The organism is Streptomyces sp. NPDC020884, from assembly GCF_044333935.1.
In the GTDB taxonomy this organism is placed as follows: domain Bacteria; phylum Actinomycetota; class Actinomycetes; order Streptomycetales; family Streptomycetaceae; genus Streptomyces.
In genome coordinates, this window is record NZ_JBIRRY010000012.1 from 109,418 (window position 1) to 223,364 (window position 113,947).

Annotated in this window: 97 protein-coding genes and 1 riboswitch (2 of these 98 cut by a window edge); of the genes, 47 read left to right on the forward strand and 50 right to left on the reverse strand. The window is 73.1% G+C overall.

Annotation, left to right across the window (positions count from 1 at the left end):
- Positions 1–232 carry the beginning of a type III polyketide synthase gene (locus ACH4UK_RS32265; protein ID WP_398362052.1) on the reverse strand. 821 nt of this gene lie to the left of the window's left edge, so the window shows 232 of its 1,053 coding nt (coding positions 1–232); it begins with the start codon at positions 230–232; its stop codon lies off the left edge, out of view.
- 118 nt (positions 233–350) lie between these two features.
- Between ACH4UK_RS32265 and ACH4UK_RS32270 the strand changes: the two genes are divergently transcribed.
- The 4 genes from ACH4UK_RS32270 (at position 351) to ACH4UK_RS32285 (ending at position 6,052) form a co-directional block, all read left to right on the forward strand.
- Complete coding sequence (locus ACH4UK_RS32270) at positions 351–1,229, forward strand: UbiA family prenyltransferase (protein ID WP_398362054.1); 879 nt, start codon at positions 351–353, stop codon at positions 1,227–1,229.
- Between the two features lie 164 nt (positions 1,230–1,393).
- Positions 1,394–4,345, forward strand: coding sequence for a CARDB domain-containing protein (locus tag ACH4UK_RS32275; protein WP_398362056.1), 2,952 nt, complete (start codon positions 1,394–1,396; stop codon positions 4,343–4,345).
- 130 nt (positions 4,346–4,475) lie between these two features.
- Positions 4,476–5,555, forward strand: a complete 1,080-nt coding sequence (locus tag ACH4UK_RS32280; protein ID WP_398362058.1) for a dihydrodipicolinate reductase — start codon at positions 4,476–4,478, stop codon at positions 5,553–5,555.
- Positions 5,552–6,052, forward strand: coding sequence for a carboxymuconolactone decarboxylase family protein (locus ACH4UK_RS32285; RefSeq protein ID WP_398362060.1), 501 nt, complete (start codon positions 5,552–5,554; stop codon positions 6,050–6,052). The genes ACH4UK_RS32280 and ACH4UK_RS32285 overlap by 4 nt, the downstream gene beginning before the upstream one ends.
- Before the next feature lie 54 nt (positions 6,053–6,106).
- Here the strand turns inward: ACH4UK_RS32285 and ACH4UK_RS32290 are convergent, their stop codons facing one another.
- On the reverse strand, positions 6,107–7,750 hold the full coding sequence (locus tag ACH4UK_RS32290; RefSeq protein ID WP_398362062.1) for a GMC oxidoreductase: 1,644 nt from the start codon (positions 7,748–7,750) through the stop codon (positions 6,107–6,109).
- A 145-nt stretch (positions 7,751–7,895) separates the two neighbouring features.
- Positions 7,896–8,750: a transglycosylase SLT domain-containing protein gene (locus ACH4UK_RS32295; protein ID WP_398362064.1), complete on the reverse strand. Its 855-nt coding sequence runs from the start codon at positions 8,748–8,750 to the stop codon at positions 7,896–7,898.
- 4 nt (positions 8,751–8,754) lie between these two features.
- Positions 8,755–8,942: riboswitch (cyclic di-AMP (ydaO/yuaA leader) on the reverse strand.
- A gap of 451 nt (positions 8,943–9,393) precedes the next feature.
- Here ACH4UK_RS32295 and ACH4UK_RS32300 point away from each other — a divergent pair.
- The gene (locus ACH4UK_RS32300) at positions 9,394–10,785 is read left to right on the forward strand and encodes an FAD-dependent oxidoreductase (RefSeq protein ID WP_398362066.1); all 1,392 of its coding nucleotides are present in this window, start codon (positions 9,394–9,396) and stop codon (positions 10,783–10,785) included.
- A 15-nt stretch (positions 10,786–10,800) separates the two neighbouring features.
- On the opposite strand, the gene ACH4UK_RS32305 is transcribed toward ACH4UK_RS32300, so the two are convergent.
- Together ACH4UK_RS32305 and ACH4UK_RS32310 are read right to left on the reverse strand one after the other, a co-directional pair.
- Entirely contained in the window at positions 10,801–13,413 is a 2,613-nt protein-coding gene (locus ACH4UK_RS32305; protein ID WP_398362068.1) for a SpoIIE family protein phosphatase, read from the reverse strand.
- An 83-nt stretch (positions 13,414–13,496) separates the two neighbouring features.
- Positions 13,497–14,114, reverse strand: a complete 618-nt coding sequence (locus ACH4UK_RS32310) for a hypothetical protein (RefSeq protein WP_398362070.1) — start codon at positions 14,112–14,114, stop codon at positions 13,497–13,499.
- Between the two features lie 245 nt (positions 14,115–14,359).
- On the opposite strand from ACH4UK_RS32310, the gene ACH4UK_RS32315 reads away from it, so the two are divergent.
- Together ACH4UK_RS32315 and ACH4UK_RS32320 are read left to right on the forward strand one after the other, a co-directional pair.
- Complete coding sequence (locus tag ACH4UK_RS32315; protein ID WP_398362072.1) at positions 14,360–16,081, forward strand: helix-turn-helix domain-containing protein; 1,722 nt, start codon at positions 14,360–14,362, stop codon at positions 16,079–16,081.
- 101 nt (positions 16,082–16,182) lie between these two features.
- Positions 16,183–17,190, forward strand: coding sequence for a PHP domain-containing protein (locus tag ACH4UK_RS32320; RefSeq protein ID WP_398362074.1), 1,008 nt, complete (start codon positions 16,183–16,185; stop codon positions 17,188–17,190).
- A 131-nt stretch (positions 17,191–17,321) separates the two neighbouring features.
- On the opposite strand, the gene ACH4UK_RS32325 is transcribed toward ACH4UK_RS32320, so the two are convergent.
- Positions 17,322–17,513, reverse strand: a complete 192-nt coding sequence (locus ACH4UK_RS32325; RefSeq protein ID WP_069757189.1) for a DUF6381 family protein — start codon at positions 17,511–17,513, stop codon at positions 17,322–17,324.
- 233 nt (positions 17,514–17,746) lie between these two features.
- Here ACH4UK_RS32325 and ACH4UK_RS32330 point away from each other — a divergent pair, with 233 nt between their 5' ends.
- Positions 17,747–17,929: a DUF6480 family protein gene (locus tag ACH4UK_RS32330; protein WP_398362076.1), complete on the forward strand. Its 183-nt coding sequence runs from the start codon at positions 17,747–17,749 to the stop codon at positions 17,927–17,929.
- A 185-nt stretch (positions 17,930–18,114) separates the two neighbouring features.
- On the opposite strand, the gene ACH4UK_RS32335 is transcribed toward ACH4UK_RS32330, so the two are convergent.
- Both ACH4UK_RS32335 and ACH4UK_RS32340 read right to left on the reverse strand, forming a co-directional pair.
- Entirely contained in the window at positions 18,115–18,294 is a 180-nt protein-coding gene (locus ACH4UK_RS32335) for a hypothetical protein (protein WP_398362078.1), read from the reverse strand.
- Positions 18,295–18,369: 75 nt separating this feature from the next.
- Entirely contained in the window at positions 18,370–18,759 is a 390-nt protein-coding gene (locus ACH4UK_RS32340; RefSeq protein WP_030081948.1) for a hypothetical protein, read from the reverse strand.
- An 87-nt stretch (positions 18,760–18,846) separates the two neighbouring features.
- Here ACH4UK_RS32340 and ACH4UK_RS32345 point away from each other — a divergent pair, with 87 nt between their 5' ends.
- On the forward strand, positions 18,847–19,212 hold the full coding sequence (locus ACH4UK_RS32345; protein WP_398362080.1) for a DUF779 domain-containing protein: 366 nt from the start codon (positions 18,847–18,849) through the stop codon (positions 19,210–19,212).
- A 13-nt stretch (positions 19,213–19,225) separates the two neighbouring features.
- Here ACH4UK_RS32345 and ACH4UK_RS32350 read toward each other — a convergent pair whose 3' ends face one another.
- The 6 genes from ACH4UK_RS32350 to ACH4UK_RS32375 form a co-directional block, all read right to left on the reverse strand.
- The gene (locus ACH4UK_RS32350) at positions 19,226–20,815 is read right to left on the reverse strand and encodes a hypothetical protein (protein ID WP_398362082.1); all 1,590 of its coding nucleotides are present in this window, start codon (positions 20,813–20,815) and stop codon (positions 19,226–19,228) included.
- A 117-nt stretch (positions 20,816–20,932) separates the two neighbouring features.
- Entirely contained in the window at positions 20,933–21,673 is a 741-nt protein-coding gene (locus ACH4UK_RS32355; RefSeq protein WP_398362084.1) for a hypothetical protein, read from the reverse strand.
- A gap of 99 nt (positions 21,674–21,772) precedes the next feature.
- Positions 21,773–21,967 (reverse strand): hypothetical protein, encoded by a 195-nt coding sequence (locus ACH4UK_RS32360; RefSeq protein ID WP_398362086.1) that lies wholly within the window; start codon positions 21,965–21,967, stop codon positions 21,773–21,775.
- Between the two features lie 117 nt (positions 21,968–22,084).
- A complete protein-coding gene (locus tag ACH4UK_RS32365) occupies positions 22,085–22,963 on the reverse strand; it encodes a phosphatidylinositol-specific phospholipase C/glycerophosphodiester phosphodiesterase family protein (RefSeq protein WP_398362088.1) in 879 nt (292 codons plus the stop codon).
- Between the two features lie 183 nt (positions 22,964–23,146).
- Positions 23,147–24,049: a serine hydrolase gene (locus ACH4UK_RS32370; protein ID WP_398362090.1), complete on the reverse strand. Its 903-nt coding sequence runs from the start codon at positions 24,047–24,049 to the stop codon at positions 23,147–23,149.
- On the reverse strand, positions 24,046–24,948 hold the full coding sequence (locus tag ACH4UK_RS32375) for a LysR family transcriptional regulator (protein WP_398362092.1): 903 nt from the start codon (positions 24,946–24,948) through the stop codon (positions 24,046–24,048). The genes ACH4UK_RS32370 and ACH4UK_RS32375 overlap by 4 nt, the downstream gene beginning before the upstream one ends.
- A 166-nt stretch (positions 24,949–25,114) precedes the next feature.
- Between ACH4UK_RS32375 and bla the strand changes: the two genes are divergently transcribed.
- From bla to ACH4UK_RS32390, 3 genes are all read left to right on the forward strand, one after another.
- Complete coding sequence (gene bla / locus ACH4UK_RS32380) at positions 25,115–26,053, forward strand: class A beta-lactamase (protein WP_398362094.1); 939 nt, start codon at positions 25,115–25,117, stop codon at positions 26,051–26,053.
- 93 nt (positions 26,054–26,146) lie between these two features.
- The gene (locus tag ACH4UK_RS32385; RefSeq protein ID WP_398362096.1) at positions 26,147–26,851 is read left to right on the forward strand and encodes a GPR1/FUN34/YaaH family transporter; all 705 of its coding nucleotides are present in this window, start codon (positions 26,147–26,149) and stop codon (positions 26,849–26,851) included.
- Positions 26,852–27,140: 289 nt separating this feature from the next.
- Positions 27,141–30,401, forward strand: a complete 3,261-nt coding sequence (locus ACH4UK_RS32390) for a DNRLRE domain-containing protein (RefSeq protein WP_398362098.1) — start codon at positions 27,141–27,143, stop codon at positions 30,399–30,401.
- Between the two features lie 82 nt (positions 30,402–30,483).
- On the opposite strand, the gene ACH4UK_RS32395 is transcribed toward ACH4UK_RS32390, so the two are convergent.
- The 6 genes from ACH4UK_RS32395 to ACH4UK_RS32420 all read right to left on the reverse strand — a co-directional run bounded on the left by ACH4UK_RS32395 (position 30,484) and on the right by ACH4UK_RS32420 (position 36,319).
- Complete coding sequence (locus tag ACH4UK_RS32395; RefSeq protein WP_398362100.1) at positions 30,484–30,990, reverse strand: hypothetical protein; 507 nt, start codon at positions 30,988–30,990, stop codon at positions 30,484–30,486.
- Between the two features lie 184 nt (positions 30,991–31,174).
- Complete coding sequence (locus ACH4UK_RS32400) at positions 31,175–31,849, reverse strand: ABC transporter ATP-binding protein (RefSeq protein WP_398362102.1); 675 nt, start codon at positions 31,847–31,849, stop codon at positions 31,175–31,177.
- Complete coding sequence (locus tag ACH4UK_RS32405; RefSeq protein ID WP_398362309.1) at positions 31,842–32,771, reverse strand: ABC transporter ATP-binding protein; 930 nt, start codon at positions 32,769–32,771, stop codon at positions 31,842–31,844. The genes ACH4UK_RS32400 and ACH4UK_RS32405 overlap by 8 nt, the downstream gene beginning before the upstream one ends.
- 92 nt (positions 32,772–32,863) lie before the next feature.
- Entirely contained in the window at positions 32,864–33,721 is an 858-nt protein-coding gene (locus tag ACH4UK_RS32410) for an ABC transporter permease (RefSeq protein WP_398362104.1), read from the reverse strand.
- Positions 33,714–34,679, reverse strand: a complete 966-nt coding sequence (locus ACH4UK_RS32415) for an ABC transporter permease (protein WP_398362311.1) — start codon at positions 34,677–34,679, stop codon at positions 33,714–33,716. The genes ACH4UK_RS32410 and ACH4UK_RS32415 overlap by 8 nt, the downstream gene beginning before the upstream one ends.
- Positions 34,680–34,702: 23 nt before the next feature.
- On the reverse strand, positions 34,703–36,319 hold the full coding sequence (locus tag ACH4UK_RS32420; RefSeq protein ID WP_398362106.1) for an ABC transporter substrate-binding protein: 1,617 nt from the start codon (positions 36,317–36,319) through the stop codon (positions 34,703–34,705).
- A gap of 362 nt (positions 36,320–36,681) precedes the next feature.
- Here ACH4UK_RS32420 and ACH4UK_RS32425 point away from each other — a divergent pair, with 362 nt between their 5' ends.
- From ACH4UK_RS32425 to ACH4UK_RS32450, 6 genes are all read left to right on the forward strand, one after another.
- Positions 36,682–39,120 (forward strand): nitrate- and nitrite sensing domain-containing protein, encoded by a 2,439-nt coding sequence (locus ACH4UK_RS32425; RefSeq protein ID WP_398362108.1) that lies wholly within the window; start codon positions 36,682–36,684, stop codon positions 39,118–39,120.
- A complete protein-coding gene (locus tag ACH4UK_RS32430) occupies positions 39,117–39,521 on the forward strand; it encodes a roadblock/LC7 domain-containing protein (protein WP_398362110.1) in 405 nt (134 codons plus the stop codon). Before ACH4UK_RS32425 ends, ACH4UK_RS32430 begins: the two co-directional genes overlap by 4 nt.
- Positions 39,522–39,589: 68 nt before the next feature.
- Positions 39,590–40,795: an ABC transporter substrate-binding protein gene (locus ACH4UK_RS32435; protein WP_398362313.1), complete on the forward strand. Its 1,206-nt coding sequence runs from the start codon at positions 39,590–39,592 to the stop codon at positions 40,793–40,795.
- Position 40,796: 1 nt separating this feature from the next.
- Positions 40,797–42,851 (forward strand): branched-chain amino acid ABC transporter permease, encoded by a 2,055-nt coding sequence (locus ACH4UK_RS32440; RefSeq protein ID WP_398362112.1) that lies wholly within the window; start codon positions 40,797–40,799, stop codon positions 42,849–42,851.
- Positions 42,848–43,639 (forward strand): ABC transporter ATP-binding protein, encoded by a 792-nt coding sequence (locus tag ACH4UK_RS32445; RefSeq protein ID WP_398362114.1) that lies wholly within the window; start codon positions 42,848–42,850, stop codon positions 43,637–43,639. Before ACH4UK_RS32440 ends, ACH4UK_RS32445 begins: the two co-directional genes overlap by 4 nt.
- Before the next feature lie 10 nt (positions 43,640–43,649).
- Complete coding sequence (locus ACH4UK_RS32450) at positions 43,650–44,378, forward strand: ABC transporter ATP-binding protein (protein ID WP_398362116.1); 729 nt, start codon at positions 43,650–43,652, stop codon at positions 44,376–44,378.
- 51 nt (positions 44,379–44,429) lie between these two features.
- On the opposite strand, the gene ACH4UK_RS32455 is transcribed toward ACH4UK_RS32450, so the two are convergent.
- From ACH4UK_RS32455 to ACH4UK_RS32480, 6 genes are all read right to left on the reverse strand, one after another.
- Positions 44,430–45,647: an FAD-dependent monooxygenase gene (locus ACH4UK_RS32455; RefSeq protein ID WP_398362118.1), complete on the reverse strand. Its 1,218-nt coding sequence runs from the start codon at positions 45,645–45,647 to the stop codon at positions 44,430–44,432.
- A 249-nt stretch (positions 45,648–45,896) separates the two neighbouring features.
- Complete coding sequence (locus ACH4UK_RS32460) at positions 45,897–47,015, reverse strand: acyl-CoA dehydrogenase family protein (protein WP_398362120.1); 1,119 nt, start codon at positions 47,013–47,015, stop codon at positions 45,897–45,899.
- The gene (locus ACH4UK_RS32465) at positions 47,012–48,205 is read right to left on the reverse strand and encodes an acyl-CoA dehydrogenase family protein (RefSeq protein ID WP_398362122.1); all 1,194 of its coding nucleotides are present in this window, start codon (positions 48,203–48,205) and stop codon (positions 47,012–47,014) included. Before ACH4UK_RS32465 ends, ACH4UK_RS32460 begins: the two co-directional genes overlap by 4 nt.
- Complete coding sequence (locus ACH4UK_RS32470; RefSeq protein WP_398362124.1) at positions 48,202–49,167, reverse strand: NADPH:quinone oxidoreductase family protein; 966 nt, start codon at positions 49,165–49,167, stop codon at positions 48,202–48,204. Before ACH4UK_RS32470 ends, ACH4UK_RS32465 begins: the two co-directional genes overlap by 4 nt.
- 97 nt (positions 49,168–49,264) lie before the next feature.
- On the reverse strand, positions 49,265–49,891 hold the full coding sequence (locus tag ACH4UK_RS32475) for a helix-turn-helix domain-containing protein (protein WP_398362126.1): 627 nt from the start codon (positions 49,889–49,891) through the stop codon (positions 49,265–49,267).
- An 81-nt stretch (positions 49,892–49,972) separates the two neighbouring features.
- Positions 49,973–50,707, reverse strand: a complete 735-nt coding sequence (locus tag ACH4UK_RS32480) for a PIG-L deacetylase family protein (RefSeq protein WP_398362128.1) — start codon at positions 50,705–50,707, stop codon at positions 49,973–49,975.
- 189 nt (positions 50,708–50,896) lie between these two features.
- On the opposite strand from ACH4UK_RS32480, the gene ACH4UK_RS32485 reads away from it, so the two are divergent.
- Entirely contained in the window at positions 50,897–51,469 is a 573-nt protein-coding gene (locus ACH4UK_RS32485) for a rhodanese-like domain-containing protein (protein ID WP_398362130.1), read from the forward strand.
- 55 nt (positions 51,470–51,524) lie between these two features.
- Here ACH4UK_RS32485 and ACH4UK_RS32490 read toward each other — a convergent pair whose 3' ends face one another.
- The gene (locus ACH4UK_RS32490) at positions 51,525–52,820 is read right to left on the reverse strand and encodes an alpha/beta fold hydrolase (RefSeq protein ID WP_398362132.1); all 1,296 of its coding nucleotides are present in this window, start codon (positions 52,818–52,820) and stop codon (positions 51,525–51,527) included.
- Between the two features lie 143 nt (positions 52,821–52,963).
- Here ACH4UK_RS32490 and ACH4UK_RS32495 point away from each other — a divergent pair, with 143 nt between their 5' ends.
- The 3 genes from ACH4UK_RS32495 (at position 52,964) to ACH4UK_RS32505 (ending at position 56,323) form a co-directional block, all read left to right on the forward strand.
- The gene (locus ACH4UK_RS32495) at positions 52,964–54,127 is read left to right on the forward strand and encodes an ABC transporter ATP-binding protein (RefSeq protein ID WP_398362134.1); all 1,164 of its coding nucleotides are present in this window, start codon (positions 52,964–52,966) and stop codon (positions 54,125–54,127) included.
- A 146-nt stretch (positions 54,128–54,273) separates the two neighbouring features.
- On the forward strand, positions 54,274–55,098 hold the full coding sequence (locus tag ACH4UK_RS32500) for an aldo/keto reductase (RefSeq protein WP_398362136.1): 825 nt from the start codon (positions 54,274–54,276) through the stop codon (positions 55,096–55,098).
- Positions 55,099–55,417: 319 nt separating this feature from the next.
- Entirely contained in the window at positions 55,418–56,323 is a 906-nt protein-coding gene (locus ACH4UK_RS32505) for a nitroreductase/quinone reductase family protein (RefSeq protein ID WP_398362138.1), read from the forward strand.
- 13 nt (positions 56,324–56,336) lie between these two features.
- On the opposite strand, the gene ACH4UK_RS32510 is transcribed toward ACH4UK_RS32505, so the two are convergent.
- Genes ACH4UK_RS32510 through ACH4UK_RS32520 form a run of 3 tightly spaced genes read right to left on the reverse strand, consistent with a single transcriptional unit; the run spans position 56,337 to position 58,658 of the window.
- A complete protein-coding gene (locus ACH4UK_RS32510) occupies positions 56,337–57,287 on the reverse strand; it encodes an ABC transporter substrate-binding protein (protein WP_398362140.1) in 951 nt (316 codons plus the stop codon).
- On the reverse strand, positions 57,284–57,955 hold the full coding sequence (locus ACH4UK_RS32515; protein WP_398362142.1) for an ABC transporter permease: 672 nt from the start codon (positions 57,953–57,955) through the stop codon (positions 57,284–57,286). Before ACH4UK_RS32515 ends, ACH4UK_RS32510 begins: the two co-directional genes overlap by 4 nt.
- 25 nt (positions 57,956–57,980) lie before the next feature.
- On the reverse strand, positions 57,981–58,658 hold the full coding sequence (locus ACH4UK_RS32520) for an ABC transporter permease (RefSeq protein ID WP_398362144.1): 678 nt from the start codon (positions 58,656–58,658) through the stop codon (positions 57,981–57,983).
- A 174-nt stretch (positions 58,659–58,832) separates the two neighbouring features.
- Here ACH4UK_RS32520 and ACH4UK_RS32525 point away from each other — a divergent pair, with 174 nt between their 5' ends.
- The 13 genes from ACH4UK_RS32525 to ACH4UK_RS32585 all read left to right on the forward strand — a co-directional run bounded on the left by ACH4UK_RS32525 (position 58,833) and on the right by ACH4UK_RS32585 (position 72,473).
- A complete protein-coding gene (locus ACH4UK_RS32525) occupies positions 58,833–59,201 on the forward strand; it encodes a VOC family protein (protein ID WP_398362315.1) in 369 nt (122 codons plus the stop codon).
- A gap of 270 nt (positions 59,202–59,471) precedes the next feature.
- On the forward strand, positions 59,472–60,530 hold the full coding sequence (locus ACH4UK_RS32530; protein ID WP_398362146.1) for a tetratricopeptide repeat protein: 1,059 nt from the start codon (positions 59,472–59,474) through the stop codon (positions 60,528–60,530).
- The gene (locus tag ACH4UK_RS32535; protein WP_398362148.1) at positions 60,527–61,576 is read left to right on the forward strand and encodes a polyprenyl synthetase family protein; all 1,050 of its coding nucleotides are present in this window, start codon (positions 60,527–60,529) and stop codon (positions 61,574–61,576) included. The genes ACH4UK_RS32530 and ACH4UK_RS32535 overlap by 4 nt, the downstream gene beginning before the upstream one ends.
- A gap of 81 nt (positions 61,577–61,657) precedes the next feature.
- Entirely contained in the window at positions 61,658–62,236 is a 579-nt protein-coding gene (locus ACH4UK_RS32540) for a cysteine hydrolase family protein (RefSeq protein ID WP_398362150.1), read from the forward strand.
- A gap of 328 nt (positions 62,237–62,564) precedes the next feature.
- Positions 62,565–63,731, forward strand: coding sequence for a glycosyltransferase (locus ACH4UK_RS32545; protein WP_398362317.1), 1,167 nt, complete (start codon positions 62,565–62,567; stop codon positions 63,729–63,731).
- A gap of 152 nt (positions 63,732–63,883) precedes the next feature.
- Entirely contained in the window at positions 63,884–65,209 is a 1,326-nt protein-coding gene (locus ACH4UK_RS32550) for an exopolysaccharide biosynthesis polyprenyl glycosylphosphotransferase (RefSeq protein WP_398362152.1), read from the forward strand.
- A 2-nt stretch (positions 65,210–65,211) separates the two neighbouring features.
- Positions 65,212–66,579: an O-antigen ligase family protein gene (locus ACH4UK_RS32555; RefSeq protein ID WP_398362154.1), complete on the forward strand. Its 1,368-nt coding sequence runs from the start codon at positions 65,212–65,214 to the stop codon at positions 66,577–66,579.
- Positions 66,576–68,291, forward strand: a complete 1,716-nt coding sequence (murJ, locus tag ACH4UK_RS32560) for a murein biosynthesis integral membrane protein MurJ (RefSeq protein ID WP_398362156.1) — start codon at positions 66,576–66,578, stop codon at positions 68,289–68,291. Before ACH4UK_RS32555 ends, murJ begins: the two co-directional genes overlap by 4 nt.
- Positions 68,281–69,093: a polysaccharide deacetylase family protein gene (locus ACH4UK_RS32565; RefSeq protein WP_398362158.1), complete on the forward strand. Its 813-nt coding sequence runs from the start codon at positions 68,281–68,283 to the stop codon at positions 69,091–69,093. The genes murJ and ACH4UK_RS32565 overlap by 11 nt, the downstream gene beginning before the upstream one ends.
- Positions 69,090–70,226, forward strand: coding sequence for a glycosyltransferase (locus ACH4UK_RS32570; protein WP_398362160.1), 1,137 nt, complete (start codon positions 69,090–69,092; stop codon positions 70,224–70,226). The genes ACH4UK_RS32565 and ACH4UK_RS32570 overlap by 4 nt, the downstream gene beginning before the upstream one ends.
- A complete protein-coding gene (locus tag ACH4UK_RS32575; protein ID WP_398362162.1) occupies positions 70,223–70,897 on the forward strand; it encodes a lipopolysaccharide biosynthesis protein in 675 nt (224 codons plus the stop codon). Before ACH4UK_RS32570 ends, ACH4UK_RS32575 begins: the two co-directional genes overlap by 4 nt.
- Complete coding sequence (locus ACH4UK_RS32580; RefSeq protein ID WP_398362164.1) at positions 70,894–72,042, forward strand: GNAT family N-acetyltransferase; 1,149 nt, start codon at positions 70,894–70,896, stop codon at positions 72,040–72,042. Before ACH4UK_RS32575 ends, ACH4UK_RS32580 begins: the two co-directional genes overlap by 4 nt.
- Before the next feature lie 149 nt (positions 72,043–72,191).
- Positions 72,192–72,473, forward strand: a complete 282-nt coding sequence (locus ACH4UK_RS32585; protein WP_398362166.1) for a chaplin — start codon at positions 72,192–72,194, stop codon at positions 72,471–72,473.
- Between the two features lie 67 nt (positions 72,474–72,540).
- Here ACH4UK_RS32585 and ACH4UK_RS32590 read toward each other — a convergent pair whose 3' ends face one another.
- Together ACH4UK_RS32590 and ACH4UK_RS32595 are read right to left on the reverse strand one after the other, a co-directional pair.
- A complete protein-coding gene (locus tag ACH4UK_RS32590) occupies positions 72,541–73,404 on the reverse strand; it encodes a tyrosinase family protein (protein ID WP_398362168.1) in 864 nt (287 codons plus the stop codon).
- A 19-nt stretch (positions 73,405–73,423) separates the two neighbouring features.
- The gene (locus tag ACH4UK_RS32595) at positions 73,424–73,897 is read right to left on the reverse strand and encodes a tyrosinase family oxidase copper chaperone (protein ID WP_398362170.1); all 474 of its coding nucleotides are present in this window, start codon (positions 73,895–73,897) and stop codon (positions 73,424–73,426) included.
- A gap of 233 nt (positions 73,898–74,130) precedes the next feature.
- Here ACH4UK_RS32595 and ACH4UK_RS32600 point away from each other — a divergent pair, with 233 nt between their 5' ends.
- The 3 genes from ACH4UK_RS32600 (at position 74,131) to ACH4UK_RS32610 (ending at position 79,490) form a co-directional block, all read left to right on the forward strand.
- Positions 74,131–75,420, forward strand: a complete 1,290-nt coding sequence (locus ACH4UK_RS32600) for a cytochrome P450 (protein WP_398362172.1) — start codon at positions 74,131–74,133, stop codon at positions 75,418–75,420.
- A gap of 123 nt (positions 75,421–75,543) precedes the next feature.
- Positions 75,544–76,779 (forward strand): glycoside hydrolase family 26 protein, encoded by a 1,236-nt coding sequence (locus ACH4UK_RS32605; RefSeq protein WP_398362174.1) that lies wholly within the window; start codon positions 75,544–75,546, stop codon positions 76,777–76,779.
- A gap of 245 nt (positions 76,780–77,024) precedes the next feature.
- On the forward strand, positions 77,025–79,490 hold the full coding sequence (locus ACH4UK_RS32610; RefSeq protein ID WP_398362176.1) for a SpoIIE family protein phosphatase: 2,466 nt from the start codon (positions 77,025–77,027) through the stop codon (positions 79,488–79,490).
- Here the strand turns inward: ACH4UK_RS32610 and ACH4UK_RS32615 are convergent.
- From ACH4UK_RS32615 to ACH4UK_RS32665, 11 genes are all read right to left on the reverse strand, one after another.
- Positions 79,462–81,420, reverse strand: coding sequence for an ABC transporter ATP-binding protein (locus ACH4UK_RS32615; RefSeq protein WP_398362178.1), 1,959 nt, complete (start codon positions 81,418–81,420; stop codon positions 79,462–79,464). The genes ACH4UK_RS32610 and ACH4UK_RS32615 overlap by 29 nt on opposite strands.
- On the reverse strand, positions 81,417–83,156 hold the full coding sequence (locus tag ACH4UK_RS32620; protein ID WP_398362180.1) for an ABC transporter ATP-binding protein/permease: 1,740 nt from the start codon (positions 83,154–83,156) through the stop codon (positions 81,417–81,419). The genes ACH4UK_RS32615 and ACH4UK_RS32620 overlap by 4 nt, the downstream gene beginning before the upstream one ends.
- 209 nt (positions 83,157–83,365) lie before the next feature.
- Positions 83,366–85,726: a hypothetical protein gene (locus ACH4UK_RS32625; RefSeq protein ID WP_398362182.1), complete on the reverse strand. Its 2,361-nt coding sequence runs from the start codon at positions 85,724–85,726 to the stop codon at positions 83,366–83,368.
- Between the two features lie 14 nt (positions 85,727–85,740).
- Entirely contained in the window at positions 85,741–87,108 is a 1,368-nt protein-coding gene (locus ACH4UK_RS32630) for a YcaO-like family protein (RefSeq protein ID WP_398362184.1), read from the reverse strand.
- Complete coding sequence (locus ACH4UK_RS32635) at positions 87,105–88,892, reverse strand: CocE/NonD family hydrolase (RefSeq protein ID WP_398362186.1); 1,788 nt, start codon at positions 88,890–88,892, stop codon at positions 87,105–87,107. Before ACH4UK_RS32635 ends, ACH4UK_RS32630 begins: the two co-directional genes overlap by 4 nt.
- Positions 88,889–89,884, reverse strand: a complete 996-nt coding sequence (locus ACH4UK_RS32640; protein WP_398362188.1) for a hypothetical protein — start codon at positions 89,882–89,884, stop codon at positions 88,889–88,891. Before ACH4UK_RS32640 ends, ACH4UK_RS32635 begins: the two co-directional genes overlap by 4 nt.
- A gap of 191 nt (positions 89,885–90,075) precedes the next feature.
- On the reverse strand, positions 90,076–90,210 hold the full coding sequence (amiA, locus tag ACH4UK_RS32645) for a streptamidine family RiPP (RefSeq protein WP_398362190.1): 135 nt from the start codon (positions 90,208–90,210) through the stop codon (positions 90,076–90,078).
- Positions 90,211–90,279: 69 nt separating this feature from the next.
- Positions 90,280–91,197, reverse strand: coding sequence for an ABC transporter ATP-binding protein (locus tag ACH4UK_RS32650; RefSeq protein WP_398362192.1), 918 nt, complete (start codon positions 91,195–91,197; stop codon positions 90,280–90,282).
- Positions 91,198–91,311: 114 nt separating this feature from the next.
- Entirely contained in the window at positions 91,312–92,370 is a 1,059-nt protein-coding gene (locus ACH4UK_RS32655; protein ID WP_398362194.1) for a FecCD family ABC transporter permease, read from the reverse strand.
- A gap of 141 nt (positions 92,371–92,511) precedes the next feature.
- On the reverse strand, positions 92,512–93,573 hold the full coding sequence (locus tag ACH4UK_RS32660) for a FecCD family ABC transporter permease (protein WP_398362196.1): 1,062 nt from the start codon (positions 93,571–93,573) through the stop codon (positions 92,512–92,514).
- Positions 93,570–94,550: an ABC transporter substrate-binding protein gene (locus tag ACH4UK_RS32665; protein WP_398362198.1), complete on the reverse strand. Its 981-nt coding sequence runs from the start codon at positions 94,548–94,550 to the stop codon at positions 93,570–93,572. The genes ACH4UK_RS32660 and ACH4UK_RS32665 overlap by 4 nt, the downstream gene beginning before the upstream one ends.
- Positions 94,551–94,749: 199 nt before the next feature.
- On the opposite strand from ACH4UK_RS32665, the gene ACH4UK_RS32670 reads away from it, so the two are divergent.
- Positions 94,750–96,027 (forward strand): hypothetical protein, encoded by a 1,278-nt coding sequence (locus ACH4UK_RS32670; protein ID WP_398362200.1) that lies wholly within the window; start codon positions 94,750–94,752, stop codon positions 96,025–96,027.
- A gap of 175 nt (positions 96,028–96,202) precedes the next feature.
- Here ACH4UK_RS32670 and rpsN read toward each other — a convergent pair whose 3' ends face one another.
- Both rpsN and rpmB read right to left on the reverse strand, forming a co-directional pair.
- On the reverse strand, positions 96,203–96,508 hold the full coding sequence (gene rpsN / locus ACH4UK_RS32675) for a 30S ribosomal protein S14 (protein WP_398362202.1): 306 nt from the start codon (positions 96,506–96,508) through the stop codon (positions 96,203–96,205).
- Positions 96,508–96,744: a 50S ribosomal protein L28 gene (rpmB, locus tag ACH4UK_RS32680; protein WP_398362204.1), complete on the reverse strand. Its 237-nt coding sequence runs from the start codon at positions 96,742–96,744 to the stop codon at positions 96,508–96,510. The genes rpsN and rpmB overlap by 1 nt, the downstream gene beginning before the upstream one ends.
- A gap of 70 nt (positions 96,745–96,814) precedes the next feature.
- On the opposite strand from rpmB, the gene rpmG reads away from it, so the two are divergent.
- From rpmG to ACH4UK_RS32705, 5 genes are all read left to right on the forward strand, one after another.
- Positions 96,815–96,979, forward strand: coding sequence for a 50S ribosomal protein L33 (rpmG, locus tag ACH4UK_RS32685; RefSeq protein WP_398362206.1), 165 nt, complete (start codon positions 96,815–96,817; stop codon positions 96,977–96,979).
- 61 nt (positions 96,980–97,040) lie between these two features.
- Positions 97,041–97,295, forward strand: a complete 255-nt coding sequence (locus ACH4UK_RS32690) for a type B 50S ribosomal protein L31 (RefSeq protein WP_398362207.1) — start codon at positions 97,041–97,043, stop codon at positions 97,293–97,295.
- The gene (locus ACH4UK_RS32695; protein ID WP_398362209.1) at positions 97,292–98,446 is read left to right on the forward strand and encodes a CobW family GTP-binding protein; all 1,155 of its coding nucleotides are present in this window, start codon (positions 97,292–97,294) and stop codon (positions 98,444–98,446) included. The genes ACH4UK_RS32690 and ACH4UK_RS32695 overlap by 4 nt, the downstream gene beginning before the upstream one ends.
- Before the next feature lie 136 nt (positions 98,447–98,582).
- Positions 98,583–98,831 carry a 30S ribosomal protein S18 gene (gene rpsR, locus ACH4UK_RS32700; protein ID WP_398362211.1) on the forward strand — a complete coding sequence of 83 codons (249 nt, stop codon included), beginning with the start codon at positions 98,583–98,585 and terminating at the stop codon, positions 98,829–98,831.
- Positions 98,832–98,916: 85 nt separating this feature from the next.
- Positions 98,917–100,566 carry an MFS transporter gene (locus tag ACH4UK_RS32705; protein ID WP_398362213.1) on the forward strand — a complete coding sequence of 550 codons (1,650 nt, stop codon included), beginning with the start codon at positions 98,917–98,919 and terminating at the stop codon, positions 100,564–100,566.
- Positions 100,567–100,795: 229 nt separating this feature from the next.
- On the opposite strand, the gene ACH4UK_RS32710 is transcribed toward ACH4UK_RS32705, so the two are convergent.
- Complete coding sequence (locus tag ACH4UK_RS32710; protein ID WP_398362215.1) at positions 100,796–101,239, reverse strand: subtilase-type protease inhibitor; 444 nt, start codon at positions 101,237–101,239, stop codon at positions 100,796–100,798.
- A 578-nt stretch (positions 101,240–101,817) separates the two neighbouring features.
- Between ACH4UK_RS32710 and ACH4UK_RS32715 the strand changes: the two genes are divergently transcribed.
- The 3 genes from ACH4UK_RS32715 to ACH4UK_RS32725 are packed head-to-tail and all read left to right on the forward strand — an operon-like array spanning position 101,818 to position 105,745.
- Positions 101,818–102,624 (forward strand): ABC transporter ATP-binding protein, encoded by an 807-nt coding sequence (locus tag ACH4UK_RS32715; protein ID WP_398362319.1) that lies wholly within the window; start codon positions 101,818–101,820, stop codon positions 102,622–102,624.
- Positions 102,621–103,595: an ABC transporter substrate-binding protein gene (locus ACH4UK_RS32720; RefSeq protein ID WP_398362217.1), complete on the forward strand. Its 975-nt coding sequence runs from the start codon at positions 102,621–102,623 to the stop codon at positions 103,593–103,595. The genes ACH4UK_RS32715 and ACH4UK_RS32720 overlap by 4 nt, the downstream gene beginning before the upstream one ends.
- A 2-nt stretch (positions 103,596–103,597) precedes the next feature.
- Positions 103,598–105,745, forward strand: coding sequence for an iron ABC transporter permease (locus ACH4UK_RS32725; protein WP_398362219.1), 2,148 nt, complete (start codon positions 103,598–103,600; stop codon positions 105,743–105,745).
- Positions 105,746–105,874: 129 nt separating this feature from the next.
- On the opposite strand, the gene ACH4UK_RS32730 is transcribed toward ACH4UK_RS32725, so the two are convergent.
- From ACH4UK_RS32730 to rhaI, 4 genes are all read right to left on the reverse strand, one after another.
- Complete coding sequence (locus ACH4UK_RS32730) at positions 105,875–109,084, reverse strand: alpha-L-rhamnosidase (RefSeq protein ID WP_398362221.1); 3,210 nt, start codon at positions 109,082–109,084, stop codon at positions 105,875–105,877.
- A gap of 43 nt (positions 109,085–109,127) precedes the next feature.
- Positions 109,128–110,600, reverse strand: coding sequence for a rhamnulokinase family protein (locus ACH4UK_RS32735; protein ID WP_398362223.1), 1,473 nt, complete (start codon positions 110,598–110,600; stop codon positions 109,128–109,130).
- Positions 110,597–112,636, reverse strand: coding sequence for a bifunctional aldolase/short-chain dehydrogenase (locus tag ACH4UK_RS32740; RefSeq protein WP_398362225.1), 2,040 nt, complete (start codon positions 112,634–112,636; stop codon positions 110,597–110,599). The genes ACH4UK_RS32735 and ACH4UK_RS32740 overlap by 4 nt, the downstream gene beginning before the upstream one ends.
- A gap of 219 nt (positions 112,637–112,855) precedes the next feature.
- Positions 112,856–113,947: the 3' portion of an L-rhamnose isomerase gene (gene rhaI, locus ACH4UK_RS32745; protein ID WP_398362227.1), read on the reverse strand. The gene runs 69 nt beyond the window's last position; 1,092 of the gene's 1,161 nt are visible here — the last part of the coding sequence; its start codon lies off the right edge, out of view — the gene reads right to left on this strand; the stop codon is at positions 112,856–112,858.

A 113,947-nucleotide genomic window follows, 5' to 3' on the forward strand; every position in this document is an offset into this window, starting at 1 on the left:
CGGCGGACCGGATGAACACGTCGTTGGAGTCGCCGAAGCCGTCGAGGTCGCGGTAGCCGTCCAGCGGCAGCACGGTGTGCCGGTTGCGGACGCGGGCGTTCTCGTGGAGCCGGTCCAGGACGCGGCGGTCGGCGCCGGGCGGCAGGCAGGTGCGGGCCACCATGTCGGTGACCTCGCGCTGGGTGTGGCGATGGGGCGGCAGGGCCCCGTGCACCGCGGCGATGCGGGTCATCCTGCCTCCTGCTTCGGTGGCGTCATGACACCATCCTGCCCACAACGGGTGGGGAATCGCGGCAAGGGACCCGCCCGGTCGCCGTATTGACGGGGCGACAGCCCCCTACGATCGCCTGATGGACGCCACGGACAGGGTGAGCGCGGCCGGCGCGGAGCCGGCCGGCGCGGGGCGGCGGGGCCGGGCCGCGGGGCTCGCTCTGGCGTGCCACCCGGGTCCGGCGTTCGCGGTCACCGCGCTCGCCTGTGCCCTCGCTCTGGGCTCCGGTCTCGGCGGCCCCCGCTCCGCCCTGGTCACGGCGGCGGTGTTGACCGGTCAGCTGTCGGTGGGCTGGTGCAACGACGCGTACGACGCACGGCGTGACGCCCGCGCCGGCCGGCGGGGGAAGCCCGCGGCCGACGGCACGGTCGAGACCGGCGCGGTGTGGGCGGCGGCGACGATCGCGCTCGCCCTGTGCGTACCGCTCTCGCTGGCCTGCGGCGCCCTGGCGGGCGCGGTGCACCTCGCCGCGGTCGCGGCCGCCTGGCTCTACAACCTGCGGCTGAAGGCGACCGCCCTGTCCTGGCTGCCGTACGTGGTCGGATTCGGCGCCCTGCCCGCCGCCGTCGCCCTCTCCCTGCCCGGCGGACCGGGGCCCCGGTGGTGGACGGTGACGGCCGGGGCCCTCCTCGGGTTCGCGGCGCATCTGGCCGACACGCTCCCGGACATCGCGGCGGACCGGGCGGCGGGGATCCGGGGTCTCCCGCACCGGTTGGGCGACCCGGGGACCCGGCTGCTGCTGCCGCTGCCGCTTCTCGGCGCCACGGCGGTGCTGGCGCTCGGGCCGCCCGGACCGGTGGACGCCGGGGGTGCAGCGGCGCTCGTGCTGGCCGGCGCGGCGGCGCTCGCGGGTCCGGCGCTCGGCCGCCGGTGGCGCAAGGCCGCCCTGGCCGGAGCGGTGGCCGTGGCGGCGGTGGACGTGGTGCTGCTGCTGGCCATCGGTGCGCCCACGCCCTGAACAGAGCGGCCCCTCCGGCTGCCTGACATGACGTCACTTCGCACATCCAGATGACATGGCCATGCGAAGACCGTTGACAAATCCGAAACAGGGCAGAAATCTATGAACCTCTGAGCGCAAAAGATTGACTTGCCGACTCAATTATTGTGGAAGCAGAGGACGTCATGAGATGCAAACGAGCGACCAGGCGGTCGATCAGCGGACTGCTGATAGCCGGACTGGCCTCCGTCGGACTCCTGCCCGTGGCCGCGAGCGCGGCTGAGGCCACCGATCTGGCCCGGGGCAAGACCGTCACCGCCAGCGGATCGCACGGCGGATTCCCGGCCGCCAACGCCAACGACGGCGACGTCGGCAGCTACTGGGAGTCGAACGGCCTCCCGGCCGACCTCACGGTGAAGCTCGGCGCCGACGCGGACCTGGAGTCCGTGGTGGTCAAGCTCGCCCCGGACGCGATCTGGGCGAGCCGGACGCAGGACATCCAGGTGCTCGGCAAAACCCAGGACGGCACCGCCTTCACCTCACTGCGGGCCCGCGCCGGCTATGCGTTCGACCCGGCCGGCAACCAGAACACGGTGACCATCCCGGTGGACGGACGGGTCGCCGACCTCCAGCTGAAGTTCTTCTCCAACACCGGTGCGCCCGGCGCGCAGGTCGCCGAGATCCAGGTGCTGGGGACGGCCGCGCCCAACCCCGACCTCACCGTGAGCGCCCTGTCCTGGAGCCCCTCGTCCCCGTCCGAGACGGACGACATCACGGTCGAGGGGACCGTCCGCAACATCGGTTCGGCCGCCTCCCCCGCGACGACCGTCAATGTGAGCCTGGGCGGGGTGGTCGTGGGCAGCGCCCCGGTCGGCCCGCTCGCCGCCGGCGCCTCCGAGGAGGTCTCGGTCGAGGCGGGCAAGCGGTCGCAGGGCTCCTACGCCGTCTCGGCGCTGGTCGACCCGACCGACACGGTCGTCGAGTCGGACAACGCCAACAACAGCCGCACCACCGCCTCCCCGCTGGTGGTCGGACAGAGCCCCGGCCCGGACCTGGAGGTCCGCTCCATCACCTCCAGCCCGTCCAACCCGGCCGTCGGCGCGGCGGTCTCCTTCACCGTGGGGGTGCACAACCGCGGCACCAGCGCGGTGAGCGCGGGCACCGTCACACGCCTGGCCGTCGGCTCCACCACCCTGAACGGCACCACCCCGGCCATCGCGGCGGGCGCGACCGCGAACGTGACGGTCAGCGGCAGCTGGACGGCGGCGAGCGGCGGCGCCACGCTGACCGCCACCGCGGACGCCACGAACCTGGTCGCGGAGACCAGCGAGAGCAACAACGTGTTCGCCCGCTCCATCGTGGTCGGACGCGGCGCGGCCGTGCCGTACACGGAGCTGGAGGCCGAGGCCGCCGACTACGAGGGCACACTGCTGCAGTCCGACGCCGTGCGCACCTTCGGGCACACCAACTACGCCACCGAGTCCTCCGGCCGCGAGTCGGTGCGGCTCGACTCCACCGGTGAGTTCGTCGAGTTCACCTCGACCGCTCCGTCGAACTCCGTCGTCGTGCGCAACTCCATCCCCGACGCGCCGGGCGGTGGCGGCCGCGAGGCGACCATCAGCCTGTACGCCGACGGAGAGTTCGTCCGCAAGCTCGACCTCTCCTCGAAGCACAGCTGGCTGTACGGGAACACCGACAGCCCCGAAGGGCTCACCAACACCCCCGGCGGCGACGCCCGGCGGCTGTTCGACGAGTCCCACGCGCTGCTCGCGCAGACCTATCCGGCCGGCACGAAGTTCCGCCTCCAGCGGGACGCGAGCGACAACGCCGCCTTCTACGTCATCGACCTGATCGACCTGGAGCAGGTGGCAGCGCCCTCGGCCCAGCCGTCGGGCTGCGTGTCCATCACCACGTACGGCGCGGTGGCGAACGACGGGATCGACGACACGGACGCGATCCAGCGCGCGGTGACGGCGAACCAGGAGGGCGAGATCGACTGCGTGTGGATCCCGGCGGGCCAGTGGCGCCAGGAGCAGAAGATCCTCACCGACGACCCGCTCGACCGGGGCCAGTGGAACCAGGTCGGCATCTCGGACGTGACGATCCGGGGCGCGGGCATGTGGCACTCCCAGCTCTACACCCTGACCCCGCCGCACGAGGCGGGCGGGATCAACCATCCGCACGAGGGCAACTTCGGTTTCGACATCGACGACAACACGCAAATCTCCGACATCGCGATCTTCGGCTCCGGCACCATCCGCGGCGGCGACGGCAACCAGGAGGGCGGCGTCGCGCTGAACGGCCGCTTCGGCAAGGACACCAAGATCAGCAACGTCTGGATCGAGCACGCCAACGTGGGTGTCTGGGCCGGCCGCGACTTCGACAACATCCCCGACCTGTGGAACCCGGGCGACGGCGTCGAGTTCACCGGCGTGCGGATTCGCAACACCTACGCCGACGGCATCAACTTCGCCAACGGCACGCGCAACTCCACGGTCTACAACTCGTCGTTCCGCAACACCGGCGACGACGCGCTCGCCGTCTGGTCCAGCAAGTACGTCAAGGACCAGTCCACCGACATCGCCCACGACAACAGCTTCCGCAACAACACGATCCAGCTGCCCTGGCGCGCCAACGGCATCGCGATCTACGGCGGTTACGACAACAGCATCGAGAACAACATCATCTCCGACACCATGAACTACCCGGCCATCATGCTGGCCACCGACCACGACCCGCTGCCCTTCTCCGGGGAGACGCTGATCGCGGGCAACGCCCTGTACCGCACCGGCGGAGCCTTCTGGAACGAGGACCAGGAGTTCGGCGCGATCACCCTCTTCCCGCAGAACCTGCCGATCCCCGGCGTCACGATCCGCGACACGGACATCATCGACTCCACCTATGACGGGATCCAGTTCAAGACGGGCGGCGGTCTGATGCCGGACGTCACGATCGAGAACGTCCGGATCGACAAGTCCAACAACGGCTCCGGGATTCTCGCGATGGGCGGTGCGCGCGGCAACGCGACCCTGTCCGACGTGACCATCACCGACTCGGCCGACGGCGACGTGCTGATCGAGCCCGGCTCGCAGTTCACGATCTCCGGCACCCCGAACGGCGCACGGGCCAAGCGGTAGGCCCTGGCGACGCCTTGTACGGTTCCCGGGCCGGCGGATCACCGCCGGCCCGGGAACTCCCTTTTGTCCCGTCGGATTTGGTCCTGTCACGGCTCTGGGAAGTGCAAGGCCCGGCCGCTACCCTCCGCGCATGATTCCCACGGTTGTCTGGGGTACCGGCAACGTCGGCCGCGCGGCGATCCGCGCCGTCGAGGCCCATCCGGCACTGACACTCGCCGCCGTCCTCGTGCACGATCCCGCCAAGGTCGGCCGCGACGCCGGCGAGCTCGGCGGGGTCGGGCGCACGCTCGGGGTCGCGGCCACCGACGACATCGCCGCCGTCCTGGCCGCCCGTCCGCGCGCGGTGGTCTACGCGGCGTCCGGCGACATCCGCCCCGACGACGCACTCGCCGACATCGGCCGGGCGATCCGGGCCGGCGCGGTGGTCGTCACGCCCTCCCTCTATCCGCTCTACGACCAGCGCAACGCCCCACCGGAGCTGCGGGACCCGGTGCTGGCCGCCGTCGCCGAGGGCGGCGGCTCGCTCTTCGTCTCCGGCGTCGACCCCGGCTGGGGCAATGACGTGCTGCCCCTGCTGGTCAGCGGTCTCGGCACCGAGGTGGACGTCATCCGCTGCCAGGAGATCTTCGACTACTCCACGTACGAGCAGGAGGAGTCGGTGCGCCATCTGATCGGCATGGGGCACCCGATGGACTACGAGCCGCTGATGCTGGCGGAGAGCGTTCCGACGATGGTGTGGGGCGGTCAGATACGTCTCATGGCGCGGGCGCTGGGCGTCGAGCTCGACGAGATCCGCGAGACCCTGGACCGCCGGGCGCTGGAGAGAGAGGTGCAGACCCGCACGATGGGCGGGTTCGCGGCGGGCACGCAGGGCGCCGTGCGCTTCGAGGTGCAGGGCATCGTGGACGGCGTGCCCCGCATCGTCATCGAGCACATCACCCGTATTCATCCCTCGTGCGCGCCCGACTGGCCCTCCCCGCCCGACGGGGTGGGCGCGCACCGGGTGGTGATCGAGGGCCGTCCCCGTATCGAGGTGACGGTCGAGGCCTCCGACGAGGGCGAGAACCGGTCGGCGGGCGGGAACGCCACCGCGGTCGGACGGCTCGTCTCGGCGATCGACTGGTTGGTGGACGCGAAACCGGGCCTGTACGACGCACTCGACGTTCCGCTGCGGCCTGCGGTCGGCAGGCTGGGAAGGAGACCGGCATGATCATCGATATTCCGGAGGGCCAGGAGCCCATCGGCTACGTATGGGGGGAGATGGTCCCCGGCATCGGCATGGCCGCGGCCACCTTCTCCATGTCCGTGTACGAGCACACGACGCTGGGGCTGCGGGAGTTCGAGGCGGCGCGGCTGCGGGTCGCGCAGATCAACGGGTGCCTGTTCTGCCTGGACTGGCGGACCGAGCGGGACGGGGCGAAGGTCGAGGAGGCGTTCGCCGCGGCGGTGATCCAGTGGCGTACGACCGATGCCTTCGACGAGCGGACCCGGCTGGCGGCGGAGTACGCCGAGCGGTACACGCTCGACCATCACGGTCTCGACGATGCCTTCTGGAAGCGGATGACCGCGCACTACAGCCAGGCGGAGATCGTGGAGCTGACGATGAGCATCGGCTCGTGGCTGGCGTTCGGGCGGCTCAACCATGTGCTGGGGATCGACGCGGTGTGCGTTCTGCCGGGTCACCGGGAAAGGGTCGAACACCCCTGACGGAGTCCGGGGCCGCCGGGTTGGCACTCCCGGCCCCGGGCTCTCCGTGGTCACCTACAGATCGGTCGCGATGATCCGCTCGATGTTGCGCTCGGCGAGCGCGGTGATGGTGACGAACGGGTTGACGCTGGTGTTGCCGGGGATCAGGGCGCCGTCGATGACGTACAGGCCCGGGTAGCCGTGCAGCCGGCCGTAGTTGTCGGTGGCCTTGTCCAGGACCGCGCCGCCCAGCGGGTGGTAGGTGAGGTGGTCGCCCCAGATCTTGTAGACGCCGAAGAGGTCCGTGCGGTAGATCGTGCCCTCCTTCTGGTTGATCTTGTCGAAGATGGTCTTCGCGGCGTCGATGGACGGCTGCTTCCACGCCGTCTGCCAGTTCAGCTCCGCCTTGCCCGCCGCCGCGTTCCAGGTGAACTGGGCGCGGTTGGGGTTCTTGGTGATCGACAGGTAGAACGAGGCCCAGGTCTCGATCCCGGTGGGCAGCGGAGCGACTTCGGCGAACGCTCCGCCGGCGTCCCAGTTGTCGATGCCGCCGGTGGGGATGGAGGACTGCACCTGCCCCGTCGGGTCCCAGAGGTGGTTGGCGCGGCCGCACATGACGTTGCCGTTGTCGCCCCAGCCCTTGCCGATCTCGTTGTTGAGGAGCGGCAGCGCACCGGTGGCCTTGAGGCCGACGAGCAGCTTGCTGGTGCCCACGCTGCCCGCGGCGAAGAACACCTTGTCCGCGGTGACGGTCTTGGTGACGGTGGTCTGGCCGCTGGTGTCGAGCTGGTCGATGAGCACCGTGTAGCCGCCGCCCGGGGCGGGGGTGACGGTGGTGACCTTGTGGAGCGGGGTGATGGTGACCCGGCCGGTGGCCTTGATCCGGTCGATGTAGGTCTTCTGGAGCGACTTCTTGCCGTAGTTGTTGCCGTAGAGGATCTCGGCGTCCAGGGCTGACTTGGGGACGGTTCCGGCCGCCTCCTGCTTCATGTAGTCCCAGTCGTAGACCGCGGGCACGAAGAGGAACGGGAAGCCGGAGCGCTGGGCGTGTTTTCGGCCGACCCGGGCGTACTGGTAACAGTCGACGGTGTCGAACCACGCGGGATCGATGGTGGTGACGCCCAGCCCGCTGTTGGCGCGCGGGTAGTAGGTGCTGTACATCTCCTCGGCGTTCACCGTCGGGAGGATGGCGCCGAAGTTCTCCCGGCGCGGGGTGACGGCCATGCCGCCGTTGACCAGGGACCCGCCGCCGACGCCGCGGCCCTGGTAGACCGTGATGCCGGAGAACTCCTCCGCGTCCAGGATGCCGGTGTAGCGGTTGACGTTCTTGTCGATGGGGAAGCCGAGGAAGTTGCTCAGCGGCTGCTTGGTGCGGGTCCGCAGCCAGAACGAGCGGTCGTCCGGTCTGGTGGTGTTGGCGAAGATCTTGCCGTCCGCGCCCGGGGTGTCCCAGGCCATGCCCATCTCGATCATGTGGACGTCCGTGCCGGCCTGGGCGAGCCGGAGGGCGGCCACGGAGCCGCCGTATCCGGTGCCGATGACCAGGACCGGCACATGGGCGCCGGAGCCGATCGGCGCCGCTGCCGTGCGGACGCTCGCCCATGACGGCGCGGCGGGTCCGGCAAGCGCCGCGGCCCCCAGAAGAGAACCTGTTCCTGTGATGAACCTTCGACGCGAGACACCCTTGGCCTCGCCATCCTGCGTGGTAGCGTCACTCATGTGACATCCCTCACTCTCGACAGAGTGCAACAGGTTCTACTGTCGATCGCGTGGTAAGTCACTAGAAACTTGGGGGTAACTTCCCGTACAGGCCTGAGGGGCCCCGGACCGTGGTCCGGGGCCCCTCAGGCCTGTACGGGAAGGCTCAGTACGCGCCGAAGACGTTGTCGATCGAGCCGTACCGGTCCGCGGCGTAGTTGCACGCGGCCGTGATGTTGGCGACCGGGTCGTAGCTGTCGGTCGAGGTGCCGGGCACGTGGTAGGCCTGGAAGGTCGGGTCGATGACCTGGAGCAGCCCCTTGGACGGGGTGCCCTTGACCGCGTTGGAGTCCCAGTTGTTGATCGCGGCCGGATTGCCGGAGGACTCGCGGATGATGTTGCGGTGGATGCCCTCGTAGGTGCCGGGGATGCCCTGCTCGGCCATGACGGCGAGCGACTCCTTGATCCAGCCGTCGAGGTCGTTCGTGTAGGTGACGGCGCTCTTCTCGGCGGCCGGAGCGGCCTGTGCCACGGGGGCGGCGTCGACGCGCTCCGAACGGTCGGCGCGGTCCGCCGAGGCGCCGCGTGCGGCGGACGGGGAAGCCTTGCCAGCCTTGCCAGCCTTGCCGGCCTTGGCGTCCGACGGGGCGGCGGCCTTGCTTCCGAGGGTCAGCTTGACACCCGGGTGAATAAGGTCGGGATTCCCTCCGACGATCTTCCGGTTGCCTTCGTACAGCTTCTTCCAGCCGCCGCTGACGGAATGCTCGCGGGCGATCTTGGAAAGCGTTTCGCCGGCCACCACGGAATGCTGGGCGGGTGCGGCGCGCACGGCGGAATCAGCCGATGCGGCCACCGAGGCGGGCACCACGGCCTGCGGCGCGGCGGCGGGCGCAGGGGCCGCGAAGGCGCTGGTGGCGCCGATGACCGGCAGGGCGAGAACGGCTCCGCCGGTGGTCATGGCGGCGAGGCCGCGGCTCAGCGAGGTGGACTTGGGACGGCGGTGCTTACCCTGTGCGGGCATGGGGAATTCCTCTCCGGCGCCTGCGAGGTGAGCTGTCGGGTTCAGACGGGAGATGTCTGGCCGCACGAAGATGCGACTTCACCCCAAGCCGTTCCGGTTACGGATCGGCGACTTACCTGGGTCCCCCGCTCCTGCCGTACGTGAGTGGGTTTCGGATTCCCGGACGGCGGCAGGATTCGGCGTTCCATCCGGATTGACGGTGACCGTAGGCGAGAAACGCGGAACAGAACAACCCCCGCATTCCGCTTTCCCTTTTCCACGCAAGATCGAATGGCGGAATTCCCGGATCGGGCCGTGCCGCCACGGCGTCAACTTTCTTCGCACAGAAGGGAACCGATGGATCCGCTTCTGCGTCCGCACCCTCGGACGTGACGCTCACCACTCCCTCGCGGTGATGGCCAAAACAGGCCTAGGCAAATGCCTCAACAATCCCAATAGACCCTTTATGGATGAGTGAACCAAAAGAGCCAAATCGACCATATCGGCACAAGGAAAGGGATCAATCGGTCACTCGCGACAGGGCCGGTCGACGAGCCCGCGGGACGATCGCTTACGGTGTGGGGTGGAGACTAGTAAGCCAACCCTTACCTCCGACGTACGCTGTACCTGCCCGCGTTCGCCCGCCCCGAAGGAACACCACGCCATGACACGCCCCGTCCGCGTCGCCATTGTCGGAGCCGGCCCCGCCGGTATCTACGCTGCGGACGCGCTGCTCAAATCCGAGGTCTGCCAGGACCCGGGGGTCTCCATCGACCTCTTCGAGCGCATGCCCGCGCCCTTCGGCCTGATCCGTTACGGCGTGGCCCCCGACCACCCGCGCATCAAGGGCATCGTCAAGGCCCTGCACCAGGTGCTGGACAAGCCCCAGATCCGGCTCTTCGGGAACGTCAGCTACCCCGATGACATCGGCCTGGACGACCTGCGGTCGTTCTACGACGCGGTGATCTTCTCCACCGGCGCCGAGGCCGACCGGGCGCTCGACATCCCCGGCATGCAGCTGGACGGTTCCTACGGCGCGGCCGAGTTCGTCTCCTGGTACGACGGGCACCCCGAGGTCCCGCGCACCTGGCCGCTCACCGCGGAGAAGGTCGCCGTGCTCGGCGTGGGGAACGTGGCCCTGGACGTGGCCCGCGTCCTGGCCAAGACGGCGGACGAGCTGCTGCCCACCGAGATCCCGGACAACGTGTACCAGGGCCTCAAGGCGAACAAGGCGCTGGAGGTGCATGTGTTCGGGCGGCGTGGCCCGGCGCAGGCCAAGTTCAGCCCGATGGAGCTGCGGGAGCTGGACCACTCCCCCAACATCGAGGTCATCGTCAACCCCGAGGACATCGACTACGACGAGGGCTCCATCGCCACCCGGCGCGAGAACAAGCAGGCCAACATGGTCGCGCAGACCCTGGAGAACTGGGCGATCCGGGACGTCGGCGACCGCCCGCACAAGCTGTTCCTGCACTTCTTCGAGTCCCCGGTCGAGATCCTCGGCGACGACGGCGAGGTCGTGGCGCTGCGCACCGAGCGCACCGAGCTGGACGGCACCGGCAACGTCCGGGGCACCGGCCGGTTCACCGACTGGGACGTGCAGAGCGTCTACCGGGCCGTCGGCTACTACTCGGAGGAACTGCCCAAGCTCCCCTTCGACGTGGCCTCCGGCACCGTCCCGCACGAGGCGGGCCGCGTCATCTCCGGTGACGAGCACATGGCCTCGGTCTACGTCACGGGCTGGATCAAGCGCGGCCCCATCGGTCTGATCGGGCACACGAAGGGCGACGCCAACGAGACCGTCGCCTGCGTCCTGGAGGACCGCGCCGCCGGCCGGCTGCCCGAGCCCGCCACACCCGCTCCGGAGGCCGTCGAGGCCTTCCTGCAGGACCGGGACGTGCGGTACACCACCTGGGAGGGCTGGCACAAGCTGGACGCCCACGAGCAGGCGCTCGGTGCGGCCCAGGGCCGTGAGCGGATCAAGGTCGTGGAGCGCGAGGGCATGCTGGAGGCCTCCGGCTCCTTCGTGCCGGCCGAGCGCCCCGCCGACGCCTGATCGACGAGAGGCCTTCTAGGGGGCCGGATCCGGGGCTGCCGCCGAGCGCCCCGGGTCCGGCCCCCGGAACGTGCGCCACAGGTCCGGTCCAGGATGCCGGGCCGTCGGGGGCCGCCGGACGGTCGGGGTCTCGCCCCAGCGGGCGGCCAGCAGGATCGCGATGTCGTCCGGGCGGTCGGTGGCCGCTCTGGCCTCTCCGATGACCTGGTCGGCCGTCTCGGCCAGGGGTACCGTGCCGATGCGCTCCACGGTGGCGCGCAGCCGCTCGATCCCCTCGTCGATGTCCGTGCCGGGGCGCTCGATCAGCCCGTCCGTGAACAGGGCGAGCATCGCGCCCGGTTCGAGTCGCATCTGGGTGACGGGGTAGGACGCGCGCCCGTCGATCCCGAGCACGATGCCGCCGGGCAGGTCCAGCACTTCCGTCCGGCCGTCGGGCCGCCGCAGCACGGGCTGCGGATGCCCCGCCCGTACGGCACGGGCCACCCCGGTCTCCGGGTCGAAAGCGATGTAGCAACAGCTCGCGAACTGCCCCGGGTCGAGGTCGATGAGCAGCCGGTTGGTACCGCTGATCACCTCCTGCGGATCATGGTTGCTCAGCGCGAACGCCCGTACCGCACTGCGCAGTTGCCCCATCGTCGCGGCGGCGGCGACGCCGTGGCCCTGTACGTCCCCGATGACCAGGGCGAGTTCATGGCCGGTCTCGATGACGTCATACCAGTCGCCGCCCACGTCCATGCCCTGGGTGCCGGAGAGGTAGCGCCCCAGGGTGTCCACCCCGTCGACCTCCGGCAACCGGTGCGGCAGCAGGGCGTCCTGGAGCCCGCGGGCGAGGGCCACCTCGCTGTCGTAGCGCTGGGCGCGCTGCAGGGCCTGGGCGATGAGCCCGGCCAGGGCCGTCAGGACGGTGCGCTCCTCCGGACTGAAGCCGCGGGGCCGGTCGAAGCCGAGGATGCAGGAGCCGACGGGCCGCCCGGAGGCGATCAGCGGCAGGAACGCCCGCGCCCCGACGTCCGCGTCGATCGGGATGCCCGGATAGGCCTCGGCCAGGCGCTGCATGGACTCGAAGAACAGCGGGCGGCCCGTCGTCAGGGTCTCCACCCCGGGGATGTTCACGTCGAGCCCGACCCCGTCGAAGCGGTCGAGGAAGCCCTTGGGGAATCCCGTCTCCCAGGCCAGATGGAGATGGCGCTCGTTCAGCAGGTAGATGGCGAGCTGACGGCCGCCGAACGCGGGCAGCAGCTCCTCGGTGACCACCGCGGAGACCTGACGCGCCGTGACCGCCTCGGTCAGCGCGATGGCGAGGGCCACCGGCCGGTACAGCGCGGAGGAACGGTCGGCGGTCGAGCCGATGCCCAGGCCGGGTGTCGTCACGGAACCAGGGGCGTAGGCCGGCTGGTCGGTCGCCTGAAGGACCACGCTGATCCCGTCGTGACCCGGATACAGGGACACCGACAGCCAGCGCGAGGGCGGGCGCCGGGCGAGGAAGTGGACGGGCTCGTCGGCGATGAGAGCTGCCCGGTAGTGGTCCGCGTACGCCTCGTGGCCGAACCACGGCAGGGCCTGCCACACCACATGCCCCACGAGCTCCGCACGGGGGTGGCCGAGCAGCTCCTCGGCGAGGCCGTTGGCGTACGTGATCCGCCCGAGCCGGTCCAGGGAGAGGATGCCCCGGGGGAGCCGGTCGGCGGCCTCCGGCACGACCGGTCCCGCACCGAGGTCGACCAGGAAACCGGTCAGGTGGCCGGCGGCGGCATCGCCGTCCGGGTGGGTCCAGCGGCCGGAGAGCTCCAGCAGATGGGACCGGCCGTCGGGGCCTCGCAGCCGCATCCGGCGGACGACCGGCTCGGCCGATTCCACGGTCTGCCTGGCCAGCGCCCACAGCCCGTACACGTCCTCCGGGACCAGCCGTTCGGCGAGTGCGTCGACGGTGCCCGGGAAGGCGTCGGGTGCGAAGCCGAGGATCGCGCAGAGTTCATCGTCGGCGGCGACCTGCCCGGAGTGCAGGTCCCAGTCGAAGCGGCCGACCCGCACCGGGGGCGCGGTGGCGGCGGGCAGCTGCACGGGGACCGGTTCCGTCTCCCATACGCAGGAGACACCCCGCTGTTCCAGATCGGTGAGCGCGTCACCGAGCCGGTGGCCGAGGCGGTGCAGCCGGTCGCCGTCGGCGGGAGCGACGGGCTTGCCGGGTGTGGAGGCCCGCAGGACGGCGAGCACGCCCAGGCTCCCCCGGGGCCCGGCGATCGGCACCCACAGCGAACCGAACGGGAACGGCAGCCCGGCCATCAGCTGGGGAAACCGGCGCATCGCCTCCTCCGCGTCGCCGAGCAGCACGGGCCGCCCCGAGCGGTAGGCCTCGGACACCGGGAACGGGCGGTTCACATACATCCGCCACCAGGGCCGGAACAGCGGGGCCGGCAGTCCGGCGAGCACCGCGAGCCGGAGAAGTCCGGGCGTCCCGCTGGGCAGGTAGACGCCGCCCGCGTAGCCGTCGCTCGACTCGACGGCGCTGACGAGGGCCTGAGCGAGGACGAGCGACAGCTCGTCGGGCGCTCGGCCAGCGTCCTGCTCCCCGGCCGCGGTCCCGTTACCGGCGGGCGGGGGACGCCGGGTCGTATCGTGCCGGGTCACACAGCCAGCATGCTCCCGGTCCGGGGTACCGCGCACCTCCGCGACCGGCCGCTCCCCTGCGGCGGCCGGTCGCGGGGGCGGGATCAGTGCAGCTTGGCGACCGCGGTGCGGGTCGTCTTCCTGAACCCCTCGAGCGGTGCGCCGTCGAGTTCGCCGAGCTGCCCCCACTCGACGACGGTCACCGTCCTGCCGTCGCGGCCCACGGAGTAGAGCCCGATGTCGGTGGAGCCGACCTCCGGGTAGGACGTGTCGATGCTGTAGACGTGCGCGCCCTCCTCCACGTCGACGCGGCCCTGGTAGAACGCCTCCCCCTCCAGGCCGGGGTCCTGCTCCTTCAGCCGGTCGAGGCAGGTCTCCAGCGCGCTCCGCAGCTCGGCGGCGAGCGCCTTGGCCTGCGCGGTGGTGGCGGCGAGGGTGATGGTCTGGCGCGCGCCGGTGTCCAGCTCGGTGCGGAAGTCCCGGTGGCGGGTGCCGGTCGCCGGGGCGATTCCGGCGGTGCACACGGACCCTTCCTCGGGCACGCCCTGGCGTACCGGACCGGCCGTCCAGGGGGTGGTGGAGGCGGGCAGCTGGCCCGCGCTCAGGAACTTCGGAGGCGCGGGGGCCGGCGCCGGGGCCGCGGTGGCGGGGACCTGGCCCAGGGCGGTGACGGCCAGGCCCGTGACCGCGGCGGTCAGGACTGCGGTGCGGAGGGTGCGCATGGTGGGGTTCCCCGTTTCGGATGGTGCGGTCAGGTGGTCGTACGGCGTCGCACCGGGTCGTGCGGGGCCCGGCGAGGAGCCCTGCGTCGGCGGTGCGAGAACGGGCACCAGCCTCGTCCGCCGCCCCGGATCCGGACAAGCACGACACGGCTTCCCGCCGGGCTGGAACCGTCCCACCCCTGGTGACGTGGGTGTTCTCGGAGGGCTGGAACGCCCTGGAACGACGGCAGGGGAGGGCGAGCGGATTGGGTGGCGCCGAAGGGGCCGCACGGGCGGCGTTGGCGGACCGGCTGAACGCGCTGCGGGAGGAGTCGGGCCGGACGTACGCATCGCTGGCCCGCCGCATCGGGGTCAGCGGCTCGACGCTGCACCGGTACTGCACGGGGCGGACGGTGCCCGCGGAGTTCGCGCCCGTGGAGCGGCTGGCCCGGTGGTGCGGCGCACCGCCCGAGGAGCGTGAGGCGCTGCACCGCCTCTGGATCCTGGCGGACGGCGAACGGGTCGAGCGGCAGGGGGCGGCGGAGGCCGAGCAGGCGGGGGGCCTGGCGGTGGACGCCCCGACCGGGGGGACGGGGGTCGTGCCGGTGGACGCCCCCAGCGGGGAGACGGGGGCCTTGCCGGTCAACGCTCCGCACGGGGAGACGGCGTCGCCCGGGGAGCTCGTACGGCCCCGAACCGCCGAGGCCGCCGCCGAGCCGGGGCCGTCCGAGAAGCCGGGGCCGTCAGCGGATCCCGGGCCGCCCGCACATCCGGGGTCGACAACGGAAGCCGGGCCGCCCGCTCGCCCGGGGCCGACAACGGAACCCGGGCAGCCCGCACGTCAGGGGTCGTCAGCGGATCCCGGGCCGTCCGCTCCCCCGGGGCCGTCCGGCGGGGAGACTTCCCGTCCGGTGCCGTCGTACGTCGTCGGGGGCCCTGCCCCGAACGGGAACGGGTCCGTCCGGCGGCCGGTGTTCCGGTCCCGCCGGGCGCGCCGGTACGGGCAGGCGATCGGCGTCCTCGCCGCGGCGGTCCTCGTGCTCGCCCTGGTCGCCGCCTTCGCGGGGACGGGGCTGTCGGGTCCGGACCGGAGCCCGTCGGTGGCCCAACACCCGGGCGCGCCCCCGGCGGACACCCAGGAGCCCTCGCCTTCCGGCTCCCTCGGGTCCGGGAAGCCGCACAGCACGCCGAGCGGCACCCCGCGGGGGACTGCGTCCGGCAGCCCCCGGGCGGCCGGGCCGCCCGGCGTCGGGTCCCGCCAGGAGGTGCTCCCCCGGGCCTCCGGGCCCTCGCCGGGTCCGAAGGCCGGGCGGGTGCCGTTCACCTGGACCGGTGACGATCATGTCTGGAAGAACGGCTGCGACCACTCCTACCTCGTCGACCGGGCGCCCAGCGCCGTCCCGCCGCCCCCGGTGGAGGCCGACGCGGCCTCCTGGGCCGGAGCGCTCGGCGCGGTGCACGCCGGCGAGAGCGGTGTCCGGATCACGCTCCAGGGCCGGGACGAGCGGACCGTGGTGCTGGAAGCCCTGCGGATCCGGGTCGTCGAGCGCCGGGCCCCCGCGAAGGGCCGCGTCTACCGGATGAGCTCCGGCTGCGGCGGGGCGCTCACCCCGAGGATGTTCGACGTCGATCTCGACGTCCCCCGCCCCCTCGCGCGCTCGGTCGCGGGCAACGACTCCGGCGAGCCGATCGAGGCGGTCGCCTTCCCGTACACCGTCTCGGTCTCGGACCCGGAGGTCCTCCTGGTCACCGGCCGCACGGTGGGCTGCGACTGCGACTGGTACGCGGAGCTGGCCTGGAGCAGCGGCGGCCGGTCGGGGACCGTGCGCATCGACGACGGCGGGCGGCCGTTCCGTACAAGCGGGGCACGGGAGGATTCCGTGCTCGACTACGACACGGGCACCGGCCGCTGGGTGTCCGTCCAGGACGCCGCGGACGCCGGGGGCCCCGGCGAGGCCGGGACCGACGGGGAGACCGCCGCGTCCTGAGGCGGCTCCCCACAGCGCGCAGGCGTGCCGGGCCGGATGCCCCCATGCTGGTGGGGCGGGCGAGGGACCCGTGCCGCAGACGCTCCCCGGTGGAGGTGCCGATGGACCCCGTCACCGCCCTGCGCCGGATCGCCTTCCTGCTGGAACGCTCGCAGGCCGCCACCTACCGGGTGAAGGCCTTCCGTACGGCCGCCGGCGCCGTGACCGCGATGGCCGACGGGGAGGCGGCCGATCGGGTGGCCGCGAAGTCCCTGGAGCGGGTCGCCGGGATCGGGCCCCGCACGGCCGAGGTGATCCGTGAGGCGCTGGCCGGAAGGACGCCCGGATATCTGGACCGGCTGGAGCGGGAAGCCGCGGCGGAGCCGCCCGTCGAGGGGGGCCGGGAACTCTTCGAGCGCCTGACGGGCGACTGCCATCTGCACTCGGACTGGTCGGACGGGGGCAGCCCGATCGAGGAGATGGGCCGGACCGCCGCGGAGCTCGGGCACGCCTGGGCCGTCCTCACCGACCATTCGCCCCGGCTGACGGTGGCACGCGGTCTGTCGCCGGACCGGCTGCGGGAGCAGCTCGCAGTGGTGGAGCGGCTGAACGCGCAGTGGGCCCCGTTCCGGCTGCTGACGGGGATCGAGTGCGACATCCTGCCGGACGGTTCGCTCGACCAGGAGCCCGAGCTGCTGGAGCGGCTCGACGTGGTGGTGGTCTCCGTCCACTCCAAGCTGCGGATGGACCCCGCGCCGATGACGCGGCGGCTGGAAGCGGCGGTGCGCCATCCGCAGGCCGATGTGCTCGGCCACTGCACGGGACGTCTGCTGGCCGGTCGCGGCCGACCGGAGTCGCGGTTCGACCCGGAGCGGGTCTTCGCGGCGTGCGCCGAGGCGGGGACGGCGGTGGAGATCAACTGCCGTCCGGAGCGGCGGGATCCGCCCCTGCGGCTGCTGCGCGCCGCCGTCGCGGCGGGGACGCTCTTCGCGATCGACACGGACGCACATGCTCCCGGGCAGCTCGACTGGCAGCGGTCGGGGTGTGCCCGCGCCGAGGAGTGCGGGGTGTCGGCGGACCGGGTGGTGACGACCTGGAGCGCGGATCGGCTCCTGGAGTGGGCCGGCTGATCCGCGCCCGCCCCCTGCACCCGGGCCCCGCACCCGCCCGCACGTCCGCACCCGGGGCCCCGCACCCGCCCGCACACGTCCGCCCCCGGAGGTGCTGGATCTCCGGGGGCGGACGTGCGGGGCGGGAGGGGCTACTTCTCGGGGTAGACGTCCCCGGCCTCCATGGCGCTCTGCTGCTCGCTCCGGTCCCGGATCGTCCGGGACTTCTTCTCCAGCCGCTCGCGCTCGTGCGGGTCGCTCGCGCGCTCCGCGGCCTCGGCGAGCTGCTGGGCCTTCTCACGCATCTGCCGAGCCAGGTCGGCTGGTTCGTCCGAACCGCTCATCACCACTCCTTGGACGCTGGGGACCTCTGCCCCCAGCGAACCAGCGACCGGCCGCCTCCGCATCCCGCGCGGCGGGGGGGGGCGGGAGCGGTCGAGCCAGGTGGGCAGGACGGCCCGGTGGAGCGGCCCCGGTCTCACCCTGGGGTCGAGGGTGAGACTTTCCCTCCGCCTGCGCGGGGAGGCGTCGAGCCGGACGGGGTGCGCGGCGGCGCGGTCGGAGAGACCCTGGAGGCATGGCTGTTCTGCTGAATCCCCCAGGAGAGACACCGCCGGCCGAGGGCTCCATCAGTGAGGCCCACGAGGAACGCGCGGACGGAGGGCTCTGGGAGCACCCCGGCGTCTGGGCCGCCCTGATCGTGCTGGGAGCGCTCGCGGTCGCCGGATTCTTCCTCGCGAGGATCTTCGGTTACGGATGAGATGAGCGGAGAGGAGACCGCGGCCGGCGCACCGCGCTTTCCGCAGCCGTCCGGGGAAGCCGGGCGGCTGCGGACCGCGCCCTGGGGCCCCGGACGGACACGCGTAACGTCCGGGGCCCCGGGCGGACCGGAGGACCACGCGAAACCGCCCGCGCCGTCGCATCCGGCACGGGCGCTTCGATTCCTCAGCGGTCCATGGCCGCCCGCGATGCGCGCGCCAGGGCCTCTTCGCTGCGGGCCTCGGCCTGTTCCTTCCTGCCCTCGGCCTTCAGCCGCTCGTCCTCGAGGGCGATGCCGTCCGATTCCTTGATCATGCCTCTGAGCCTCCGCGCCTTGGCGCGGGCTATGTCGGTGCTCTTTCCCACAGCTGCCTCCATGCCGCGAGGGAGATACGCGCTTCTCCCTCCACTATGCATACCGGCGCGGCAGAACGCAGGGGGCTACAGGAGCGGATCCTCGTCCTCGTCAGGTCCGCCGCCCTCGACCCGGAGCGCGAGGTCCTGGAGGACGTCGGCCGAGGACACGTCGGTCTGCCCGGAGTCGTGGACCTGGGCCAGCATCGTGAACGCGAGGGTGAAGGCGCTCACGAGCTGCTCGACCGCACCGCCGACCTCGCGTCCGACGACGGTGACCACCTCCTCGACGGAGAAGTCGTCGGGGATGGCGATGTGGGGCATCGTCTCGTTCAGCAGGGCGGTGACGGCGCCCGCTCCCGCGTCCAGATCTTCCCGTTCGAGGTCCGCCTCCAGCAGACGCTGCATTTCGCGCGCCTCTGTGAGGATGCCGATCACGCGCTTCACGACTTCCCGTTGCTCCATGGGCGCGAGCATAGGGCGTGCAACCCGGTCGCAACGTCCGGTCGAGTTCACTTGCGTCCGGTTGTCGCAGCGTCGCCGCAGCCGAGAAGGGGCAGGTCCATGGAGTGTGACCCGAAATCGCCCGCCGTCGAGCTGACACCCGCCGCGGCGGGCCTGCTGCGCCGGCTGCGGGCGGACCACGGCCCGTTGATGTTCCATCAGTCGGGCGGCTGCTGCGACGGCAGCGCCCCGATGTGCTATCCGGCCGGTGAGTTCCGCACCGGTGACGCCGATGTGCTGCTCGCGGCCCTCGCGGTCGAGGGGATGCCCGAGGCCGTGCCCTTCTGGATGTCGCGGAGCCAGTACGCGGTGTGGGCCCACACCCGGCTGATCGTGGACGTCGTGGAGGGCCGTGGCAGCGGATTCTCGCTGGAGGCCCCGGAGGGGGTGCGCTTCCTCATCCGTTCCCGGCTGGTGGACGGATGAGGAAGCGCCCGCCTCAGGCGGTGTCGCGGACCGCGACGATGCCGTTGAAGACGCCCACGTACGCCGTGCCGTCGGGTCCGATGGTGATGGGCGCCCAGTTGTTGTCGTAGGCGGGTCCGGTGCCGGTGAGCGTTCGCCAGCGGCGTTCCCCGGTCCGGAAGTCGACGGCGGTCAGATACCAGGCGTCGATGCCAAGGGCGTTGGGCTCCTTCTCGTAGAAGTAGAGGAGCCCGTTGGCCGTGGACAGTTTGGGCACCGTGGAGGGCGAGCGGACGGCGCTCTCCCAGACGGTGTCGCAGCCGCTGCCGTCGGGGCGCACGTCGATGCGGGTGACGCCGCCCACGACGGTGCGGCCCAACAGCAGCGAGGTGGGGTTCTCGTAGCCGTAGTTGTTCTCGACGACGAGGCTGTCACCCCAGCTGATCAGCGAGTTGTCGGTGGTGGAGCGGCCGTGGCCGAAGACCGGGACCGAGCAGAGGAGACGGCGGTCGGCGGGGACGTCCACGCCCCGGCGGAAGACGAGGACGTTCATCCGGTCGTCCGCGTTGTCGGTGATCGCGACGTACTCCCCGGCGGCGCCGAACAGGTCGGGCGTGGTGCCCGAGCCCTGGTTCACCGAGCCGGGCTTGGTGCCGGTGCCCCGGTCGTACGTCTGCCGCCACTGGATGCGCGGGGTGCCGTCCGCCTCGGCCGTGAAGCTGTACAGGGCGTGGTCGGAGACGATGGAGACGCCGTCCCGGGCCACGGAGAAGGAGTTCTGGATCTCCTCGCCGTCGAGCAGGACGGACCGGATCGCCGAGGTGTCGGGGTCGACCGTGCCGACCCGGCCGAGCCGGGTGACCCACCAGATCCGGCCCTGCCAGTCGGGCATCACGGAGGTCACCGGGTCGCAGGTGCCGCTGGGGAAGAGATTCGTCCAGGACACGCAGTCGTGCGGGACGTGCCCGGTGAGGTCCCAGTCGTCCTCGACGACGAACTCCCAGCGGCCCTGCGCGTCCTGCCGGTGGGCGATGCGCAGGACGTGCTGGCGCGAGTCGGCCAGGACGACCCGGTCCTGGTCGTCCAGGTAGAAGTACGCGCCACCCGAGGTGTCCTTGAAGATCTTCGAGAAGTCGAGCCGGGTGATGGCCTCGACCGTGGAGGAGCGCTGCGGCAGCTTGTACTCGGCGAGCGTGTCGAGCGTGCGCGGGTCGAGCAGCTTGAGCAGGAAGCCGGTGAAGGTCCCGCAGACCGTGATCAGCCGGCCGGCCGCGTCGAAGGTCGCGGTGGCGCACTCGCCGCCGATGGGGGCGATCTTCTCGCTGGTCACCTCGGGCGCCCGGCCGAGCGGCCCGGAGTAGGGGTGGGTGCCGCTGCCCGCCGCGTCCGCGTGCATGCCGCTGCGGCCGTTGGGCGCGAGGAAGGGATGCTGCGGGGGCGCCTGCCCGGGGACGGGCGACGCGGTGGCGGGAGCACCTTCGTACGCCTTGACCAGGCGGTGTCCGGGGGCCTTGGGGATGTCGTCGGCCAGCGCGGGGGTCGTGGGCCCCAGCAGGGTGACGGTGACGACGGCGAGCGTCAGGGCCAGGGCGCGGGCGAGCGCTCTGCGGTACGGCGGGGGCATCGGGCTCCTCGGTTACGGACGGGGGTCGCGCCGCCGCCCGACGTTAGGAGGCGCGCCGTGAGGTGTCCATGGAAACGAGGAGGGTTTCGCGTGCCCGACACGCTGCCGCAACACCGCTCAGCGCGGCGGACGCTTCGGGCGCGAGCGGTTCTCCAGCATCGCCCGGCGGATTCCGGCCGCCGTGGAACGGGCGTACTCCGGGGTCGCCGTGTGGTCGGCGACCGAGGTGACGAAGCGGTGCAGCGGCTGGCGACAGCGGGTGCACGGCGTGTCGGTGGTGAGGAGGTAGCCGTCCTCGCACTGCGGGTCGGTGCAGGAGCCGGGCCGCAGGAGTTGCTCGGCGATGTCCTGGGCGCTCCACCGGCGGCGGCCGTCCTCGTCCTTCTCGCCCAGCGCGTGGGCCCAGCGCAGGTTCCAGCGGCGCTCGATGCGCTCGCGGAGGAGGCCGGAGCTGCGGACGCGGAGTTCCTGGTGGATGAGGTCGTGCACGGTGCTGGGCAGCCGGCCGCCGAGCGCCTGGAGGAGCTGGGGCGGCAGGGCCTGCAGGACGTAGCCGGGCGGATTGCTCCGGGCGTTCTCGCGCCAGCGGTCGCAGGCGCAGGACCCGTCGGGGCGCTTGGGGGCGTGACAGCGGCCGCACAGTCCCCGGCACTCGGCGCACAGCCCGCCGTCGAGCCCGTCCAGATGGGGCGCGGGCGCCCGGCCGCACGCGTGGCAGCAGGCGGCGCACGGCCCGCAGAGCCGCTCGTCGCCCGTCTTCGTCGTCCAGGTCCGCATCTGGCAGCGGCAGCACAGGCCGGTGTTGCAGTACTCGTGGTGGGCGGCGCCCGAGTGCCGGCCGGAGGGCGGAAAAGACATCTGCCCATTGTGCGCGATTCCCGGGCGCGGCGCGGACGGTCCGCCGCCCCGGTCAGGACCGGGGCGGGGCGGGGGCGGAGCGGGTGTCGGGGGCTGGGGTCAGGGGTGGAGGCCGCTGACCAGGTCGGCGGTGGCTCCGACGCCGTCGTGGATGGTCGGCGCCATGCTCGTACCGGCCAGGAAGAAGCCCAGCAGGGCGCAGACCAGTGCGTGCGAGACCTTCAGTCCGCCGTTGCGCAGGAAGATCACCGCCAGGATCAGCAGGAGCAGCACCAGTGAGATCGAAATGGCCATGGCCAACCTCCTCCGCCGCGCCTGATTTGCGGCATTCGGCCGCCAGTGTGGCGCAGCGGAGGGGCTGTTCGGCGCACCGGCGTGTCCGCCGAACGGGTACTTCCCGGCCCTGAGGTGTTACGGGGCGGGGGTGCGGCTCCCACGGGCGCGGAGGAACCGTTCGAGTCCGGCCAGGTCGTCGGTGTTGAGGTGGTCGACCCCGGCGGCGAGCAGCTCGGACCAGACGGCCTCGCGTTCGGGGCCCGGCAGGTCGGGCGTGGCCCAGAAGCGGATGCGGCGGCCTTCGCGATGGGCGGTGGCGACGAGGGTGCGGAGCCGGTCGCGCTCGGCCCGGGGGAAGGGGCCCGCGCCGAGCCAGCCGAAGGTCAGGGCCCAGTTGGCGCTGACGAGCGGGGCGAAGGAGGCGGGGGCCGGGGTGCCGAGGTCGTCGAGGCGGCCGTCGTAGAACGCGTACCGGGTGTGCTGCGCCTCCATGGGGACGCGGGCGGCGCGGTCGCCGGAGATGACCGGGGTGACCGCGCCGGGGCGGACGCGGCCGTGGCTGTAGCGGGTCAGGATCCGGTGGTGGCGGCGCAACTGCCGGTCCAGCTCGTGGTAGGCGGCGACGCCGTCGGCCTTGATGTCGATGAGCAGTTGGAGCGGGGCGCGGTGGTGCGGGTGGAGCGCCCCGTGCCCCGCGCGGGCCAGGGCGGCCAGCGGGTCCAGGTAGAGCGAGGCGAGCGTGCGGGTGGGGTCGAGCTGGGCCGGCTCGTGGGCGACGAGCAGTTCCCCGTCGACGAGGAAGACGTCCGCCTCGACGCTGGTGAAACCGTGCGCGAGCGCGTCGTGCAGCGGCCGGGCGTGCAGGTAGTCGTTGTGCGCGTGGGCGTGACGTAAGGGACGCGGGCCGCGCGGCCGGGCGGGCGCGGCGGCCGCCGTCGCGGTGGGGACGGCGAGGCCGGCGGCAGCGGTGGCGAGGGCGACCGTGAGCGCGCGGCGGCGGGTGAGGTGGGTCATGGGGACTCCCTGAGCGGCGGACGGGCGGGGTGGACGGTCGCGACGAGTATGGAGTCCCGGCGACCGTTTCCGTCAGGTACCTGACAGCTGTTCGGCGATGTTTCACGCCGCGGCCACCTCGGGGGCGCGCGGCCGGTCGGCCACGACCCGCGGGAGAACCCTGGAGCTGCCGGCAGGGGGCGCCTAGAACTGTCGAAGGTGGTCGCGCAGCCGCCGGGCGGCCTCGGCCATCAGGGCGTCGACGCCCGGCTGCGCTCCCGCCGGGACCGACGACTCGGTCAGTACGGCGATGGCGAAGGTCTGTCCGTCGGCGTGCTCCACGACGCCGATCTCGTGTCGCAGGTTCAGCAGGGTGCCCGTCTTGGAGGACCAGCTGCTCGCGTCGGAGCTGAAGTCCGGGGTGAGCCGATGACGCAGCACGTTGTGCGCCAGGAGGTCGCGCAGCCGCTCGGCCACCTCCGGATGGATCTTCGACGGGGTCCAGACGGCGTGGAGGAGGTCGACGAAGGAGCGTGCGCTGCCGGTGTTGGCGCGGGTCGTGTCGAGCTGCGGCACCCGGTGGCCGCGGCCGCTGGTGCCCGCGTCGATGGCCAGCGCGTGGGCGAGGTGCACCTGGTCGGCATCGAAACGCTCGACGGGCGTGTCGAACAGCTCCTCCGTGCGGTGCCGGACCGTGATGCCGCGCAGGCCGGCTTCCCCGAGGACGGCGGCGACCAAGTCGGGCGGGGTGAGGGTGAACAGTGCGTCGGCTGCCGTCCCGTCGCTCAGGCAGGTACTGAGGTAGAGCAGGTCGTCGATCGCGATCCGGGCGGGGTGCCGGAAGCGGCTGAGGCCGGTGGGGCCCGGCGTGGTGACGTGACCGGGCGCCACGTCCAGCGGGGTCGCGCCGTCCAGTTCACCGCGCCGGATGCGTTCGAGCGTGGCGAGCGCGAGCGGGACCTTGACCAGGGAGGCCGACGGCAGCTCCGTGTCCGGCTCGATGCCCAGTTCCTCCCCCGAGTTCAGGTCCCGCACCAGCAGGCACGCGCGCAGGCCGCCGTCGTGCAGCCGGGCGCGCACGTCCCGCAGCAGCGTCTCGGTGTTCACGCCGCCCTCCCTCCCCCGGCACCGGCCGGGTCGTCCGCGCCCAGAGCGCGGGCCATGGCCTCGCCCAGACGCTCTTTCACCGGCAGGGGATTGCCGTCCGCCACGACCGTGAGAGCGTAGCCCCGGCGCAGCGTCAGTTCGCCGATGGGGTGCCAGGCCAGGGCGAGTTCCGCGGCCTGGGCCCGGGAGCACAGCAAGAGGTCCTCGGAGCAGAGGACTTCGGCAGCGGCGGCCGTCAGGTCGGGTGCGGCGAGAACCTGCGCGGGCCGCAGGCCCACCGCGTCCCGCAGCCGTGTCAGCGGGTCGCGGATGTGGGGCACGTCGTCCTCCGGCTGGATCCAGACGCGGCGGGCCGGGCCGGGCGAGGCCCGTCCGAGCCGCAGTGTCTCGACGTAGATCCGCCGCACCCCGCTGTCCCGCGCCCCGGCCAGCCCCAGCGGGACGGACCAGGGCGCCTCACCCGCGGGCACGGCGAGCAGGGCGGCGCGCACCTGGTGCGCGTGGAGGAGTTCCCTGCGGCGCGCCGGCCCGGCGGCCCGGAGGTCGAGCCGGACACCGTGCCCCCGCGCCTCGGCGACCAGGCGGGCCAGGGCGGAGCCGGAGCAGGTGTCGGGAACGGCCAGCCGCCAGGGCTTGTGCTTGACCGCTTCGGCCTCGTCCAGCAGGACGCCGGCGGCCTGGACGAGCTGTCTGGCGGCGGGCAGCATGTCGCGCCCGAAGGGGGTGAGCACCGCCCGCCGGGAGGTGCGCTCGAAGAGCTGCTCGCCGAAGCGCTCCTCCAGCGCCGCGACCCGGCGGCTCGCCACCGACTGGGACATCCCCGCGGCGGCCGCCCCGTCGGTGAAGCCGCCGTACTCACTGACGCTGACGAATGCCCGACACGCTCCGACCAGATCCACGGGCCGGATCCTATGCGGTTTCGGCATGGAAACACCCACGAACGTATTGGACCGCATGGCAGGAGGGAGACGAAGGTGACTTCGGCACGCACGACCACGTAGCGGTACGGAGCTGTGCCGCTCCGTCCCCGATGCGCTCCGGTCCGGAGCGCCAGGAGGTTCGCCCATGCATCACCCCCGCGTCAGGACCGCCGTCGCCGGTGCGCTCGCCGCACTGTCCCTCCTACCTCTGGCGGCCTGCGGGCAGAGCGACTCCGCCTCGCCGCCCACGTCCGCCAAGCCCGTCGCCAGTACGTCGGCCTCCGCTGCCGCCGCGAAGCCGTACACCGGCGACTTCGAGGAGCTGGAGCGCGAGTTCGACGCGCGGCTGGGCGTGTACGCGATCGACACCGGCACCGGACGCGAGGTGACCCACAACGACCGGGCCCGGTTCGCCTACAACTCGACCTTCAAGGCGCTCCAGGCCGGGGTCGTTCTCAGCACCTACTCCATGGACGGCCTCGACAAGCGGGTCACCTACACCCGCGAGGACCTGGTCGCCAACTCCCCGGTGACCGAGAAGCACGTGGACACCGGCATGACGCTCAAGGAACTGTGCGACGCCTCCGTGCGCTACAGCGACAACACCGCGGCGAACCTCCTCTTCGACCACGTCGGCGGCCCCAAGGGCCTGGACGCCGCACTGGAGAAGCTGGGCGACGACGTCACTCGGATGGACCGGGAGGAGCCGGAGCTGAGCCGCTGGGTCCCCGGCGAGAAGCGGGACACGTCCACGCCTCGGGCGCTGGCCCAGGATCTGCGCGCGTTCGTCCTGGGCAAGGCCCTGCCCACACCCGAGCGGGCGCAGTTGACGAAGTGGCTGCGGACCAACACCACCGGGGACGCGGTCATCAGGGCCGGTGTGCCTGAGAACTGGGTCGTCGGCGACAAGACCGGCACCGGCAGCCACTACGGGGCGCGCAACGACATCGCCGTGGTGTGGCCTCCGGACTCCGCTCCGCTCGTGATCGCCATCCTGTCGCACCGCGCCACGAAGGACGCCGAGCCGGACGACAGGCTGATCGCCGAAGCGGCCGCCGTGGCCGTCGACTCCCTGTCCTCCTAGAGGATCAGGGACCGGACACGGTCGAACGCGTCCCCGGCCGCGGCCGGGGACGTCGGTCCCCGCGGACCGGTCCGGAACTCGTACGCTTGCGCGGTGAATCAGGAATCCAACCCGAACGGCCCGTCGGAGCCGCTGACGACCGACGCCGTGACGCGGATCGTGCTGCGCCCGATCGCCAGCCCGCTGCCGCTGGGCTTCTTCGCCCTCGGCATGGGCAGCACGGTTCTGTCTTCCCTCCAACTCGGCTGGGTACCGGTCGCGCAGAGCAGCATCCTTCTCCTCCTCGTCCTCATCTTCGTCGTGCCGCTCCAACTCGTCGGCGGCATCTTCGCCTTCCTGGCTCGCGACGCCGGGGCCGGCACGGCGCTGCTGCTGCTCGGCGCCGCCTGGGCCGGAACCAGCGTGACGTCTCTGGACTCACCGCCCGGCAAGCCGGTGGTGGCACAGGCCGTCTTCCTCCTCGCGCTCGTCCCCTTCGTGCTCGCACTCGCCGGGGCGGCCGTGCAGTCCAAGCCCCTGTTCGCCGTCCTCCTCACCCTCACCGCGGTGCGTTTCGCCCTCACCGGCCTCTACGAGGCGGGTCTGGGGAGCATCCTCCAGACCGCGGCGGGCTGGACCGGTCTCGGCATCGGCGTCTTCGCGCTCTACGGCGGGCTCGCCCTGCTCGTCGAGGACGGCAAGCAGCGCACCGTGCTTCCCCTCTTCCGTCGTGGAAAAGCCCGTGAGTCCATCGAGGGCGACCTGCGCAAGCAGCTCACCGAGGCCCAGCAGGAGGCGGGCGTCCGCCACCAGCTCTGACGAGCCCGACGCTGCGTCGGCCGCGAATGGCGACCGGACCCGATCGTCGCCTCCGGCCGCGACGCGTACAGCGCCTCGATGCGGCCTCCGTGCGGGCTACTTGCCCGTCGCATCGCCGGTCGCAACCCGATCGTGATCACCCTGCGTGCAACCGTGACCACGCTCACGCGGCCCATACGTCGGGACACGGGCGATACACACCCGCATGGACCTCGATGTCCGGTTGCCCGCCGGACTGAAGATCACGTAGGAATTCCCGGACTTAAACAAACTGTTGAAGGGATGAAGTGTGTCTACCGGGAAACGCTACAGACGCGGGCTGCGGCACTTGGTGGTGCCCGCGGTCCTGCTCACCGCGGCGCCGCTGGCCGTCGCGCTCCCCTCTGCCGCAGACGACGGCGACCGAGTGAAGACCGCGTCGGCCACCGCGGACCAGCCGTCCGAGGCGGCGGCCGAGAAGTCCGCTCTCGCCTGGGCGACGAAGCACTCCAAGGCGGGTATCCCCTGGGCGCTGGCCGAGGCGAAGAGGACGGGGAAGAAGACTCTCGCCCCCAACGAGACGACCGCCAACAGCCTTACCTACGCCAACCCTGACGGCACCCTGACGACCGAGTCCACCCTGGGGCCGGAGCGCATCGAGCGGGACGGCACATGGGTCGACGTCGATGCCACCCTCCAGTCGGCGGGCGGGCGGGTGAAGGCGAAGGCCCACCCGAACAACCTCACCGTCTCCGGCGGCGCCGGCACCCCGGCGAAGTCCCTCAAGGCCACCCAGGATGCTCCGGCGACCGATCTGGCGACGATCGGCGGCGACGGCGAGACCATCACCCTCAGGTGGAAGGGCGGCCTGCCCAAGCCGAAGCTGGACGGCGGCACCGCCACCTACCAGGACGCCCTCCCCGGCGCGGACGTCGTCGTCGAGGCGACCCGTATCGGATTCGAGCAGTACACGAAGGTGAACGAGCGCCCCGACGGCGGCTACTCCTACACCCTGCCCCTGAGGGCCGAGGGGCTGAAGGCGGCCGAGAACAAGGACGGCTCGGTGACGTTCAGCGACGCCGAGACCGGCGCGAAGAAGGCCACCATGCCCGCCCCGGTCATGTGGGACGCCTCCGTCGACAAGGTGTCGGGCAAGCACGAGAACCGCCACAGCGTGGAGATGGACGTCGTCGACCACGGCTCCGGGAACATCGACCTCGTCGTCACCCCGGACACCGCGTGGCTGCAGGACGAGGGCACCGAGTACCCGGTGATGATCGATCCCTCCACCTCGGTGTTGGGCAACAGCTTCGACACCTACGTGCAGCAGGGCGAGACCACCGACCTCGGCTCACAGACCGAGCTGGACTGGGGCAACCCCGGCACCAAGAACCCCGACGGTACGCCGCGCACCGCCCGCACGCTGATGTCGTGGAACTCCTCGGCCTACGCGGACGCACTCGTCTCCTCCGCGTCGGTACAGCTCTACAACACCCACTCGGGCAACACCGACTGCAAGCCCCACAGCTGGGACGTGTGGAGCACTACGGCGGGCGACTCGTCGTCCAGGTGGACGAAGCAGCCGACGTGGCAGCAGCAGTACGCCACCTCCACCGAAACCAAGGGCAACGCCCAGGGATGCTCCGACACGGCCGACGGCTGGATCAAGGCCGATGTGAAGGACCTGGTCCAGACGTGGGCGTCGACGAAGCAGACCAAGGGCCACATGGGCATCCGGGCCGCGGAGGGCGATGCCAAGGGCTGGAAGATCGTCAACTCGCGTAACGCGACGTCCAACCAGCCGAAGCTGACCGTCCACTACAACTTCCGTCCCGGTGACGGAAGCGACCAGCAGGCCGGGCCGCCCTTCACGTCCTACCAGGGCGTGTGGGGGGTCAACACCCTCACCCCGACCCTGCGGGACAGGTTCACCGACGCCGACGGCGACAAGGTCTCCGGAACCTTCCAGGTCTACGATGCCGAGACCGACAAGCCGATCACCACGCCCAGCGGTGAGGGCCTGATCGTCTCCGAACGCGTCACTCCTGGCGAGTGGGCGAACGTACAGGTGCCGTCCGGACAGCTGGTCGACGGCAAGACCTACAAGTTCCGCACCAACGCCTACGACGGCACCCACTACAACCTGAACTGGTCGCCGTGGCGTGAGTTCGTCGTGGAGACGGCCGCCGCGGGTCAGCCCACCAACCTGCGGTCGGGCGACTCCTACGCCATCTCCGACCCGAAGATCGTCAAGGACCCCCAGAAGGTTCAGGAAGTCCAGGACGTCTTCAGGCGGGACGGCAACCTCGAAGCCCTCGGCATCATGCCCAACCGCGGCGCGGCCGCCCGCAAGAGCGGCATGAACACCAGGGCGGCATGGGAGCGGACCTACACCTCACCCTCCACGAGGTTCATCGGCGGCAAGAAGCCGGCCGATCCGTACGAGTACATCAAGGACCCCGCTGAGTGCGAGGCGGCCGATGACGCCGACAACGCGGCCGGCTGGATCAAGAACCGGTTCTCCTACTGCCAGGACACCCTGGTCCTGATGCCCGCCATCAAGTGCGGCCTGTGGCCGCCGGGCTGCTATCTGCAGGGCGAGTTCATCGCCACGCAGACCCTCATCGGCAAGGGCAGGATCGGCGGCAAGGACGGAAGTCAGTACGTCCGGTACGCGGACTTCGACTTCAACCTCGACGTCCACTGGATCGGTGGCGAATTCGGCAAGCCGGGTGCCAAGATCGAAGCGAAGCTTCCGTGCGAAGGGGCCTGGGACACGGGCAACCCCGACGCGAAGCCGGAAGACGCCTGCCACTACGGGCTCGACACCGGCCGCAAGGACTCGCCTGCGCAGTGGAAGCTGGACGGTGACGCCAAGTTCGACCTGCAGTCCACCGCCCCCAAGGCTCCCGAGGTCCAGATCGGTGAGCAGATAGCGACCGGTGAGTTCACGCCGGAGCTGGACTTCACCCTGCCCGGCTACGGCCAGCTCATCTCCTCCGAGGGTGAAACGGGGCATATCCGTTTCGACAGTGCCGCCTACCTCACATGGAACAAGCTCGGCTCCGTCTTCTCGGACGTCACCCCGTCGCTGCGTTACGACAAGAGCGACACCAGCCACGCCGGTCCGCCCGCGTCGTACACCGGAGTCGAGGCGGTAGCCCGCCACATCGACGAGGCCCGGAAGGACCCGGACGCCAGCTACCCGACGAAGACGGACAAGAAGCTGCCCGGCGAGGACCCGCTGGACCCGCTGCACCGCATCGCCCAGGGGGCCGGAACACTCGCCAAGGAGCGCTACAACAAGAACCTGAGTGAGCGCAAGAAGGACTGCAACGAGAACACTCCGGGTGCCCCGGCGACGGGCAAGGACTGCGATGAGTACCCGTTCCGTTCGACCGCCCAAGGCGCCGCCCGCTACCTCTACGAAGGCGACAAGTACAAGAACGACTTCTCCGTCCGCTATGTCGATCCGGCGGAGAACCAGGAGGCAGGCAACCGCCTGGGCGCCTGGTACCAGACCGACCGGATCCTCAACTGGGAAGCCTTCACCGTCACCATCGGCGACTGACATCCCGCCAGTCACCCACCGGTGATCCAGAAGCAGGGCCGCCCCCCGAGGGGCGGCCCTGCGATCCGGTCGGTCCGACGATTCAGGCTGCGGCGTTCGGCCACATCTGCACCAGGATGAACTGATCAGCCCCGTCCAGAGCCTCTTCGTGTCCGCCCGGGTGGTCGAGCGGTTCGCCGAAGGAGTCGGCCAAGGGGGAGGTGAAGGGGCCGCCGTCCGGGTCGAACACCCACCGCCACCGCGTCCGGTACGTGCCCGGCGACGGCAGCACCAAGTCGGTGTCCATACCCCCGGAAGCCACTGTCTGCACACCGAGGTGGCCGTCGGGAAAGCCGACCTCGACCTCCTCCTGCCCTGCCCAGGGGCCGGGCGACGGCGGCGGTTCGGCCGACCACGACTCCAGCCGCATCTGCACCGTGCCCACTTCCGGGGGCGTCTGCAGAAACACCACGCCCCGACCCGGGAGCAGCCACTTCGTTCGGTCCGCGTCGTCGTAGAACTGTTCCGCGGCCATGGTGGTGTCGTACAGCGTGAGCAGCCGGTAGCTCGCCGACCAGTCGAACTCGTCGCAATCCAGCAACCTGCTCATCAAACACCTCACACCTGAGGCAACCGCCGCCCCCCGGGCGGCGCTCGCGCCGACTCTCCGTCTGTTGATCACTCGTCCCGCCAACCTAACCGGCAGGTGCGGACTCCCGCGCGGACACTCCGCGCCGGACAGCTGCCGGGCGGGCTTCAGAGCCCGGCACCAAGAAGGCGCCGCACGGGAACCGTCAGCCGGCCGGCGCCTTCTCGGCGTGGCGCTCGCCCCAGCGGACCGTACGGTCGCACCAGCGCTCCAGCAGCACCCGGTCGTGGCCGACGGCCAGCAGGGCCGCCCCGGACGCGGAGCGGTAGCGCTCGACCACGGCGACCAGGGCAGCCGTCGTGGACGCGTCGAGCATCGCGGTCATCTCGTCACAGATCAGCAGCCGGGGCCCCAGCACCAGGGCCCGTGCCAGACAGGCCCGCTGGAGCTGGCCATCGCTCACCGCGTGCGGGCGGCGCTCCAGCAGTTCGTCGGAGAGGCCGACCAGCGGGGCCAGTTCCGCCACCCGTGCGGGAACGTCCCGGCGACGCCCGGTGGACCGCAGCGGCTGGGCGATCAGCTCGCGCAGGCTGAGCCGGGGGTCGGCGGAGAGCCGGGGCTGCTGGAAGACGACGCCGACGGCGGTGCGCTGCTCCTGCGGGGCCCGGTGCCGCCAGCCGCGTATCACCGTGCCGTCCAGGGTCATGGTTCCGGCGTCCGGGCGGTGCAGGAGCGCGGCGACCTTGGCCAGGGTGGACTTGCCGCAGCCGCTGGGGCCCAGCAGTCCGACCGCCTCGCCCGCCCCGACGTGCAGGGACACCTCGCGGACCACGGGGTCGCGGCGGTCGTATCCGGCGGTGATCCCGGTCAGCTCAAGCATCGGCGGCCTCCTCGATCGGGTGCGTCCCGCCGGTCGGCGCGTGGTGGCAGGCCAGGCCCGCCTCGAAGGCCGGACGTTCGCCGGTGCAGCGGGCGTCGGCGTGAGCGCAGCGGGCGGCGAAGGCGCAGCCCTCGGGCAGCGCCCCCAGCTCCGGCGGCATGCCGGGGATCGGGGCGAAGTCCCGCTCCGGCAGGGCCTCCAGCAGACCTCGGGCGTACGGGTGGCGGGGGCCGGGTGCGCCGAAGAAGGGGGCCGCGTCGGCGATCTCGACGATCCGGCCCGCGTACATGACGGCGACGCGGTCGGCGATGCGTTCGGCGGCGGCCAGGTCGTGGGTGATGATCAGCAGCGCCCGGCCCTCGTCGGTGTGGCGGCGCAGTTCGTCGACGGTCCGCTCGACGAGGTCCCGGTCGAGTCCGGTGGTCGGTTCGTCGGCGAGCAGCAGCGGGGCGTCGCCGATCAGGGCGAGGGCGGTCGCGGCGCGCTGGGCGAGGCCGCCGGAGAGCTCGTGCGGGTAGCGGTCGAGGTGCCCGTCGGGGAACGAGGCGCGGTCGGCGGCCGCCACGACGGCCTTGCGCAGTGTGCTCCCGCGCACCCCGGTCAGCTCGCGCAGGCTCTCCTCCAGCTGGGCCCGGACGGTGCGCACGGGGGTGAGATGGGCGGCGGGGCTCTGCGGTACGAGGCCGATGCGCCGTCCCCGTACGGTGCGGGCGAGGGTGCGCTCGTCGGCGGTGAGCAGGTCCGTGTCCCCGCCGAGCACCGCGCTGCCGGTGGTGGCGGCGTTGGCGGGCAGCAGGCCGAGCAGGGCGGAGGCCAGGACGGACTTGCCGCAGCCGCTCTCGCCGACCAGGGCCAGGCACTCCCCCGGTGCGACGGAGAAGCGGGCGTCGGTGACGGCGGCGATGTCCCGGCCGCCGCGCATCCGGAAGCGGACGGAGAGATCCCGGACGTCCAGGACCGGCGTCACGGAAGGGGCGCGGTCGGCGACGGGGGCGTCGGTCTCACGGGCGTCGGTCACAGCATGAGCTCCGATTTCCGGCGCGGGTTGATCCGGTCGCGCCAGGCTCCGGCGAGTCCCGCGAGCGCGAGGGTCGGAATGATCAGGAAGAGGCCGGGGAAGAGGGTGGGCCACCAGTCCCCCGCGAGCAGCGAACCGCGCGCGGACTGCACGAGGTTGCCGAGGCTCGCCTGATGGGCGGGCAGCCCGAGTCCGAGGAAGGACAGCGCGGACTCGTGCCACATCGCGTGCGGCACCATCAGCACGGCCGCCAGGCCGGCCTGCGGGAGCACCCCGGGCAGCAGGTGCCGCACGATGACCCGGGTGCGGGAGGCCCCGCCGGAGACGGCCGCGTCGATGAAGGGGCGCGAGCGCAGCGAGAGGACCTCGGAGCGGACGATCCGGGCGGTGGACAGCCAGTGCGTCAGGGCGACCGAGACGATCACCGGCCAGACGCCGGGCCGGAACATCGCGACGATGAAGATGCCGAGCAGCAGATGCGGTACGGAGGACAGGGCGTCGACGACCCGCATCACGATCCGGTCCGTCCAGCCGCCGAACGCCCCGGCGAGCGCGCCGATCGCGGTGCCGACGACGGTGGCGGTGAGGGCGGCGACCAGGCCGACGAGCAGCGAGACGCGCAGGCCGTAGACGCAGCGCAGCAGGAGGTCGCGGCCGACGTCGTCGGTGCCGAACGGGTGGGCGAGGGACGGCGGCTCGAGCTTGCTGGCCAGGTCGACGGCCTGCTGGTCGAGCTGGGCCAGCGGCGGGACGACGAGGACGGCCAGCAGGACGGCGACGACGATCACGGCCGAGGTGACGATCCGGACCCGGCGGGTGGTGCGGCCGGGGAGGGCGAGCGCGGTCTCAGCCATCGAAGGCCACCCGGGGGTCGGCGAGTCCGTAGAGGAGGTCGGAGAGCAGGTTGCCGAGCAGGACGGCGGCGGTGGCGAGCACCGTGAGCGCGGCGAGCAGGGAGAAGTCCACCGAGGTGGCGGCCTCCACGGTGGCGGCCGCGATGCCGGGCCAGCTGAAGACCGTCTCCACGAGCAGGGCCCCGGTGATGAGTTCGGGGACGCGGGAGCCGATCAGGGTGAGCATCGGCAGCATCCCGGAGCGCAGGGCGTGACCCAGGAGCACGGTCCGCTCGCTCAGCCCCCGGGCGCGGGCGCCGCGCACCGGATCCTCGGCGAGGGCGTCGGCGACGCCTTGGCGCACGTACAGGAAGAACCACGGCAGCTGGGAGACGCCGAGGACGGCCGCGGGCAGCACGAGGTGGGAGGCGACCTGGCCGAAGGTGACGACGTCGCTGGCGGCGTCGGTGAGTCCACCGGCCGGCAGGACGTCGAGCTTCAGGGCGAAGAACCAGATGGCGAGCAGCCCGAGCCAGAAGGCGGGGGCGGCCTCCAGGGTGTATGCGGCGGAGCTGACGCACCGGTCGAGCCAGCCGCCGGGCCTGCGGGCGGCCAGGACGCCGAGTCCGGTGCCGAGCAGGATCGCGACGAGGAAGGCGGTGGCGGCGAGCAGGACGGACCAGCCCATGCGCTCCGCGATGACGTCGGCGACCGGCTGGCGCATCACGCTGGAGTCGCCGAGGTCGCCCCGGAGCGCGGAGGTCAGCCAGTCCCACCAGCGGGCGACGAGCGGCTGGTCGACGCCGAGGTTGGCCCGCAGCTGGTCGAGGTTCTCCTGCGATGCGGTGAGCCCCGCGGTCCCCGCGTACGCCTTGACGGGGTCGAAGGGGGACGCCTCGGCGACGGCGAAGACGCCGAAGGTGACGACGCCGAGGACGGGGACGGCGAACAGGGCCCGCCGTCCCGCCATCCGCGCCATCGGCCCCCAGGGAAGGCGTCGGCTCACTTCTTCGTGTCCCCGGCGCCCTCGGTGGACCACTTCTCGACGTTCCACCAGGGGCCGGAGGCCAGCCCGTGGTCGTGCGGCTCGACCTGGGTGGAGAGGGGTCCGAAGCGGTCGTCGACGACGTAGAGGTGGTCGATGTGGGTGAGGAAGGTGTAGCCCGGGTTCTTCACCAGCTCGCGCTGGACGGTGTCGTACGCCTTCTTCCGCTCGGCCTCGTCCCCGCTCCTGCGGCCCGCCTCGATCGCGGCGTCGACGGCCTTGTTGTCGTACCAGGCCATGTTGTTGAAGCCGTCGCCGGCGAGGGAGGACTTCAGCAGGGTGTACTGGTCGAAGTCGGGGTCGGCGGGCGAGCCGCCGCCCGCGAGCACGGCGTCGTGCTTCATCCGGGGCTCGATGACCTCCCAGGTCCCGGCCTCGGCGGTGATGGCGATGCCGGCCTTCTTGGCGTCGGAGGCGTAGGCGAGGGCGTGCTCCTGGCGGAGCTTGTCGCCGGTGAGGTACCAGAGCGGGAAGGCGGCGCGCACGCCGTCCTTGACCCGGACGCCGCCCTTGCCGGGCCGCCATCCGGCCTCGTCCAGGATCTTCTTCGCGGCGGCGAGGTCGTGGCGGCGCTCGGTGCCCCGGGTGAACCACTCGCTGTCGGTGGGGACGGGGCCGTAGGCGGGCTTGCCGTCGCCGTTGAGGATGGCCTTCACCATGGTCTCGCGGTCGACCGCGACGTCGAGGGCGCGGCGCACGGCGGTGTCCCCGGCGACCTTGTTGTGGGTCGGCAGGGTCACCGTGCGGTAGTCGTAGGTGGTGGCGGCGTAGGTCTTCTTGCTCCGGTCGTCCGCGAAGCCCTTGGCGAGGTTGGGCGGCAGGATCGCGCCGTCGAGGTCGCCGGAGCGCAGCCGGGTGGCGCGCACGTCGTCGTCCTTGATGATCGCCATGGTGAACTTCTTCACCTCGGGCTCGCCGCCCCAGTAGTGGGGGTTGGCGGTGAAGCTGAGCTTCTCGCCCTTGGACCACTGGGTGAGGACGTAGGGCCCGGTGCCGACGGGGCGGGTGGTGAAGGCCCCGGTGTTGACGTCCTGCTTGCCCGCGACGTGCTCGGGGGCGATGGGCAGGACGGTGCGCTGGGCGAACGGCGCGTAGGGGTACTTCAGGGTGAAGACGACGGTGTCCTCGCCCTTCGCCGTGACGTCCCTGACGGCGTCCAGCTCGGTGCGGGAGGCGTTGTTGGTCTTCTCGTCGAGGATCGTGCGGTAGGTGAAGACGACGTCCTTGGCGCCGAACGCCTTGCCGTCGCTGAACTTCACTCCCGGGCGAAGCCGGTAGGTGTAGGTCAGGCCGTCGGCGCTGACCTCGGGGAGCGCGGCGGCTAGGGCGGGACGGAGTTTCATGTCGCCGTCCAGGGCGAGCAGGCCGTCGAAGATCTTGGAGTTGCCGTCCTTGCCGTAGCCGAGCAGCGGGCTCAGGCTGTCGGGCTCGTAGGCGATGCCGACGACGGCCGAGGTGGACCCCGATCCGGCGCCGCTCCGGGCGCTGTCCGGGTCCGAGCAGGCCGCCGCGGTCAGGGACAGGGCGGTCACCAGCGTGGCTCCGACCGCCACCCGTAGAGATCGGGCCGTCATACTCTGCACATCCCTGTTCAAGATCGACTGTTATTGCGAACGGTATGCAATTAAACAGCACGCCCGTTCGGGTCGGACCCGGGACAGGGAGGCACCCCTCCAAAAAGCTTTGTTTTTCGTCCACTTGTGAGCGAAATTGCAACACCTACGCCCGATCCGCGCTCAGACTTTTTACGGACTCGCCCATCCGGAACCACGCACGACGACATAGGATCATGCCGCGCGCCACTGGGGCCCCTTCTGCCCCATCAGCACTGTTCACCTCATCAGCACGCCCTCCGGCGCCCCCACACCCCACAACCCGTTAACAGGTACCGCGTGTCACCGATACTCGAGCCCGGTTCCGGCGATGGAGCCGCGCAGTGAAAATCAATCGTCGCCTTGTACTTCTCGTCACCGCGCCGCTCACCGTGGCCGTCGCCTTCTCCGTCCTGGCCCTGGCGCCCGCGACCAACCAGGCGCTCCAGGCCAACCGGCTGACCGCGATGGTCGATGCAGCCGCCGGAGCAAGCGAGTTGGCCCACCAGCTCCAGCGAGAGCGGGCGGCGGCCACCGCCCTGATCTCCGAACAGGGGGACGCGGACACCTTCCGGTTACGCGCTGACGCGACCGACCGCAGCATCGCCGAGTTCCGCAGCCGGACCGAGGGCCTGACCTCGGTACCCGGCAGCGCACGGGGCGCGCTGGACCGCGTCGACCGCTTCGTCGAGGAGATGCCCGGACTCCGCACCCAGGTGCGCTCGGGCAGCAGCACCGTCTCCGCCCTCGCCTTCGGTTATCGGATCGTGATCGCCGACCTCATCAGCTACCGCGACGGCATCGCGCAGGCGGACGGCGTCGACGCCGACATCGCCGACCGGATCCGCGCCGCGGCCGCCCTGTCGGAGGCCGCCGAGCACACGGCCCAGCAACAGGTCACCGTGGCGCGGGCGCAGGCCGCGGGCGGCTTCACGACCGCCTCGCAGCGGACCTTCGACGCCGGCCGGATGGGCTACACCGAGTCGGTCGGCGTCATGTTCGACCTCGGCTCCGGCGAATGGCGGACCTGGCTGGAGCGCACCCTCTCCGGCACGAAGGCCCTGAAGGTCCGACGGCTCGAGGACGCGATCGGGCGGGCGGCCACCGGCAAGGACATCCCCGTCACCCCCAAGGAATGGCAGAAGGCCTCCAGCGACCGCCAGGAGCTGCTGCGTTCGGTGGAGAAGCGGATCGACCGAGCCGTCTTCGCCGAGGTCTCCGACGCGCGCACCACGCTCATGTGGACGGCCGGGGCGGAGGTCGCCCTGGTGGTGCTGACCCTGATCGGCGTCGTCGTGGTCGCGGTGCGCCTCGGGCGCGTCATGATCAGGCGGCTGCGCGATCTGCGCAACGCCGCGCACGAGGTCGCCCACGTGGGGCTCCCCGCCGTGATGAGCGAGCTGTCCCAGGCCGGCGCGCTGCGCGGCGCGACCCCCGAGGAAGTGGCCCGGCGGACCGGCGACCCGGTCAAGAACACGGGCGAGGACGAGATCGGCGAGGTCGGTGAGGCGTTCAACGCCGTCCACCACGAGGCCGTCCGCCTTGCCGCCCAACAGGCCTATGTGCACGAGCAGTTGGCCGAGACGCTGGTCGGCGTCGCCCGCAGGGGCGCCCGGTTGACCGCGGTCATGGTGTCCGAGCTGGACACGGTGCAGCGCGACGAGGCCGACCCCGTGCGGATGAAGACCCTGTTCGCTCTGGATCACCTCGCCGTCCGCATGGAGCGCAACACCAACAACCTGCTGGTGCTGGGTGGTTACGGAAACGCCCGGGTGCGCTCGGCCGACGTCGGCTGCTCCACCGTCATCGTGGCCGCCGCCCAGCAGATCGAGCGGTTCGACCGCGTCTCGCTCGGCACCATCGAGTCGGGCATCGCCATCACGGCCCGCGCGGTGCACGACGTGGCGCACATCCTGGCGGAGCTCCTCGACAACGCGACCCGCTACTCGCCCCCGGACAAGACGGTCGGGGTCGCCGTCTGGCGGCTGTGGGACCGGGCCGTCGTCCAGGTCGTCGACGAAGGTGTGGGCATGACGGCGGAGCGCCGCGCCGCTCACAACGCCGCGCTGCTCGAGCCGCAGGCGGGCATCGGCGACGTACGGTCCATGGGGCTGCACGTGGTGGCCCGGCTCGCCGCGCGCCACGGCATCGTTGTCGAGCTGCGCGACTCGTCCGGACCCGGCACCATCGCCGAGGTCACCCTGCCCGCGAAGGTCCTGGCCCTGGACCTGCCGGAAGCCCAGGATCCGCGGCCGGGCGCGCTCGGCGACGGCGTCGCATACGAGCAGCCCCCGTCGATCACGGCGCCGGGACCGGAAGGCCGCCGGCAGCCCGCCGGTGCGGACGGGTGGCCCGCCCGCACCGGAACCCCCGCGGCCGCGGTGCCCGCCGGAGCCGGCGCGTCCGACGACCGCCGGGCGACGCCGCCCGGCCACGACGGGTCCCGCGGCGGCGGGTCGGCCACCGAAACGCGCGAGCGGGGACACGGCGGCACGCCCGCGCCGCACCCCGTGCACGACGAGCCGGAGTCACGCATCGCCGGAGTCAGCTCCTCGGGGCTGCCCCTGCGGCAGCGCAAAGCGCCGCAGCAGTGGCCGGCCGCGGGCAAACGGGACGGCGCCGAACAGCGCCCCGGCGCCGGTGCTCCGCGGCCCTCGCCCCGCCGCCGGGACTCCCGGCAGGTCTCCGACGTACTGGCGGCCTACGCCCAAGGAATCAACCGGAGCACGAACCACCGGGGGCGTTCCGCCCCGGACGACACCACCGAACGGACCGAGAAATGACCACCTCCTCCGACCTGAGCTGGATCCTGAGCGATTTCGCCCGGCGCCTCCCGGAAGTCACCCAGGCCATAGCCGTGTCCGTGGACGGACTCGCGCTGGCTTACACCGGGGTGGAACGCGACGACGCCGACCGGCTGGCCGCCATCGCGTCCGGCGTCGTCAACCTGCTTTCCGCGGCAGCCCAGTTGACCAACACCGACCCCGTGGAGCACAGCCTCACCGCGATGGAGGGCGGCTACATGTTCTCGATGGCCGTCTCCAGCGGCGCATCCCTGCTGGTGACCACCACCAGGGATGCGGACATCGGCGAGGTCAGCTACATGATGTCCGAACTGATCAACCAGGTCGGCGACTCGCTGTCCCCCCAGATGCGCGATCCGAGCCTGCCGCACTCTCGTTGACCGCCGGTCCGGCCTCCGCGGCCACGACCGCCCGCCCGTTCTGACCGACACTCCTGATGAGAGCCCTTATGTTCCTGTTCGACATATCCACTCCCCGCCGCAGCAGATTCCGGTCGGCCGGCGCTGCCGCCCTCGCCCTCGGCCTGGCGGCCGTCACGGGGTGCAGCGGCGACAGCGGCTCCGATGCCGACACCGTGAAGGTCGGCCTGGTCGCGTCCCTGTCGGGGACGTACGAGCCGGTCGGCACGGAGCTGCGGGACGGCTTCAAGCTGTATCTGGACACCCACGGAAACAAGCTCGGCGGCCGCAAGGTCGAGCTCATCGTGGCGGACGAGGGCGACGGTCCGCCGACCGCCGTGCCCGCGGCCACCAAGCTGGTCAAGAAGGACAAGGTCGACGTGCTGACGGGCCTCGTCGGCGGTGGCTCGGTCAACGCGGTGCTGCCCCTGGTCCAGCAGGCCAAGATCCCCTTCCTGGGGTCGAACGCCCGGCCTCCGGTCAAGGACATCGAGTACGTGTGGACGACGAGCTTCCTCTCGGACGAGCCGGGCAGGGCCATCGCCCCGTACATCAAGGAGAAGGTCGACGGGCCGGTCTACGCGATCGGTCCCGACTACCAGGGCGGTTACGACGAACTGCGCGGCTTCACCGATGAGTTCAAGCGGGTGAAGGGGAAGCTCGCCAACCCCGACGGCAAGACCACCTGGACGCCGTTCCCCAAGACGACCAACTTCATGCCGTACTTCGCCGAGATCGCCAAGACCGACGCCAAGGCGGTGTACTGCTTCTACGCCGGGAAGGCCGCGATCGACTTCGCCAAGCAGTACGCCCAGTCGGACATCGCCGATCTGCCGCTGTACACGGCCTTCGTCACCGAGGGCAGCGTTCTCCAGGCCCAGGGCCCCGCGGCGAAGGGCATCTACTCCGTCCTGAACTACGCGGCCGACCTCGACAACGAGGCGAACCGCACGTTCGCCGCCGACTGGACCGCGGAGCACGACACGCAGCCCACCACCTACGCGATGGCGTCGTACGACGCGGCCGCCGTGCTGGACAAGGCCATCGCCGACGCGGCGAAGGACGGCGACGTGACGTCGCAGACCATCAACAAGGCCATCGCGGACCTGGGCCAGATCGACAGCCCGCGCGGCGCCTGGGAGTTCGGCGACAAGGCCCACTCGCCGGTGCAGACGTGGTACCTGCGCCAGGTGCGACCGGACGGCGCCCAGTTGGCCAATGTCATGGTCCAGGACCTGGCAACGCTCGGCAGCTGACATGAATGTCCTTGATGCCCACCTCATTCCGACGGTGGACGGAGTGGCCTTCGGGCTGCTGCTGTTCGTGGTCGCGGCCGGGCTGAGTCTCGCCTTCGGCACCGCGGGCGTGCTGAATCTGTCGCACGGCACGCTGTACGCGATCGGCGCCTACACGGGGGCCGAGCTGAGCGACGGGACCTGGGGCGGTCTCGCCCTCGGCCTGGCCGCCGGAACCGCCGCGGCCTGCGTCGCCGGGGCGGGGCTGTCCGCCGCCACGGCTCCGCTGGCCCGGCGTGGGCATCTCGCGCAGGCACTGCTGACGTTCGGGCTCGCCCTGATCGGCGGTGATCTGCTCATCCAGTTCTTCGGGGCGGACGAGCTTCCCGTACGCGTCCCCGAGGCGCTCGACTCCTCGGTGAACCTGCTGGGGCACCGCTACCCCGCCTACCGGCTCTGCTTCATCGTGATGGCCGTGCTGCTCGCCGCGTTCGGGACCTGGGTGCTGACCCGGACCCGCATGGGTGCGGCGGTACGGGCCGCCGCCGACGATCCGCAGATGCTCGCGGCCACCGGTCACAGCCCCCGGGCGGTGCACACCGGCGTCCTCGCGGCGGCCGGTGCGCTCGCCGGGGCGGCGGGTGTGCTCGGGGCGCCGATCATCGGCCCCGGGCCCGGTACGTCCGAGAACGTGCTGATGCTCTCCCTCGTGGTGGTCGTGCTCGGCGGACTGCGCTCGCTGTGGGCGACGCTCGCGGCGGCGATCGTCGTGGGCGAGGTGCAGACCCTGGGCGTCTCGGTCGCGCCCGAGCTGGCCCCGTATCTGCTCTTCGCCGCGATGGCGGCGGTGCTGGTGCTGCGCTCCCGCTTCGCGGAACCGGCGACGGCGCACGGTCCCGAAGCCCCGTCCCGGGACCCGGTCGCCCGGCTCCGCGCCCGGCTCGACGCCCGGCTGCGACAGCGCCCCGGCGGGGCGAAGGTGACGGACCGTGCCCTCGCGAGGACCGGCCGGTTCCCGGGCGGGACCGCGTGGCGGCAGGCCGCTCCGCTGCTCGTCCTGCTCCTCGTGCTGATCGCCCTGCCGGCCCTGCTCGACGCGTACAGCATCTCGCTGGCCGGCTCCGCGCTGGCCCTGGGGCTGCTCGCGGTCAGCGTCACCATCCTCACCGGCTACGCCGGACTGCCCACGCTCGGGCAGACCGCGCCGTTCGCCGTCGGCGCGTACGCCACCGCGAACCTCGCGGACGCCGGGTGGACCATGGGGCCCGTCCAGATCGTCCTCTCGGCGCTCGCGGCGGCGGTGTTCGCCGCGGTCGTGGGGCCCGCGGTGATCCGGGCCCGCGGCACCACCGTGCTGATGATCACGCTCGCCATCGGCGAGCTGACCGGCGCGGTCGTCAACCAGCTCAAGTCCGTCACCGGCGGCGCCGACGGTCTCGTCGGCTTCCCGGCCACGCAGGCGCTGTGGGGCGGGGAGGGGATGACGGAGGAGAGCGAGCTCTACACCTACGCGCTCGTCGTCGCCGTCGTCGCCGTCGCCCTGACCCTGCTGGTCCTGCGTTCCCCGGCGGGCAAGCTGCTCACCGGCACCCGGGGGGCGGAGGCCCGGATGCGCGCCTCCGGACACCCGGTGGGGCGCTATCTGATGGTGGCCCATATCTGCGCGGGCGCGCTGGCCGGCGTGGGCGGCTCGCTGATGGTCACCGTCCAGCAGTACCTCTCCCCCGCCGACGTCGGTTTCGAGATCGCCGCGTTCGCACTGCTGGCGGTGGTCATCGGCGGGACGACGTCGGTGATCGGAGCCCTGCTGGGCGCCGGGCTCATCATCGCGACCCGCGACTGGGTCGCCGGTTCCTGGCCCGGTCACGGGCCGCTGCTGCTCGGCGTGCTGTTCGTCGTGACCGTGTATCTGCTGCCCCGCGGCCTGGCAGGCCTGCGCGGCGGATCCAGCCGTGGCGGACCGGCTTCCGAGGACTCCCGGACGGACGGCCGGCCGCCGTCCGCGCCACCGCCCGAGCCTCTGCCGGCAGCTCCCTCCGCACCCGCCTCGGCCCCCGTCCGGAAGGCCTCCCCATGACCCCCGCACCCAATGCCGATCCGCCGCCGGTCCTGGACCTCACCCGCCTCACCCGCAGGTACGGCACGCTCACCGCCGTCGACGACGTCAGCCTGCGGCTTCCCCCCGGGGCCCGGCACGCCGTCATCGGCCCGAACGGCGCCGGCAAGACCACCCTGCTCAACCTCATCGCGGGCACCGACCGGCCCGACCACGGCACGATCGTTCTCAACGGCGCCGACATCACCCGTAAGGCCACGGCCGGGCGGAGCCGTCTCGGCATCGCCCGCAGCTTCCAACAGCCTTCGGTGATCGCGGAGTTGTCGGTCCTGGACAATGTCGTCCTGGCCGGCTGGCCGCACCACCCGAAGCGCCGCGGGGCATGGCGCAGCCCGTCCCGCTACCGGCTGCACACGGAGTCGGCGGGCCACCATCTGGAGACCGTCGGCCTGGCGGACCTCGCCCACCGGCCCGCCGCCGCGCTCTCGCACGGGCAGCGCCGCATGCTCGACCTCGCCGCCGCTCTGGCGGGCGATCCCCGGCTGCTCCTCCTGGACGAGCCGGCGGCCGGGCTGACCGACGGCGGCATCGGCCGGCTGCTCGGCATCCTCGGCGGCCTGCCGCCGAGCGTCGCGATCATCCTGGTCGAGCACCATGTCGAGGTGGTCGCGCAACTCGCGTCGAGCGTCACGGTGTTGACCGACGGGAAGGTGCTCGTCACCGGACCGACCCAGGAGGTGCTGGCGCATCCCGAGGTCCGCGACGCCTACCACAGCCCCGCCCCGTCCGCCGCACGAGCGAGAGGATGACCGACGCCCGATGCTCGAACTCACCGGTCTGACCGCGGGCTACCACGGCGGCACCGCACTCCACACCCTCGACCTGTCGGTGCCCCCCGGCACGGTCCACGCCGTCGTCGGGCACAACGGCGCCGGCAAGACCACGCTCGTCAACACCGTCGCCGGGCTGATGCGCCCGAGCGCCGGGACCGTACGCCTCGACGGCCGCGAGGTCACGGGGTGGCCCGCCCACCGGGTCGCCCGTGCCGGGATCGGTCTCGTACCGCAGGGCCGCCGGGTGTTCGCGGGGCTCACCGTCGACGAGCACCTGCGGCTGTCGCACCGTCCCCCGCGCCGCGGCGACACCGCCCGCCCCAGTGTGTGGACCCCGGCGCGCGTCCTGGAGCTGCTGCCCCGGCTGGGCGAGCGCCGGGGGAACCGGGGCGCGGATCTGTCCGGCGGCGAACAGCAGATGCTGGCGCTGGCCCGCGCCCTGCTCGGCTCGCCGCGGGTGCTGCTGCTCGACGAGCCGACCGAGGGCCTCGCGCCCGTGCTCGTCCGCCAGGTCCACACGCTGGTCACCACGCTGGCGGCCGAGGGCATCGCCGTGCTCCTGGTGTCCCCCAGCCCGGCCCACGCCGTCGAGTGCGCCCGCACCATCACGGTCCTGACCTCGGGACGGATGACCCTGCGGATGGCGGGCGAGGACGCCCGCGCGGACGGCACCGCGCTGCACGCGGCGCTCGAGCTCGCGCCGACGAAGGTCTGAGACGGGGGCGGTGGCGGCCCCGTCCGGGGGCCGCCACCGTCCCCTCCGCGGCTACCTCGCCTTCATGCTGTGGCCGCCGAAGCCGCTGCGCCGGTCGGAGCCCTGGTTCTGCTCCTGCCACCACGCGTCGAACCCGGTCCCGTCCATGGCGGACCAGTCGGGCGTGTTCTCGACCTGCGCGGCGCCCATGCGGCGGGCGAGCGCGACCATGGCGGCCCCGACGGGCCCGCGCTTCGCGTCGTAGCCCTCCAGGATCTCCTTCCAGCTGTCCCCGGCCGTCCAGGCGGCCTCCAGAGCCGTGGCGTCCTGGAGCGCCTTCACGCTGCCGCCGCCGATGTGCGGCCGGGCGACGCTGGCGGCGTCGCCGACGAGGATCATCCGCCCCGAGGTGTAGTGCGGCACCTCCAGGTCGTAGATGGGCTGGATGAACGTGGTCTCGGCGGGGGTACGGAGCACCCTGGCCGCCCAGTACGGCGGGAAGTTGTCGGCGACCAGGGCGCGCAGCCGCGCGGTCAGCTCGGAGTTCAGCCGGCCCGGCGGCAGCGAGGTGGGGACCCGCAGGTCGGGGTGGAGGCCGTCGGCCTGCGGGGGCGCGGTGTAGAGCACCCAGTTGAGCCGGTGTCCGCCGGTGCCGTCCGGGATGCGGTAGATCATGCAGTGACCGCCGGGGAAGACGATGTTGTGCGCGTCATGGCCGTCCGATGGGAGGTCCGCGACGTCCGACGACGTCCCGCGCCAGCCGATGTATCCGGCGTAGGTCGCGTCCGTGCCGGGGAACATGGCCTCGCGGACGACGGAGCGGTACCCGTCCGCCCCGATCACGGCGTCGAAGCGCTCCTGGCTGCCGTCCGCGAGCCGCAGCGTCACGCCGTCGTCGTCCGGCTGCACGTCGGTGACGACCACGCCGGAACGGTAGGAGACGTCCTCCGGCACCCGACGGCGCAGTTCGCTCCACAGCGAGCCCCAGCTGTAGGCGCGGAAGGGGAACGGCTGCTCGCCGACGACCCGGCCGTGGTCGGCCTCGCCGTCGCGCGCGCTCCACACCCGCCGGGTCAGGGGCGCCCAGGGCATCTCCGGGGTGACGTACCCGGCGTCCCTCAACTCGTCGTACCGGTCGCTGTGGAGGGCGATGCCCACCCCTCTGTCCCGGAGTTGCGCGTCGGCGCGCTCCAGGACGGTGACCTGCCCGGCTCCCCCGCGCGACGCGGCCAGAGCCGCGGCACACCCCGCTATGCTGCCGCCGACCACGGCAACGCTGCCTCCACGCATGACTGGCACTCCACTCACTCGGTGTTCCGGTCGCCGTCACGGACGGCTGTCCCACGACAGCGCGACCGATGGCACGACCGGGAGAAATCGCCCTGTATCAGGCCCTGTTGACTCTCGGTCCCTGATCAGGACCCGGGCATGATCCTATCGAGGAGAGGAGCGGCTCCCCAGACACGGACAGACCCCGGTCCGCCCGCCTCGACGGACGAGGCGGGCGGACCGGGGTCGTTGGCGGGAGACTGCGCGACGCTAGGGAGCCGGCAGCTCCGCCAGTTCCGCGACGGCCCGGCGGTGGCCGCCCGCGGTCCCGTACGCGATCGAGTCCGCCTTGGCCCGCTTGAGGTACAGGTGCGCAGGGTGTTCCCAGGTCATGCCGATCCCGCCGTGCAGTTGTACGCACTCCTCGGCGGCGTGCACCGCGACGCCGGAGCAGTACGCCTGGGCCACGGCGACGGCGAGCGGGGCGTCGGGGCTGCCGGTGGCGAGGGCGTCGGCGGCGTTGCGCGCGGCGGCGCGGGCCGAGACGACCTCCAGCCAGAGCTGCGCCATCCGGTGCTTCAGCGACTGGAACGAGCCCACTGGCCGGTTGAACTGGTGGCGTTCGCGGGTGTACCGGACGGTCTCGGCCAGGCACCACTCAGCGAGGCCGAGCTGTTCGGAGGCGAGCAATCCGGCTCCGGCGAGGAGTCCGCGCCGTACGGCGGCGGCGCTCGCGTCCGGATCGGCCAGCAGGGTTCCGCTCGTGCCCGACGTGGTGACGGCGGCGAGCGGGCGGGTCAGGTCGAGCGGGACGAGCGGCCGCACGGTGACTCCGGGGTCCGAGGCCTCGACCGCGTACAGGCCTTCGGCGGTGGGCACCAGCAGCACGTCGGCGACGGCCGCGTCGGCGACGCCGCGTACCGTCCCCGCCGGCGGGGCGAGTGCCGCGGCCGCCCCGTCGGGCGGGGTCGCGAAGGGCACGGCGAGCACGGCCGTACGCGCGCCGGAGGCCAGCTCGCCCAGGAGCGCGGCGGCAGGACCGTCCGCGCCGCCCAGTGCGAGCAGCGTCTCGGTGGCCACGACGGAGCTGGTGAGGTACGGAGCCGGGGCCACGCTGCGGCCCAGCTCCTCCAGGATCACGGCGGCCTCGCGGTGGGAGGCTCCCTGGCCGCCGAGCTTCTCCGGTACGAGGAGTCCGGCCGCGCCGATTCCGGTGGCGAGCGCGGACCACAACCGCGGGTCGTACGGCGTGTCGGACTCGGTCGCCGCGATCACCGTCGGCGCGTCGGCCCGGTCGGCGAGGAGGGCGCGCACGGCGGAGCGCAGGTCCTCCTCGTCCTGCGAGTAAAGCAGGTCGGGGGTGGCGGTGGGCTGGGCGGGCGCGGTCATCGGCTCAGGTCCTTCCAGGCGACGTCCTTGTCGTTGCGGGGTTCGGCGGGCAGGCCGAGGACGCGCTCGGCCACGATGTTCAGCAGGACCTCGCTGGTGCCGCCCTCGATGGAGTTGCCCTTGGAGCGCAGATAGCGGTAGCCGGCGTCCCGTCCGGTGAAGTCGACCAGCTCCGGGCGGCTCATGGTCCAGTCGCCGTACAACAGGCCGTCGTCGGCGAGAAGTTCGACTTCCAGGCCGCTGATCTCCTGGTTGAGCCGGGCGAAGGCGAGCTTCATGCCCGAGCCCTCGGGTCCCGGCTGTCCGGCGACGAGCTGCTGGCGCAGCCGCTCGCCGGTGAGCCGGGCGACCTCGGCCTCCACCCAGAGCGTCAGCAGGCGCTGGTGGGTGTCGGGGGTGCGCAGGTCGGGGCGTTCGCGCCAGGTCTTCGCGACCGGGCCGATCATGCCGCCCTCGCGGGGGATCCGGGAGCCGCCGATGGAGACGCGCTCGTTCATCAGGGTGGTCTGGGCGACCTTCCAGCCTTCGCCGACCGGGCCGAGGCGGTGGGCGTCGGGGATGCGTACGCCGGTGAGGAAGACCTCGTTGAACTCGGCCTCGCCGGTGATCTGGCGCAGCGGCCGGACCTCGACGCCGGGGTCGGTCATGTCGCAGATGAAGTAGCTGATGCCCCGGTGCTTGGGCAGGTCCGGGTCGGTGCGGGCGATGAGGATCGCCCAGCGGGCCAGGTGGGCGCTGGACGTCCAGACCTTCTGTCCGTCGACGATCCAGTCGCCGCTGTCGTCCTGGACGGCCCGGGTGGCCAGCGCCGCGAGGTCGGATCCGGCGCCGGGTTCGCTGAACAGCTGGCACCAGACCTCCTCGCCGACCCACAGCGGGCGCAGGAAGCGCCGCTTCTGTTCGTCGGTGCCGAAGCCGAGGACGGTGGGGGCCGCCATGCCCAGGCCGATGCCGATGCGGCGGGGGTCGTTGTCGGGCGCGTCGGCGGCGGCGAGTTCGGCGTCGGCGACCTGCTGGAGGGAGCGGGGCGCGTCGAGTCCGCCGAGGCCCACCGGGTAGTGGACCCAGGCGAGGCCGGCGTCGAAGCGGGCCCTCAGGAAGTCGGTGCGGTCGGTGGTGGCGGGCGGGTGCGCGGCGAGCAGGTCGCGGGTGCGGCGGCGGACCTCGGCGGCGTCGACTGCGGGGCTCATCGGGCGCCTCCGGGCAGGACGACGATGCGGCCGGTGCTGGTGCCGTCGGCGACGCGCTGGACGGCGTCGGCCGCGCCGGCCATCGCGACACGCTCGCTGACCAGGGGTTTGACGATGCCCTGTTCGGCCAGCTTCGTCAGCTCGTCGTGGCAGGCGCGGACGGCGGCCGGGTCCTTGGTGTTGTAGAGGCCCCAGTGGAGTCCGACCACGGAGTAGTTCTTCACCAGGGCGTGGTTGAGGCCCGGGGTGGGGATGACGCCGCTGGCGAAGCCGACGACGAGGATGCGGCCCTCGAAGGCGACGCACTTGACGGACTTGGCGTACGCGTCGCCGCCGACCGGGTCGTAGACGACGTCCGCGCCGTGGCCGCCGGTGGCTTCCTTCACGGCGGCGACGATGTCCTCGGTGCGGCGGTCGACGACCACGTCGCAGCCGAGGTCGCGGGCGACGGCCGCCTTCTCCGGGCCGCCGACCACGCCGATGACCTGCGCGCCGGCGGCCTTGCCGAGCTGGACGGCCGCGCTGCCGACGCCGCCGGCCGCGGCGTGGACGAGGAGGGTCTCGCCGGGCTGGAGGCGGGCGCGGCGGTGCAGGCCGAACCAGCCGGTCTGGTAGCCGATGTGCAGGGCGGCGGCCTCGGCGTCGTCCAGCGCGTCGGGGGCGGGCAGCAGGGCCGCCTCGTCCGCGACGACGTAGTCGGCGAAGCCACCGTGGGGCAGGGCGGGGGTGGCGAGGACCCGCCGCCCGTCCTCGGTCGTGCCGCACACCTCGACGCCCGGGGTGAAGGGCAGCGGCGGTCGCACCTGGTACTGGCCCCGGCAGAGCAGGGCGTCGGGGAAGTTGATGTTCGCCGCGCGGACCTCGACGAGCACCTGCCCGTCGCCGGGTGTGGGCCGGTCCGTCTCCTCCAGCCGCATCACCTCGCCCGGCTCACCGTTCCGGTGCACTCGCCATGCCTGCATGAGGGGCCTCCACAACACTGTCGGCAATACCGCTGCTGCGCCGCATACTAAGCGGTCGCTTGCCGATCTGGGAACACCTCGGGCCCGGCCCCGGACCTCAGCCCGCCGCGGCTTCGGCCCCGCTTCGGCCCCGCTTCGGCTTGGCCCGCACGTGCATCCGCTCGCCCTGCGGGCCGAACAGGCTGAGGAACTCCACCCTCTCGTCCCCGGCCGGGCCGAACCAGTGCGGCAACCGGGTGTCGAACTCGGCGGCCTCCCCCGGCTCCAGCACCAGATCGTGTTCGGCCAGCAGCAGCCGCAGCTTCCCGGAGAGCACGAACAGCCACTCGTACCCCTCGTGGGTGCGCTGTTCCGGCGGGTCTCCGCTGCCGGGCTCCTGCACCAGCTTGTACGCCTGGAGACCGCCCGGCCGGGCGGTCAGCGGGAGCATGGTCCGGCCGTGCTGCACGATCGGCTTGGCCCGCACCCGGGGGTCACCGACCGGCGCGGCGCCGACGAGATCGTCGAGCGGCACCTCGTGGGCGCGGGCGATCGGCAGCATCAGTTCGAGGCTGGGGCGGCGGCCGCCGGACTCCAGCCGGGAGAGCGTGGAGACGGATATGCCGGTGGCGGCCGAGAGCCCGGAGAGAGTGACCCCCCGGTCCTTCCGCAGCCGGCGCAGGCGGGGGCCGACACCGGAGAGGACGGTCTCCAGCTCCGGGTCGTCCCGGTCGTGTTCCTTCATGGGGCCATTGCAGAATCAGCAAGCCGGTTTGTCAATACAGCCCCGGGATCGGCAGGCGGGACCCGGGGCGGACGGCGGCGCTCAGTGGGCGAAGACCTCGAAGGCGACCGCGGGCCGGCCGCCGAACCGCTCGGCGGCGGCCTCCACCATGCCCGTCAGGAAGGTCCGGCAGTAGCGCTCCGGGTCCTCCTGGGTCAGCACCTCGATGTACGTGCGGTGCTCCAGCAACGACCGGACCGAGCGTTCGAGACCGGCTGTCGCGTCGACCGCGTGGGTGGGCCGGTCGCTGCCCGCCACGGCGGTCCAGCGCACTCCGCCCCAGGGCTGGAGTCCCTGCTCGCCGAGGTCCGGGAAGATCCAGCGGTTGCCCGCGTCGGCCACCGCGTCCAGCGTGGCGCGCCCGACCGCGCGGTGGTCGGGGGTGTTCCAGGCGACCCCGCCCCAGGTGTCCCGGTGGTTGAGGGTGACGACCAGCTCGGGGCGGTGGCGGCGGATGGCCGCGGCGATGTCGCGGCGCAGCCCGGTGCCGTACTCGATCACCCCGTCGCGGTGGTCCAGGAACTCCACGGTCCGCACCCCGACGACGGCGGCGCTCGCCCGCTGCTCCCGCTCGCGCACCGGGGCGCACTCCTCGGGCGGGAGGGTGTCGATGCCCGCCTCGCCACGGCTGGCGAGGAGGTAGACGACCTCGCGTCCGCCGTCGGTCCACTCGGCCACGGCGGCGGCCGCCCCGTACTCCAGGTCGTCGGGGTGGGCCACCACCGCCAGGGCGCGCTGCCAGTCGACGGGCATGGGTTCGAGCTGCTGCGGCGTCATACCGGCAGGCTACCCACGTACCGTCGTACCGGCAGGCCGCGCACGTGCGGTCGGCCGGGCCCATCCGCGGCCCCCGGCGTGCGACGCTGGAGTCCGGTGACGGTCACCGCGAACGCGGCCGGCCTGTCCGGGTCGGGCGGGAAGGCCTTCCGCTCACCCGCCGCCCCGGCGAACGAAAGGAACCCCCTCGTGCCCAGCCCCGCCTTCCTCTCCCCCGCTCAGGCCGCAGCCCGTCTGGAGGAGTTCACCGTCATCGACGTGCGGGCTCCGGGCGAGTACGCCGCCGGGCACGTCCCCGGCGCCCTGAACATCCCGCTGGACAAGCTGCCGGACGCGCTGCCCGCGCTCAAGTCCGCCTCGGCGCGCGGTTCGCTGCTGGTGGTGTGCGCCTCCGGGGTCCGGTCCACGCGGGCCTGCGAGATCCTCGCGGGCGCGGACATCGAGGCCGTGACGCTGACCGGCGGCACGTCGGCCTGGGAGGGCGACGGCCGCGGCCTGGACCGTCCCGAGGGCGCGCGCACCACCTGGCCCATGGAGCGTCAGGTGCGGCTCGCGGCGGGCTCGCTGGTGGTGGCGGGGCTGGTGGCGGGCATCCGTTTCCCGGCGGCGCGCTGGCTGGCCGCGGGCGTCGGCACGGGCCTGGTGTACTCCGCGGTCAGCAACACCTGCGGGATGGCCGCGGTCCTCTCGAAGCTGCCGTACAACCGGGCCCCGCGTGCCGCCGGCGACCTGGACGCCACCCTGGAGGAGCTCCAGCGCTGATCCGGCGGGGCCGGGGCCGGCCTGCGACCGCCGGCCCCGGGCGGGACCGGGCCGGTCAGGCCTCGTCGCGCACCAGAGCCAGCAGCCGGTCCAGGACCCGGGGGCCGCCCGCGCGCACGCCGTCGTGCTCGTACTCGTTCGTCACCCAGGTCCGCAGCCCCCGGATCGCCGCCGCCGTGCGCAGTGAATCCTCGGTGTCGACGTACATGTCGTCGTGGTAGACGGCCGCCGCGACCGGGACCTCGTTGACGGCGAGCCGCTCGGGGTCGTAGAGCACGGGCCAGTCGGTGCGCTGTGCGAGCAGTTCGGCGGTCTCGCGCAGCGGGCGCAGCGCCGGGTCGACGTCGAAGTGCCAGGGGTGGATGGACTCGCCGGTGAAGAGGACCGGGCCGTCGCCCGCCGTCGCCGTCGCCGCGTCGAACTGCGGGAACTCCGCCCGTACCCGTTCGGCGGCCCAGGCCGTGGCGCGCTCGCCCTGTCCGTAGATGGCCTCGTGCAGCAGGGCGTACAGCGGGTGCCCGGCGAAGGAGACGGCGGTGCGCAGGGCCTCCTGGAAGGTGTCGGAGAGTTCGGTGGCGCCCGGGGTGCGGACGAAGGCGTTCTCCAGCAGGTAGTGGAGCTGGTGGCTGCCGCTGCCGCCACCGAGCATGATGCCGAGCGACTGGAAGCCCTCGGGCGTCAGCCGGTGTCCGGCGCTCTCGGGCCGGTGCTCGGCGAGGTACGCGGCGATCGCGCGGGCGCGCTCGACGTCCTGCGGGTAGCGGGCGTAGTGGGCGGCGACCTTCCGCTCGACGCGCGGGTACGCGGCCCGGTAGACGTCGTCCGCGTGCGCGTCCAGCGAGGGCAGGCCGCCGGTGATCAGGACCTCCTTCAGCCCTTGCGGGGCCGCGCAGAGATAGCGGACGGCGCAGAAGCCGCCGAAGGACTGGCCCAGGACCGTCCAGGGTGCTCCGCCGGTGAGCTGCGGCCGGATCAGCTCGCAGTCGCGGACGATGGCGTCGGAGCGGAAGTGGGCGAGGTAGTCGGCCTGTTCGCGCGGTCCGCCGCGGAGCGGGAGGGTCTGCCGGTTGGCCGGGGTGGAGAGGCCGGTGCCGCGCTGGTCCAGGAGGAGCACCCGGAACTCGCGCAGGGCGCGGCCGAGCCAGGCCTCGGCGCCCACGAACCGGCGTGCGCCGAAGCCGGGTCCGCCCTCCAGATAGACCAGCCAGGGCAGTTCCTCACCGGCGCGGGAGGCGGCGACCGCTTCCCGGCCGTAGACCTCGATCTGTTCGCCGCCGGGGTCGCTGTGGTCCAGGGGCACGGTGAAGCGCCGGTCGGTGAGGACGACGCCGGGCTGCCGGTAACTGCTCACGGGAACTCCTGAATCCGGGGTGCGGGCTGATCCGGGCGAAAGGGCCAGTCCAGCACATGAGGGCACCGGTCCGGCGCAGGGGGCGCGCCCCGGACGGTCCCTGCCCGTGTGCGGTGCGGCGGGGGCGCTTCTACCGTGCAGACATGATCCGGTTCGAGCAGGTCGGCAAGGTCTATCCGGACGGGACGACGGCGGTCGACGGGCTGTCCTTCGAGGTGGCGGAGGGCGAGCTGGTGACCCTGGTGGGTCCTTCCGGCTGCGGCAAGACGACCACGATGATGATGGTGAACCGGCTGATCGAGCCGACCTCGGGCCGGATCCTGGTGGACGGGGAGGACATCGCCGGGATCGATCCGGTGAAGCTGCGCCGCCGGATCGGCTATGTGATCCAGCAGGTGGGCCTCTTCCCGCACCGAACCGTCCTGGACAACACCGCGACGGTCCCGGCGCTGGTCGGCTGGAAGCGCGCACGGGCCCGGGAGCGGGCGGCGGAGCTGCTGGACCTGGTGGGCCTGGACCCGAAGACGTACGGCTCGCGCTATCCGGCGCAGCTCTCCGGCGGCCAGCGCCAGCGGGTGGGCGTGGCGCGGGCGCTCGCGGCGGATCCTCCGGTCCTGCTGATGGACGAGCCGTTCGGCGCGGTGGACCCGGTGGTACGGGAGCGGTTGCAGAACGAGTTCCTGGGACTCCAGCAGCGGGTGCGCAAGACGGTGCTCCTGGTGACGCACGACATCGAGGAAGCGGTGCGGATGGGCGACCGGATCGCGGTGTACGGGGAGGGGCGCATCGAGCAGTTCGACACCCCGGCCGCCGTGCTCGGCACCCCGGCGACCCCGTATGTGGCCCGGTTCGTGGGCTCGGACCGGGGGCTGAAGCGGCTGTCGGTCACCGCGATCGAGCCAGAGGACCTGGAGGAGCCGCCGGTGGCCCGGCTGGAGGAGCACGCCGGGGAGGCGGCGGCCCGGCTGGCGACGGCGGGAGCCCGGTGGGCGGTCGTCCTGAACGGCGCGGGCGAGCTGCACGGCTGGGTGTCGTCGGAGGCGCTGCGGTCGGCCGGGGAGGGCGCGACGGTGGGCACGCTCGCCCGCCGGATGGACGCGTGGGTGCCGGTGGGCGCCCCTTTGAAGCAGGCGTTCAGCGAGATGCTCCAGCACGACGCGGGGTGGGTGGCGGTGCTGGAGGGGGCCCGGTTCCTCGGGGTGCTGACCCCGGCCAAGCTGCACGAGGCGCTGCGCCGTTCGGTGGACGCCGACGCGCAGGGCGTGGGGCGCGAGGAGGTGGAGTTCGACTCGGTCGCGGACGCCTGACCGGGACGGCCTTCACCATCCCCTCTTGCCCGCGTTTGCAGATTACCCGCGTATGCAACTATTGTAGACGCCAGTAACCGTCGTACGCCATGAAGGCCGGGCGTGCGATACGCACCCTGCTCACCGCGCTACCGGAAGGTCCCCCCATGCCCACCGTCCCCACCGTCACGCTGAACAACGGCGTGGCCATCCCCCAGCTCGGCTTCGGCGTCTTCCAGGTGCCCGACGACGAGACCACCGCCGCCGTCTCCGCCGCGCTGGAGGCCGGCTACCGGTCCATCGACACCGCGGCGATCTACGGCAACGAGGTCGGCGTGGGCCGTGCGCTGGCCGCCTCCGGGGTCCCCCGCGAGGAGCTGTTCATCACCACGAAGCTGTGGAACGCCGACCAGGGCTACGACGCGACGCTCGCCGCCTTCGACGCGAGCCTGGCCAAGCTCGGCCTCGACCACGTCGACCTCTACCTGATCCACTGGCCGACGCCCGCACACGACCTGTACCCGGAGAGCTGGCGTGCCCTGGAGAAGCTGGCCGCCGACGGCCGGATCCGCGCGGCCGGGGTCTCCAACTTCCAGCCCGCCCACCTGAGCCGCCTGCTGGAGACGGGCACACTCGTCCCCGCCGTCAACCAGATCGAGCTGCACCCGGGCCTCCAGCAGGCCGAGCTGCGCGCCTTCCACGCCGAGCACGGCATCGCCACCGAGGCGTGGAGCCCGCTGGCCCAGGGCGCCCTGCTCAAGGAGGAGGCGCTGGTCTCCCTCGCCGAGCGGCACGGCAAGTCCCCGGCCCAGGTGGTGCTGCGCTGGCACCTCCAGCTCGGCAACGTGGTGATTCCCAAGTCGGTCACGCCGGAGCGGATCCGGCAGAACATCGACGTCTTCGACTTCGAGCTGTCGGCCGCGGACATGGACGCCGTCGCCGCCCTGGACCGCGGTCTGCGCACCGGCCCCGACCCCGACACCCTCAACTGACCCGGTTCACCGGTCAGCGGGCATCGCCGGAAGCCTCACAGCCGTCCGGAGGACGGGCAACGCCTCTGCGGCGTTGACCGTCCTCGCGTTGACAGACCCGCACCCACCGGGTTCTGATGTGCACGTGCAGCGTGACGTCGGCCAAAGAGATCTGGGCCGGCCGACGCTCAAGCCAGCACCTTCTTGCCAGGGATGACGCCGTGAGTCCACTCATCGCCCCCTGCCTCTGAGCACCTCAGCCTCCGAACGCTTCGCCGCGGGCACTCCGCGACGCCGGGCCTTCGCTGCCCGCTTTCCTTCCGGGAGACCCAGAACCTCCATGCCCCCTGCCTTCCAGCAGTCCGTCATCACCGAGTTCCGCGCCAACGCGGGGAAGGTCGGCGGCCCCTTCGAGGGCGCCGACCTCCTCCTGCTCACCACCACCCGAGCCCGCTCCGGGAAGCCGCACACCACACCGCTGGGATACGTACGCGACGGACGCCGGCTGATCGTCGTCGGCTCCAACCTCGGCGCACCGCTCCATCCCGACTGGTACCGCAACCTCCTCGCCCACCCCACCGTGCGGGTGGAGCTGGGGGACGAGGAGTTCGACGCCCTCGCCGTACCGGCCGAAGGGGCGCGGCGCGACGAGCTCTTCGCCCGGGTCGTCGCCGAGGCGCCCGGGTACGCGGCGTACCAGGACACGACGGACCGGGTGCTGCCGGTCGTGGTCCTGGAGCTGCCCGACCCCGACGCGACGGCCCCCGCGATCACCTCGCTCGCCGACAAGCTGGTGGAGGTGCATACCTGGCTGCGCGGCGAACTGCGCCACGTACACGACGAGACGGAGGCGCACTTCGCCGCGCGGGCCTCCCACCGGGGTGCGGGCGAGGCGCCCGCGCCCGGCCTCGGACTGCAGATCCGGCAGCGCTGTCTGGCGTTCTGCCAGGCCCTGGAGTTCCACCACACGGCCGAGGACGGCCACATCTTCCCGACGATGGAGGGCTACCACCCCCAGCTGGGGCACGTCTTCGACCGGCTGCGTGAGGAGCACCGGAGCATCGGGGCCCTCCAGTCGGCGCTCGCGGCCCTGCTGGCCGATGTGGCCCTCGCGGAGCCGGACCGCTTCCGCGCCGAACTGGCCCGGATGACCGAGGAGCTGACCGCCCACCTCGACTACGAGGAGGAGCACATCCTGCCCCTGCTGGCCGGTGTGCCCTGGCCCCCGGCGCCGCCCGCCTCCTGAGCTCTCGGGCGGCTCAGTCCTCCGGGAGGAGCTTCTTCGACTCCAGGTAGGTGCGCGCGACGTCCTCGGGCAGCCTGCGCCAGCTGTCGACCTGTTCGTTCATCGACGCCAGGTCGGCGGTGGTCAGCACGGTGTTGAGCCGGTCGAGGGCGTCGCGCACCCCGGTGCTCCCGGCGCGGGCGCGGTTGACGACGGGGACCACGTAGTCCGCGTTCTGGAGGTTCTTGTCGTCCTCCAGCAGGACCAGTCCGAACTGGTCGAGTGTGGCGTCGGTGGTGGTGGTCAGGACCATCTGGTCCTGACCGCTCTGCACCGCCTGCTTGGCCTGGGTGGTGCCGACGCCCTTCGGGTCGACGGCGACGACGTCGATGCCGTACGTCTCGCGCAGGCCCGGTGCGCAGTAGGGCCGCTGTACGCATTCGTCGCCCGCCGCAAGTCGTACGGGCAGCTTCGCGGCGCCCACGTCGCTCAGCGTCTTCAGTCCGTGCTCCTTCGCGTAGGCGGCGGTGACCGCGAAGGCGTTCTGGTCGACGGCCCGGCCGGGATCGAGCACGGTCAGCCCGCGCGGGGCGGCGAGCGCGCGCAGCGCCTTCATCGTGGCGGCGAGGGCAGGCGATCCGACCGGGGGCGCGTCGGCGCCGTTGGCCTTGGCGTTCAGCCAGTCCGCGAAGGTCGCCGCGTACTCCGGCACGACGTCGATCTGGCCGTTCTCCAGGGCCGGTTCGTAGATCTCCCGGTTGGTGACCGAGATGATGTCGGCGGAGTAGCCGGCGTGCTCCAGGAGGAGCGCGTACATCTGGGCCAGCAGGTCGCTCTCGGTGAATCCGGCGGATCCGACGGTGAGTTCCCTGCTGTCGCCGGGCGGGGCGGTGACCTCACCCTGGTTCTCCAGTGCCGGGCCGGCGGTGCAGGCGGTGGCGGCGAGGAGCGTTAGCGCGGCCAGGGCCCGGCGGGCGCGGCTCATGCGGTCTCCCGTCCACGCCGGGGGGCGAGCCGCTGCCCCGCCTCGAAGAGGCTCTCGACGAGGAGGGCGAACACCGCCACCAGGATCGCCCCGGCCACCACCTGCGGGGTGGAGGCGAGGTTGAAGCCCGCGGTGATGATCCGGCCCAGCCCCCCGCCGCCGGCCAGCGCGGCGAGGGTGGCGGTGGCCACCAGCTGGACGGCGGCGATCCGCACCCCGGTGAGGATCAGCGGGAGGGCGAGCGGCAGCTCGACGCCCAGCAGCATCTGGCGGCCGGTCATGCCCATCCCCCGGGCGGCCCGGACGACGTCCCGGTCGACCTCGCGCATCCCGACGTAGGCGTTGGTGAGGAGCGGCGGCACGGCGAACAGCACGAGCGCGATGATCGTCGACCACTGGCCGTACGTGCCGACCGGCGTGAGCAGCAGGAGGACCAGCACGGCGAAGGTGGGCACGGCCCGGCCGATGTTGGAGAGGTTGACGGCGAGCGCGCCGCCCTTGCCGAGGTGGCCCAGGACGAGGGCGACGGGGAGGGCGATCAGACAGCTGATGAGCAGGCAGACGACCGTGAGGTAGAGGTGTTCGCCGAGCCGGTGCCAGACGCCGTCGGGGCCGGACCAGTGGACGGCGGTGGTGAGCCAGGACCAGGTGTCCGAGAGCGTGTTCACGCCCGCCTCCCGTTGCGGAGCGTGTTCATGCCTGCCTCCGGGTCCAGGGGGTCAGCAGCCGCCCCGCGCCCAGGAGCAGCAGGTCGGCGGCGACGGCGATGACGACGCACAGGACGGAGGCGGTGAGCACCTGGGCCTTGAAGTAGGTGTTCATACCGGAGTAGATGAGGTTGCCGAGTCCGCCGTGGCCGACGATCGCCCCGACGGTGACCAGGGAGACCGCGGAGACGGTGGCGATCCGCAGCCCGGCCATCGCGGCGGGCAGCGCGAGGGGGAGCTCCACGGCGAGCAGCAGGCGCAGCGGCCCGTAGCCCATGCCGCGTGCGGCCTGCCGGGTCTCCTCGGGGACCGCCCGGAGCCCGGCCAGGATGTTGCGGACGAGCAGCGTCAGGGAGTAGAGGACGAGCCCCGCGATCACCAGCGCGGCGGAGAGTCCGTACAGCGGCAGGAGCAGCGAGAACATCGCCAGCGAGGGGATCGTGTACAGGATCGTCGTCAGCCCCAGCACCGGGCCGGCCGCCCAGCGCCACCGGCGGGCGGCCACCGCCAGGGGGACGGCGAGCAGGAGGGCGATGGCCACCGAGGCGGCCGTCAGCTGAAGGTGTTGCAGCACCGCGTCCACCAGGATCTCGCGGCGGCTGGAGAGGTAGGCCCCGCAGATCCACTCGTTACGGGCGAGGCAGTCGTCCGGGGGCGCCGTCACCCGTTCATTCGAGCGCGGCAGTGGTCGCGTCGCGCGTCGGGGGCCGCCGATCGGGTGGACGAGCCACGGCTCGGCTCTCTCCGACAGGACGAGCCGGGGCGCGGGCAACCGGAAGCCCGGCGTACGGTGGAAGGACAGCGTATGAGCGCCCCGGACGGACGGCAGGTACCCGCGATGGCCGGTGAGATCTCCTTCTTCGAGCTCGGCGTGGAGGACTCCGACCGGGCGCGCGCGTTCTACGGCGACCTGTTCGGCTGGACCTTCGAGCCGGGCCCCTCGGGCGGCGGCGGCTTCACGATCACGGCCCCCGGGACCCCGGGCGGTGTGCACGGCGGCGACCGCGGCGCCGGGCCGTATGTGTTCTTCCGGGTCGATGACCTGGGCGCCGCCATGGCGAGGGTCCGTGAGCTCGGCGGCACCGTGGAGCAGGGCGACCCGGGCGGCGACGACGAGGAGTCGGCCGCCCGGTTCGGACGTTTCCGGCTCTGCCGCGACGACCAGGACTCCCCGTTCGGTCTGCACGAACCGCCGACAGCCGCCTGACGGTCGCCCGCACGCGCGAACAGGAGCTTGCGGCGCGCTTGCGGGCGCGGGAACGGGATCGGAAGCGAAAGCGGAACGACCTGGCCGGGCGAGCAACCTTCCTCGCCCGGCTGTCGTCTTGATCGATGACAGGACGGTTCGCCGCGCGTGACGTGCGGCGTCCACCCCCCACATGATCAGGGCCTGCAGGACCGGCCGACTATACCGCCCGTGTATACATGGAGAGGATAGTCGCCCCGGTGCGGGCCCGGCACCGCGCGGAAGGCACCCATGCAGACCAAGGCACTGGCGCCCGAGTACCAGGGAGCGCTCACCAAGATGTCGGTGAACGCCTCCCTCACCGACGTACTGGCCGAAGGCGTACGTCACCTGAAGCAGGCCGAGCTCTCCGGATCGCAGGACGACGTCGCCCGTTCGGGCCTCGCGGTGGCCGAGGCGCACCGCAGGCTCGGACAGGTGACGGAGGCGGACCGGGCCTGGAAGGCGAGCTACCGGGCCGCGCGGGCGGCCGGGAACACCGGGGCGATGGCCTGGGCGCTGTGGAGCGGCGGCACGCTGGCGCGTCAACGCGGTTCGCTGCGCCTCGCGTTCCGGCTGCTCGGGCTCGCCGCGGAGCTGGGGAAGCAGGGCGGCGACGTGGTCGCCCGCGGCTACTCGCTGGCCGGCCTCGCCGAGACCGGCCGGATCCAGGGCGACTACGCCACCGTCGCCACGCTGCACGAACAGCTGCTGGCCGAGGCCCGCGCCCGGGGCGAGGCGCGGCACACCGTCTGGGCGCTGGAGGGCATCGCGCAGATCCACCGCAACACCGGTTCGCTGGACACCGCGTTGGGGATGTTCGAGGAGGCAGCGGCCTTGGCGGGCGACGCGGACGACCGGCGGGGCCGGGCCTGGGCGCTGCGCGGCATGGCCGACATCGTTTCCCTCCGGGACGGCGCGACCGCTCGCGCCCTGGACCTGCTCGCCGAGGCCGAGATCACCTGCCGCGACATGAAGCTCTCCAGCGCCCTGGCGTACAACCACAAGATGCGGGCCAACGTGCTCTTCCGCGCCGGGCGGTACGAGGAGGCCCGCGAGGTCTACGAGCAGGCGCTCGGCGAGTTCCGCGCGATGGACGAGCCCCGGGGCGAGGCGCTGTCCTCGCTCGGTCTGGTCAAGGCGCGGGCCCGGCTCGGCCGGGACCGCGACGCCACCGCGGCCGAGCTGGACGAACTGCGCGGCAGGCTCAGCCGGATCGGGCTGCTGAACGCCCGGGAGATGGTCGAGAAGGCGTACGCCGAACTCGGCGTGGAACAGCCCGCGGCGGACGAGAGGGCCGACCGCCGATGACGCTCTCCACGACCCGCCGGGCGAGCGCGCCGCAGATACTGGACCGGTGCCGCGAGCTGGTGCGCCCGGCCCTGGTGGAGTCGGTGGGACGGCTGCACCCCTGGCACGCGGAGACGGCCGCCTTCTCGCTCGGCTGGAGCGGGACCGGCGGCGAGCCGGTGCCCGGATCGCAGGGCAAGGGGGTCCGCCAGGCCCTCGCGGTGCTCGGCGCGGAGGCCGCGGGCGGCACGGGGGCCGACGCGGTGCTCGGCGCGGTCGCCGTCGAGCTGATCCACACCTTCTCCCTGATCCACGACGACATCATGGACGGCGACGAGACCCGCCGCCGCCGGCCGACGCTGTGGAAGGCGTACGGCACCGGGCCGGCGGTCCTCGCGGGGGACGCCCTGTTCGCGCTGGCCGTCTCCACGCTGGCGGAGGCCCCGGGTCCGGGCGGCCCGGCCGCGGTGCGGCAACTGGCGCGCGCGCTGGGCGATCTGGTGCGCGGTCAGGCCCAGGACCTGCTCTTCGAGTCCCGGCCGTGGACCGGGCCCGGGGCGGTCCTGCCGCACGAGTACCGGTCGATGGCCACCCACAAGACGGGCTCCCTGCTGGGTTGCGCGGCCGCCCTGGGGGCGGTGCTGGCGGGTGCTCCGGCCGGCACCGTCGAGGCTCTGGACCTGGCGGGGCGGCATGTGGGGGTGGCGTTCCAGGCCGTGGACGACCTGCTCGGGATCTGGGGCGATCCGCAAGCCACCGGCAAACCGGTGCACAGCGATCTGCGGCGGCTCAAGAAGACCTACCCGGTGCTCGCGGCCCTGTCCGCCGACCATCCGGCGGCCCGACGCCTCGACGCACTGCTCACCTCCGCCGGACCGCTCGACGACCTGGCGGCGCGCCGTGCGGCCGAGCTGATCGACGAGGCCGGCGGGCGGCGGGCCACGATCACCGAGGCGCACGAGCACCTGGCCGCGGCCCGCGCCTGTCTGGACCGGGTGCCACTCGCCGAGGAGGCACGCGGGGATCTGCTCACACTGATCCCGTACCTCGTGGACCGCACCGGCTGACCGGCGGGCGGCCCGCCGGTCAGCGACGGGCGGCCCCGGGCCGTCGTCCGGCACGATGGACGACATGAGGACTCCCCCGGCATGACCGCCCTTCCCGCCCCCGTCTCCGCCCTGCTCGTCATCGACGTCCAGTCGGCGTTCGTCGCGGGAGACGCCGCCGTGCCCGACGCGCCCCGGCTGCTGGACCGGGTCCGAGATCTGATCGGACGGGCCCGGGAGGCCGGGGCACTCGTCGTGCATCTGCAGAACGACGGCCCGGCCGGGGAACCCGACGAGCCGGGGACGCCCGGGTGGGAACTGCACCTGCCCGTGCGCACCGGCCCGGCCGAGACCGTGATCCGCAAGGGCGAGGACGACGGCTTCGAGGAGACGTCGCTGGAGGCCGAACTGACGGCGGCGGGCGTCCGGTCGCTCGCCGTGTGCGGGGTGATGTCGGAGATGTGCGTGCTCGCCACCGCCCGCCGGGCGCTGGAGCTGGGCTACCGGGTCGTCCTGCCGCACGACGCCCACGCCACGTACGACATCCCGGCCGCGCCGGACATCAGCGACGTGGTCCCGGCGGCGATGGCGTCCCGGGTCGCGGAATGGGCGCTGGGCGACGAGGTGGAGATCGTGGCGCGCGCCGGGACGGTTGTTTTCGGCACCACGAAAACGGCGTAGCCGACCGATGGATGGTGATGCCATCCGGTGCGGCGATCGGCGGTGTGCGGCAGGCGGGAAAAAGGGTGACGGTATAACCGGACCGATCTGTACGCAGCACCGCCGCAATTCCGTGCGGTAGCCCCCGGAAAGGCCCTTCACCACCGGCCCGAAAAGGGCTCGCGGCCCTGCGCGGATCTGTTGCGCGGCCACTCGAACGGCCCTCGGGCGGGCGTCATCCCCGTGTGGTCGTATGAGCGAGTCACGCGCACGATTTCGCCACATCTCTGCCAAAGTGCACTTCGGCTTTACTCACCGGATTGAGCGAAGAGAGCCGTGCGTGCTGCACATGCGTCGTACTGAAGAAAGACAATTGACGGTCCTTCATTTGGTTCAGCCCGTGGAAGGCGGAGTGGCCCGTGTGGTCACCGACCTCGTCAGGGCGCAGGCCGGATCCGGACTGCGCCCCGTGGTGGCCTGTCCGCCCGGGAGCCCGCTGGCCGTCGGGGCGGCGGCCGCGGGTGCGGAGGTCCACAGCTGGTCCGCCACCCGTGCCCCCGGGCCCCGGCTCGCCGGTGAGGTCGCCGCCGCGCGCCGGATCGTCCGCGCGAGCCGCCCGCACGTGGTGCACGCCCACAGCGCCAAGGCGGGGCTGGCGGGCCGGATCGCGGTGCGCGGCCGGGTCCCCACGGTGTTCCAGCCGCACGCCTGGTCGTTCGAGGCCGTCGGCGGACGCACGGCGGAACTCGCGCTCGGCTGGGAGCGGTTCGGCGCGCGCTGGGCCGATCACATCCTGTGCGTCAGCGAGTCCGAACGCCGCACCGGGCAGGAGGCGGGCATCGCGGCCCGCTGGTCGGTCATCCACAACGGCATCGACCTCGACCGCTTCCGCCCCGGCGGCCGCACGGACCGCGCGGAGGCCCGCGCCTCGCTGCCCTTACTCGAGGGAGTCGGCCGGGACACGCCGCTGGTCGTCTGCGTCGGCCGGCTGACCCGGCAGAAGGGGCAGGACGTCCTGCTGCGGGCCTGGCGCCGGATGCCGGTGGCCGGGGCGCGTCTGGTCCTGGTGGGCGACGGGCCCGACCGGGGCGCACTGGAGGAGTCGGCCCCGCCGGGCGTGCTGTTCACCGGGGCCTGCGAGGACGTGCGGCCGTGGATCCACGCGGCGGACGTCCTCGTGCTGCCCTCCCGCTGGGAAGGCATGGCCCTGGCCCCGCTGGAGGCGATGGCCTGCGGCCGCCCCGTGGTGATGAGCGACGTGAACGGGGCGCGGGAGAGCCTGCCGCCCGGCCACGAGGACCACTGTCTGGTGCCGCCGGAGGACCCGGCGGCGCTGGCCGCGGCGCTGACCGCGCTGCTCACCGACCCGGATCTGCGCGAGGCGGTGTCCCACCGGGCCCTGCGCCACACCCGGTCGGCCTTCGACGTCCGACGGACCGCGGGGGCGGTTGCCGGTCTCTACCAGGAACTTGTCGGCATGTCCGGCCCCACGACAAGGAAGCGCACCGAGCGATGACGATGGAGAGTGCACCGGTCCCCGGCGCCGGCCAGGCAACAGCCGTACAGGCTCACACGGTTCATCCGCCGCGAAGAAGCGGCGGACGCCCGCAGGCGCAGCGCGGCGAGCGCCGCGCCGTCAGGTGCGGCCGTCTCGCGCCGCTCCTGTGCGTGGACGCGCTGGCCCCGGCCGTGACGTTCGCCCTGGTCGTCCCGGTCGCGTGGCCCTGGCTCCTGGTGGCCGTCCAGGCGCTGGCCCAGGTGCTGCTCCTGGCCCAACGCGGCCTGCACCGGATGCGCTTGTCCCCCTCGGTCCTCTCCGAACTGCCCGCGCTTCTCGGTCTCACCCTCCTCCAGTGGTACGTGACCATGGAGGTGCTGGACGTCTGGGCCCCGCAGCAGGCGATCGGCTGGACGGTCCTCGCGTACGGCGCCGGCACGCAGACCGCGCTGACCTGCGCGGGACGCGCGGCCGTGTACCGGGCGCGGCGGCGGGCCGCCGTCCGCCGCCCGCTGTCCACGCTGGTCGTGGGCCAGGGATCGCTGGCCCGTCAGGTGACGGCGGCACTGTACGACCACCCCGCCTACGGGCTGCGGCCGGTCGGCCTGGTGGCCGCCCCGCCGGCCGGGGACGAGGAGCAGGCGACGGGTTCCGACCAGGTGCCGCTGCCGGTCCTGGGCTCGGCGCAGGAGGTGGGGCGGGCCGTCGTGCAGAACAGCGTGCGGCACGCGGTGTTCACGGCCCCGCCCGAGGCCACCCCGGACGGCGCCGCTCTCTTCGCCCTGCTGACCGGGCACGGCTGCCGGGTATGGCTGGTCACCGGTCCCGGAGCCGTCGCGGGGCGGGCGGCGGGAGACCGCCCCGACCATCTGTGGGGCCTCACCGCCCAGCCCCTGCGCGACGGGACCCACCGTCTCCTCGGCCACGGGGTGAAGCGGGCGGTGGACGCCGTCCTGGCCGCGGTCGGGCTGCTGCTGGCGGCCCCGGTCATGGCGGCCTGCGCCCTGGCCGTGCGGCTCTCGGACGGGCCGGGCGTGATCTTCCGGCAGGAGCGCATCGGCCGGCACGGACGCCCCTTCGTCCTGTTGAAGTTCCGTACGCTGCGGCCCGCCGACCCGCAGGAGTCGGCCACCCGCTGGAACGTCGCGTCCGACGGGCGGATGAGCCGGGTCGGCAGGGTGCTGCGCCGGACCTCCCTCGACGAGCTGCCGCAGCTGTGGAACGTGTGGCGCGGCGATATGAGCATGGTCGGGCCCCGCCCCGAACGCCCCTTCTTCGTGGCGCAGTTCAGCCGCACCCATCCCGGCTACCAGGCCCGCCACCGGATGCCTGTGGGCATCACGGGGCTGGCCCAGGTGAACGGGTTGCGCGGCGACACCTCGATCGAGGAGCGGGCCCGTTTCGACAACCGCTACATCGAGACCTGGTCGCTGTGGCAGGACGCGTGCGTACTGGCACGGACCGCCGGTTCCCTGTTCCGGCTCGGAGGCAGCTGACCATGGCCGCCGTCCTGACCCCGCCCGCGCCGTCGCCGAAGGCCCGCGACCGTACCGCCGTCGCTCCCGCCACGGGCGGTTGGCGGCGCCGCTGGCCACTGCTGCCGCTGGTCGCGACCGTCCTGCTGCCCGCCCTGCCCTACGGGGCCTCCGGCGGCGGCCCGGCGGTCGGACCGGCCGACCTGGCCTCCGCCCTCGCGGTGCTCGTGTGCGGGGGACGGCTGCTGCATCTGCGCCGGCGACCGCTGAGCGCCGCCGCCGCGCTGGTCCTGGGCCTGCCCGCCGTGGGCTTCGCGGTGGCCACGGTCACGGCGGCGGACCCGGCGGCGGCCCTGCCGGGGCTCGTCCGCTATCTCCAGGTCTTCGTCCTGGTCCCGGTCGCGGTGTTCCTCCTGCTCCGGGACGCGTACGGGTTCCGGATCGTCGCCGGCTCCCTGGTGCTGCTGGCGGTCGTCCAGGGTGTCACGGGCGTCCATCAGTACGTCACCGGGACCGGCGCCTCCTACATGGGCGAGGACATCCGGGCGGTGGGCACCTTCGGGCCCAGCGACATCATGGGGATGGCCACGGTCGTCGCCTACGGGCTGCTCGCCGCCGCGGCCTGCGCCCTGCGCGCGCCCGACAGCGCCCCGGCCTGGCTGCGGCCGGGCGCCGCCGTCCTCGCCGTCGCGCTGATCGTGCCGCTGACGCTGTCGTTCAGCCGGGGCGTGTGGATCGCCACGGCCGCCGCGGTCCTCGTCGTCCTGGCGCTGACCGGGCGGCGGCAGGCGCTGACGTCGCTGGCCGTGCTGGGCGCGGCCGGAGTGGTGCTGGTCGGCGGGTTCGGCATCGGCTCCGAGATGATCGCCGACCGGGTCGCCAGCGTGACCCGGGTGACCCAGGATCCGGACCGCTCGGTCAGCGACCGCTACGCCATGTGGAGCGCGGCGGGCGCGATGTGGCGTGAGCAGCCCGCCACCGGGGTCGGTCTCAAGGGCTTCCCCGACCACCGCGACGGACACGCCTCGATCGGGCTGTCCTCCGGCAGCGACACCGCCGGGGCGGGTCAGGAGTTCCGCAGGCAGGCCCTGCTGTCCCCGCACAACATGTACCTCCTGGTCCTCAGCGAGCAGGGCCTCATCGGCCTGACCGCGCTCGTCGGCAGTTGGGCAGCGATCCTGGTCGGCGCGATCCGCAGACTGCGGATCGCCCGCGCACGCGGACACGCGGCCATGGACTGCGGTCTCGCGGCGGTGGCCCTGATGACCTGGAGTTGCGTCAACTTCGCCTACGCGGACATCGGCGGACCCACCACCGTGCTGAGCGGCGTCATCCTGGGACTGGCCGCCTGGTGGGCGCTGTCCGAGCCGGACCGGGTGGACGCCGCATGAGCGACACCGGTACGGGGACGGAGACCGGGGCGCGCCCGGCGGACGCTGCCGCCGCCCCGCCGCTGCTCCCGGCCCCCGGGCCGGGACCCGAAACGGCCCCCGTCCCGGCCGCAGCGCCGCGGACCGAGAGCGGCGAGGCTCCCCGGCTCGGGTCCTTCCTGGCCCGTGCGGCGGCGGCCACGGCGGTGCTGACCGTGCTGGGGGCCGTCCTCGGGCTGGTCCGGGACCAGGCCATCGCCCGGTACTTCGGGGCCAGCGACGCGAGCGACGCGTTCCTGATCGCCTGGACCGTGCCCGAGATGGCGGCGACGCTGCTGATCGAGGACGGCATGGCGCTCCTTCTCGTCCCGGCGTTCAGCCTGGCCCTGACCCGGCGGGCGGAGACCGGCGCGGACGCCGGATCCGACCCCGTACGGGATCTGGTCGCGGCCACGCTCCCCCGGCTGTTCCTCCTGCTCGCCGGCGGCGCGGCCCTCTTGATCGCCGGCGCGCCGTGGGTCGTGGGCGTTCTGGCCCCGGGGCTCGCCGATCCGCGGCTCGCGGTGGACTGCACCCGGCTGACCGCCGTCACCGTGCTCACCTTCGGGATCACCGGCTACTTCAGCGCCGCGCTGCGCGCGCACCGCAGCTTCCTGCCGCCCGCCGGAGTCTATGTCGCGTACAACATCGGCATCATCGGGATGACGCTGGCCCTGCACTCCGTGTGGGGGGTGCGGGCCGCGGCGGTGGGGGTCGCGGTCGGCAGCGCGTTGATGATCCTGACCCAACTCCCGATGTTCCTGCGGCTGGTGCCGCTCGCGCGGCCCCGGCTGCCGCGGCTGCGGCGGCCGCCGCGGGCCGCGCGGACCGCGCCGCTGCTGGGCTTCGCGGTCCTGGCCCCCGTGGTCCTGTTCGTGGTGAGCCGTCAGTCCCAGGTGCTGGTCGAGCGGTTCCTGGCCTCCACCCTGCCGGCGGGCGCGATCTCCCATCTCAACTACGCGCAGAAGGTCGCGCAGATGCCGATGGTGCTGTCGCTGATGATCTGCACGGTGACCTTCCCGGTGGTCGCGCAGGCCATGGCGGCCGGGGACCGGGAGAAGGCCCGGCTGCGGGTCGAGCGGGACCTGGCGCTGGCCGGGATGGTGGTGCTGCTCGGCACGGCGGTCGTGCTCGGCTACGCACCCCAGATCATCGAAGTGCTCTTCCAGCGCGGCGCGTTCGACGTCTCCGACACCGACTCCACCGCCCAGGTCATGCGGGTGTACGCGCTGGGACTGCTGGGGCACTGCCTGGTCGGCGCGCTGAGCCGGCCGTTCTTCTCGTCCGGGCGGCCCACCTGGTTCCCGGCGTTCGCCATGGGCACCGGGCTGCTGGTCACGATGGGGGCCGGGTACGCCCTGACGTACCGCTTCGGCGTGGACGGCATCGCGACCGCCAACGCGATCGGGATCAGCACGACGGCGCTGCTGCTCCTCATGGGGCTCGGCACCCGGGTGGTGCCGATCCGGACCCGGGCCGTGGCGCTCTCGCTGGGCCGGCTCACGGGGGCGTCGCTGGCGGCGGGCGTGGCGGGCTGGGCGTTCGCCCCGGTGATCCCCGATCCGGTGCTGAGCCTGGCCGCCGGGTGTCTCGTCGTGCCCGCCGTGTTCTTCCTGACCGGCCTCGCCCTGCGCTCGCCCGAGGTCGCTTCCCTGCTGGCACTCACCCGACGGAGGTTCCTTGATGGCCGCTGAATCCTCGGCACATTGCGCCGACGCTCCCTCGACCCGGCTCCGCCCGCACATCCGTCGTCAGCCGTGGATCCTCACGTACCACTCGGTGACGGACCCCAGCGACGATCCGTACGGCATCACCGTCTCCCCCGGGCGCCTCGACGAGCAGCTGTCCTGGCTGCGCAGCCGGCGGCTGACAGGGGTGGGGGTGTCCGAACTGCTGCGCGCGGGCGCGGCGGGGCGGCGCGGGCTGGTCGGGCTGACCTTCGACGACGGGTACGCGGACTTCCTCGACGAGGCGCTGCCGGTGCTGCGCAAGCACGGCTTCCGGGCGACGGTCTTCGTCCTGCCGGGCCGTCCGGGCGGGGTCAACGCCTGGGATCCGCTGGGCCCGCGCAAGCCGCTGCTCACCCATGAGGACGTCCGGCGGGTCGCCGCCGCGGGCATGGAGGTCGGCTCCCACGGCCTGTACCACCAGGACCTGACGGAACTGCCGGACGAGGAGCTGCACCGGGAGACCCGGCAGAGCCGGGAGCTGATCGGCGAGCTCACCGGCTCGCTCCCCCAGGGCTTCTGTTACCCGTACGGCATCCTCGACCAGCGGGTCACCGAGGCCGCGCGCACGGCGGGCTACGGCTACGCGTGCGCGCTGGCCCCCGGTCCGCTGCTCAGCCGGTTCGCGCTGCCCCGCACCCACATCAGCCAGGCCGACCGGGGCGTACGGCTGTGGGCGAAGGACCTGCGGCACGGGCTGCGGCACGGGGCGGTGCCCGGCGCGGGATCCCGGGCCGCCGGGCCGGTGCGGACGGGCGGCCCGCGGTGAGGGCGCTGCACGTCATCACGGGGCTCGGGGTCGGCGGGGCCGAGCGGCAGTTGCGGCTGCTGCTGCGCCATCTGCCGGTCGAGTGCGACGTCGTGACGCTCACCAACCCGGGGGCGGTGGCCCGGGAGCTGCGGTCCGACGGGATCCGCGTGACGCACCTGGGGATGCGCGGCAACCGGGACCTGGCGGCCGTGGGAAGGCTGGCCCGGCTGATCCGGGACGGCCGCTACGACCTGGTCCACACGCATCTGTACCGGGCCTGTGTGTACGGCCGGGTCGCGGCCCGGCTCGCCGGGACCCGGGCCACCGTCGCGACCGAACACTCCCTGGGGCGCGCCGAGATCGAGGGCCGCCCGCTCACCCGGGGCATCCGGGCCCTCTACCTCTCCACCGAACGCCTCGGCGCGGCGACCGTCGCCGTCTCCTCCACCGTGGCGGGACGGCTGCGGGACTGGGGGGTGCCCGCAGACCGGATCCGGCTGGTGCCCAACGGCATCGACGCGGACCGGTTCCGCTTCGACGGGGAGCGGAGGGCTGCCGTACGGGCGGCCCTGGGCGTTCCCGACGGGGCGTTCGTGGTCGGCGGGGTCGGCCGGCTGGTGCCGGGCAAACGGTTCGACGTGCTGATCCGCGCGGTCGCCGCCCTGCCGGAGGCCCGCCTGCTGCTGGCCGGGGACGGACCGGAGGCCGGGGCGCTGCGCGCGCTGGCCCTGCGCCTCGGGGCCGTGGACCGGATTCGGTTCCTCGGGGAGTGCGACGAGGACGGGGACGGTCCGGTCCCGGGCGTGCCGGCGCTGCTGAGCACCCTGGACGTGTTCGTCTCCACCTCCAGGGAGGAGTCCTTCGGGCTGGCCGCCGTGGAGGCGCTCGCCGCCGGTCTTCCCGTGCTCCACGACGCCTGTCCGGCCATCGACGACCTGCCCGCCGCCCACGCCCCGGGGGCCACCCGGATCGCCGGGAGCCCCGAGGAGCTGACAGCCCGCCTGAGGCAGCGGATACAGGCCCGCACGGACCGGCAGCCGCCACCCCGGGCCGTCGGCCACTACGACATCAGGCGCAGCAGCGAGCGCCTGATGGACGTGTACGCGTACGCCCTCGACACCGCCCCACCGAACCGGAGAGCCCTTTCATGACCGAGTCACCCGAGCAGCAGCGACACGTCGTCGTCCGTCGGCTGCGCACCGCCCTCACCCGGCTGCCGCACTGGTGGCCGCTGCCCGTCTGCGTGCTGATCGGCACCGCGTCCGGGCTCTCGTACGGCGCGTTCTCCTCGCCGCGGTACGAGGCCACCAGCTATGCGATGGCGGTGGCCGAGGGGGAGACGGATCCCTCGGCGGCGCTGGGGTACGCCCAGTCGTACGGGCGGCTGACCACGAGCGACGCGACGCTCTCGTACGCCCAGGGCGCGGCCGGTGAGCCGGTGCGCGAACTGCGGTCCCTCGTCCGGTCGGAGACCTCCCCCGACTCGCCGATGATCGCGGTGACGGGCACGTCCGAGGACCGGCACAAGGCGGCCGACATCGCGAACGCGGTCATCGAGGCCGTCATCGTGAGCAGCGGTCATGTCTCCAAGGACACCGGGGTGAAGCTGATCAAGTTCACCCATGCGATGACGCCGGACCAGCCGGTCTCGCCGTCCGTGCCGCTGGGCACCGCCGTGGGGGCCGCCGCGGGCGGTCTGCTGGGCGGCCTGGTGCTGCTGGTCCGGCCGCGCCGGGCGGGCTGGAGCGTCTCCGCGCAGGTTCCCGGGCCGACGGCCGCCGGCGGCAACGTCGCCCAGGACGAACGGGAGCTCGTCCGATGACGGCGCACCGGGCGGGCTCCATCGCCGTGACGCTGTGCCGGGACTTCCGGGAGTTCGGCGCGCTCGCCGGGGAGTGGGACGCCCTGCACCGCCGCTGCGCCACCGCCACCCCGTTCCAGAGCCACGCATGGCTCCACTCGTGGTGGATCTCCTACGGTCAGGAGGGCCGGCTGCGGGTGCTGCTGGTCCGCCGGTCGGGGCGGTTGATCGGGGCGGCGCCGCTGATGCTGGCGCACCGTCCGATGCCGCTGCTCGTCCCGATGGGCGGGGCCGTCTCCGACTTCTTCGACATCCTGCTGGACGAGGAGGAGGCCGGGTACGCGGTGGGGGCGCTGGGGCGCGGTCTGGACCGGGCGGCCCGGCACACCGTGGTGGACCTGCGGGAGGTCCGGCCGGACGCGTCGGCGCAGTTGCTGTTCGGGCGGTGGACGGGGGCCCGGAGCAGGCTCACGGACTCGACCTGCATGGAGCTTCCGGCCGAGCCGCTGGGCGACCTGGTGGCGCGGCTGACCGGCTCGCGGGGCCAGCGGCTGCGCTCGAAGCTGCGCAAGGTCGACGCCCTGGGGGTCCAGGCGCACCGGATCCCGCAGGACGGGGTGCCCGCCGCGGTCGGCACGCTGCTGCGGCTGCACGAGCGGCAGTGGGAGGGCCGGGGGGTCAACCCCGAGCACCTCAGGGCGCGCTTCTCGGACCATCTGATCCGGTCGGTGGGGCGGATGGTGGGGGACGGCACGGCGGCCATGACGGAGTTCCGGCTGAACGGCGAGGTGGTGGCGTCCAACCTGTCGTTGCAGTCGGGGCATCTGACGGGCGGCTATCTGTACGGCGCGGATCCGGCGTTGCGCGAGCGGAAGGTCGATGTGTCGACGATGCTGCTGCGGGAGGTGGCCCAGCAGGCCTCGGACACCGGGCGCGAGGTGCTGAGTCTGCTGCGCGGTGCGGAGAGCTACAAGAACCATTGGGGACCGGTGCCGGTGGTCAATCAGCGGCTGCTGCTGGCCCGGCCGGGGCTCGAGCCGCTGCTGCGGCTGCGCGAGTCGCAGGTGGCCGTGCGGGAGCGGGCGGTGGAGACCGTGAAGGCCCGGTTCCCGGCGGCGCGGGACTGGCACGAGCGGCTGACGGGGCTGCCGGTGATCGGGCGCTGACGCGAGAACACGCCCCGGGGCGTACGCCGGACAGGGGCGTCGGAGACATCACCTATGAGCTGATCCGTTACCGTCCGCCGTCTCTCGCGTTGTCAGGGGGTGCGGGCCTCGTGTCCGCAGCACACCCCCTTCTTTACAAGGAGTTCTCAATGTCTCGCATGACGAAGGTCGCCGCTGTCATGGCCGGCACCGGCGCCCTCATCGCCGGCGGCGCCGGCATGGCGTCCGCGGACGCCGGTGCGCAGAGCCTCGCCGCCGCCTCCCCCGGCGTCGGTTCGGGCAACAGCGTCCAGGTCCCCGTCCACGTGCCGGTGAACCTCTGCGGCAACACGATCAACGTGATCGGCCTGCTGAACCCGACCTTCGGCAACACCTGCGTCAACGCCTCCGAGGGCCACCACGACAACGGTGACTACGGCTACGGCCGCTGATCCCCCGCAGTGCCGGAACGGCCGGCTCCCTCCTCGCGGAGGGGGCCGGCCGTTCCTTCGTCCGGGCTCAGGCGTAGCGGTAGAGCTTGCCGTGGTCGAGGAGTTTCCTCGGGGTCACGCCCCAGGGGGGCATCGCCTCGTCGAGACCGAAGACGTAGTCGCGGTCCGGGCCGGGCGAGGCGGGTTTGCGGCCCGGCAGGTAGGCGGACTTCGGGTGGGCCTTGCGCCACCGGTCCCACAGCAGGTCGATGAAGGAGTGGTGGAGCCAGAACACCGGGTCCTCGGGGGAGGCCGCGCCCGCCATCGGGCCGCCGACCCACTGATGGACCTGATTGTGCAGGCCGACCGTGCGCACGTTCCGGATCCCCCACCCCTCGACGCGGTTGCGGAAGCCCTCGGTGCTGATGCTGTTCCAGGGCTCGGTGTCGTAGACCGGATCCTTGAGCGCCCGCGCCACGGCGTCCTTGGTGGGCAGGGAGACCGGATCGCTGCCGGGCCTGCCGAAGTTGCGGGTGAGGTAGTGCTCGTCGGTGACTCCGGCCCCGACGCTCCAGTTCCCCGCCTCGTAGGCGAACGCTCCGGTGGTGACCTGCCGGTCGCCGGATCTGCCGTTGCCGCCGAGGAAGTCCTCCGCCCAGAGCGAGGAGGTCGGCCTGTTGTCCCGGGTCCAGTCCCAGTACGGAACGCTGACGCCCGCGTCGACGCCCTGGAGCGCCTTCTCGAACTCCAGCAGGTACTGGCGGTGCCAGGGGAAGAACGAGGACGTCATGTGCGCCGGTCGCGGCCGGCGCTCGGTGTCCATGACGTAGTACTCCCGGTGCATGACGACGAAGTCGTCGTAGCGGCCGGAGCGCTTCAGTTTCAGGATCGCGTCGACGAGCCGGCGCTTCTCGGTGCGCGTGAGGTCGCGCTGGTTCTTGCGGGTGTACACCGGTCTTAGTCCTCCTGGTTCACATGCGGTGCGCGGCGGGGGGCGAGAGTCGGGCGGCGCCGAGCTCGTCGACGGCGGCGCGGGCCGTCTCCAGCAGCGTCGGGTACGACTCGTAGTGCCGGACGTCGCTCAGATAGGTGCCGTCCGCCCGCCTCATGACGTGCAGCGGCCTGCCGTCGACGCGGATCTCGGTGACCGGTTCGGCGGAGAGCGCCGCACGGTCCTCGCCCGGGGCGCCGGCGGGGACGACGACGGTCGCCGTCCCCCGGATCTCCCGGCCCCGGTACATCTCGGCGAACTCTTCGGTCGTGGCCGCGGATCCGGCCGCCCGGGGCCCCGGTGCGGGGCGGGCCGCGGCGGCCGGGTCGCGGTCGAACACCGGGAGCAGGGCGACGGCGGTGCCCGTCACGACGGTGGCGGTGAAGGCTCCGCGCAGGACGATCCGGCGGGACGGACCGGGGGCGCCGCCCGGTTTCGCGGGGGTGGGACTCATGGGATGACTGCCTGCCTCTCGTTAGCTCGTCCGAGGTGCTGCTGATGGCGATGTTGACAACGAGACGGTGGCCGAACAGTTCTCGTGCGTACGGCGTACGGCGCACACGGCGGTGGTCACGTTCCGTCAAACGCGTGAGGGCGCGGGGCCATCGGGCGTGACGGGCCGCGTCGGGAGGCTCCGCACGGCCGCCGGACCGGAACATGGGCGGGCGAACCGTGGAGGTGATGGGCATGACCGTTCCGTACCAGGTGTCCGGGGACCGTGTGCTGCGCGCGGCGGACGTCGATCTGGCCGACCCCGCCTTCTGGCGGTTGCCGCGCCCCGAGAGGCTCAGGGGCTTCGCCCTGCTGCGGGAGCTGGACGCGCCGGTCCTGTTCACTCCCCGGCCCGGTACCGCGCGCACTTCCGGCAAGCCGTTCCACGCCCTGGTGCGCCATGCCGACGTCATGACCGCGAGCCGCACACCCCACGTGTTCGCGAGCGCTCCGGGGGTCACCACCCCGGAGCCGGCCGGCTGGGCGAAGGCGCTGTTCGGGAACTCGATGGTCAACATGGACGGGCCCGAGCACGCGGCGCTGCGCCGGATCATCTCGCGCCGGTTCACCCCGCGTCTGCTGGCGGACGCCGAGGAGAACATCGGCCGGCTCGCCGGGCGGCTGGTGGACGAGCTGATCGCCGAGCGGCCCCGGGACTTCATGCCCTCGGCGGCCTCGCGGCTGCCCCTGGAGGTGATCTGCGACCTGATGGGCATCCCGGCGGCGTACCGGGTGCGGATCGCGGACCAGATCGACCACGCCTCGGAGCATGTCGGCGTCGAGCGCCGGGGCCGGGCCCGGCTGCGGATCCCGGGCCGGGGGCTGGCGTCCCTGGCCCGGATGCAGTGCGTCATGGCACGGCTCGCCCGGGAGCGCCGCCGCCATCCCGAGGACGACCTTGTCTCGGCGCTCGTCCGCGCGGACATCGACGGCGAGGCACTGTCCGGGCGGCAGCTGGGGGCCTTCTTCTCGCTGCTGCTGGTGGCCGGGGTGGAGACGACCCGCAACGCCATCGCGCACGGTCTGTACCTGCTCGACCGGCATCCGGAGCAGCAGGCGCTGCTGCGGTCGGACTTCGACCGGTACATCGGCGGCGCCGTCGACGAGATCGTGCGGCATTCGACGCCGATCATCCAGTTCCGCAGGACGGTGACCGAGGAATTCGCACTGGGCGGCCGTACGTTCCTCCCGGGAGAGAAAGTCGCCCTCATTTACGCGTCGGCCAATCGCGATGAGGCGGTTTTCACCCATCCGGATCGCTTCGACATCACCCGGTCGCCGAATCCGCATCTGGGATACGGCGGCGGGGGCCCGCACCACTGCCTGGGAGCGCATCTGGCCCGCCTCGAAATGACGGCCCTGTTCCGGGAACTGATCGCACGACGGCCCGTCGTGCGGAGCACGGGGGATCCGGAACTGGTCGATTCGAATTTCGACAACCGCGTCGGCTCGCTGCCGTTCACGTTCGGCCCCACATTCACCTGAACGGCACGCCCGCAACGCCGAATACGATAAATGGACTCCTGCGCATGCCTGCGGTGCATGATGATGAAACTCTCTCCCTATCAGGCCCCAACCGGCCGGAATTCATCGCAGCCAGGAGGAGCAATGTCGGCAAAGCGCCGTCTCATCGTTTCGTGCATCGCGGCGGCTGCTCTCAGCCTCCTGGCGGGTGGTGGCATCGCGGGCCAGTCACCGCCGGGCCCCGATTCCGTCGACAGTGCCGCGCCCGGACCGCCGGGGGCGGGGAGCGGCACGGCGCACGGCGCGTATCTGGACTACGGGCCCGCCGGGGTCCGCAGGATGGCCGATCTGTCGCGCTGGCTCGGCGGGGCGGAGCTGCGGGTCGGGCACACGTACCTGCCGGGCGATCTGTGGGTGAACATCGAGGGCACACCCGATTTCCTCGACGCCTGGGCGGACTGGAAACGGGCGGACCAGGACCGGATGTTCGTCCTGAACGTGCCGATGCTGGAGCGCAACGAGGAGCGGGTCCCGGACGGCGAGGTCGCCACCCTGCTCCGGGCGGGCGCGTCCGGAGACTACGACCAGCACTTCACACGGCTCGCGGAGCGCCTGGTGGAGCTGGGCGTTCCGGACACCGTGATCGTGCTCGGCTGGGAGATGAACGGCACCACGTACACCCATCGGTGCGGTCCCGATCCCGCGTCCTGGAAGGCGTACTGGGAGCGGATCGTCACGGCGATGCGCGCGGTGCCCGGCCAGGAGTTCCGCTTCGACTTCACCCCGAGCCGGGGTCGGGACGCGGTGCCGTGGACCGAGTGCTACCCGGGCGACGACGTCGTCGACATCATCGGGATGGACTCCTACGACCAGCCTCCCGGCGAGACCTTCGACGACCAGATCACCGACCCGTACGGGCTGCAGAAGCACGTCGACTTCGCCGCCGAGCACGGCAAGCCCATCTCGTTCCCGGAGTGGGGGCTCTTCCGCAACGGCGACAACCCCGAGTACATGCGGCGGATGCTGGAGTGGATCGACCGGCACAAGCCGCTCTACCAGACGGTCACGGACTACTGCCCGCACGGCGTCTGGCAGTGCAAGAGCAATCCGCGGTCCTCGAAGGTGTTCCGGACGATGCTGACCGAGATGGCCGCGCCGACCGGGCCGGTGCCCAACCCGACACCCACGCCGACGCCCACGCCGGATCCGACCCCGTCCCCCACGGTCCCGCCGTCCGCGCAGCCGTCCCCGCCGGTGGCGCCCACGCCGACGCCTCCGGGGGCCGAGGCGCCGCCCACCCGCAGGTGGTGCGTCACCGTGCCGTTCGGCGACTGGCTGGGCCACTGGCTCAAGGAGCGCAAGATCTGCTTCCGCTACTGATGCCGGGCAGGGACATGGAAACGGCTCCGGCCCTCCTGTCGGGGTCCGGAGCCGTCCACCCACACGGGTCCAGCGCGGGGTCGGGGGGACAAGCAACCGCTTGTCACCCCCACCAACGCGGGCACGGCCCGGTCCGTCACGCCGCCGAACGAGGGACAGCCCGCGCCCCGGTCCGCGCCCGGCGCGCCGGGCGCGGACCGGGGCGACGCGCGACCATGGAAACCTACAGAGGGTGGTGAGGTGCAATGGCATCCGCCGATGAGGGCTCCCCGGCGGAGCCCGGCCCGCTGCCCCCCGGGGGCGGGCGGGGCCCGGCGCGGAGGACCGACGACGCGGCGGCGGTGATCGCCGGGGACGGCACGGTCATCGGCTGGACCCGCGGGGCCGAGGCGCTGCTGGGGTATCCGGCGGCCGAGGTGGTCGGCCGGTCCGCCGCTCTGCTGCTGACCGGTCCCCCGGACGCCCCGCGGACGGCCGCGGTGGCCGCCCGCTGCCGGGCCGGGTCGGGGTGGAGCGGGCTGGTCCCGCTGCGGGCCCGGGACGGCCGGTCACTGGACATCGACGTACGGGCCACGGCCTCCTTCCTGATCTGCGGGCGGGAGGGCTTCCTGGTGTCCGGGCGGGAGCTCACACCGCACTGGACGATGAGCGGGTCCGTGCTCGACGACTTCCTCACCCGGTCGCCGGTCGGAATGGCGGTGCTCGACCCCGACCTGCGCTATCTCTGGCTCAACGACACCCTGGAGCGGTTCGGGGGCGTGCCCCGGGAACAGCGGCTGGGGCGCCGGCCGAGCGACGTGCTGCCCGGGGCGCTGGCAACGCCCATCGAGCGGTTGATGCGGCAGGTCCTGTCGACCGGCGAGGCGATCACGGACTACGAGTACCTGGGCTGGAGCTGGGCCGATCCGCACCGCCGACGGGCGTACGCGAGCTCGTTCTTCCCGCTGGCCGACGCCCAGGACCGGCGGATCGGCATCGGCTACATGGTCCTCGACGTCACCGACCGGTGGAACGCGCGCCGGCTGCTCGCGCTGGTGAACGAGGCCGGAGCGGCGATCGGCAGCACCCTGGACGTACAGCGTACGGCGCAGGAGCTCGCGGACTTCGCGGTGCCCCGGTTCGCCGACTTCGTCTTCGTCGACCTGCTGGAGACCCCTTTCGGCGGCGAACGCCCCGGGTCGGCCGCGCCGGCCGCGGGCGAGCGGCCGGCCATGCGCCGGGCGGGCATGAGCTCGGTGCGGGAGGGGTGCCCGGAGGCGGTCGTACGGGTCGGGGAGGCGGTCGACTTCGTGCCGCCGCCGCACGACGCGCACTTCCTCGTCGACGGCGCCCCGGTCCTGCTGCCGGTGCTCGACCCGGACAGCCACGGGTGGACGGTGGAGCAGCCCGCGCGGGCCGCCCGGCTCCGGGAGTTCGGGCTGCACTCGCTGATCTCCGTCCCGATGCGGGCGCGCGACACCGTGCTGGGACTGACCACCTTCATGCGGTCGCAGAATACGGTGCCGTTCGACGAGGACGATGTGGCGCCCGCCCGCGAGCTGGTGGCCCGTGCGGCCGTCTGCGTGGACAACGCCCGCCGCTACACCCGGGAGCACACCGCGGCGCTGGTGCTCCAGCGGAGCCTGCTGCCGCACACGCTGCGCGGCGGGACGGCTCTGGACGCGGCGTCGTCCTACCTCCCGGCGGACGCGAAGGACGGGGTCGGCGGCGACTGGTTCGATGTGATCCCGTTGTCCGGCGCCCGGGTCGGGCTGGTCATCGGCGATGTCGTGGGGCACGGCATCGGGGCCGCCGCGACCATGGGCCGGCTGCGCACCGCCGTACAGACGCTGGCCGACATGGATCTTCCCCCGGACGAGCTGCTGGCCCGTCTGGACGATCTCGTCCTGCGGCTCAGCGAGGAGGAGCCCGCGACCGGCCCGGTGGAGCGGGGCGGCACGACGGTGGTGGGGGCCACCTGCCTGTACGCCGTCTACGACCCGGTGAACGGCAACTGCACGATGGCGCGGGCAGGCCATCCGCCGCCGGTGCTCGTCACGCCGGACGGGGCCGTCAGCTTCCCCGACCTGCCCTCCGGGCCGCCGCTGGGGATCGGCGGACTGCCCTTCGAGTCCCTGGAGATCGAACTGCCCGAGGGCAGCCTCCTCGGCCTCTACACCGACGGGCTCATCGGGGGCACCGACAAGGACGTCGAGAACGGGATGGCGCGGCTGGGCCGGGCGGTGTCCCGGGGCGGGCTGCCGCTGGAGGACCTGTGCCCGGCGGTGGTCAAGGAGCTGCTGCCCGTCCCGCAGCCGGACGACATCGCCCTGCTCCTGGCCCGGACGCACGTCCTGAGCCCCGAGCACCTGGTTTCGTGGGAGGTGCCCGTGGACCCGGCGGCGGTCGGGGAGACCCGGGCCAAGGTCTCCCGCCAACTGGAGGCGTGGGGGCTCGCGGACCTGTCGATGACGACGGAGCTGATCGTCAGCGAGCTGGTGACCAACGCGATCCGGTACGGCTCGGGGCCGGTACGTCTGCGGCTCCTGTTCCAGTCGGCGCTGACCTGCGAGGTTTCCGACGCCAGCAACACCTCACCGCGGCTGCGGCACGCCAGGACGACGGACGAAGGAGGGCGCGGGCTGTTCCTCGTCGCGCAGCTCGCCCACCGGTGGGGCACGCGCTACACCCCCCGGGGGAAGATCATCTGGGCGGAGCAGCCCCTTCCCTGAGCGCCGCGCCCCGGAACGGGTCTCGGGGAGGAGCTCCCGCCTCCTCGCCTGCGAAAAGGCGGGTCAGCGGTCCGCCGGCCCCGATCAGCTCGTCCCAGGTGCCCTCCTCGACGATGCGCCCGCCGTCCAGGACCGCGATCCGGTCGGCCCTGCGGACGGTGGCCGCCCGGTGGGCGATGACCAGGGTCGTCCGGGTGGCGGAGTCGTCGGCGAGCGCCCGTGCCAGTTCCGCGTCGCCCCGGTGGTCCAGATGGGCCGTCGTCTCGTCCAGGACGAGTACCCGCGGCCCGCTCAGCAGCCCGCGGGCCAGGGCCACCCGGGCACGCTGGCCACCGGACAGCGTCGCGCCGCGCTCGCCGACGGCGGTGTCCAGCCCGTCGGGCAGGGCGTCGGCGATGGGGACGATGCCGCAGATCCGGGCCACCGCGCCCAGCTCGTGGGCCGTGGCGTCCGGGGCGCCCAGGCGGAGGTTCTCGGCGAGGGTGCCGTGGAAGAGGGGGGCCTCCTGCCCGACCACCGACACGGCGGCGCGCAGCTCCTCCTCGGTGAGATCCCGCAGGTCGACGGGGCGCGCCGGGCCGTCGGGCACCAGCTCCACGACGCCCGCCTCGGGGTCCCAGTACCTCGCCAGGAGGTGGGCGCAGGTCGACTTGCCCGCACCGGAGGCTCCCACGAGGGCCACGGTCTCGCCCGGCCGGACGATCAGATCGAGGCCGTCCAGCACGGCTTCTCCCCCGTAACCGAACCGTACGCCGCGCAGCCGCAGGCCCAGCGGTCCCGACGGCACGGGGCGGGGGGCGGCCGCCGCGGGGGCTCCGGCGGGGGCGTGCACGGCGGCCCGGACGCGGGCCGCGGCGGCACGCAGGCCCCCCGCCCGGCCGAGTGCGGCCGCCGATTCGGCGACCGGCGCCAGGGCGCCCAGGGCGAGGGCCATGGCGGCCGGGGCCCAGGCCCCGTCCAGGCGTCCGGCCGACGCGGCGTGGGCGGCGGCCGCCACGACCGCGATGACGGCGGCGACGACCAGCAGGTCGCGGGCCGCGCCCGCACCGGTCTCCCAGGACTGTTCGGCGCGCTGGGCGCGGGCGAGCCGGCGGCCCGCGGACCTCAGCCGGGCCCGCCTGCGGTTCAGCGCCCCCGCCATCAGGAGTTCGCGCAGTCCGTCGACGCTCTCCACGGTCTCGGACGAGACCTCGGCGAGCGCCCTCCGGGTCCGCGCACCGCGCTCGGCCCGCCCGCGCGCTTCGAGCAGCGGCGACCAGATCAGCAGCAGCGCGGCGGGCACGACGGCGAGCAGCAGCCAGGGGCCGAGAGCCGCGAGGACGGCGGCCGACACGGCGAAGACCACGCCGGAGGCGAGGAGTTGGGCGATGGCGTGGGCGTAGAAGAACTCCAGCGCCTCGACGTCCCCCAGAGCGGTGGCCGCCAGGTCACCGCTGCGCCGGCCGGCGATCCGGGCGGGAGCGCTGCGGGCCAGTCCGTCGAAGACCCGGACGCGCAGTTGGGCGAGGACCCGGTAGGCGAGGTCGTGCGAGAGGTCCATCTCGCGCCAGGTGGCGAGGGCCCGGAGCAGGACGAGTCCGGCCAGCACGGCGACGGTCCCGGGGGTGGGCGGGCGGTGCTCCGTGACGGCCGCGCCCACGGTGTACGCGGCGAGGGTGACCAGGGCGACCAGGGCCGCCTGGTCGAGGAGGGCGGCCAGACAGGTGCGCAGCACGGTGGTGCGGTGCGCGCCGAGGACCGGGAGCAGCGAGCGCAGGGCGCCGCTTGCGGCGTCGTCGGCAGGGGCGGCAGGGGCGGCAGCCTCAGCGGGGCCGGGCACGGTGGGACCGGACGCGGCGGGGCCAGGCACGGTGGGACCGGACGCGGCGGGACCGGGCACGGTGGGACCGGACGCGGCGGGACCGGCGGGGTCGGTCGGGCTCGGGGTCATGCGGCGCGCTCCTCCTGTGCGGTGCGCCCGGCCGCGACGAGCGAGGCGTATACGCCTCCGCCCGCGAGCAGGGTCGCGTGGTCGCCCGTCGCGGCGACACGGCCGGCGTCGAGCACGACGATGTGGTCGGCGTGGCGTACGGCGTCGAGCCGGTGGGCGACGACGATGCAGGTGCGCCCGCGCCCGGCGGCCGACAGCTCCCGGACGATGCGCGCCTGACCGCGTTCGTCGACCGCGCTGGTGGCCTCGTCCAGGACCAGGACCGGGGCCTCCGCCAGCAACGCCCGCGCGAGGGCGAGTCGTTGGCGCTGCCCGCCGGAGAGCGTGGCGCCGCGTTCGCCGACGAGGGTGGCGTAACCGTCCGGCAGCCGGGCGATCTCCTGGTCGATCCCGGCGGTGCGGGCGGCGGCGCGCAGTTGTTCCTCCGTGGCGGCCGGGCGGGCGATCCGCAGGTTCTCCGCGACCGTGCCGTGGAAGAGGTACGTCTCCTGCGAGACCACGGCGATACCCCGGCGCAACGAGGCGAGGGTGTACGCGGCGGTGTCCGTCCCGTCGACAGTGAGGCGGCCCCGGTCGGGGTCCCGTTGCCGCAGCAGCAGGCTCAGCAGGGTCGACTTGCCCGCCCCGGACGGACCGACGACGGCTGTGGTGCGCCCGGGGGCGGCGGTGAAACTGACACCGTCGAGTGCGGGTCGCCCGCTTCCCGGGTGGGTGAAGTGCACGTCCTCGAAGCGGATTTCGGGTGCGCTGCCCCGGACGGCGACCTCGGTGCCCCGGTCCGGCACAGCGGCGTCGGCCGTGCGCAGGCCGGCGATGCCGTCGGCCGCGGACACGCCGAGGTAGCCCGCGTGCCACTCGCGGGAGAGGTCGCGGACGGGGCGGAAGCATTCGGAGGCCAGGAGGAGCAGGAGGTAGGTGCCGGTGGCCGCGGTACGGCCGGTGGCGGCCGAGGAGCACGCCACGAGGACGGCGGCGACCGTGCCGCCCTGGACGGCCAGGTCGGTGAGGCCGGTGTCGACGAGCGAGACCCGGAGCTTGGCGACGGTGCTCCGGTGCAGGGCGTCCGACCGCCGCTCCAGCCTCTCCCGTACACGACCCACGGCACCGGCGTTGCGCAGCGTCGGCATGCCCTGGAGGGCCTCCAGGTAGTCGGCGGCGAGGGCTTCGTAGGAGTCCCAGTGCTCCTTGCCGCGCCGGGCGAGCAGCCGGTCCCACCAGCGCGGCCCGAAGAGGGCGAGCAGCAGGGCGGGGCCGAGGGCGAGGGCCGCGTACGGCTCGACGAGGGCGACGGCGACGAGCAGCAGCGGTGGAACGGCGCAGGTGATGAGGAGTTGGGGCAGGTAACGCGAGATGTACGCGTCGACGCCCTCGACTCCGTCCACCAGCGTGGCGCGTACGGCTCCGGCCCGCGCTCCGGTGATCGCGGTGGGGCCGAGCTCGCCCAGCCGTTCCAACAAGGTGTCGCGGAGTCTCACCCGTACGGCGGCACCGGCCGTGACGGCGGTCAGGCGCTGGGCACGACCGAGGGCGGCGCGCACGAGAACGACGGCGATGACGGCCGTGAGGAGCGGGGCGAGGGCGGCCGTCTCCCCCTGGGCGATCCGGGAGAGCGTGAGCGCGAGCAGGACGGCCTGGGCGAGGTGGGTGGCGGTGACCGCGGCGAGCAGTGCGCAGGCGCGGCCGAGCGGAGCGCGCGCGGTGTACGCGGCGCGCAGCAGTTCGGGGTGGAGCATCATGGGCGTTCTTCCTCGCCGGGCGGGGCCGTCGGTGCGGCGGGTGTGTCGTCGGGAGTTGCGGGTGGCGTCGGGGGGTGGCGCGTGTGCGCATCGAGGGCGTGGGCGTCGGGGGTGGCGCGTGTGCGCGTCGGGGGCGGGTGCGCGTCGAGGGGCGTGGGCGTCGGGGGTGCGGCCGCCGTGGGCGTCGGAGCTGCTGGTGGGCCCCGGGGTCACGGGGGTGGGGCGGGTTCTGGTGCGCTCCCGGTGGATGCCGGGGTGCCCCCGAGGGCCACGCCGTGCACGATCCAGTCGCGTCCGGGGGCGTCACCGAGCGCCGAGCCCAGGTCGGCCTGCTGCCAGGAACCGATGGGGCGTGAGCGCAGGCCGAGCGCGGCGGCATGGGCCTGGGCCGCGCCGGCCGCGTATCCGGCGGCGAGGTGGCTGCTGCGGACGACCGCCGGCGGGGCGTCGTCGGGACAACCGTGGGCGAGGAGCACCGCACCTGCGGCGCCGATCCACTGCTGACCGGCGGCCCAGCGGGCGAGGGTGGGACGCGCGTCGCCGGAAGCGCGGACGGCGAGGTCCCGACTGCTGGGAGCCGTCGCGTACAGGGCCGGGACGGCACCGCCGGCCGCTGCGGTCCAGTCGGGTCCGTTCGACCGTGCTGTCTGTGCGGTGGCCAGGATCCGGGCGAGCAGGTCGGCGCGGGGCGGGTGGTCCAGATCGTCCGGCGCGGCGCTCCGGCGCGTCTCCAAGGTGGCGTCCGTCACGGGCCCGGGGCGCGGGGCCGGGTGCCAGGTGCCGCCGGGCAGCTCGGGGGCCTGGGCGATGTGGTCCAGCAGGTGCCGTGCTGCGGCGAGTTGGCGGGGTGGGGCGGTGTCGGCCCCGGGGTGCGGGGCAGGAGCCTCAGCTCGGGGCGCGGCGGCCCAGGCGCTCAGCGGGTCGACGGCGTCGACGGGCCCGCCCGGGGGTGTGCACCGGACTGCAGCCAGAGGCAGTTCCGGCTCGGTGCCGGGCCAGAGGCCCTGCCACTCCGGGGCACGGGGCAGCCCGGCGGCGGCGGAGAGCAGAGCGCCGTCCGCGTCGAGGCAGACCCGGACATCGCCGCCCGGGGATCCGGCCAGGGCGAGGGCCAGGGCGACGGCGGCGTGGCCCGTGTCCAGGAGGAGCAGCGGCCAGGCCCGGTGGCCGTAGTGCGCAACGGTGCGGGACACAGTCGCGGTGAGGACGACGAGGAGGCCCGGGGGCGTGTCGTCGGGGGCCGGGCCGCGCGGGTGGGCACGGTGGGTGCGCGGGTCGTAGGCGTAGCGTCCGGGCGGCAGCGAGCACCCCGGCCCGAGCAGCAGGTGGGCCCGCACCGGGTGCAGGGCACCCGCCGAGGGAACGGGTCGCAGTCGGCCCGGCGTGCCGGCGGGCACGGCCAGCGACAGCCGCAGCACACGGTCGAGGTCGATGGTGGCTCCGGCTCCGCCTCCGGTTCCGGTTCCGGTTCCGGCCAAGGGCAGCCCGGATCCGTCCCAGGGGAACGGGCGCTCCGGAACGTACGGGGAGAGGGCTGGGACACGCGGAGACCGGGCGTCCGCCAGCGCCTGGCGCAGGAAGCCCGGTGCGGGACGCCCGGCGCGGGCCCCGAGTGCCACGCCGCCCGGGGCCGACCCGGGCGCGGCGGCGCGAGAGGGCGTGCCTGGCGGCACGGGGGCCGGTCCGGCGACATGGGCGAGAGGCGGCATGTCGGGCGGCCCTGGGGCGGGCTCGGAGGGCAGGGCGGCGCGCGTGCCGGAGGCGGCCGCGCCGGACAGCGCGGCGCGCGTCCCGGAATCGGAGGCGTCGGGCAGCGCGGCGCGCGTCCCGGATACGGGCAGGTCGGGCGGCACGATGGAGGCCCCGGAGGCGGGCGCATCGGACAGCGCGGCACTCGTCCCGGAGGCGGGTCCGGAGACGCCTGCGACAGGTCGCGCGTCCAACTTCCCGGCGGCGACCGCGTTGCGCTGCGCGGCCCAGACCTCGGAATCGGGCGCATCGGACAGAGCGGCACCCGTCCCGGAGACGGCCGCGCCGGACAGCGCGGCTCGCGCCCCGACAGCGGGAGCGGTGAGCAGCGCGGGAGCGGAGCCGGAGACGCCCGCGACAGGTCGCGCATCGGACTTCCCGCCGGCGAACGCGTCGGGCAGCGCGGCACTCACCCCCACAGCGGGCGCACCAGGCAGCGCGGCGCTCACCCCGACAGCGGGCGCAGGAGCCGGTCCCGAGACGCCCGCGACAGGTCGCGCGTCGGACATCTCGGCAGCGAACGCGTCGGGCAGCGCGGCACTCACCCCCACAGCGGGCTCGGTGAGCAGCGCGGGAGCCGGTCTCGAGACGTCCGCGACAGGTCGCGCGTCGGACTCCCCGGCGGCGAACGCATCGGGCAGCCCGGCACGCACCCCGAGAGCAGGCGCATCGGGCAGCACAGCGCGCGTCCCGGAAGCGGGCGCGGCAACTCGGCCCGCCGTCTCCGGGGCCTCCGGGGCCTCCGGGGCCTCCGGGGTCTCCGGGGTCTCCGGGGTCTCCGGGGTCTCCGGGGTCTCCGGGGTCTCCGGGGTCTCCGGCATGGTGGCACGCTCCTTTACATGTGCGGCGGCGGGGCGAGGGTGAAGCCCCCTGGGCCGGTGGGCGGTTGGGACCTCCAGCCCCGGGCAAGCGCCGCGTCCGCGAAACGTGGGCAGCCGAAGTAGCCGAACGCCGCCGGGGCGTTGGGGATCAGCCCGGAGACCAGGACGCGGGCGACGCGCAGGCTGGTCTCGGCGACGTCCTCCGTGGTGAGGTCCGCGGTGATCACCCGGTGTCCCCCGGCGGCCAGCGCCGCGTCCAGCGCGGTGCGGCTGCCGGGGGCGATACCGGTGACCGGGACGACGCCCAGGGCCGGTTCGGTGAACCGGCGTGCGAGGGGGGCCATTCGGTCGTCCAGCCAGACCTGGACATGGGCCCCTAGGTCCCGTACCGCGGCGAACTCGGGCCCGCAGTCGTCGAGATAGCGCCGATCGGCACGGTGGTCGAGGTAGAGGCCGCGGGCGAGCATCCCGGCTTCCACCGCCCGGTACACCCAGCCGTCGGCGTCCACCGCGCCCTGGGTGAACACCCACGTGTGCACGGCCTCCAGAACAGCCTTGCGGGCAGCCTCCGCCGGGTCGTACCGGCAGGCGAAGCCCGCCGCGTAGATGCCCCGCCCCGGATCGTGCACGAGGGCCGCCACGCAGGGGGCGAACTCGGAGGGCATCTCCACGATGTGCACGTCCAGCTCGCAGCCGGCCAGGTCCTCGGTGAGTCCGGGAACGCTTGCCGGGTCGATGCCCCGGGTGGGGCCGTCCAGGTGCCACCACAGCTCCAGCGCGTCGCGCTCGACGACTTCGAGGAGCCCGCGTTCGACGGCGTCGTCGAGGCCCTGCCCGGTGGCGATGCCCGCGTAGTTGAGGTGGTGGGTGCGGGGCAGTGAACGCAGCTCTCCCTGACGCCAGTTGAGGTGGGTCAGTGCGACGGGCGCCCAGCATGACTGCCCGCCCTCGACGGCCCGGGTCCACAGCGCCGGTGTGTCGTGGGTGAGTTCGGCGTACGGGAATCCCTTCCGCCCGTACTGCCAGGGGGCGTACGTCGGTAGAGCACCGGGCCCGTAGACGCGGTGTCCTTCTGCGGTCAGTTCGGCAGCGGTGGCCCGCCGGGGCTCCTGGGCGTGGCCCGGCGGCGGGAGGCGATTGCCGCAGTAGCGTTCGACGGCCTCGGCCACCGCGGCGATCCACGCACCCCGGGGGTCCCCGAACGTGGTGCCGAGCGAGACGCGGTCGGCGGGCCAGGCGCCGAGGCGTCGGGCGTCAGCCACGTCGGCGGTCATCGCGGTGTACCGGGGCGGCGCACCGGTGGGGTGCTCGACGGGAGCGACGTCGCGGATGATTCCGCTGACGGGATCGACGAGGGCTTCGATGGGCAGGGCGCTGGTCAACGGCAGATCTCCGGTACAGGCTCGACGTAGCGGCGTCGGGCGACGACGGGCAGGTGAAGGGCGCTGCCCCGGGGGTTCACGGTGCGGCGGGACGGGGCGAGCCGGGTGGCGGTGACCGGGTCCTCGCCGGTGTGCGGATTACGGGCGTGGGCGGGGAAGTGGTGTCCGGCGATCTCGGCCCGCAGCCGGGTTCCGGCGGGCAGCCGACGGCCCAGCGTGCCGAGCGGCACCGTGACGTCCGCGGGTTCGCCGGGCGGACCGGTGCGCCGGACGATGCCGAGGGCGAGCGGATCCGCTCGCCCCGACGGGTCGAGTGCGGTCAGGCGTACGACCCAGTCGGCACAGGGCGTGTCGGCCGTGACGTTGATCCGGGCGACGGCGGTCCCCGCCAGGTCGAGCGGGCGGGGCAGCGGCGGCGAGAGGAGCAGGCAGCGGTCGGCGCGGTCGCCGCCGGCCGGGACGGCGAGGTCGTCGGAGCGCACGGGACGGTCCGGGTCGGCGCTGAACTCGGCTCCGTGGAGCAGCCGCAGACCGGTGGGCGCGCCGAAGGCCCAGGCGACGGTGCGGTCGGGACCGGCGGCTGCGGTCGGTATGAGGGCTGGGGTCGGGGCCGGGGCCGGGGTCCGGGTCGGGGTCGGGGTCGGCGCCAGGGTCGGGGCCGGGGCGGAGTCCGCGTGCAGGCGGTGATGGTTGCCCGGTGACGGGGGCGGGTCGCCTCCAGCGCTCGCGGTCGGGCGGCGGTTCACTCCCGGCCTCTCCGACCCCTCCGGCCCTTCCCCTGTCTCCGTGCTGTGCCAGCGGCCGCTGCCGCCCAGGGCGATGACCCCGTGCCGTGTCGGCTCCAGGTGCCCTGCGAGCGCGGCGCGGGCCCACCGTACGTACAGCGCACCGAGGTTGATCCGCGCGCGGGACGGTGCGGCCGGGTCGGCGGTGAGGCGGTGGCCCCAGGGTCCGAGCAGCAGGCGGGACGGGCCGCCCCACCCCTGCCACAGGGCCACGGTGTCGTCGGCGAAGGGGTCACGGGTGCCGCCGACGGCGAGCAGCGGAATGCGGGCGGCGGAGCCCAGCGCGACGAGCCGGCCTCGCCCCCGGTCGGCCCACAGCCGGGACCAGGACGGCAGTTCGCGCCCCAGGCCCTCGGCCAGCCGCTCCGCCAGGCGGGCGATCGGGAGGTGCTCCAGCAGCCGGGAGTCGTTCGCGAGGGCCCGTGCCAGCGCGCCCGGGTCGGAGTCGCGACGGTCACCGTGGGCGGCCCACCAGCCCGCTCGGGCCCACAGCCGCTCCGGTCCCCCCGGCTCGCGCGCGGTCTCCGTGAGCCCGAGGGCCGGGACGGCAGCGATGACCGCGTCGGGGGCTCCCTCCCGAAGTGCGCCGGGGGGACCGGTGGGGCGACCGCCCGGGGCTCCGTCCCGGAGGGATTCATCGGGGGCGGCAAGTGCGGTGACGAGGGCGCAGTGCGCGGCGTAGGAAGCGCCTGCGGCGACCACCTCTCCGTTGCTCCACGCCTGTGCGCGCACCCAGGCGACGGTGGCCGCGCCGTCCGTCTCCTCGTGCCCCCCGTAGGGGTGCCACTCCCCCGCCGAACCGTGGCGGCCGCGTACGTCCTGGGCCAGGGCCGCGAATCCGTGTGCCGCCCATCCGCGCAGCTCGGCGCGGTGAGCCCCGCGCCCGTACGGGGTTCTGATCACGACGGCGGGATGAGGGCGGGCCCCGTCCGGGAGGCACACGTCGGTGGCGAGCGCGGTGCCGTCCGGCGTGGAGACGTGGACGGTACGGGTGTTCACCGGCGTGCCTTCGCGGTCCCGGCCCGCGTTCCCACCGGTGTCGGCGTGGGCAGAGGTGCGACGTCCGGGACGGGGAGCACGGCGTGCTCGGTGACGGTGAGGTCGCGCAGGTCGATCCGGCGCAGACGACGGCGTAGTGGGAGGGCGGTGGCCCGGCCCGCTCCGGCTTTGGCTCCCGCTCCCGCTTCGGCTCCGGCTTCCGCTTCGGCTTCCGCTTCGGCTTCGGCTTCGGCTTCGGCTTCGGCTTCGGCTTCAGCTTCAGCTTCAGCTTCGGCCCAGGCGATCAGATCAGCGGTGAGCAGCGCGGCGACCAGCGCGGCGGAGGCCTCCGTGGGGTGCGGTCCCGTGTCGGGGGTGCGGTGTCCGGCCCAGTACGCGGCGAGTTCGCGATGGGCAGCGGTGGCGGCGAGTCTACGGAGGCGGATGTGACGGGACGTGACGTCCGCCGGGGCCGCGGCAAGGGGTTCGGTCCAGCAGTGGGCACCCTCGCGATGGCACCGTAGCCAGGCGATGCGCCGGCCGGGCAGCCGGTCCGCCGCGTCCCAGAGCCCCTCCGGTACGGGCGAGTCGAGGCACCACACCACAGCGACGCGCTCCTCGGGGCGGTGGTCCGCCGTCGACCGGGCCAGTTCCGCCACGCGGTCCGGGGTGATCCGGTGGACCTCTGCCCCCTCCGCCCCGGCGCATCGCGCCACAGGGCCGGTGAGCACGGGGTCCCCGAGGACGTAAACGGTGTGGCCGGCGAGCGGGGCCCGGGGCGGGGCGGACACCGCATGTCCGCCGGCCTCGAACGCCTCGACGAGCCGGGCGAGTTCGGCGGTATGCGAGCTATCGTCCGGCGACCCCTCCCCCACCAGCCGGCGCACCAGGGCTTCACCGGCGACTCCGCCGGTGTCGATGCGCAGGAACTCCCCTCCGGAGGTCCGGAGCACGGGGCCGTCACCGGGGACGGTGACAATCCCGGTGCCGGGAGCGAGTCGACTGCGGGTCACGGGATCCTCCGGGTGCGGGATGCGGATGCGGGGACGGGATGTACGGGAGAACGGGCACAGCGGGGACAGCGGGGAAGTCGGGGTGAGGATGAGGGGGAGCGGGAGTGAACGGGGCGGGCCCGCCCGGAATTTCACCGGGCGGGCCCGCCCCCGCGCTGCGCGGGGAACCTGCCGTCAGCGGCAGGCGTCGCCTACTTCTCTTCCGCGGTGTCGGCCTCGACGGCGTCGTCGAAGGGGTTCTCGACGAGGGCGTTCGAGTGGGTGGCGGAGAGGTGGGCGAGCTGGCCCTGGTCGGCGATCGGGCTGAACACCTTGTTGTGCTCCATGAGTTGAAGCCTCCATTTCGGGTCGGATGGGTGTGGGTCGCGGCGATGGTGCGTGCCGCAGCACAGACACTAATGAATATGATTTTCATTCCGCAATAGCTGGAGCGGATCGACAGGGTGATCTGGGTAACAGACCGGCCAGCCGCCCTCGCCGTCGATCCCCACCCGGCCTTCCACGCCGAGGACTTCGGCCAGCAGCTGACGGGTGACGACCTCGCCCGGGGGCCCGTCGGCGGCGATGCGGCCGTCGCGCAGCGCGACGATCCGGTCGGCGAACCGGGCCGCGTGGTTGAGGTCGTGCAGCACCATCACCACCGTCAGCCGGCGTTCCGCGCGCAGCCGTACGACCGTCTGCAGCACCTCCAGCTGGTGCCGCAGGTCGAGATAGGTGGTCGGCTCGTCGAGGAAGAGCACGCGGGCGTCCTGGGCCAGCGCCATGGCCAGCCGGACGCGTTGACGTTCACCCCCGGACAGGGCGTCCACCGGCCGGTCGGCCCAGGCGGTGACCCCGACGTCCGCGAGCGCCCGGGATGTCACCTCGTCGTCGCCCTCCCGCAGCATCCCGAGCGGCCCCCGAGCGGCATAGCGCCCCTGACGCACAAGCTGGCGCACCGTCAGCCCCGGTACGGACGGCGCCGATTGGTGGAGCAGCGCCACGCGGCGGGCTGCGGCGCGGCGCGGCAGCCGTGCCACGTCGTCGCCTTCGAGCAGTACGCGCCCGCCGCTCGGGGTGAGCAGTCCGGCGGCGAGTTTCAGGAAGGTGCTCTTGCCGCATCCGTTGAGACCGATCAGGGCGACCAGTTCGCCGGAGCGGATGCTCAGGTCCACCCCGCGCAGCACCGCGCGTCCCGGGTAGCCGAAGGCCAGCCCCTCCGCCCGGACGGCATCCGGGCCGGTGTCCGGGCCGACACCCGCGCCCGAACCCGCGGCCGGGCCGGTACCCGCGTCCTGGTTCGTGTCCGGGAGGACCTCTTTGGCCGGGCTCATATACCTGGGTCCTGTCAGGCCTTTCGGCATGCCACCCTCCTCATCCGCTGCCTTCCCCTGCTCTTGATGTCGGCCTTGGCGTCGACGCATCACGTCCGCCCTTCTCGCTCTCTGTCATCGCTCGTCGCCCCGCCGTCGCGCCACGGCCATCAGCAGCCCCGCCCCCACGAAGGTGGTCAGGGCGCCGACCGGCAGGGTCAGCCGGTCCGCGTCGAACACGGTCGCCAGCTGCCGGGACAGCAGTTGGGCGGCGGCGTCCGCCCCGCACACCACCACCGCGCCGAGCAGCGCGGCACCCGGAAGACCGATACGCAGGTCGGCCCCGAAGACGGCCAGCGCCAGATGGGGCACCAGCAGCCCCACGAAGCCGAGCGCGCCCACCGCCGAGACCGCGCCGGCCGTCAGCGCCACCGCGCACACCAGCGCCGCCCCCCGGCCCCGGCCGGTGGCCAGCCCAGCGGCAGCGGCCTGTTCGTCACCGCACCGCAGCAGGGTCAGCGGTCCGGCGAGCAACCACGCCGCCGCGCCCCAGAAGGCCGCCCACGGCCAGAGCAGGTTCCAGTGCTGCCAGACCCGGCCCTCGGTGGAGCCGATCAACCACTGGACGACGCTGCCGAGTTCGCCGGGGGCCACCAGCAGGACGACGGCGGTGAGCCCGGCGAGGACCGCCGACACGAGGACCCCGTAGACAGCCGTCTGCTCCGGGTCGCCCCGGTCCCGCCCGGCGAGCAGCCACAGCAGCCCTGCCCCGACGAATCCGCCGAGGCAGGCCGCCACGACCACGGCCGTGGGGGATTCCCAGCCCGCGAGGCCTAGGCCGGTCGCGCCCACCGCACCGAGCACCGCACCGGGGGTGACACCGGTGACCTCGGGTCCGGCCAGCGGATTGCGCAGGGCCGACTGGAGCACGAGCCCGGCCACCCCGAGGCTGGCCCCGGCGACCAGCGCCACCAGCAGCCGGGGCAACCGCAGTTGGAGCACGATGTGCTCGGCGGTGGGGTCGTCGCCGCCCCCGAGCAGCACGGCCCGCACGCCCTCGGGGGTGACGCCCCGGCCGGCGAACAGATCGGCACAGGCCACCGCGGCGACAAGCAGCGCCAGGAAGCCCATCCGGACGCCCGGTGCACGCAGGACGCGACGGGCCGGTCCGGGTACGGATTCGAGGAGAGTCATCGCGCCACCCTTCGCCGGACCACGGTTTCGAGGAAAGTCATCGCGCCACCCTTCGCCGGACCACGGTTTCGAGGAGCGCCATCGCGCCGCCTGAGGAGAGTCATCGCGCCGCCCTTCGTCGGGCCAGGAGTTCGAGAGCGGTCATCGTTCCGCCTTCCGCAGGACAGGAGCGGGGACGGTCGGCGGACTCCCCGGTACGGGCAGGACCACGGGCCCCCGGTCCCGGGCGGGCCGGCCGCCCCGCTTGAGGAGCACGACCCCCACCGGCACTCCGACCAGCGCGGTCCACGCGCCCACGGGCGTCTCGACGGGAGCGAGCGCCAGCCGGGCCGGCTGATCGGCGCACAGCACGACGATCGCCCCGCACACGGCGGACCGGACGAGCCAGCCGGCCGCGCCGCCGTCCGGGCGGAGCCGGCGGGCGAGGTGAGGGGCGAGGAAGCCGACCCAGGCCACCGGCCCGCAGACCGCGACGACGGGGGCGATCAGGACGACGGCGATGCCCAGCGCGGCGACCCGCGCCCGTTCGACCCGTACGCCCAGTGCTCGGGCGTCGTCGTCGCCCAGCCGCAGCACACCGAGCACCGGCACGCACAGCACCAGCGCCGGTACGGCGACGGCCAGCCAGGGCAGCAGGCCGGTGACGTCGTCCCAGGTGCGGGCGGACAGACTGCCCAGCAGATAGCGGTAGATGAGCTGGAGGTCCAACTGGTCGGCCATGACCATGAGGACCAGCAGTCCCGCCTGGAGCGCGGCGGCGACGGCGGCCCCGGTGAGCAGGACAGCCGAGGGGCTCCGCCCGAATCCGGCGGCGACCAGGGTGAGCAGACCGCCGAGCGCCGCCCCGGCCAGCGCGAGGAACGGCTGCAGCCCGAGCGGGACGGCCAGGGTCAGCACCAGGGGCGCGGCGACGCCCAGCGCGGCCCCGGAGGAGACTCCCAGCATCTCCGGCACCGCCAGCGGGTTGCGCAGGGCCTCCTGGAGGACGAGACCCGCGGCGCCCAGGCAGGCGCCGGCGATCAGCGCCAGCACCAGGCGGGGCAGCCGCAGTTCGGTGACGACGAGCCCCGCAAGTCCGTCGGCCCCCAGGGTGGCCGGGAGCCTGGCGGGCGGGACGTACGGCGTGCCGAGGCTGAGGGCGCAGACCGCGCTCGCCAGGGCGGCGGCACCCAGGCAGAGCAGCGCGACGGGCGGGCGCCTCACCGCAGTGCGGCCGTCGCCTCGTCGAGGACGATGCCCAGGGAGCGGGTGCCGCGCCCCTTGGCCCAGACCTCGGAGTCGACTTCGATGACCTTGCCGTTCTGCACGGCCGGGATGCGTGACCAGAGGGGGTTCTTCGCCAGCTTGTCGGAGAGCTTGCCGTCCGGGGCGCCGAAGGACAGGGTCTCCACGAACAGGACGTCGACGTCCCGGGCGAGGATCTCCTCCAGGCTGTAACTGCCGTCGACGCCCCGGCTCTTCCACGGGTAGTGGGAGATCCTCGGGAACAGTCCGGCCGCCACGTCGGTCTCCGGGGTGGCCACGCCGAAGTTCTCGTCGCTGCCGTAGACGATCAGCGCGGTCTTGTCGCTCTTCGCCTTCTCCGCCTCTGCCAGGCGGGTGCGGAAGGCCTGCTCGGCCTTCTCGCCCTGCCCGGTGCGGCCGGTGAGCGCGGCGAGGTTCCGCAGGTAGCCGACGCTGTCCTGCCAGGATCCGGGCTGGACCGGCCAGAAGGTCGTGGCGCCCTTCAGCGCGGGGCCCAGCTTGCCGTGCGTGTCCTCCAGGCCGATCACCAGGTCGGGCCGGTGGGACAGGATCGCCTCGACCTCGGGGCTCAGGAAGCCGCCGGGCACGACCGGTATCGTCGCCGCCTTCTCCTTGCCCAGGAACTTCGGATGCGCGAGCACCTGGGAGTTGGTGGCGGTGGGGGTCATGCCCAGCTCGACGAGGATGTCGTCGCAGAGGGCGACCAGGCAGACGATCTTCTTCGGCGGCTTCGGCAGGGAGACCGTGACGCCCTTGGCATCGGTGATCCGGGTGGCGGCCTCGATGGGCCGCACCTCCGTGCTCGTACGGGCTCCGGCGCCGGCCGCGGCAGCCGGATTCCCGGTGTCGGCGTTCTCGGTTCCGCAGCCGGCCAGCAGGCCTCCCAGTACGGCGATCGCGGCCCAGCGGCGGACTCTCAGCGCGGTTCGTGGCATCGACGGTCCCTCAACGTTCCTGTGCGGTCCCGGGGATGCGGCAGAGCGGGCGACGGAGCCCCGGGAGCGATCCCCGCCACAAGCCGAAACCTTACACATGATTATCATTTCCAATAAAGTGAGCGGGGTCCTCGCCGAGACCCACCGGCCCCTCCACCCCTGCCAACCCCACCGGCCCCGCCGACCCCAGGAGATCGCCATGCCGCACACCTCCCGCCCCTCGCCCCACGCACCGCCGCGCCTCCTGGTCGCGGACCATGTCGCGGGGCGGATCAGCCTGTTGGACCTCCCGGACGGCAAGGAGCGCGCGGAGCTCAACCACCGGCATCTCGCCGAGCACGCGGGCTTCCTGGCCCTGCCGGGCGACCTCAGCGCCTGCGTGGACGACCGGGCGGGCGAGCTCTTGATCCTCGATCCCTACGGCCCCGGCGCGGGCCGGCCGCTGGTCCGGCGACGGATACCGGTCGCCGTGCCCGCCGAGCACATGGCGGCCGACCCGACGGGGCGGTACCTCGCGGTGACCACCGGACTCGGCCGCAACGAGGAAGCCTGGACCGGGCTTCTGACCGCCGTCGACCTCGACGCACCGGACGGCGCCGCCGCCGTACGCGTACGGGGGCGCACCGGCGAGCCGGGGGTCACGGTCCTCGGCGGACCGTCCCCGCTCGTGGTGCTGCGGCACCGGGAACCGGGCGAGCTGGTGGTCCACCGGCACGGCACGCTGATGCGCTCGGCCCCCTCCTGCCCTCCGGCGGTCGCGGCCCGGCAAATCTCCCTGCCGGACGACGACGGGCACGGCGACGCCCACGACCCGCTCACGGGGCGCATGTTCGCCGCCGCGGGCTCGGGGGTGCATCGCGCACGACGGAAAGGGGACGACCTCGCGATGGAGGCTCCCCTGTCGTGGTCCGCCGACGGGCGCTCCGGCGGGCGCGGCTACTACCTGCGGCTCGACCCGGTGCGGCGCATGCTCTGGTCCTGCGTGCGCGGCGGACCCGGCGACCCCGGGCAGTGGCCGGACTGGTCCAACGACGCGTGGTGGCACCGGCTCGACACGGGTGAGACGGGCCGACTGGCCCTCGGCCCCGGGCTGGTCTTCCGGCTCGCGGTGACCGCGCACCACATCGCGTACACCCGTGTCCACCCGGACGGCGACGAGCTGATCCTGCTCACCGCGCCTCCTGGCCCCGGATCCCGCCCGGAGGTCCGTGCGCGCCTGCCCCTACCCGCCATGTCCGGTGCACCCCGGGCCGGCGGCACTCCGTGGGACGGCGTGCAGCGGCGGGCCGTCGCCGCCTCCCCCGGCGGGAGCCTGGTCGCGGTCAGCCGGGGAGGACACGGCGAGATCCATGTCTTCGACGCGGACCGGGCGGCCCCGGTCACCACCCTGACCGTCCCGACCCTCCTGGACGACGGCGGCCATCTCGCGCTCCTCTCCCCCGGGGACGGAGCGCACGCCGACCCGGTCGGCCGCTGAGCGAGACGCCGCGGGTGGTGGTGCGGCAGGACCACCGCACCACCACCCGCCCCGCCGCACCCGAACCGGCGTCACCAGCAGGATCACCGGCACCGCCATCAGTGCGACCGGCGTCACCAGCAGGATCACCGGCACCGCCATCAGTGCGACCGGCGGCTCTGTCAGAACGACCGTGTCACCAGGAGGACTTGGTCACGCCCGGCAGGAATCCCGCGTGCGCCTGCTCACGCATCCGGACCCGGGAGAGCCCGAACCTGCGCAGGTATCCCCGGGGCCTGCCGTCGACGCTGTCACGGTTGCGGACCCGCGTCGCGCTGGCGTCGCGCGGCTGACGGCGCAACTCCTCGACGGCGGCGGCCCGGTCACGTTCCGGCGTGCCGGGCCGGCGGATGAGTTCCTTGAGCTCGGCCCTGCGTACGGCATGGCGCTCGACGATCGCCTGACGCCGGTCGTTCCGCGCGATCTTGCTCTTCTTCGCCATCAGACCTTCTCCCCCCGCGCGCGGATGCGCGCGACCGCGGCGTCGATGCCGATGCTGTCGATGGCCTTGATCGCCCGAGCACTCAGAGTGAGGCGCACGAACCGCCCCTCACTGGGCAGCCAGTACCGCTTGCGCTGAATATTCGGGTCGAACCGACGGGAAGTCCGGCGGTGCGAGTGGGAGATGGTGTTGCCGAATCCCGGCTTCGAGCCGGTCAGTTGGCAGTGGGCGGACATGAAGGTTACCTGCCTCTCCTGTGACGCATCCATTATTGAAAATGGAAACCATTGCCATATAGTAGCGCCCATGGCTCGCAACGAAGTACGCCCGGTCATCAAGCTCCGCTCCACCGCGGGGACCGGCTACACCTACGTCACCCGTAAGAACCGGCGGAACGACCCCGACCGGATGGTCCTGCGCAAGTTCGACCCGATCGCCCGCCGCCATGTCGACTTCCGCGAGGAGCGCTGAGACCCGCCCGGTCGGCCCCCTCCCCCGCAGACCCCTGAAGCCCAACCCCGAGGACACCGTCATGAAGCCCGGAATCCACCCCGCCTACCGCCCTGTCGTCTTCCGCGACAAGGCCGCCGACTTCGCGTTCCTGACCCGCTCGACCCTGTCCAGCGACCGCACCGTCGAGTGGGAGGACGGCGCCACCTACCCGGTGGTCGACGTGGAGATCTCCTCCGCGAGCCACCCCTTCTACACCGGCACCGCCCGCGTCCTGGACACCGCCGGACGCGTCGAGCGCTTCGAGCGCCGCTACGGACGCGGTGAGGCACGGTGAGCGAGCACCGCACCAGGCTGCCCGTCGTCATCGTCTGCGGCCTGCACTCCGAAGCACGCCGCGACGTGGTGGAAGGACTGCTGCGGGAGGTTCCGCACAGCGTCGCGCTGCACCACGACCTGTCGACGGCCACCGCCGGAACGGTCCATCGCTCGCTGCGGGACTCCGCCGGCGAGCTGGCCTCGGGCGAAGCGCCCCTGGTGAACGAGTGCGCCTGCTGCGCATTGCGCGAGGACCTCGTCCCCGAGCTCGAACGGCTCGCCGAGGACGGGCTGACCCGCCTCGCCGTCCTGGAGCTCTGGGACTCCGTCGAGCCGAAGTCCATGGCCGAGGTGATCGGCGCCCACACCGACGCCGCCGAGGTGACCAGCGTGTTCGCCGCGGTCGACCCCACCCTCGTCCTGCCCTGCCTGGTCAACGGCGACGATCTGGCCGAGGCCGGTCTCGCGGCGGCGCCGGCCGACCGGCGGACCATCGGCGACACCTGGGCGCGGCAGGTGGAGTACGCGACCGTCCTGGCCGTGGCGCAGAACCCGGCGGCCGACGACGAGGACCACGCGCTGATCCGGCAGCTCAATCCGACTGCCCGTCGGGTGGCCGCCGGGTCGCCCGAGTTGGCCCGGCTCGCCTTCGCCGGGTTCGACGTGGAGGCGGCGGCCGCGGGCCAGCACCCCGCCTGCGCGCTGCTTCCCCAGGAGGCGGAGGAGGCCGGGGTGGGCACGCTCGTCTGGCGTCGGCACCGCCCCTTCCACCCCGAGCGCCTCCTCGACGCCCTGGAGGACCTGAGCTGTGCGGCGGCCCGCAGCCGGGGCCGGTTCTGGCTCGCGGACCGGCCCGACACCCTGCTGTCCTGGGACGCGGCGGGCGGCGCGCTCTGTGTGGAGAACACCGGCCCGTGGCTCGCCTCGCTGCCGGACGCCGCCTGGTCCATGGTGCCGCCCTACCGGCGGGCGGCCGCCGCGCTGGACTGGCACCCCGAACACGGCGACTGCTGCCAGCACCTGGTCTTCGTCTCCCCCGGCCTCGACCGCGACGGCCTGACCGGACTGCTGGACTCCTGCCTGCTCACGGACGAGGAGTACGGCTCGGGCCGGGAGGCCTGGAAGAGCCTGCCCGCCGCGTTCGACGCTCTCCTCGACCCGGTCCACTGACGCCGCCCGTGCGGCCCGCGCCCCCGGCTCCGTAACCCCGTGACCACCACGCCCCCTTTAACCCCTGACCCCACGACCCCGCAACACGTCGACCACCGACGGCACTCAGCTGTCGCACCGAGCACGAGGAACCCTCATGGCACACCGGCAGGACCCCCGCAAACCGATCAAGAACCGGCCGAACCCCCTGGACGCCGCCAGGATCACGTACATCGACTACAAGGACACCGATCTGCTGCGGAGGTTCATCTCCGACCGGGGGAAGATCCGCAGCCGCCGGGTCACCCGGATCAGCGCCCAGCAGCAGCGGCAGATGGCGGCGGCCATCAAGAACGCCCGCGAGATGGCCCTGCTGCCGTACTCCGGATCCGCGGCGGGCCAGTAGCCCCGCACACCGCCCCCGCCCCCGCGGCGGGGCCGCGTTCGCGGCTCGGGATGCAGCACCGGGGCAGTCCGAGGACCATGGACGCATGGGCAGAGACATCCCGGAAAAAGGCACCCCCGGTCCGAGGTCATCGGATCCGGGAACAGCGGGTCGGCAGGGCGGCCCGCCGAGTCAGGGGCTCGCTCTCGCGGCCATGCTGTTCGCCGTGTCGATGACGTTCATCGACCAGACCATCGTCGCCATCGCCGCCCCGGACATCATCGACGAACTCGGGCTCACCTCCTCGCAGATGCAGTGGGTCGTCAACGCCTACCTGCTGACGCTGGCCGCGTTCTTCGCCCTGGGCGGACGGCTGTCCGACATCTTCGGGCACCGCCGCGTGATGCTGATCGGCACACTGGTCTTCGTCATCGCCTCCGCGATGTGCGGCGCGGTGCCCGCAGGGGAGTTCGCGCAGGCCTGGCTGATCGGCTTCCGGGCCGTCCAGGGCATCGGCGCGGCCCTGATGTTCCCCGCCGCGCTGGCCGTGGTCATCGCCGTGTTCCCGGTGGAACGGCGCGGCCGGGCGCTGGCCCTGTTCTTCGGGGTGTCCGGGGCCCTCACCGCGGTCGGGCCGCTGCTCGGCGGCTGGCTCACCGCGTGGACCTGGCGGGCGATCTTCTGGGTCAACGTCCCGATCGCCGTCATCGCCGTCGTCCTGGCGCTGCTGGCCCACATCCCGGACCGGGCCCGCCGCGAACCGCTGGACCTGCCCGGCGCGGCGCTGATCGCCGTCGGCATGGGGCTGACCGTGCTGGGTCTCCAGCAGGCGGCGACCTGGGGCTGGGACAGCGTGGCCACCTGGGCGTGCATCGCGGGCGGGCTGTTGGTGCTGGCGGTCTTCTGCCGGCTCGAGCTGCGCACCCGCTATCCGCTGATCAAGCTGCGGGTCTTCCGCGACCTGGCGTTCCGGGTCGACAACGCCGTGCTGTTCTTCTCCATGATGGCGTTCGTCCCGGTGTTCTTCTTCGCCTCCGTGTACGCGCAGGTCTCGCTGAGCGCCTCGCCGAACCAGGCCGCGCTGTATCTCCTGTACTTCTTCATCGGCTTCGGGATCGCCTCCCAGTGGGGCGGCCGGATCCTCGACAAGCGCGGCGCACGCCCGGCGATGAAGCTCGGCACGGCGCTCGGCGCGGTCGGGTTCGCCCTGTGGGCCGGGAAGTTGACGTCGCTGTCCATGCACGACCAGTGGCTGTACGCGGCCATGGCGGGCGCGGGCATCGGACTGCTGCTGGCGCCGGCCTCGACGGACGCGGTGAACCGGGCGATCGACGCCTCGTACGGCGAGGTCACCGGTATCACGCAGACCGTGCGCAACTTCGCCGCCAGCATCGGACTGGCCGTCTACGGCACCATGCTGACCCATACGACGATCACCAAGGTGGACGAGACCCTGCGGAGCAAGGGCGTGCCGGACGGCGCGTCGCGCGATGCGGCCGAGTCCATCGCACAGTCGGTGACCGGCCAGGCGGACTCCCGCGGGCCGTCCGGTTCGGGGCCGGTGGCCGAGACCGTACGGGACTCGATGTCGGCGATCCGGATGGACTTCGCCGAGGCGAACCAGTGGGTGTTCTACGGGATGGCCATCGCCCTGGGCGTCGCCTTCCTGATCTCGCTGCGCCATCCGGGAACCCGGGTGACGCAGGAGTCCTCCTCCGGATCCTCCGCGCCGGCGGCGGAGTCTCCTCGTACGTGAAGCACCGGCGGGAGTCCGGGAGTCGGGGGTCCGGGAGTCCGGCCGTCGAACCGACCGGGGCGGGTCGCTGCCGGCCGCGGCGGAGACGGCTGGGGCGACCGCAGGGCTCCCGGTCGTCTGGACGGGGGCGTGTGCGGGGCACGCCGGGCGGGGCGGAACGCCGGACGCGGTCGGACGGGGCGGAGAGTGTCGCGCTCCCTCACTCCGGCGTCGGCGGGGCCCCGGTGGGTCAGAAGGCGAAGACGGCGTTGTCGTTCATGCTGCCCGCCATCTCGCAGGCGTTGCCGTACGTGGTGCTGAACTGGACCGGCTTGCCCTGCCAGACACCGTGGGCGGTCACCGAGACCGGGTCCCACTGGCGGGTACAGGTCCGGTTCGACGGGCCGGCGGTGAGCTCGGCGAACTTCCCCTGGACCGCGGCCAGCTCCTTGCAGGCCGAGGCGGGAGCGGGGTGGGTCCCCTCGGCGGTGGGGGCACAGGTGAGCGTCACGGCGCGCTCGACGGTGGCGGTCAGCGGGTCCTCGCCGCGGGAGACCGTGAGGACGAGCGCGGAGGGCGCGTAGAGACTCTCCGCCCTCACCGGTGCGGCCTGGGCCGTGGCGGTCGCGAAGCCGCCGAGCAGAAGGGTGCTCGCCGTGACGGTTGCGAAGATCGCGTAAGTGTTGCGTCGCATTAGTGAAAACTCCTTGGTCGAGTGCCTGATTGCGGTCAGGAGTCTTACGCATGCGGAAAGTAGGCGCACATCCACGGCCAGCTTCCAGCCGCAGACGGATGTTCGAGCCGACCGAATGGTCATTCGGGCAGCTCAGACACCCCGCGCGGATCGTCCAGCATATGGACAGGCTTCGGCGGTTCAATCCGAAACGACCCTCTGACCTGCGGATACATCGGAACCTCCCGCTAGGTCACACCGTCGCTTCGGCCGGAAAGTACCGCCATCCGGGGACCCTCGCGCCGGATCGGCACTGCCGGCCACCTCCCCGACGGCACGCGGCAGCGCCCGGCGAGGGGTCCGCGAGCCACGCGCGAGTTACGCGGAGGACACGATTCCGAATCCCCCTTGACCAGGGGAAGTTAGGTTAGGCTAACCTCACGGTCGTGATCGCTCCTGCCCTCGACCGAGAAGACCCACCGCCGCGTCGGCGCTCCGCGCCCGCTGCCGGTGACCCCGCCGCGCCCGCCGGTGCCGAGCCCGGCCCGGCCGCGTCCTTGACGACCCCGGCACCCGACGCCGGCCTCGACGCCCGCAACATGACGATCGCGTACGACCGTACCGACGTCGTGCACGGGGCCGACCTCCGGCTGCCGCGCGGCCGCGTCACCGCGCTCATCGGGCCGAACGGCAGTGGGAAGTCGACCCTCCTGCGGGCCGTGGCCCGGCTGCACAAGGCCCGTACCGGCAGCGTGACCGTGGCGGCCGGGGACACCGGGCCCGTCGACGCCCTCGCCCTGTCGCGCTCCGACTTCGCGCGCCGCGTCACCCTGCTCGCACAGAGCCGGAACGCCCCGGCCGGGCTCAGCGTGCGCGATGTGGTCGGATTCGGCCGGCACCCCTACCGGGGCCGGCTCCGGGGAACCGATCCGGACGGCGCCCGGATGGTCGAGCACGCGCTGACCGTCACGAACCTCGCCGAGTTCGCCGACCGGGGGGTGGAGAGCCTCTCCGGCGGTCAGCTCCAACGCGTCTGGTTCGCCTGCTGCCTGGCTCAGGACACCGACGTCCTCCTCCTCGACGAGCCGACGACCTATCTCGATCTGCGCTACCAGGTGGAGATCCTCGATCTCGTCCGCGATCTGGCCGACACCCACGGCGTCACCGTCGGGGTCGTGCTCCACGACCTCGATCAGGCCGCCGCCGTGGCCGACCAGGTCGTCCTCCTCTCGTCCGGGCGGATCGTCGCCGCGGGCACGCCCGCCGAGGTCTACGCCCCCGAACGGCTCACCGACGCCTACGGCATCCGTATCGACGTCGAACCCGACTCCTCCACCGGCATCCCGCGCACCCGCGCGGTCGGCCGCCACCACCTTCGTTCCGAAAGGCCCAGAACACCCTCATGAAGAACCAGCACCTGATGTGGCCCGCCCTCGCCGCCGCGGCCGCGCTCGCCCTCACGGCCTGCGGCACCACCGAGGCGCCGAAGAAGGAGTCGGCCGGGGACAGCGCGGTGACCGTCACCGACTCCCGCGGCAAGAAGGTCACGCTCGACGGGCCCGCCAAGCGCGTCGTCGGCACCGAGTGGAACGTCGTCGAGACGCTCGTGACCCTCGGCGTCCAGCCGGTCGGCGTGGCCGACGTCAAGGGCTACACCGCGTACGACAAGGCAGCCCCGCTCGCCGAGGGCGTCAAGGACATAGGCACCCGGGGCGAGCCCAGCGTCGCCACCGTCGCCGGTCTGGAGCCCGACCTCATCGTCGCCACCACCGACCTGTCCGACTCCGCCATCGCGCAGCTGTCCAAGGCCGCCCCGGTCGTGGTGGTGCGCGCGGCCGACGCGAGCCGGCAGATCGACCAGATGGTCGACACCGTCGACCTGATCGCCAAGGCCACCGGCACCGAGGACAAGGCCGCGTCGGAGGTCGACTCCTTCCGCAAGGCGGTCGCCGACGGCAGGAAGAAGCTCGCGGACGCCGGACTCGACGGCGAGCAGGTCGCGTTCGCCGACGGCTGGCAGGAGGGCAACCAGGTCTCGGTCCGCCCGTACGCCAAGGGCTCGCTGCTCTCCGACGTCAACACCGAACTCGGCCTCGTCGACCCGTGGAAGCTGAAGGGCGACCAGTCCTACGGCCTGGCGGCGACCGATGTCGAGGGCCTCACGAAGATCGGCGACGCGCGGTTCGCCTACATCGCCAACGACTCCGACGGCGGCGACCCCTTCGCCGACGGCCTCAAGGACAACGCGGTCTGGAAGTCCCTCCCGTTCGTCAAGAACGACGAGGTCCACCGGCTGCCCGACGGCATCTGGATGTTCGGCGGCCCCGCCTCGATGCGCGCGTACATCGACGCCCTCGTCGGCGCGCTGACCGCCTGACGATGAACACACGCACCACAACCGCCCCGCCCGCCCCCGTGCAGACGGTGGCGGGCGCGGCCGGTCCGGCCGGGGCCGTGTCCCCGGTGACGGCCGGCCGGCCGGCCCGCCGCGGCCGGATGTTCCTCCTCGGGCTCGCGGGGCTCTGCGCCCTGGCCGCCCTCGCGATCGTGCACGTGAGCCAGGGCACCGCCGCCGTCGATCTGCACACGCTCTGGCACCTGGCCACCGGGGCCGTCTCCGACCGGACCGCCGACGAGCAGACGGCCGCCGTGGTCCTGGACTCCCGGCTGCCCCGGCTCGCCGCCGGGCTCCTCGTCGGCTGCGCGCTCGGCGCGGCGGGCGCCGCCCTCCAGTCGGTGTCGCGCAACATGCTGGCCTCCCCCGACACGCTCGCCGTGAACGCGGGCGCGTATCTCGCGGTGGTCGCGGTCGCCGCGTTCGGCATCACGCTGCCCGCGCTGCCGGCCGGGGCCACGGCGTTCCTCGGCGGGCTGCTGGCGGCGGGCGTCGTCCTCGGCCTGTCGCGGGCGGGGGCCGGACCCATCCGGCTGGTGCTGGCGGGTTCGGCGCTCACCCTCGCGCTGTCCGGGCTGAGCGGGATGCTGCTGCTCCTGCGCTCCCAGCAGACGACCGGGCTGTTCGCCTGGGGCAACGGTTCGCTCGCCCAGATCGGCATGCAGTCCATCGACCGGCTCGCCCCGGTCGCCCTCGTGGCGTTCGCCGGGCTCATGCTGTTGGGCAGGCGGCTGGACATCCTCGCCCTCGGCGACGACGGGGCGGCGGTCGTGGGGGTGAGCCCCCGGCTGACGCGCAGCACGGCCGTGGTCCTCGCGGTGCTGCTGGCGGCGGTGTCCGTGGCGGTCGCGGGGCCGGTCGGCTTCGTCGGTCTGTGCGCGCCCGCCGTGGTCCGGCTGCTCAGTACGTGGATCCCGGGCCTGGTCCGGCACCACGCGTTCATCCCGGCGTCGTCGCTCGCGGGGGTGCTCGTGGTGCTCGGCGCGGATGTGCTGCTGCGCGCGGTGTTCGGCGCCCAGGCGGGGGCCGAGGTGCCCACCGGGATCGTCACGACCTGCTTCGGCGCACTCGTCCTGGTCGTCCTGGCCTACCGGTCGCGCGACATGGGCACGGACAGCGGCTCCACGGCGTTCGCCCGGATGCGCGGTCGGCGCGCGTTCGTCCTCACGCTGGTGGCGACGGTCGTGGGGCTGCTCGGCGCGGTGGTGGCGGCGACGCTGTTCGGCGACGCCACGCTGCTCCTGGGCGATGTGGGCCACTGGCTCACCGGCCGGTCGGGGCAGTTGGTGACGTACATCCTCGACACCCGCGTCCCCCGGGTCGCCGCCGCCCTGCTGGCCGGTGCGGCGCTGGCCGTCGCGGGAGCCGTCGTCCAGGCGGTGTCGCGCAACCCGCTCGCGGAGCCGGGCGTCCTCGGCGTCGTCAGCGGGGCCGGCGTGGGGGCGGTCGCCGTCCTCACCGTCGTACCGCTGGCGAGCTTCTGGCTGATCGGCGGGTCCGCGCTGGCCGGTGCGGCGACCGCCGCGGCGCTGGTGTTCGGTCTGGCCGCACGCCGTGGTCTGGAGCAGAACCGCCTGGTGCTGATCGGCATCGGGGTCCAGGCGGGCGCGGGCGCGTTCGTCAGTCTGCTGATCGTGCTCACCGACCCGCACAACGAGACGAAGGCGCTGGCCTGGCTCGGCGGGTCGACGTACGGTCGGACGTTCCCCGAGCTGATTCCGGTGCTGGTGGCCCTGGTCGTCGCGCTGCCCGTCCTCGCGGTGATGCGCCGCGAACTGGACCTGATCGGGCTGGACGACGAGACGCCCGCCCTGCTCGGCGTACGGATCGGCGCCACCCGGCTGGGGCTGCTGAGCCTGGCCGTCCTTCTGACGGCGGGGGCCGTGGGGGCGGTCGGTGTGATCGGGTTCGTCGGCCTCGTCGCCCCGCACGCGGCACGCGCCCTGGTGGGCCGCCGTCATGTGCGGGTCATTCCGGTGAGCGCGCTGCTCGGCGCGCTGTTGGTGGTCGTGTCCGACACGGTCGGCCGGACGGTCATCGCTCCGGCGCAGATCCCGGTCGGGCTCCTCACGGCCGTGATCGGGGCGCCGTACTTCATCTGGCTGCTCTGGCGGTCCCGGCGCGAGGAGTGACGACGGTCCTTCGCCGCCCGAGGACGCGCCGGGCCTGGTCGGAGTTGCTCGGCGCGGGACGGCGCGTGCGCCGTAGCCGTGATCGGTGGACGATCGCGGCTACGGCGCACGGCTGTGGTCCGAAGGTGATCAGACGGAGAAGCGGTGGTCCCCCGAGCCGACGGCGAAGACCGCGCAGCCGTCCTCCATCCGCAGGAACCGGGCGCCGGTGTGCGTGACGTCCTCGGCCCGGCCTGCCGCGATCCACACGTCGGCGGTGGTGTTCACGGGCAGGCTCACGGTCAGCTGGAAGCGGCCCTTCTCCGTCTTCCAGTCGGTGGTGACCGGGCCGTAGAGGGAGGTGAACCGGCCCCGGGCGCGGGTGATGCCGCCGCCGGGCCGGGGCCGCACGGTGACCTTGCGGAAGCCGGGAGCGGCGGGGGCGATGCCCGTGATGTGCGCGTACATCCACTCCCCCACCGAGCCGTACGCGTAGTGGTTGAAGGAGTTCATCCCGGCGTCCTGGAAGCTTCCGTCCGGCTTGATGGAGTCCCAGCGCTCCCACATGGTCGTGGCCCCGCGGTCGATCTGGTATCCCCAGCTCGGGAAGGTCCGCTGGAGCAGCAGGCGGTACGCCACATCCGTGTGCCCGGTGTCGGTGAGGACGGGGAGCAGGCGCGGGGTGCCGAGGAAGCCGGTGGACAGATGCCAGTCCTTCGCCTCGACGAGGGCGACGAGGCGGTCGGCCGCGGTGCGCCGTTCCGCCGCGGTCAGGAGGTCCATGGAGAGCGCGAGGACGTACGCGGTCTGGGTGTCTCCCTTCACCCGGCCGCCGTCGGTGACGTAGGCGGCGCGGAAGGCGTCGCGGATCTCCGCGAACAGTGCCGTGTACGGGGCCGGATCCTTGCCCAGGACCCGGGCGGTCCGGGCCACGAGGTCGGCGCTGTGGGCGTAGTAGGCGGTCGCGATGACGTCCTTGGGGGTGTCGTCGGCGATGTTGAGCCAGTCGCCGTAGCCCTCGGCCGGACGCAGTCGTCCGGTGCTGTGCGCGTCGAGGTGGTCGAGCCACTTCAGCATCGAGGGCCAGGCCCGTTCCAGTACCTGGGTGTCGCCGTAGGCCTGGTGGAGGGCCCAGGGGACGGTGACGCCCGCGTCGCCCCAGCCGGCCGAGCCCGCGCCGAGGCCCTCGACGTGCGGTGCGACGTCCGGGAAGGCGCCGTCGGCGGTCTGGTCGTCCTGGAGGTCGCTCAGCCATTTGCCGAGGAAGCGCGCGGACTCCATCGTGTAAGCGGCGGTGGGCGCGAAGACGTTGATGTCACCGGTCCAGCCCAGGCGTTCGTCGCGGGCGGGGGTGTCGGTGGGGATGGAGAGGAAGTTGCCGCGCTGGCCCCAGGTGATGTTGCTGTGGAGCTGGTTGAGCAGCGGGACGTCGGTCTCGAACTCCATGGTGAAGGGCGCGTCGGTGTGGATCACCCGCCCGACGATGGCGTCGAGCGGCGGCTTTCCCGGATAGCCGGTCACTTCGACGTAGCGGAAGCCGTGGAAGGTGAAGCGGGGCTCGTACGTCTCCCGGCCGCCGCCCTTGAGGGTGTAGTGGTCGGTCGCGGCGGCGGTGCGGAGGTTGGTGGTGTAGACGGTGCCGTCGGGGTTCAGCACCTCCGCGTGGCGCAGCCGCACGGTGGTGCCGGCGCGGCCGGTGACGCGCAGGCGTGGGGTGCCGACCATGTTCTGGCCGAGGTCGAAGACGAAGACGCCGGGGCGGGGTTCGGTGATCTTCCGGGCCTTCAGTTCCTGGATGACCCGGCAGGGCCCGTCCGGCTCCGCTACCAGTTCGGCGGTGACCTTCTCCTCGGCCGGCACGGCCTTCTCCCAGGCCGCGTCGTCGAATCCGGCGCGCAGCCAGCCGTCGGTCTCGCGGCGGGCGTCGTAGGTCTCGCCGGTGAGCAGGTCCGCCAGGGTGATGGGCCCGGTGGCGGCCCGCCAGTCGGTGCCCGACAGCACCCGCTCGGTCGTGCCGTCCCGGTAGGTGACCTCCAACTGGCCGAGGAAGGCCGGGTGTTCGCCGTACTGGTGCGGGCCGAACATGCCGACATTGCCCGCGTACCAGCCGGTGGCCAGCTCCACGGCGAGGGTGTTGGCCCCGGAGCTGAGCAGCTCGGTGACGTCGTGGGTCTGGTACTGGATCCGCTTGGCGTAGTCGGTCCAGCCCGGGGCGAGACGGTCAGCTCCGACGCGCTCGCCGTTGAGGTGGGCCTCGTAGAGGCCGAGCGCCGTGGAGTACAGGCGGGCCCGTTCGACCGGCTTGCGCCGCAGCCGGAACTCGTGGCGGAGCTGGGCGACGGGGGCGTAGGCGGGGGCGACCTTCCCCCAGGGGCCGGAGCCCCACGCGGCGAGGACCTTTGCGGCGGCCCAGCCGCCGTCGTCGTAGTCCAACGCCTGCCAGTCGCCCGTGGGTTCGGCGTCGGCGGCCTTCCAGGCGTCCCCGGTGGCGATGGTGCGGACGCCGTCGGCGGTGGTCAGCTCCAGCGCTCCGAGCAGGCCGGCCGGGCCGGTCACGTCGTTGGTCGCGGCGACGGCGAGCACATGGCGGCCGGGGGTGAGCTGCCGGGTCACGTCCGTGAGGGAGGGGCGGCGCCAGGTCTCGGCGGCCTGATCCGCGTCGGCCCGCGCGACCTCGGCCCCGTCCAGGTGCGCGACGTATCCGTCGTCGGCGGTGAGGACGAGCCGGGCCCGGGTCACCCCCTCGGGTACGTCGAAGGCGCCCCGGAACCAGCGGGTCGCGGCGGGAGCGCTGGTCGCCGGGTCGCCCTCCGGGAACCAGATCCAGGACGCGGCGTCCAGGGCGGGCGCGCCGACAAGGGAGGCCGGCGCCCCGATCCAGTGCGCGGACCAGTCCGACGCTTCGTTGAGGCCGGTCTCCCACCAGGCGGACTCGGACCAGGCGGAGACCCGGCCCTCGTCGTCCCAGACCCGCACGGTCCAGTAGTAGCGGGTACGGGAGCGCAACTCCGGTCCGCCGTAGGTCACCTGGACCGAGTCCGGGGAGTCGACCTTGCCGCTGTCCCAGACGTCGGGGCGCTCCAGGGCGCGTTCGCTGAAGGCGACGCGTATCTGGTAGGCGCTCTGGCTGCGTCCCGCCGCGGTGGCGGACAGCGGCCAGCTGAGACGCGGGCGGGCGCTGCCGATGCCGAGGGGGCGCGTCACGTATTCGGCCCTCGATCCGCCCACCCGCAGCGACTTGGCTCCGCTCGCGCCGGTCGCGCCACGTTCGGCGGCCTGCGCGGGCGGGATGGCTCCGGCGATGAGGGTGGTTCCCAGGGCGGTGGCAGTCGTGCTGAGCAGTCGTCGTCTGCTGATCACACTCGGCTCCGATTCGGCGAAGGGGAAAGGGCGGGATGGAGACTCAGGGTGAGGCGGCGAAGGGCCGGGCGGCGTCGACGCGGCGGGCGGCCGCGTCCCAGACGGCCTGGCCGCCGGTCGGTTCGTAGCGGGTCAAGGGCTGGGTGCGGGCGATGAGTTCACGCGTGGCGGCGAGGTCGCCGGGCAGGCCGTGGGCCCGCGCCTGGACGAGGACGTTGCCGAACGCGGCCGCCTCGGCGGGACCGGCCACGACCGGCACACCGCAGGCGTCGGCGGTGAGCTGGCACAGCAGGCCGTTGCGCGCCCCGCCGCCGACGATGTGCACGACGTCGACCGCACGGTCGGCCAGCAGTTGCGCCTGGTGGATCGCGCGGCGGTGGGCGAGGGCCAGCGAGTCGAGAATGCAGCGCGTGGTCTCCCCCGGGGTCAGGGGCGCCGGCAGGCCGGCCGCCCGGCAGCCGGCCGCGATGCGCGCGGGCATGTCGCCGGGGGCCAGGAACTCCGGTGCCGCGGCGTCCACGACGGACCGCAGAGCGGGGGCGCGGGCGGCCTCGGCGAGCAGCGGGGCGAGATCGTCCCGGCCCCAGGCGCGCATGCACTCCTGGAGCAGCCACATGCCCATGATGTTGCGCAGGAAGCGGACGGTGCCGTCGATGCCCAGCTCGTTGGTGAAGTTCGCGGCGCGGCTCGCCTCGGTGGTGACGGGGGCGTCGAGTTCGAGCCCGGCCAGGGACCAGGTCCCGGTGCAGAGGTAGGCGAACCGCTCGCCCCGCCCGGCCGGGACGGCGGCGACGGCGGAGGCGGTGTCGTGCGAGCCGACGGTGGTCACCGGGACGGGGCCGGGCAGCCCGGTCAGCTCCTGGACCAGCGGCAGCGTCGAACCGGCGGGGTCGCCGGGGCGGCGCAGCGGGGCGAAGAGGGCGAGGTCGATGCCGAGCCGGTCTGCCAGGGCGCGGTTCCAGTCGCCGGTGCGCGGGTCGATGAGCTGGGTGGTGGAGGCGTTGGTGAGTTCGGTCCCCTGCTCCCCCGTGAGCCAGTGGGTGATCAGGTCCGGGATGAGCAGGAGCCTTTTCGCGGCGGCGAGTTGGGGGGTGCCGCGGGCGGCCACGAGTTGGTAGAGCGTGTTGAACGGGGCGTGCTGGATGCCGGTCGCCCGGTAGAGGGCCTCCGGCGGGAGCGTGGCCCACACCTGTTCCGGGGCGGTGTCGGTGCGCCGGTCGCGGTAGTGGACGGGGTTGCCGAGGAGGGATCCGTCGGCGTCGAGCAGGCCGTAGTCCACCGCCCAGCTGTCGATGCCGAGGGAGTCCACCGGACCCGCCGCGCGCAGTCCGTCGAGCACCCCCCGGTAGAGGCCGAGGATGTCCCAGCGCAGCCCCTCCGGCAGGTGCACGGGCCGGTTGGGGAAGCGGTGCACCTCGGTGAGGTCCAGGGTGTCGGGGCCGGCGCGACCGACCATGACCCGGCCGCTGGAGGCCCCCAGGTCGACCGCGGCGAGGGTCTGCGTACGGGCGTTCATCGCAGGAAGGCCCCGGCGACCCCGGCGTCGACGGGGATGTGGAGGCCGGTGGTGTGGGTCAGCTCGCCTCCGGTGAGGGCGAAGACGGCGTTGGCGACGTGTTCGGGCAGCACTTCGCGCTTGAGGAGGGTGCGCTGGGCGTAGAACGCGCCGAGTTCCTCCTCCTCGATCCCGTAGGTCGCGGCGCGCTGCGCGCCCCAGCCGCCGGCGAAGATGCCGGAGCCGCGCACGACACCGTCCGGGTTGACCCCGTTGACGCGGATGCCGTCCGCGCCCAGCTCGGCGGCGAGCAGGCGTACTTGGTGGGCCTGGTCGGCCTTGGCGGCGGAGTAGGCGACGTTGTTCGGACCGGCGAAGACGGCGTTCTTCGAGGCGATGTAGACGAGGTCGCCGCCGAAGCCCTGGGCGCGCATGACGCGGGCGGCCTCGCGGGCCACGAGGAAGGAGCCCCGGGCCATGATGGCGTGCTGGAGGTCCCAGTCCCCGACCGTGGTCTCCGCGAGCGGCTTGGAGATGGAGATGCCCGCGTTGTTCACCACCAGGTCGACGCCGCCGAAGGCGAGTGCCGCCGCGTCGAAGGCGGCCGCGACCTGCTCCTCACGGGTGACGTCGACCGTGACGGCGACCGCCCGGTCCGGGCCGCCGAGCTCCTCGGCGACGGCTGCTCCGCTCGCCGCGTCCAGGTCGGCGACGACCACGCAGGCGCCCTCCGCGACGAGGCGGCGGGCGATGGCCCGGCCGATGCCGCTGCCCGCGCCCGTCACGAGGGCTACCCGGGTGGCCAGCGGCTTGGGCTTCGGCATCCGCCGGAGTTTGGCCTCCTCCAGGGCCCAGTACTCGATGCGGAACTTCTCCGACTCCTCGATCGGCGCATAGGAGGAGACGGCTTCCGCGCCGCGCATCACGTTGATCGCGTTGAGGTAGAACTCCCCCGCCACCCGGGCGGTCTGCTTGTCCTTGCCGAAGCTGAACATCCCCACGCCGGGGATCAGCACGATCGCCGGGTCCGCGCCCCGCATCGGGGGCGAACCCGGCTCCGCGTGACGCCGGTAGTAGGCGGCGTACTCCTCCCGGTAGCCGACGTGCAGCTCGCTCAGGCGCCGTACGGCTTCGGCGGGCTCGGCGGTCGGTGGCAGGTCGAGCACCAGGGGCCTGACCTTCGTGCGGAGGAAGTGGTCCGGGCAGGAGGTGCCCAGCGCCGCGAGCCTCGGGTGCTCGGTGCGGGCGAGGAAGTCCAGGACCGCTTCGGAGTCGTCGAAGTGGCCGACCTGGGGACGGTCCTGGGAGGCGAGGGCGCGTATGTGCGGGGCGAGAGCGGCGGCGCGCTCACGGCGCTCGGCCCCGGGCAGCGCCTCGTACCCGTCGAGGACCGGTCCGAACGGTTCGGGCCTGCCGCGTTCGGTCAGGAACGTCTCGGCGGTGCCGATGATACGGAGCGCGTTGGCCTCGCACTCCTCGGACGTCCCGCCCCAGGCCGTGATGCCGTGGCCGCCGAGGACGCAGCCGATGGCCCCCGGGTTGGCCTCCTTGACCGCGGCGATGTCCAGGCCGAGCTGGAATCCGGGGCGCCGCCACGGAACCCAGGCGACCGTGTCGCCGAAGCAGTCGGCGGTCAGCTTCTCGCCGTCGGCGGCGCAGGCGAGCGCGATCCCCGAGTCGGGGTGCAGGTGGTCGACGTGCGGCGCGTCGACGAGTCCGTGCATGGCGGTGTCGATGGAGGGGGCCGCGCCGCCCTTGCCGTGCAGGCAGTAGTCGAACGCGGCGACCATCTCGTCCTCGCGCTCCACGCCCGCGTAGACGCCGCGCAGAGCGCGCAGCCGGTCCAGCCGGAGCACGGCGAGCCCTTCGGCGGTGAGGGTGCCGAGGTCGCCGCCGGAGCCCTTGACCCACATCAGCTCGACGTCCTCGCCGGTGACCGGGTCGGGCGCCGCGCCTTTGGCGGAGGCGTTGCCGCCTGCGTAGTTGGTGTTGCGCGGGTCGGCGCCGAGCCGGTGGGAGCGGGCCAGGAGGGCTGCGGCCTGTGGGTGGAGTGCCATGGGTTCCTCGGTGTCCTTCGCGAAGGGGCGGCAAAGAGGCGGTACGGGGACGGCGGACAAGGGGGCGGTGTCTGACGGGGGCGTCGGGGCCCGTACGCGACGGGGGGCGACGGGGCCCGTGCGCGACGGGGGGGTGCGTCGGGGCCCGTGTGCGACGGGCCGTTCGGCGGGGCGCGGGGCCCCTGTCGGGCGCGGCGGCCGTACCGGGCGGGCAGCGGGTTAGGCGCCCCAGCCCGCCTGTCGGCCGCCGATCCGCTCCTCGGCGGTCTTCTTCGCCCAGCCGGAGCGCCGGTAGGCGGCCATCGGGTCGCCGTCGAGGCCCTGTTCCTCGCGGACCTCGGCGAGCAGCGGCCGTACGTCGGTGTTGTAGGCGTCCATGAGCACGGCGTTGGCCTCCAGGACGTCGCCGGCCCGCTGGGCGGCGGCCAGCGCCTCACGGTCGACGAGCAGGGCCTTGGCCGTGGCTTCCTGCACGTTCATCACCGAGCGGATGATCGCGGGGATCTTCTCCTCGATGTTGTGGCACTGGTCGAGCATGAAGGCGACGTCCGCGGTGAGCCCGCCGCCGCGGGCGACCTCGTACATGATGCGGAAGAGCTGGAAGGGGTCGGCCGCCCCCACCATCAGGTCGTCGTCCGCGTAGAAGCGGGAGTTGAAGTCGAAGGCCCCGAGCCGGCCCTCGCGCAGCAGGGTCGCGACGATGAACTCGATGTTGGTGCCGGGTGCGTGGTGCCCGGTGTCCACGACGACCTGCGCCTTGGGCCCGAGCTTGAGGCAGTGGGCGTAGGCCGTCCCCCAGTCCGGGACGTCGGTGGTGTAGAAGGCGGGCTCGAAGAGCTTGTACTCCAGGAGCATCCGCTGGTCGTCGCCGAGCCGCTCGTACACGGCGGTGAGCGCCTCGGCGAGCCGGTCCTGCCGCTCGCGGATGTCATCCTGGCCGGGGTAGTTCGTGCCGTCCGCGAACCACAGCTTGAGGTCCCGGGATCCCGTGGCGTCCATGATGTCGACGCAGGCCAAGAGGTGGTCCAGCGCCTTGCGGCGGACGGCGGCCTCCGGGTGGCAGACGCTGCCGAGCCGGAAGTCGTCGTCCTGGAAGGTGTTGGCGTTGACGGCCCCGAGGGCCAGGCCCCGGTCGCGGGCGTGGTCGGCGAGGGCCGCGTAGTCGTCGACCGTGTCCCAGGGAATATGGAGGGCGACGGTGGGCGCGGCCCCGGTGAACTCGTGCACCTTCGCCGCGTCGTCCAGTTTCTCCTGGGGGGTGCGGGGCACACCGGGCCGGGCGAAGACCTTGAAGCGGGTCCCCGAATTCCC

Coding starts and splice junctions, on each gene's coding strand:
- ACH4UK_RS32445 (WP_398362114.1), top strand. CDS start 42,848: ATGACCCCCGCACCCAATGCCGATCCGCCGCCGGTCCTGGACCTCACC.
- ACH4UK_RS32295 (WP_398362064.1), bottom strand. CDS start 8,750: ATGCCCGCACAGGGTAAGCACCGCCGTCCCAAGTCCACCTCGCTGAGC.
- ACH4UK_RS32400 (WP_398362102.1), bottom strand. CDS start 31,849: ATGCTTGAGCTGACCGGGATCACCGCCGGATACGACCGCCGCGACCCC.
- ACH4UK_RS32555 (WP_398362154.1), top strand. CDS start 65,212: ATGGCCGCCGTCCTGACCCCGCCCGCGCCGTCGCCGAAGGCCCGCGAC.
- ACH4UK_RS32735 (WP_398362223.1), bottom strand. CDS start 110,600: ATGAACGCCCGTACGCAGACCCTCGCCGCGGTCGACCTGGGGGCCTCC.
- rpsN (WP_398362202.1), bottom strand. CDS start 96,508: ATGGCGAAGAAGAGCAAGATCGCGCGGAACGACCGGCGTCAGGCGATC.
- ACH4UK_RS32470 (WP_398362124.1), bottom strand. CDS start 49,167: ATGCAGGCATGGCGAGTGCACCGGAACGGTGAGCCGGGCGAGGTGATG.
- ACH4UK_RS32535 (WP_398362148.1), top strand. CDS start 60,527: ATGACGCTCTCCACGACCCGCCGGGCGAGCGCGCCGCAGATACTGGAC.
- rpsR (WP_398362211.1), top strand. CDS start 98,583: ATGGCACACCGGCAGGACCCCCGCAAACCGATCAAGAACCGGCCGAAC.
- ACH4UK_RS32435 (WP_398362313.1), top strand. CDS start 39,590: ATGTTCCTGTTCGACATATCCACTCCCCGCCGCAGCAGATTCCGGTCG.
- ACH4UK_RS32310 (WP_398362070.1), bottom strand. CDS start 14,114: ATGCGCACCCTCCGCACCGCAGTCCTGACCGCCGCGGTCACGGGCCTG.
- ACH4UK_RS32270 (WP_398362054.1), top strand. CDS start 351: ATGGACGCCACGGACAGGGTGAGCGCGGCCGGCGCGGAGCCGGCCGGC.
- rpmG (WP_398362206.1), top strand. CDS start 96,815: ATGGCTCGCAACGAAGTACGCCCGGTCATCAAGCTCCGCTCCACCGCG.
- ACH4UK_RS32610 (WP_398362176.1), top strand. CDS start 77,025: ATGGCATCCGCCGATGAGGGCTCCCCGGCGGAGCCCGGCCCGCTGCCC.
- ACH4UK_RS32530 (WP_398362146.1), top strand. CDS start 59,472: ATGCAGACCAAGGCACTGGCGCCCGAGTACCAGGGAGCGCTCACCAAG.
- ACH4UK_RS32475 (WP_398362126.1), bottom strand. CDS start 49,891: ATGAAGGAACACGACCGGGACGACCCGGAGCTGGAGACCGTCCTCTCC.
- ACH4UK_RS32600 (WP_398362172.1), top strand. CDS start 74,131: ATGACCGTTCCGTACCAGGTGTCCGGGGACCGTGTGCTGCGCGCGGCG.
- ACH4UK_RS32575 (WP_398362162.1), top strand. CDS start 70,223: ATGACCGAGTCACCCGAGCAGCAGCGACACGTCGTCGTCCGTCGGCTG.
- ACH4UK_RS32455 (WP_398362118.1), bottom strand. CDS start 45,647: ATGCGTGGAGGCAGCGTTGCCGTGGTCGGCGGCAGCATAGCGGGGTGT.
- ACH4UK_RS32655 (WP_398362194.1), bottom strand. CDS start 92,370: ATGACTCTCCTCGAATCCGTACCCGGACCGGCCCGTCGCGTCCTGCGT.
- ACH4UK_RS32605 (WP_398362174.1), top strand. CDS start 75,544: ATGTCGGCAAAGCGCCGTCTCATCGTTTCGTGCATCGCGGCGGCTGCT.
- ACH4UK_RS32705 (WP_398362213.1), top strand. CDS start 98,917: ATGGGCAGAGACATCCCGGAAAAAGGCACCCCCGGTCCGAGGTCATCG.
- ACH4UK_RS32330 (WP_398362076.1), top strand. CDS start 17,747: ATGGCTGTTCTGCTGAATCCCCCAGGAGAGACACCGCCGGCCGAGGGC.
- ACH4UK_RS32525 (WP_398362315.1), top strand. CDS start 58,833: ATGGCCGGTGAGATCTCCTTCTTCGAGCTCGGCGTGGAGGACTCCGAC.
- rpmB (WP_398362204.1), bottom strand. CDS start 96,744: ATGTCCGCCCACTGCCAACTGACCGGCTCGAAGCCGGGATTCGGCAAC.
- ACH4UK_RS32620 (WP_398362180.1), bottom strand. CDS start 83,156: ATGATGCTCCACCCCGAACTGCTGCGCGCCGCGTACACCGCGCGCGCT.
- ACH4UK_RS32650 (WP_398362192.1), bottom strand. CDS start 91,197: ATGAGCCCGGCCAAAGAGGTCCTCCCGGACACGAACCAGGACGCGGGT.
- ACH4UK_RS32365 (WP_398362088.1), bottom strand. CDS start 22,963: ATGACCCACCTCACCCGCCGCCGCGCGCTCACGGTCGCCCTCGCCACC.
- ACH4UK_RS32350 (WP_398362082.1), bottom strand. CDS start 20,815: ATGCCCCCGCCGTACCGCAGAGCGCTCGCCCGCGCCCTGGCCCTGACG.
- ACH4UK_RS32720 (WP_398362217.1), top strand. CDS start 102,621: ATGAAGAACCAGCACCTGATGTGGCCCGCCCTCGCCGCCGCGGCCGCG.
- murJ (WP_398362156.1), top strand. CDS start 66,576: ATGAGCGACACCGGTACGGGGACGGAGACCGGGGCGCGCCCGGCGGAC.
- ACH4UK_RS32345 (WP_398362080.1), top strand. CDS start 18,847: ATGGAGTGTGACCCGAAATCGCCCGCCGTCGAGCTGACACCCGCCGCG.
- ACH4UK_RS32395 (WP_398362100.1), bottom strand. CDS start 30,990: ATGAGCAGGTTGCTGGATTGCGACGAGTTCGACTGGTCGGCGAGCTAC.
- ACH4UK_RS32290 (WP_398362062.1), bottom strand. CDS start 7,750: ATGAGTGACGCTACCACGCAGGATGGCGAGGCCAAGGGTGTCTCGCGT.
- ACH4UK_RS32595 (WP_398362170.1), bottom strand. CDS start 73,897: ATGAGTCCCACCCCCGCGAAACCGGGCGGCGCCCCCGGTCCGTCCCGC.
- ACH4UK_RS32725 (WP_398362219.1), top strand. CDS start 103,598: ATGAACACACGCACCACAACCGCCCCGCCCGCCCCCGTGCAGACGGTG.
- ACH4UK_RS32340 (WP_030081948.1), bottom strand. CDS start 18,759: ATGCTCGCGCCCATGGAGCAACGGGAAGTCGTGAAGCGCGTGATCGGC.
- ACH4UK_RS32500 (WP_398362136.1), top strand. CDS start 54,274: ATGCCCACCGTCCCCACCGTCACGCTGAACAACGGCGTGGCCATCCCC.
- ACH4UK_RS32275 (WP_398362056.1), top strand. CDS start 1,394: ATGAGATGCAAACGAGCGACCAGGCGGTCGATCAGCGGACTGCTGATA.
- ACH4UK_RS32360 (WP_398362086.1), bottom strand. CDS start 21,967: ATGGCCATTTCGATCTCACTGGTGCTGCTCCTGCTGATCCTGGCGGTG.
- ACH4UK_RS32580 (WP_398362164.1), top strand. CDS start 70,894: ATGACGGCGCACCGGGCGGGCTCCATCGCCGTGACGCTGTGCCGGGAC.
- ACH4UK_RS32585 (WP_398362166.1), top strand. CDS start 72,192: ATGTCTCGCATGACGAAGGTCGCCGCTGTCATGGCCGGCACCGGCGCC.
- ACH4UK_RS32505 (WP_398362138.1), top strand. CDS start 55,418: ATGCCCCCTGCCTTCCAGCAGTCCGTCATCACCGAGTTCCGCGCCAAC.
- ACH4UK_RS32415 (WP_398362311.1), bottom strand. CDS start 34,679: ATGGCGCGGATGGCGGGACGGCGGGCCCTGTTCGCCGTCCCCGTCCTC.
- ACH4UK_RS32740 (WP_398362225.1), bottom strand. CDS start 112,636: ATGGCACTCCACCCACAGGCCGCAGCCCTCCTGGCCCGCTCCCACCGG.
- ACH4UK_RS32625 (WP_398362182.1), bottom strand. CDS start 85,726: ATGCCGGAGACCCCGGAGACCCCGGAGACCCCGGAGACCCCGGAGACC.
- ACH4UK_RS32465 (WP_398362122.1), bottom strand. CDS start 48,205: ATGAGCCCCGCAGTCGACGCCGCCGAGGTCCGCCGCCGCACCCGCGAC.
- ACH4UK_RS32665 (WP_398362198.1), bottom strand. CDS start 94,550: ATGCCACGAACCGCGCTGAGAGTCCGCCGCTGGGCCGCGATCGCCGTA.
- ACH4UK_RS32285 (WP_398362060.1), top strand. CDS start 5,552: ATGATCATCGATATTCCGGAGGGCCAGGAGCCCATCGGCTACGTATGG.
- ACH4UK_RS32460 (WP_398362120.1), bottom strand. CDS start 47,015: ATGACCGCGCCCGCCCAGCCCACCGCCACCCCCGACCTGCTTTACTCG.
- ACH4UK_RS32715 (WP_398362319.1), top strand. CDS start 101,818: ATGACGATCGCGTACGACCGTACCGACGTCGTGCACGGGGCCGACCTC.
- ACH4UK_RS32430 (WP_398362110.1), top strand. CDS start 39,117: ATGACCACCTCCTCCGACCTGAGCTGGATCCTGAGCGATTTCGCCCGG.
- ACH4UK_RS32710 (WP_398362215.1), bottom strand. CDS start 101,239: ATGCGACGCAACACTTACGCGATCTTCGCAACCGTCACGGCGAGCACC.
- ACH4UK_RS32320 (WP_398362074.1), top strand. CDS start 16,183: ATGGACCCCGTCACCGCCCTGCGCCGGATCGCCTTCCTGCTGGAACGC.
- ACH4UK_RS32545 (WP_398362317.1), top strand. CDS start 62,565: ATGCGTCGTACTGAAGAAAGACAATTGACGGTCCTTCATTTGGTTCAG.
- ACH4UK_RS32420 (WP_398362106.1), bottom strand. CDS start 36,319: ATGACGGCCCGATCTCTACGGGTGGCGGTCGGAGCCACGCTGGTGACC.
- ACH4UK_RS32495 (WP_398362134.1), top strand. CDS start 52,964: ATGATCCGGTTCGAGCAGGTCGGCAAGGTCTATCCGGACGGGACGACG.
- ACH4UK_RS32480 (WP_398362128.1), bottom strand. CDS start 50,707: ATGACGCCGCAGCAGCTCGAACCCATGCCCGTCGACTGGCAGCGCGCC.
- ACH4UK_RS32280 (WP_398362058.1), top strand. CDS start 4,476: ATGATTCCCACGGTTGTCTGGGGTACCGGCAACGTCGGCCGCGCGGCG.
- ACH4UK_RS32405 (WP_398362309.1), bottom strand. CDS start 32,771: ATGCGCGGCGGCCGGGACATCGCCGCCGTCACCGACGCCCGCTTCTCC.
- ACH4UK_RS32300 (WP_398362066.1), top strand. CDS start 9,394: ATGACACGCCCCGTCCGCGTCGCCATTGTCGGAGCCGGCCCCGCCGGT.
- ACH4UK_RS32615 (WP_398362178.1), bottom strand. CDS start 81,420: ATGACCCCGAGCCCGACCGACCCCGCCGGTCCCGCCGCGTCCGGTCCC.
- ACH4UK_RS32510 (WP_398362140.1), bottom strand. CDS start 57,287: ATGAGCCGCGCCCGCCGGGCCCTGGCCGCGCTAACGCTCCTCGCCGCC.
- amiA (WP_398362190.1), bottom strand. CDS start 90,210: ATGGAGCACAACAAGGTGTTCAGCCCGATCGCCGACCAGGGCCAGCTC.
- ACH4UK_RS32355 (WP_398362084.1), bottom strand. CDS start 21,673: ATGTCTTTTCCGCCCTCCGGCCGGCACTCGGGCGCCGCCCACCACGAG.
- ACH4UK_RS32540 (WP_398362150.1), top strand. CDS start 61,658: ATGACCGCCCTTCCCGCCCCCGTCTCCGCCCTGCTCGTCATCGACGTC.
- ACH4UK_RS32440 (WP_398362112.1), top strand. CDS start 40,797: ATGAATGTCCTTGATGCCCACCTCATTCCGACGGTGGACGGAGTGGCC.
- ACH4UK_RS32670 (WP_398362200.1), top strand. CDS start 94,750: ATGCCGCACACCTCCCGCCCCTCGCCCCACGCACCGCCGCGCCTCCTG.
- bla (WP_398362094.1), top strand. CDS start 25,115: ATGCATCACCCCCGCGTCAGGACCGCCGTCGCCGGTGCGCTCGCCGCA.
- ACH4UK_RS32690 (WP_398362207.1), top strand. CDS start 97,041: ATGAAGCCCGGAATCCACCCCGCCTACCGCCCTGTCGTCTTCCGCGAC.
- ACH4UK_RS32565 (WP_398362158.1), top strand. CDS start 68,281: ATGGCCGCTGAATCCTCGGCACATTGCGCCGACGCTCCCTCGACCCGG.
- ACH4UK_RS32410 (WP_398362104.1), bottom strand. CDS start 33,721: ATGGCTGAGACCGCGCTCGCCCTCCCCGGCCGCACCACCCGCCGGGTC.
- ACH4UK_RS32325 (WP_069757189.1), bottom strand. CDS start 17,513: ATGAGCGGTTCGGACGAACCAGCCGACCTGGCTCGGCAGATGCGTGAG.
- ACH4UK_RS32450 (WP_398362116.1), top strand. CDS start 43,650: ATGCTCGAACTCACCGGTCTGACCGCGGGCTACCACGGCGGCACCGCA.